Origin of the sequence: Paracidovorax citrulli (genome assembly GCF_900100305.1) — a bacterium.
GTDB lineage: Bacteria > Pseudomonadota > Gammaproteobacteria > Burkholderiales > Burkholderiaceae_C > Paracidovorax > Paracidovorax citrulli.
Genome location: NZ_FNEY01000007.1, coordinates 1 through 115,343 on the forward strand (window position 1 = coordinate 1; position 115,343 = coordinate 115,343).

Below are 115,343 nucleotides of genomic sequence, written 5' to 3' on the forward strand. Positions count from 1 at the left end.
GTTGTCCCTGGCGCCCTTGCGCCACGCGGATGATCGAGCGCAGGTCCGACACCATCGCCTCGAAGCAGCCCGCTTCCAGCCAGCGTCGGGTTTGCTGGTAGACCGCCTCCCAAGGAGGTAGATCGTTGGGCAGCATCCGCCAAGGCGCGCCTGCGCGCACCAGCCAGCGCAGGGCGTTGAAGACTTCGCGCAGATCGTGCTCGCGCTGGGGCGCGCGCTGGTCCATCAGGCTCAAGTAGGGCGCAGCGAAGCTCCATTCTTCATCGCTGACATCCGTCGGGTAGGGCTTGCGGGGCATCCGCAGACTCTACCTTTGACTTCCACTCCGAGGAGCAAAGTTCATAACACGCTCTAGGCTCCGAACCCAGGGTCTTTGAGAACTGAACACATGATGGCTATGTCACCTTCCGAGAATCCCAGGCGGGCAGACTCCTCGTCGAGCGGCTTTCTGCAGTCATCAAGCCTCATCCGCTGCGCAGAAAAGGGAGGCAAAGGCCAGACCGGACGAAGCTCCGTCTCGCTTGCGAGAAAGCTCTGGCCAGTCTTTGCCACTGTGAGCATTGCCGGCAAGGTCATGGCCCACGCGGCCAGCAACCCGGCCACCATGAGTCCTATTGCCACGGCGCCCACTGCCTGCCCTATCCAAATTGGCGGAAGCCACCGGTCCTTGATACGGCGCTCCTGCGGGTCGAAGTAGGAGCCGCAGAGGCGCAACACCCCCAGATCCACACTCCTTACCCGACACCATTCCATGAGTGTGCGTGCCTCGGCAAGCGTCGCCACCTGGACACCGGCGAAGACATGGAAAGCGGCCAGATTGTTCTGTTCATCCACATATTGACGAATGCCAGGATCCGATATCTCGTCCTTGCCATGCACCAGCAGCCAGATACGGCGACGGAGCATGTGCCAGGACTCCGTACGCAAGATCACCCAGAAAAACACTCCCCCAAGCCCCAGGGCGATGCCGAGGGGTACCAGTGTGGCGATGTCCGAAATCTTGATCGCAGCAATGCCGTCCATGCGAGCACTTTCGTCTTAACTGGTTTGCCAGCAGTGCCGGAACTGAACCTCTGAGTGATGACCGTACCGATGCCTGCACCACATCAAGCCGCCACCCCCACCCCATCCAGCCGCTGCGCGAACGCCCCCTCCCCGCTCGCGGTGATCACCAGCCGGTGCGTGGCGCGCGTCGCCGCCACGTAGAACAGCCGGGCCTCCTCCCGCTCGTCCTCGCCGTCGGATGGCATGTGCCCCGCGCCCACCAGCGCCACCACCGGGAACTCCAGGCCCTTGCTGGCGTGCATGGTCATCACCTTCACGGTGTCGTCCGCCGGGTGGAAGCTGCCCGTGCCCTTGCGCACCTGGTGCGGCAGGCCCTTGTGGCGCAGCGCGGTGGCGCACTCCTCCATCTGCGCGTAGTGGCGGCACAGCACCGCCATGTCGCCCCAGGCATGGCCTTCCTGGTGGGCCGCGGCCAGGCGGTCGGCCACCTGGGCGGCCTCGGCGCGGAACGAGGGCAGGCGCACGACCACCGGCGCCTCGCCGTCGCGGCCGCAGCTCACGGGCTGCAGCAGGGGCACGCCGTCCTCGCCGCTGTCTTCGGGCGCGAGCAGGTCGGCCGCGATCAGGTGGGCGGTCTGCAGGATCTGGCGCGTGTTGCGGTAGTTGATCTTCAGGATGGACGTGCGGCCCTGGGCCTGGATGCCCACGCTGCGGAAGCTGAACTGCTTCTGCCGTGCACGGGCGTAGATGCTCTGCGCGTCGTCGTAGAGCAGCAGCAGGTTGTTGGTGGCCGGGTCCACCATCCGGGAGACGAGCCGGAGCCATTCCGGCTCGAAATCGTGCCCTTCGTCGATCAGCACGGCGGCGTACTGCCCGCTGGGGATGCGGCCCATATCCACGCCGCGCACCACGCGGTCCACCATGTCCGCGAAGAAGGCCTCGCGCGGCAGCGACGGCGCCGGCAGGCCCTGGCCGAAGGCCACGAGCTGCGCCCGCGCCCATTTGTGGAAATGCAGGCAGTGCACCTGCTCGCCCAGCCCCTTGGCCTCCATGGCGCTGGCCAGTTTCACGGCCAGCGGTTCGTTGTAGCAGAGCACCAGCACCGGCTTGGCACCGTCGGGCAACGCGCCGTGCAGCTTCGCGAGGTGCTCGGCGCGGTAGCCCAGGATCATGGTCTTGCCCGAGCCCGCCACGCCATGGATCACGCGGTGGCCTTCGCCCAGCGAGCGCGCCAGTTGCTCCTGCTGCAGGTCCATCACGCGCAGCAGGTCCGGCACCTCGTCCACCCCGCCGTACTGCGCGAACAGCCGGCCCTGCACGGGCACGCGCACTTCGGGGAACATGTGCCAGCGCACGCGATCGATCTGCGGCAGCGACATCGCCGCGCCGAAGGCATGGGGGAACATGCGCCAGAGCCTCTCCTGGAATGCCTCGGGCTCCACGTCCTCCAGCATTTCGTCCTGGCAGACCACGTAGTCCGGTGCGATCGCCTCTGCCAACCCCGCCGCCTCGAATTGCCGGCGCGTGATGCGCGTGAACACCACGCCGTGGCCCCACGGGAAGGCCAGCTTGCCCTGGTGCGGCCCCGAAGGCTGCACCAGCTGCGGATCGCGCTCCAGCGCCCGCACCACCTCGAGCGCGCAATGGCGGGCCTGCTCCAGCGGGTTCTTCACGATCTTCGGAACGCCGCCGTCCGGGGCGATCTCCCAGTACTGCCGCGTGGCCTTGCGCACCGTCTCCAGGTGCCAGTCCTTGGTCTCCAGGATCAGCACCCCGCGCCGCGGATGCATGACCACGAAGTCCGGGTAGGTCTGCTTCGGCCCCACCGGCACGTCGTACCAGACGGAGTAATCGCCGTCGAGCTTGCGCTCCAGCCGCTGGGCCAGCCGCCGCTCGCCCGCGGTCATGCGGGACGTGCAACTGCCGATGGCGGGAATGAGAGTCGCCACGGAGCCTCCTTCTCTCTGCTGGCTTGTATCTATTTGAAATTTTATGCGATAAACAATTTCTTTCTGCCTGATGGAAAGCACAGTGCCGGCGGTTATTCGCCGGCGTATTCGAGCTCGAACAGCGGGACTTCCAGCGAGCGCCGCAGCCACAGCCCCCCGCCCACGGCCCGGAAATGGCGCGACAGCCCACGCCGGTAGGCCTCGGCGCGGTGGCGAAACAGCGCGGGGTCCGTCAGGTCTTCGTCGATGATGTCCTGCTCGTAGTCCTCGCGCGTCACCGCCTCGAGGTAGAGCGCTCCCCGGCACAGGCGCGCGAGGTTGTCGAGCGCGGCCTTCAGGTCCGGCGGGCTCAGGTAGGGCAGCACGCCTTGGCAGACCACGAGGTCGGACGGCTCGCTCGCGGCATAGTCCACCACCGACCCCTGCTGCCACCCGTAGCGCTCGCACAGGTAGGCGCTGAACTCCACCCCCTGGTAGCGCGCGTCGGGAAAATGGCGCGCCACGATGTCCTTCCACAGCCCGATGCCGCAGCCCACGTCCAGCACGCGCTCCACGGGCACCCGCAGGTACTTGAGGTAGCTGCACACGAACTGGCCCAGGCGCTCCATGTGCTGCGGGTCCACCACGCTGGTCTTCTTGTCGAAATAGAAGCGCTGGTAGTAGGCCTCATCGAACAGGGTGGCGCTGGCGGATTTCAAAGGCAGGTCCTTGCTGGGCTGGGTAAAAAATGGGAAAGATTCGGCGGCAGGGAGTATCCCGCATCGCTCCCGGAGCCTGGCACCCCGGTGACGGCCGCACCCCATGGGCCGCCGCACAATGCCGGCATGAGCGCCCTTCCGCCCGCCCTGCCCGCCGCCATGCCGGAGCCGACCGCGCACGATGCCTGGGTGGACTCGGCCCGCGGCCGGCTGTTCGCCCGCCGCTGGCAGCCTGCGCCGCGCGATGCAAGCCCCGCCACAGTGCCGGCTCCCGTGATCCTCTTCCATGACTCGCTGGGCTGCGTGGCGCTGTGGCGCGACTTTCCCGCGGCGCTGTGCCGGGCCACCGGCCGCGACGTGATCGCCTACGACCGGCCGGGCTTCGGCCGCGCCGATCCCTGCACGGGCGCGCTACCGACGGATTTCATCGCGGCCGAGGCACGCACCAGCCTGCCCGCGCTGCGTTCGGAATTCGGCATCGGCCGCTACGTGGCGCTCGGCCACAGCGTGGGAGGGGCCATGGCCGCCCATTGCGCGGCGGACGGCAGCGGCACGGGCGATTGCATCGCCCTCGTCACCGTGGCCGCGCAGGCCTGCGTGGAAGAACGCACGCTGGCGGGCATCCGCGAGGCACGCGACCAGTTCCAGCGCAGCCCCGAGGCGCTGCAGCGGCTCGCCCGCCACCACGATGGCGACGAGGGCAAGGCGCGGTGGGTGCTGAATGCCTGGGTGGATACCTGGCTGCACCCCGGTTTTGCCGGCTGGTCGCAGGCCGATGTGCTGGCGCGCGTGGCTTGCCCCGTGCTCGCCCTGCATGGCGACCGGGACGAATACGGATCCCTCGAGCAGCCCGCGCGCATCGCCCGCTGGGCCGCCGGGCCCGCGCGCGTCGAGATCCTGCCCGGCGCGGCGCATGTGCCGCACCGCGAGCGGCCCCATGAGCTCGCGGAGCGCGTCGCGCGCTTCCTCGCGGACCTGCCGTGATCAGGCCTTGGGCGGCCGGTACATCGCGCAGAGCTTGTTGCCGTCCGGATCGCGCAGATAGGCCAGGTACAGCGGGCCCGCGGGGCCTTCGCGGTAGCCCGGCGGGTCTTCGCAGGTCGTGCCGCCGTTCGCCAAGCCGGCCGCATGGAAGGCATCGGCCTGCTCCGGCGACTGCATCGCGAACCCGATGGTGCTGCCATTGCCGTGCGTGGCGGGCTCGCCGTTGATCGGCAGCGTGATGCCGAACATCCCCCCGGGGCTGCGGTAGAAATAGCGGCTCTTGTTGGCGATGCCGGGCGGCACGCCGATGGTGCCGAGCAGGGCGTCGTAGAAGCGCTTGGATTTCTCGAGGTCGGTGACGCCGACGATGACGTGGCTGAACATGCGATGTGTCTCCTGTGATGGCCTTGCCGGCCAGGCCAGGCCAGGCCGCTGGCCGGGCTGCCGGCCAGGACACGGATCGTAGCGGCCGCCATCGCGGCCGGGCGTCGCGCATGCGCGCGCAGGCCGCGCCTGTCCTAGTACCGGCCCTTGACGAACAGCACCGACTCGGACTTGCGCTGCTTCGGCCGCACCACCACCGTGCCCGCCAGCTTGTCGTGCCAGCCCTGCTTGCGCCGGTCGAACGCCACCCACACGAAGCCCAGGCACAGCGGGATCGCCGACACGAAATACGCCAGGTAGCGCCCCACCGACTGCCCCGGCGTCATGGGCCGGCCGGTCTCCGCATCCACCACGCGGGCACCGATGTTCATCTTGCCGGGCGTGGCCTGCCGCCAGAACCAGAACAGCAGCACCACCACCGCAGGCAGCACCCAGGAAATCAGGAAATCCGCCGGCCCCGCGACCAGCCGCTCCGTCTGCTTGAAATAGTCCCAGCCATAGACGGCCGCCAGCAGCGGCACGGTGACGATCAGCAGCAGCACCGTGTCGAGCAGCGTCGCGCCCAGGCGGGCCCAGAAGCCGACGTATTCGAGGTCGGAGGCATCGATGCGGTCGTCCGGGGGAGCACTCGCGGGGAGGGTCATGGCATCGCTCGCTGGATGGCTGGATGGGGCCCACGGTCGGGCCGGGGTCGGTGCCGGATTCTCGCCCAGGATCCTGGAGCGATAGCGGACAGCGCTTCGCCAATGCAGCGTCCGGTTCGCGTGGTTGCGGGGCCGTGTCGGGGCGTATTCACCGCAGATTCTGCGGTGAATAAACCAGCTAATCGCCGCATGCAGGCGTCCCCGCCGTGTCAGGGCACGGATCTGGCCGCGCTGGGGATGCGCCCATGGACGCCCGGCAAGCGCTGGTGTTGAACCATGTACTGGATGGGTTGGATGGTCGGCAAACAACTTGGCAAATAATTCTGCAATTGATCAAAAAAATATTTGATTTCAATTAGTTAGATGCAATTGAATCTTGGCAAAATCGCCTGATGTACACCGACGTCCACCAGTTCGAGCCCTTGCTGCCAGCCGACGCCCGGATGGAGCCTCTTCTGGCCAAGGCGCATGACCTGTCCCGGCTGGCCACCACCCTGGCCGGCACGCGGGTGCCGCCGGAGTTGCGCAGCCTGCTGCGCAGCATGAATTCGTACTACACCAACCGCATCGAGGGGCAGCACACGCGACCGCACGAAATCGAGCAAGCCCTGCGGCAAGACTTCTCCCAAGATGCAGCGCTGGCCGCCAGGCAGCGCCTGGCCATCGCGCACATCGAGGCCGAACAAGTGCTGGAGCAGCGCCATACCGGGCCTGAAGGCGCTGGAAAGCTGTACGCGCCGGGGGCGGTGCAGGACATCCACCATGTTTTGTTTTCCCGCTTGCCCGCCGCCGATCTGTTCACATCCGAGCAGGAGCCCATCGTTCCGGGTGCGCTGCGCGAGCGCGACGTGCGCGTGGGCCAGCATGTGGCCCCCGCCCATGCCACCGTGCCGTTGTTTCTGCAGCGCTGGGCTGCGTTCTATGGCGGCGTGCGCCGGGGCGAGGCGGCCTTGGTGGCCCTGGCCTGCGCGCACCAGCGGCTGGGCTGGGTGCATCCCTTCGTGGATGGCAATGGCCGCGTCATGCGGCTGCACACCCACACCTGGCTCACGGCACAAGGCTACACAGGCGGGCTGTGGTCGCCCCTCCGCGGCTTTGCACGCAGCACAGAGCGCTATTACGCGCTGCTGGCCGACGCCGACAGCCTGCGCCGTGGCGACCTGGACGGACGCGGCAACCTGAGCGAACAGGCCCTGATCGCGTGGGTCCACTACGTGCTGGACACCTGCCTGGACCAGGTCCGCTTCATGGCAGGTCTGCTGGACTTCGAAGCCATCAAGAACCGAATCGAAGCCTGCCTGGCCTACGAAGCCACCGTGCTCAAACAAGGCGTCCGCCAAGAGGCCCTGCGCGGCCTGCACTACCTGTTCCTGAGCGGCGAAGAAATGCCGCGTGGCGAATTCAAAGCCATGCTCGGGATGAGCGACCGGAGTGCCACCGATGCGCTGGGTGCGCTGGTCAAACGCGGGCTGCTCAAGTCCGACTCGCCACAGGGCAAGGTGCGGTTTGGCCTGCCGCAGCACGCGCTGCGCTTCATGTTTCCGCAGTTGTGGCCCGAGGCGGAGGCGGATTCGGCGAATGTTTGAGGGGGCTCCTCAAGTTGGTGTCTCGCAGCTGCCTCGCTGCCAGGGGCTGTGCGGATCGCAGAAGTACACCCGCACGCCCGTGGCCTGGGCGAGTTCACGATGGCCGGCCATTTCCTTGCCCTGGTCGTAGGTGAGCGTCTGGCGCAGGGGCCGGGCACCCGGTTGAGCTTGGCCGTGCTGGGGCGACCAGCGCCAGAGCAGGAGATCGCAGACGGTGCGCCAGAGTCGGCTGTGCGGATGCAGCTTGGGTGCAGGGCGCGCTGCGTCGCGGCGGGCCTGGCAGGCAGTCTGGGCGGCCGCGAGGCATATCCAACGCCAGGGGTGCTGTCGCGCACCAGCTCACGGCATACGGTGCTGGGCTGCGCTCGAGCAGTCGGGCAATGGACCGCCCGCTCCATCCTTGCTGGACCAACGAGGCCAGCGTGAGGTGTTCTACGGACTGCAGATGCGTGTATCGCGAAGTCATCTGGGCAAGTTACCTGAGGTTCAGGTATTGCACTTCAGTTTTTAGACCGCCAAGCTTTATTCAGATCAAGCCGAGGATATATTTGTCCGCGGTGATTTTTGTTTCAGCGATTTTACGATCAATGGTGCCCAACGTCCTTTTTGCAGTAACAACAGCGACCTTTAGCTCTTGAAGAGCTTTTTTATAACTCCTCGAGCGCGCTGTAAAGATGTTCCTTTTAACCATTTTCTCCTCTTTAAGCAGCTCGTAAAATCTCCCATCAGTAGCGTTGGCGCCAACAATTTTGTCCACTACACGAAGAAATTCAGGATTGAACGTGCCCCCTCGGTAAAAATACACCGTGTCGCCTGCAACTTGTATCGTTCTATATATCTCATTCATAAGATCCAGAACCCGCTTATTACTGGAATCATCACCACTCCCCACCAACTCAATAAAATCCTCTATTATTGGTTTTTTGTAGAATCGCAAATAGTTATCAGCATCTATTTTCTTAAGAAAATCCAACTCGACTTTCCACTCGCAATTGGCCCGTCGCCACAATCCCTCATATATACTTTTTGAGATTTCTTCATTTTTTTGCCTTGCTATATACGATGCAGCAAAAAACTCCTGTATGCTTTTATGAATATAAGTGGTATGAAGGCCATCCGGCATCATTAGACAAACACCCTCAACTATATCTGTCTTAAACCCCTCAGCTGTAATTTCTTTTCTTGTTACTTTTGCGGCATTTGTACAGCATTTGTCAAAATCATTATCTGTAAGAGCCACTCCCATTGGTTTTGACAGAAAAGAAAAACACTCGAAAAAATACTGTAGTTCACTATTACTAAGCTGTGTTGCGCGCTCACGTTTGAACAATTCTTTATCAAGATCATGACGCGAAACAAGCACATGAAACAGTGAATTATAAAACTCTTGCAGCCCATCTGGGATAACGGCCGATCCTCCGAAAGAGTAGTTCAGTAGAGTCAGCATTAAAGGCGTATTAAGAATACCCTTGACGTCTGCTGTACTAGCATCTATTGCCTTCAAAAGAAAGGAAAGATGCTCGCCCTCTCTGCCCATTTTTCTCAAAAAATCAGGTATTTCTTCTTTTTGAATGTTTGCGATATAAAAGGGTGTCAGGGTACTGTTTTTCTGAATCAAATGCGATAAAGAACCTGGTCGAGATGAGAATACAAATCGAGTCTCCTTACACCCCCCATTAGCGCATCGCATTCATTTTTTATCTTAAGTATATTAATTCGCTTTATTTCATCTATGCCATCTAAAAATAGGGTAAATTTCCCAGTTTTAAGAATTTCTTGCACTTGATTTTCTTTAACATTTAAAAGCCCCATGCTCCTAAAAGCATTGACAAGCAATCCATTTAGACCTTCTTCCGCAGAAACATACCTAAGCTCAAGAAATAGAGGGATCTTTCCAGAAGTGGATAGCTCATTAACAGCCAGATGCCGCATGAACATAGACTTCCCCTGCCCAACAGTTCCCAAAATAATTATATTTTGGGCTGCCTCGATATCCAACAGGCTGTCAACCCTCATTGAGCGACTGGATGGATTGAATTTAATTTTACAAGGATGATAAAAACTTCTTAAGCTCACCCGTTCACTTCTAAATATCGGCTTAACATGCTCAATCGAAAATATTTTAGAAGCAATATTTTCAGATATTTTTTGCAGATCCGCTTTTGAACTTTTGCCTATGATGTTTTTAATAGCAGAAAAATTGTTAATCAACCCTTCTATTAAAGGGCTTATAATTGCCGCCGCGATCTGTGGGTCCACTCTTTATCTCCAAGCAATCAAATTATTGAAACCATCATGTTTGCAACGCAAATCAAATGGTGCGCATTCATATATTCCAGAATTTTTTAGCATAGACTGCTACAATTGCCACCTTTGTCCACTGAAAACATTACTCCTACGCTTTATAATCACCAGCATGCGGCGCAGCAAACTCTTGCCTACAGAAATTGCCGCATTTCCCTCCAAATTCCTTATGGTTTGGCATAGTACGGCCATGTCGTGCTATGCGGAGAATCAGGCGTATTAGTGCATCAGCAATCCGCCCGCCTTCGCAGCTTGAGCCCGTCGACAAGCGCTCGCGGGTGGCTCTAAGAGCGGCTGACACGACCCTTCTGGCGTCGTTGCCGCATCTTGTCGTACTACTCGTACTGCCTGCGATACGGCGCTAGCCAGAACCGCTTCGCTGGGTCGTGTTAGCCGCTCAAGGACAGTGTCTAGGCACAAGTGCTCTAGGGTGAACGCGCGCTTGTGGGTGGTGCAGCAAGGCGAAGCCGAGCCGTGCATCCCCCAGCCGGGCAAATATTCGTCCTCGAGTTTCTGTTCCAGCCGCTCGGCCAGTCTTCGCTCTTCGGCAGTCGTACGTGCAGCGCATGTACCCAAGACCGGGATCCATGTAGCCATGCCCCTCCGCTCCCATAGTTGTTTCATTCCGAAACACCTTATAGGGGCCGATGCTTATTCGTTCCTGACGAAAACCCGAGGTGGATGCTGATAGGGTTGCGCACGTGTCGCAACGCAACCGTATGGCTTAACTACCGGGGAAATTCACGGTAGCGGGCCGGCAGAACTAGCCAGAGCCCGCGACCGACTCAGCGCGAGGACCGCACAGCCCCCACGCCCGTATCGATGGTGCCGAACACCGTGACGCCACTCTCGCCCGACTGGGCGCCGGTGCCCGTGGCCGGGTCATTGGCCGGCCGGGAGGGCACCGTATCGCAGCCTGCCAGGGCCGCCGATGCCGCCAGCAGGACGGCTACCGCCCAGGCGCGCGTGGGGGCGGAGACGTGGCGGGGGGTTGCGGTATCGCGCGGGGTCATTCGCTGTCTCCTTGCAGGTGCTTGCCCAGGATTCCCGCCAGCTCGAACATGCCGGCCGATTCCTTGCCGAACACCTCGCGCAGCTTGGCGTCGGCCTTGATGGTGCGCTTGTCCTTGGGGTCCTGCAGATTGTGGGCCTTGATGTATTCCCACATCTTCTTCACTGCTTCGGGCCGGCCGATCGGCTCCGGGCCGATCACCGCGGCCAGGGCGGCGCTCGGCGGCTTGCCGGCCGCGGTCTTGCGCGGGGCCTTGGCGGCGGCGGTGGACTTCTTCGCGGCGGCCTTGGCGGCGGGCTTGGCGGCCTTCTTGGCCGCGGCCGCGGTGCCCGCCTTCGCCGCACCGGCTGCCGCGCCGGCCTTGCCGGCGAACTTGCGCGGCGGGAACTTGCTCTCGCGCGGCTCGAACTCGAAGTTCACCTTGCCGGCCTCCTTGTCCCACGCCAGGAAGGCCTTGAAGTTGCGGCGCGTGCGCATGCTCACGAACTTGTCGAGCAGGTCGGTCTTGCCGGTGGCGAGCAGCTTGGCCATCTGCTCGCGCTCCACGTGCTGCTGCAGGATGACCTTGCCGCTCTTGAAGGTGCAGCTGGGCGTGGGCTGGGCGGCGGTGGGCACGGCCTTGCTGCACACGTAGTTGCTGCCGTGCTCGTGCACGGGCGCGCCGCAGATGGGGCACGGGCCCAGCGGTTCGCCGGTGAACTCGACCAGCTCGCCCGATGCCTCGCCCGCGCGGTCGTCGCCGAAGTCGAATTCCAGCTTGAAGTTGCCGGCCTCCTCGTCGCGCACGATGGCGACCTCGGCCGTGAACGGCCAGCCGGCCTTGGAGCGGAAGCCCTCCAGCGGGCCGATGCGGCGATCGCGCAGCAGGGCCTCGGCCTCGGCGGGTTCGAAGGTGCGGCCCGCGGGCGACTTGGTGAACGAGAAGCCGCAGCCGTCGCCGCGCCCGTCGGCGCCCGTGCAGGCGTAGCGCCGGTAGTTCTCCTTGACCACGCCGCCGCAGTTGGGGCACGGGGTGGAGAGCGTGGCGTAGTTGCCGGGAATGGTGTCGCGGTCGTATTCCTTGGCCTTCTTCACCATGCGCTCGGTCATGGCGGCGATCTGCTGCATGAAGGCCTCGCGGCTGAGCTGGCCCTTCTCCATCTGGGCGAGCTTGTATTCCCATTCGCCGGTGAGTTCGGCGCGCGAGAGCTCTTCCACGCCCAGGCCGCGCAGCAGCGTCATGAGCTGGAAGGCCTTGGTCGTCGGGATGAGCTCGCGGCCCTCGCGCAGCATGTACTTTTCGGTGAGCAGGCCTTCGATGATGGCCGCGCGCGTGGCCGGGGTGCCCAGGCCTTTTTCCTGCATGGCCGAGCGCAGTTCCTCGTCTTCCACCTGCTTGCCGGCGCTTTCCATGGCGCCCAGCAGCGTGGCTTCGGAGTAGCGGGCCGGCGGCTTGGTCTTCAGGGCCTTGGCCTCGGCGTATTCGGTGTGCGTCATCTCGCCGGGCTTCACGGGCACCAGCGGCTGGCCCTTGTCGCCGGCCTTGCCGTCCTCGACCTCGTTGGCCGCTTCCTTGCCGTAGATGGCCAGCCAGCCGGGCTTGACCAGCACCTTGCCTTCGGTCTTGAAGGAATGGCCCACCACCTGGCTGATGCGGGTGGTGACCAGGTATTCGGCGCTCGGGAAGAACACGGCCATGAAGCGGCGCACCACCAGGTCGTAGAGCTTCTGCTCGGCTTCGGAGAGGCCGCTGGGCGCCTGCGTGGTCGGGATGATGGCGAAGTGATCGCTGACCTTGGCGTTGTCGAAGATGCGCTTGCTCGGCCGCACGTAGTTCTCGTCGAGCGCCTGCCGGGCATAGGGCGCCAGGTGGCGCATGCCGCTGGTGGCGAGCATACCGAAGGTGTCCTTCGCCACGGGCAGGTAGTCTTCCGGCAGGGCGCGGGAATCGGTACGCGGGTAGGTCAGGGCCTTGTGGCGCTCGTACAGGCTCTGCGCCAGCGCCAGCGTGGTCTTGGCCGAGAAGCCGAACTTGCCATTGGCCTCGCGCTGCAGGCTGGTCAGGTCGAACAGCAGGGGCGAGGCCTGGGTGGTGGGCTTGCTCTCTTCGGTGACGGTGGCGGCCTTGCCGCGCACGGCGTCGGCGATCTCGCGGGCGCGCTCGAAGCTCCAGACGCGGTCGGCCCGGGCCTCGGGGTCGTCGGCGACCTTCTTCCACTGCGGGTCGAACCACTTGCCGAGGTATTCGCCGGCCTCGGCATGGAAGCCGGCATGGATTTCCCAGTAGTCGCGGCTGACGAACTGGCGGATCTTTTCCTCGCGCTCGACGACGAGCGAGAGCGTGGGGGTCTGCACGCGGCCCACGGTGGTGAGGAAGAAGCCGCCGTCGCGCGAGTTGAAGGCCGTCATCGCGCGCGTGCCGTTGATGCCCACGAGCCAGTCGGCCTCGGAGCGGCTGCGCGCGGCGCTGGCCAGGCCCTGCATCTGCTGGTCGGAGCGCAGGTTGCCGAAGCCGTCGCGGATGGCCTGCGGGGTCATGGACTGCAGCCAGAGGCGCCGCACGGGCTTGTTCAGGCCGCCCTTGGCGCCGCCGGCGTACTGCTCGATGAGGCGGAAGATCAGTTCGCCCTCGCGCCCCGCGTCGCAGGCGTTGACGAGTTCGGTCACGTCCTTGCGGCGGGCGAGCTTGACCACCGCGTTGAGGCGGCTCTTGGTCTTGTCCACCGGCTTCAGGTCGAAGTACGGCGGGATCACCGGCAGGTGGGCGAAGCTCCACTTGCCGCGCTTGACGTCGAATTCCTCGGGCGCCTGGATCTCGACCAGGTGGCCCACCGCGCTCGTGACGACGTAGCGGTCGTTCTCGAAATGGTCCTCGTGCTTGTCGAACTTGCCGGCCACGGGGGTGAGCGCGCGCACGATGTCCTGCGCCACCGACGGTTTTTCTGCGATTACCAGGGTCTTGGTCATTTTCTGTGGGGTCGGCCCCGGAGGGCGCTTCTACAATTCCGGTCTCTCGCGCGTACACGCGCATGCACACGCGCGCCTGCGCATGTGTGCCTATTCAAACTAACAGAGTTTCGCCATGCCCCGAACCGCCACGCCCGCCGCCGACCCTTCCGCCGCCAGGGGCGGCCGCCGCATCCAGGTGCGGCGCTCGGGCGTGCACGGCAAGGGCGTGTTCGCGGTGCAGGATATCGCCGAAGGCGAAGTGCTGATCGAATACACGGGCGAAATCATCAGCTGGCAGGAAGCCCAGGACCGCCACCCGCACGATCCGCTGCAGCCGAACCATACCTTTTATTTCCACGTGGATGAAGACCGCGTCATCGATGCCAACCATGGCGGGAATGCATCGCGCTGGATCAACCACAGCTGCGCGCCCAACTGCTACGCCGACGAACGCGACGGCCGCATCTTCATCACCGCGCTGCGCAACATCCATGCGGGCGAGGAACTCAACTACGACTACGGCCTGATCATCGACGAGCGCTACACCCCCAGGCTCAAGGCCGAGTACCCCTGCTTTTGCGGCAGCGCCAACTGCCGCGGCACGCTGCTGGCGCCCAAGCGCGGCTGGGCGCCGCCGGGGCCCACCGCGCCGCCGCCCAAGGCCGGCCGCAAGGGCGCGCGCCGATGACCGGCACGGCGCAGCCGCTGCGCTGGCCCGCCGAGGCGGTGTGGGAGGCCGTGGCCCCGCTGCTGCCGGGCTTCACCGTCGAAGTGCTGCCGAGCATAGACTCCACCAACACCGAACTCATGCGGCGCGCGCGCGCGGGCCGCTGCGAGCCCACGCTGCTCGTGGCCGAGGTGCAGACCGCCGGGCGCGGGCGCCTGGGCCGCGCGTGGCAGAACGCCGCGGGCGACTCGCTCATGTTCTCGCTGGGCCTGCCGCTGGCGCCCGCGGACTGGTCCGGGCTGTCGCTGGCCGTGGGGGTCTCCGTCGCGGAAAGCCTGCAGCCGGTGCCGCGTGCCGGCCAGCCCCGCCTGGGCCTGAAATGGCCCAACGACCTCTGGCTGGACGACGGCCGCAAGCTGGGAGGCATCCTGGTGGAAACCGCCAGCCTCGTGGGCGCTGCCGGCGCCTGGAGCGGCGGGCATCCGGACCGTACGGCGCGCTACGTGGTGGCCGGGGTGGGCATCAACGTGCGGCCTCCGCCGGCCGAGGGCCTGTCCACGCCGCCCGGCAGTCTGCAGGAGATCGATACCCGGCTCGACGCCCCCGCGGCACTGCTGCGCACCGTGCCGCCGCTGGTCGCGATGCTGCAGTCGTTCGAAGCCCACGGCTTCGCGCCGGTGCAGCCGCGCTTCCTGCAGCGCGACGTGCTGCGCGACCGCGAAGTAGTCCTGAGCGACGGCGGCGCCGGCACCGCGCAGGGCGTGGCCCCGGACGGAGCGCTGCTGGTGCGCACGCCCCAGGGCCTGCAGGCCGTGACCAGCGCCGAGATCAGCGTGCGGCCGGCCGGGCAGGCGCTGCCGCGGAACTGAAGGAGCCTTCCACCATGCTGCGCGCCGCCGTCCTCGTTCTGCTGCTGGCCAATGCCGGCTATTACGCCTGGGCACAAGGCCTGCTGCGCGACTGGGGCATCGCGCCGGCCGAACAGTCCGAGCCCCAGCGCCTGGAGCAGCAGATCCATCCCGAGAACCTGCGCATCGGCCGGCCGGTGTCCGGAGATGCGGCATCGGCCCCCGCGTCCCCGCCACCCGCGGCGCCCTCCTCCGCAGCCACCCCGGCCAGCGAGGCATCCAATCCCGCCCCTGCCTCCGCGGGCCCGGCGCAGGCCGCGGCGGCCGACAGCACGGCCTGCCTGCAGGCCGGCCCGTTCGACGCGCGCCAGTCCGAGGCACTGCGCACGGCCGCCGCCGCCCTGCCCCCGAATAGCTGGAGCCTGGAGCCTGTGTCGGTCGCGAGCCGTTGGATGGTGTACATGGGGCGCTTCGCCGACGAAGACGCGCTGGAGAAGAAGCGCGCCGAACTGCGTGCGCGCAAGGTGGCCTACGACCGGCCGGGCCCTGCCCTGGAGCCGGGCCTGTCCCTGGGTCGCTTCTCGACCGAAGAAGCCGCCGAGCGGGCGCTGGCGGCGCTGGGCACGCAGGGCGTGCGCACGGCCCGGGTGGTGCAGGAGCGCTCGGACGCCACCGGCCATGTGCTGCGGCTGCCGGCGGCCACGCCCGCCCTGCGTGCCCAGGCCGAAACGCAGCTGCGCACGGCCCTCGCGGGCCGGCCGCTGCGCAACTGCGGCTAGTCTGCGGCAGCCCGGCCCGGGGCTCGCGGGGCTTCCCATTGCGCGAGGCCTTCGGCCACCTGGTGGGCCAGTTCCCGTACGCCGTCCGGCGACGTATCGTCCGAGAACATCATGGCATCGCACAGTTCGTCATCCCCCTCGGGCAGCCGCATGGGCGGCAGCCCCTGCCGCAGCAGCGCCCAATCCATCGCCAGCAAAGCGGCTGGCGCATTGCCGGCGGGCAGGGGGCGCAAGCTGACAAAGGCCCGGTAGAGCATCACGGCGCACTCGACGGCCGCGACGGGATCGTCCTGGGAAAGCCGGCGCTCCAGCCGCGCGGCGATTTCCTCCATCTGGCCCCGCAACGACTGCACGGGGGGATAGCTGCGGAACGCCGCCACGGCGGGCTCGGCCCGCTGAATTTCCCCACGGCCCAGCGGAAAACTGCTGCCGCGGTGGGCCAGCGCGGCCCCGTCGCCGGCAGGCACGCGCTGGAACTCGTGCGCGCGCAGGCCGGGCCCCGTCGATGGGCGGCCATTGGCGATCCAGCCCAGTTCGAGCAACGCATCCGTGCTGAAAGGACGCCCCGCCCCCACCCAGGCATCGACCAGGCGCGCGGCATCCTTCCATGATTGCGCCGTGGCCGTGCCGTCTCCCCGCTCCTGCAGGAACAACGCGAGCCGCGGCCCATCGTCAAAAGCCGCGCCGAAGCCACCATGCATGGCGCTGGCGCAGGATGCCGCCGCACCCAGGCGCTCCGACAGCGCGTCGCGCTCGGCCCGGGTCCACGCGGGCGCGCGCAACAGCTGGGCCGTGAACCCGGCAGGCGTGCCCTGCAGCTTCACCTGGCAGGCAGCCGCCTCGGCGCTGATGGGCACGGCGTGCAGCCGCGGATTGTGGGACAGGTCCAGCAGTTCCAGCGCCGGCAGCGCGGCCACGGCCGCCGGCAGCGTGGAAAAGCGGCAGTGGGACAGCCGCAACTCCCTCAGCCGGACGGCCTGTTCGATCTCCTGCGGCAGTTCGCACAGATCGAAATTCGCGGACAGATCCAGCGTTTCCAGATGGGGCAACGCGAACAGCGCAGCAGGAACTTCGGTGACGAAGCTGTTGCGGGCGGAGATGGAGCGCAGGCCGGTGCATTGCGCCAGCGCCTCGGGCAGGCGGTAGAACCCGGTATTGTCGGAAAGATCGATCGTTTCCAGATGGGCCAGCCGCCCCAGCCCGGGGGGCAGTTCCGACAGCGCAAGACCACTGAGGTCCAGCGCGGTGGAGCGCTCCGCATGGGCCCGCAGTATGCGTGCCGCCGCTTCTTCCCGCTGCTCGATGAAGCTTCCCTGGAGGTTCTGCCGGCCGGATTTCCGTGAAAGGCTGCCGGCCATGCGCGACCAGAATCCGCCCCGGGGAGCCCGATGGGGGTCCGCGGCACACCATTCACGCATGGCCCGGCTCCACTCGGCCTGCCCGGCGTTCGGTGGACCCGCCCGCCGGCCCGTGCGCACGGTGTCCGCGCGCTCGCGCGCCGGTCCCGTACGCCGGGACACCAACCCCGCCGGCCATCCAGCGCTCCGCGCCCTCGGCGCATCGGGTTCGCTGCGCGGGCGCGATCCATCCGCCCGCGACGGCCCGAAAGGATAGAAGCGCATGCGCTGCGGTTCGGAGGCGGTCGTGATGCGGGAAGGACTCATGGACGTTGGCATCGGGAGTGGAAAAACGGAGTGCGCGAGACGGCCGCCGGCACGCAGGCGCCGCGTGCGCTATTCATCTGCGGCACTTGCAAGGTCGTGCTGCACCAGCCGCGCCATGAGCGCGTCCATGTGCCGGACGGTTTCCTGCAGCAGCTCTGCCGCCGCGTCCGCTGCCGCGATGCCCGAAAACCGGAACAGGACCGCCGTGGTCAGGGCCGGGTCGTCGGGCAGCAGGACCGGCGGCAGGCCCTGCTGCTGCAGGGCCCAGTCCATGGCCGCCAGGGCAGTGGGCTCGTTGCCCTTGTGCAGCGGGCGGAGGACGACCAGGACGCGGTAGAGCAGCAGGGCGCGCTCCATGGCGGACAGCGGGTCGAGCACGGCATCGGGAGCATCGCCCGCCGACAGCCAGGACTCGACCGCCGCCAGCAGCGGCGGCAGCGCGACAGGAGACGGACGGCCCGCACCGGCAGCCGTGCCGGCGCCCTGCGGGCCGGACAGATCGTCTGCGTATTCCTGCGTGCGCAGCAGGCCCGTGCCGGACGGCCGGAAGTTGATGCGCCAACCCAGCTCCATCATCCGTGCGGTCGTCAGCGGTTCCCCGTTGTCCAGCCACTCCGCGATGGCCTGGTGCGCGTCCTCGCAGGCTTCCTGCGTGCCCATGCCGTCGGTGCGCACCGCGAGCGACAGCCGGGCGCGCAGCAGGCCGACCTGTTCCGCGATCCGGGGCTCCGCCCGCATCCGGGCCTGCAGCAGGGGCCACGCGCGGGCGATGGTGTCCATATGCTCCGCGAGCGTGCCGCGCTGGCGCGGCGTCAGCGGCAGCGGCCGCAGCAGGCCGGCGATGCCCTCCAGGGGCGTTCCTTCGAGCCGCAGGCGCGCGTCGTCCAGGCGCCATCCGGCGGGCAGCGAGCGCAGTTCCGCGTTGTCCGAAAGGTCCAGCGTTTCCAGCCGTGGCAGCGAGAAAATCTGCGGCGGCACCTCGGTGATGCCGCAGTGGCGCGCATCGATCGCACGCAGTCCGCGGCAGCGGGCGAGCCGCTCGGGCAGCGCTCCCAGCGCCGGATTCCACGAGATATCCAGCCGCTCCAGGGCTTGCAGGGATTCGAGGCCGGGTGGCAGGTCGGTCAGCCCCAGGCCGTGCAGGTCCAGCGCGGGAGCGCCCTCTGCATGGGCGAGCAGCAGGCGGCCCACGGCGATTTCGCGCAATTCCAGGCCGCCCTGTGTGGCACCGAACGCAGCGTCTCCACGCTCCAGGATACGGTCCGCGGCCGCGGCGAACTCCCGGCAACGGCCGGCGAACGCCTCGGCCCGCTCATCGCGGACGGCGCCCCTGTTGCGCCGCGCCGAAAAAATCCCCCGCAACCCCTCGGAGGCGCCTGCCTGACACGGCGGCTGCCGGGCCGCGTCGGCCTCGCACCAGGCCTGCAGCGCCTCGTACCACGCGTGCAGCAGGGGCGTGCCGGAGGCGGCGCCGGCCTGCCGTGGCGCAGCCGCCGCCCCCCCGCGTTCCGGGGGCATGAAGGACAGGACGGAGGCGCCGAAAGGCGCCGTGAGCAGGGGCGAAGTCATGGCAGCGGGCGGTGAAGGACAAGGAAAGCGGCTCGCCTCCAATCTAGGGCGCGCTTGCCTCTCCTGCCCTGCCCCGCACGACGCGGCGTCGCGAAATGCGAACCGCCCGCACGGCCTGCTGCGATGCGCAGCGCCGCGTCAGCCGCCCATGGAGCGCCGCGGATCGAGCGTCAGCAACCACTCCACGAGCGCGCGCAGGTCGGCCTGCAGGCGCGCGAAGCCCTCCGGCTGCAGTTCCAGCGTGTGCTCGTCCATGTAGAGGCGGCGGTTGATCTCCACCTGGATGCTGTGCCGGTCGCGCGCGGGGTCTCCGTAGCGGCGCACGATCTCGACGCCCTTGTAGGGATGGTTGTAGTCCACCCCGTAGCCGCGCTCGCGCAGAAAGGCGCAGAGCGCCTGCGACAGCGCCGGGTCCGCGGTGGTGCCGTCGCGGTCGCCGATGACGAAGTCGGCATGCACGAGGCCGGGGTGGAGCGTGGCGTGGCTGGCCGCGACGGAGGGCATCGAATGGCAGTTCAGGTGCAGGCTGCAGCCGTGCCGCGCATGCGCGGCCTCGATGGCCTGCTGCACCGCGGCATGGTAGGGCTGCCAGCAGCGCTCGATGCGCGCGCGCCCTTCGGCCACGGAGAGGAGCCGGTCGTAGATGGGCAGGCCCTCGTCGGTGCATTTCCAGATGAGGCCCTTGCCGAGCCGGACCTTCTGCAGCACCACCGGGTCGGCGGTGACGGGGCCGGGCCATTCGCCGTCGAAGAGCGTGGTGTCGATCTCCGTGGTGTCGCGGTTGGCATCGAGGTAGATCCGCGGGAAATGCGCCTCCACCCACGCGACGCCGAGGGCGGGCGCGAAGGCGTAGAGCTTTTCCACATGGGTGTCCTCCGCGCGCCGCAGCACGTCCTGGGCCAGCGCGGCGCGGAAGTCGTCCGGGTAATCCGTGCCGCTGTGCGGCGAATCGAGAACCAGGGGCGTGCTGCCCGGCACCACCGATACGGCGGCGGCCACGGGGCTCAGCGGCTGCGGGGCGGGCATCGGCGGGCTCCGTTCATCGGTCAGTCGAGCTGGATCTGGGCATAGACAGCGATTTTCCGCATCCTGGCGATCTCCTGCCCGATCTGCCGGGAAAACTCCGCGGGCGCGGTGGGCGTCGGATAGAGGCCCTGGCCGGCGAGCCGGTCGCGCACCGCCGGCTCCTGCAGGGCGGTGCCCACGGCCTGCTGCACGCGCAGCACCGCCGCCGGCGGCGTGGCCGCCGGGGCCACCAGGCCGAACCACGAAGGCTCGTTGGCCTGCGGATGGCCCAGTTCGCCGTAGGTGGGCACCTCGGGCAGAACGTCCGCGAGGCGCTGCGGCCAGGAAACGGCGAGCGCCCGCAGCCGGCCGCTCTTCACGTAGGGCAGCGCGGAGGCGACCTGGTCGAAATACACGGGCACCTGTCCGGCCAGCACGTCGTTCACCGCCGGACCGGCACCGCGGTAGGGAATGTGCACCATGGAGGTGCCGGTGCTGATCTTGAACAGCTCGCCCCACATGTGGCCGATGGTGCCGTTGCCCGGCGATGCATAGGACACCTGGCCGGGCCGCGCCTTGAGGTAGGCCACGAACTCGCCGAAGCTGCGCACCGGCATTTCCCGGGGATTGACCACGAGAACGCCCGGAGCCTTCACGATCTCGGTGACCCCGGCGAAATCGCGCACCGGATCGTAGGGCAGCCGCGAGAACACCGCGGGATTCACGCCATGCGTGGACACGGTCGCCACGCCGAACGTCAGCCCGTCGCCCGCGGAGCGCGCCACTTCGGCCATGCCGATGGAGCCGCCCGCGCCGGCGCGGTTGTCGATCACCACCGGTTGGCCCAGCAGGCGCTGCAGCGGCTCCTGCAGCACGCGGCCCGCGATGTCCGTCGCGCCGCCGGGGGGAAAGGGCACGACGATGCGCAGCGGCTTGCCCTCCTGTGCCCGTGCCGAATTGCCGATGAAGGGTGAGGCGGCCAGGGCCGCGAGCCAGAAACGACGCTGCATGGTTTCCCTTTGAGGTTATCGATGAGATTACTGGAATAAATGCATGAATGACGCAAAGGGCATGCCGGTTAGCATTCCGATTCGGCATACCCTCATCGCTGTTCGTCCCCGGAACCGTCCCCCATGCCCCTGCGCCGGCTCAATCCCCCGCTGCACCTGCTGCGAACGCTCTGCACCGTGGTCCGCTGCGGCAATGCATCGGCGGCGGCGGAATCGCTGGACCTCACCCAGAGCGCCGTGAGCAAGCAGATCCAGGAGCTCGAGCGCTGGGTGGGCGTGCCGCTGTTCGAGCGCAGCCGCCAGCGCCTGGTGCTCACTCCCGCGGGCGAGCGCTACGAATTGACGGTACGGGCCCTGCTGGCACGCCTGGAAGCCGCCACGCTCGAACTCGTGGCCAGCGGGTACGACGGCGGCGCGCTGCATATCGCCGCGCTGCCCACCTTCTGCGCGCAGTGGCTGGTGCCCCGTCTGCCGGATTTCCGGCGGCGGCATCCGCGCATCACGGTGCACCTGGCGGAGCCGGCCGTCCATGGTCCGCCGGAGCCGGGAACGGACTGCGCCATCCTGTTCGGCGACGGGCACTGGCCCGGCATGCATGCCCACTACATCGCCGGCAACGACATGGCCCTGATCGCGCCGCCCGGCGCAGGCGGCGCGGAGCCCCCCTCGCCGGTGCTGCGCAGCCCCGCCGATGCCGCAGGGCATACGCTGTTGCGGCACGGGTCCGCGCCCGACATCTGGGAACGCTGGAGCGAGCGCCACGGCGTGCCCGGGCTGAACTGCTTCGATGGTCCGGTGCTCGATCTGTTCGAGAGCATCGTCCGGGGCGTCGCCATGGGCCTGGGCCTCGGGCTGGTGCCCCGCTGCCTCGTGCGCGACGAGATCGCGGCCGGCATCGTCTCGGAACCACTGCCGGCGGCCGGCTTCAACAGCCGGCTGGGCTACTGGCTCTGCCATCCGGGCGGGCGCACGCGGTCGCCTGCGCTGGGCCATTTCCGCGACTGGCTGCTGCAGCAGGCCGAGCCCCCCGCCGGTCCCGCGGCCTGAACGCCCCCTCCCCGGTGGCGGCGCAGAAAGGCGGCTGAACCGCCGTTTCAACCATCTTCTGCCCGAAGCCGTGCGCTTTCGCACAGACGCGAACGTCTCCAGGCGCAGGCCTGCCCCCATGGCCCAAAGCGAAACCATCTGTTTTCCCACGCCGCGGCACGCGGTGGAGCACAGGGCGGTCGGACACAGACCTACACGAATCCGTGCGTTTTCGCACAAGCAGAAGCCGGCTGGGGGCGCAAACTTCCCTCCATGCAGAACGCAATCCGGCGCGCTGCACATTGTTCCCCCCTTGTCGAAGAAAGGACTCATCGCCATGAATCGCAAGCATCTCATCGCCATCGCCACCATCGCCTTCGCAGGCGCCACCGCAGCCACCGCGGCCCCCGTGTCTCAGGAAGAGTGGGCCGGCCCGGCACCCGTGGCGTCGCAATACAGCCAGCAGCCGCTGTCCCGTGCCGAAGTGATCGCCGATGCCAACCTGTGGCGCCGCGCCGGCCTGGACAAGTTCCAGATGGGTGAACGCTCCCTTGCCAGCGATCCCGTCTATCAGGAACGCTTCGCCGAATACCAGCGCCTGCGCAGCGGCCCCGAGTACGTCGCCGAAGTCCGCCGCCAGGGCGGCGACGTGAGCGCCGTGGCCAGCATGTACGAGCAGGGCACCGTGCCGATGACGAACTGATGCCCGTGGGCATCTCCGCAGGTTCCGCACGGAATCCGCACGGCGACGAGGCCCGCCCGGGATTTCCGGCGGGCCTCGTCGCTTGGTAGAGATGGCAATGGGTTGCCCCGGCCTGGCGGCTCATCCGGCAGCAGGGTCTTCCCGGGCGATAAAACGCACCGAAAAGCACGCGCCCGGCGGATTCATCCCGGGATGCGCATCCTCCAGCCGGACCTGCGCGCCATGCTGGCGCGCGATTTCCAGCACGATGGGCAGGCCCAGGCCCGAACCGTCGGCATCGGTGCCCAACGCCCGGTAGAACGGGCGGAACACCAGTTCTCGCTCCGCATCCGGCACGCCGGGGCCGGAATCCTCCACCTGCAGCAGCACGATGCGTCCGAACGGGTCGGCCAGCACGCGCGCGGTCACCATTCCGGGCCGCTCGCTGCTGGACGGCGTGTAGTTGATCGCGTTGTCCAGCAGATTGCGCGCCAGTTCCTTGAGCAGGGTCGGGTTGCCGTCCACCCACACGCCAGGGTCCGCTGGCTGGGCACCTTCGTAGCCGAGATCGATGGACTTCTCCAGCGCCCGGGGCACGCAGTCGCGCACGGCCTCGCGCACCAGGCGCGCGAGATCCACCGGCTGCCGCGCCAGCACGGCGCCGCCCGCTTCCGCGCGCGCGAGCGCCAGCAACTGGTTGACCGTGTGGGTCGCGCGCACGCTGGCGCGGCCGATCTGCTGCAGCGAGCGCTTGAGGTCTTCCGTGCTGGTTCCTTCGCGCTGCGCGAGATCGGCCTGCATGCGCAAGCCCGCCAGCGGGGTCTTGAGCTGGTGGGCCGCGTCCGCCAGGAACCGCTTCTGCGTGGCCAGCGAATCCTGCAGCCGCCGCAGCAGATCGTTCACCGAATCCACGAGCGGCGCCACTTCGAGCGGCACCGCCCGGTGGTCCAGCGGGGAGAGGTCGTCCGGATCGCGTGCGCGGATGCGCTCTTCCAGCCGGTGCAGCGGCTGGATGCCGCGTGCCAGCGCGAGCCAGACCAGCAACACGGCGAGCGGCAGGATCACGAACTGCGGCAGCATCACGCCCTTGATGATCTCGGTGGCGAGCACGCTGCGCTTTTCCCGTGTTTCCGCCACCTGCACCAGCGCGGCGGGAGTCCCCTGCACCGGCAGCCGCACCCAGATGGCCGCCACGCGGATTTCGATGCCGCGCAACTCCGCGTCGCGCAGCCGCACCTGGCCGGACAGCGGGCGATCGTCGTCGGGCGGCGGCGGCCGGGGCAGGTCGCGCTCGCCGGACAGGAACTCCCCCCGGGGGCCCAGGACCTGGTAATAAACGATGTCGGATTCGTCCGCGCGCAGGATCTCGCCGGCGGGTTGCGGCAGGTTGAACTGCGCGCGGCCGTCCTGCACCGTGACGAGTTGCGCGAGCGCGTGGGCGTTGTACTCCAGCGCCCGGTCGAAGGGCTTGTTCGCCAGCCCTTGGGCGACGAGCCAGGTCAGCGCCAGGCTCACCGGCCACAGCAGCAGCAGCGGCGTGAGCATCCAGTCGAGGATCTCCCCGAAAAGCGACCGCTGTTCGCGCTGGAAGATCTTCAAGGCACGGCACCCGCGGCAGGAGGAGGCCGCACTAGGGCCTGTGAACGCTATGCAAGGGGATCGCGTTGCTTCGCGAAGGGGCTGGGTGCGAGGCGCCTGGGCGTAGCAAGGCCGGGGCCTTGCAAGCACGGGCAACGCTGCAAGCGGCCCCTTCGCGAAGCAACCCGAAGGGAAGCCCGTCACAGCCCGCCCCCCGGCGTTGCGCTCCTTGTACGTGTGGACACACGCACGGCGTCGCGCGCCTTGATGGGCGGGCTGTGATGAGCTTCGCGACCCCTTGCATAGCGTTCACAGGCCCTAAGCGGCGACCTTCTCCAGGCAGTAGCCCAGCCCCCGCACCGTGGCGATGCGGATCGGACCACGCTCGATCTTCTTGCGCAGGCGATGGATGTACACCTCGATGGCGTTGTTGCTCACCTCCTCGCCCCATTCGCAGAGCCGCTCCACCAGTTGCTCCTTGCTCACCAGCCGTCCCGCGCGCTGCAGCAGCACTTCCAGCAGGCCCAGCTCGCGGGCGGACAGCTCCACCAGCTTGCCGTCGATGGTGGCCATGCGTCCGGCCTGGTCATAGACGAGCGGGCCGTGCCGGATGGTGCTGCTGGTGGCGCCCATGCCGCGGCGCGTGAGGGCGCGCACGCGCGCCTCCAGTTCCTGCAGCGAGAAAGGCTTGGCCATGTAGTCGTCGGCGCCGTAATCCAGGCCCTTCACGCGCTCGTCCACGCTGTCGGCCGCCGTGAGGATCAGCACCGGCAGCGCCGAGCCGCGGCCGCGCAGCCGCTTGAGCACGTCCAGCCCATGCATGCGTGGCAGGCCGAGATCGAGGATCAGCAGGTCGAATTCCTGCGTCGTCGCGAGCACGGTGTCGGCATCGCTGCCGCTCGCCACGTGGTCCACCGCGGCCCCGGACCCTCGCAGCGTGCGCAGCAGCCCATCCGCCAGAACCTGATCGTCTTCGGCAATGAGGATGCGCATGGGGCCTGTCTCCGGTGTTCCTGGGAATGCTCCGCAGGCGGTGTGGCCGGCCCCGGGCGTTCCGTCGATTCTAGGGACATCGGCCGGTGCGCGGCACGGAGGCGGATCACGCCTCCACGCCATCGCCTCCCGCATACGCCTCCAGGCCCAGCCGCACGACAGCGGCCACGGCATCGCCCACCTCCGCGCCGAATTCCGCCTCGGCCTGCGCGACCGCGCCGCGGAAGGCCTGGAGCCAGGCCAGGCCCGTGGCGGTGAAGCGCACCCGGCGCGCCCGCGCGTCGCGCGGGTCGGGCTCCCGCATCACCAGCCCCCAGGCTTCGCACTGGTCCACCAGCGCGGCCATCGACTGCTTGGCCATGCCGGCGCGTGCCGCCAGGTCGGTGAGCCGGTCACCCTGCAGCGACAGGTGGCGCGTGATGTGGATATGGGCCGCGCTGACTTGGTCGCGGGCGGCCAGGTGGGAGAGCGCCAGGGGGACCTGCACGTCGTGCGCCATCAGCTCGAGCACGCGCGCGTCGAAGCGGCGCATGGCGTGGCCGAGCAGGCGGCCCAGGTGGGTGAGGCGCCATGCGTCGTCCCGGGTGGCCAGCGTGGCCGAAGGTGGCTGCGGAAACGGGGAAAAAGCCATGCGGCAATTGTCAGGCAAACTGACTAAAAAGTGCATTGTTTGGAAAGTATCCCGCCCCTACACTACTGGTCAAGCATCCAGCCTGTGATTGAAGACAGCCACCCGGTGGCATCGCACTCGCCGGCCTTCCTTTCCACGTTTTCCTTTTTCAGGAGCACTCCATGGACGCACCCGTCAAGAACAACGCCGCCAACAGCGAAAAGGCCAAGGCCCTGCAGGCGGCACTCGCCCAGATCGAAAAGCAGTTCGGCAAGGGCACCATCATGCGCCTGGGCGAAGGCGAAGCCATCGAAGATATCCAGGTCGTCTCCACCGGCTCGCTGGGCCTGGACGTCGCCCTGGGCGTGGGCGGCCTGCCCCGCGGCCGCGTGATCGAGATCTACGGCCCCGAATCCTCCGGCAAGACCACGCTCACGCTGCAGGTCATCGCCGAGATGCAGAAGCAGAACGGCACCTGCGCCTTCGTCGATGCCGAGCACGCGCTCGACATCCAGTACGCCCAGAAGCTCGGCGTGCACGTGCCCGACCTGCTCATCAGCCAGCCCGACACCGGCGAGCAGGCCCTGGAAATCGTGGACAGCCTCGTGCGCTCCGGCGCCGTGGACCTGATCGTGGTGGACTCGGTCGCAGCACTGACCCCGAAGGCGGAAATCGAAGGCGAGATGGGCGATGCGCTGCCCGGCCTGCAGGCCCGCCTGATGAGCCAGGCGCTGCGCAAGCTCACCGCCACGATCAAGAAGACGAACTGCATGGTCATCTTCATCAACCAGATCCGCATGAAGATCGGCGTGATGTTCGGCAGCCCCGAGACCACCACGGGCGGCAACGCGCTGAAGTTCTACGCCTCCGTGCGCCTGGACATCCGCCGCACTGGCACCATCAAGAAGGGCGACGAGGCCATCGGCAACGAGACCAAGGTGAAGGTGGTGAAGAACAAGGTGAGCCCGCCCTTCAAGACGGCCGAGTTCGACATCCTCTTCGGCGAAGGCATCAGCCGCGAGGGCGAGATCATCGACATGGGCGTGAATGCCCGCATCATCGAGAAGAGCGGCGCCTGGTACGCCTACAACGGCGAGAAGATCGGCCAGGGCCGCGACAACGCACGCGAGTTCCTGCGCGAGAACGCCGACCTCGCCCGCGAGATCGAGAACAAGGTGCGCGACGGCCTGGGCGTCTCGCAACTGCCGCCCGTGGCAGCCGGCGCTGCTGCTGCCGACGAGGCCTGACCCACAGGGCATCCGAAGCGCCGGCCTGCCGTTTTTCGCGGCGGGCCGGCGCGGCTGCGACTCCCATGGGTCTTTCTTCCCCCCTCTCCCTCAAGGGCCGCGCGCTGCGCCTGCTGGCGCAGCGCGAGCACTCGCGCTCCGAACTGGAAGCCAAGCTCGCGCGGCACGTCCAGGAAGGCGACGACCTGCACGCGGTGCTCGACGAACTCCAGGCCAAGGATTTCATCAACGCCGGCCGCGTGGCCGAATCCGTGGTGCACCGCCGCGCGGCGCGGCTGGGCACGCAGCGCGTGGTGCAGGAACTGCGCGCCAAGGGGCTGGACGATGCGCTGGTGCGCGAGACGGCCGAGCGCCTGCGCGGCAGCGAGGCGGCGCGCGCCCTCGCCGTCTGGCGCCAGCGCTTCGGCACGCCCCCGGAAACGCCCCGGGAGCGGGCACGCCAGATGCGCTTCCTCGCGGCACGCGGCTTTCCGGGCGACGTGGTGCGGCGCGTGGTCGGCGGCCGCATGGAGGCCGAAGACGACCTGCCGGAATGAAGAAGCCACCATGGCGCCCGCCCGGTCGCCGGTAGCAGGTAAAAAAAAGGGCGCTACCCCAGCAGCCGCTCCGGGTTCGCGTCGATCTTGGCGAGCGCATCGCGCGTCGCGCGCATCGTGAGGGCCTCCTCTTCCTGGGGCACCAGCAGGCCCGCCTGCAGGTAGGCAGCCATCCGCCGCAGCTGCAGCAGGTAGCTGCTGCCGTCCGGTGCCGCGAAAAGATGCAGCTGCCGGCGCTCGCTGTGCCATGCGTACTGCACCTGCGCCGAGGCCCCGTTGTGGTCCAGCGTGAACCACGCCCCCAGCTGCAGTTCGCGCGCCCAGGCCACCATGGCTTCGTCCACGGGCGTGCCATTGTCCGCCGCGACATGGATGGACGAGGCATCGATGCCCAGCATCATTTCCAGGTAGTCGGCATCGAGCGGCATGTCGCCCAGCGTGGCGTCGCTCATGTAGTCCTCGAGGTGGTCCAGGCGCCGGGCCATCGCGTCGATGTGCGCCTGCGGGATGGAAGCCGTCTTGGAGAGGAAGGCGTCGGCGAGCGTGTCGGTGAGGATCTTGATGTGCACGTCCTGCGGCGCGCCGGTCACGCCCAGCAGCTCCAGGCCCTGCCGCAGCCGCTGCAGCAGGCCCGGCAGGCTCTGGATGACCTTGGCACGCTCCGCCCGCTGGGGCTTGGCGCTGGCGGCCCACACGAGGTCGGTGGCCGCCCGCTTGAACGCGGCCGTGTCCGCATGCTGCGCGCCGCTGCGCACGGCCGACAGCGCCAGCACTTCGGCCCAGGTCTTGAACAGGAAACTGCGGATCTCGTCGCGCACCGGCATGTCCTTGAGCAGGTTGCGCAGCTCGATGGTGTACTGGATCGCCATCGTCTCCTTCTGCTCCACCTGCTGCGCCACGCTCACGATGCGCGAGGTGGCCTGGGGTGCCGTGAGGTACCGGGAAATGAAGGCCTCGAACTCCGCGAGTACCAGCTGGAACACCCGCTGTCCGGTTTCCGGATACTGCTCGATCACCTGCACCACGCGCCGGATCTCGGCCTCCAGGGCGCTGCCCTGGATTGCCGCGGTGTCGAAGCCCAGGACCACGCCGCCCATGCGGTCGATGAGCTGGCGGGCGGGGTGCGCCATGTCGCTGAAGAACTCGGGCTCGGACAGGGCCACCCGCAGCACGGGAACCTGCAGGCGCGCGAACCACACGCGCACCGCGGGCGGGATGCGGTCTTCGCTCAGGATGCTCTGGAACATCAGCGCCACCACCTCGATGATGGCCTTCTCGCCCGGCGTTTCCGCCTTGGCCTTGAGCTCCGCCGTGCGCTCGCGCGCAGCGCCGGCCACCTGCACCACCGCGGCGGGGCTGTGGTAGTCCAGCACCAGGGTGGCGATCTCGCTGCGATAGAAGCTGTCGGCCATCAGCCGCTGCTCGGCCAGGGCCTGCTGCAGCGCAGCCGTGGCCGGTGCCGCCGGAGCGGCGACATCCCCCGCGGCCCCCCCCATGCGTCCGGCACCGGAGGGGCTGAACGCCGCGATGGCCGGCTGCACGAGGATCCGGTGCAACTGGCCCATCACCCCCTGCGCGCGCTGCCGGGCCCGCACCAGGGGCGAGCCGTACGCGGCCGCCTGCGTGCCGGCGAAACCCGAGGCCCCGCCCTGCAGGGCGCCCATGGGCCTGGAGGGCGCGCGCAACCCGACACCGGTGGGATCCGCAGCAGCTTGCTGCACGCCCATTCCCGCTCCCATGACGGAGACTGGCGCGAGACCGCCCTGCACCGTCGCCCCCCCGGTACGCCGCACGCGCGAACGCAGGTCGTCGTCCGGGCGCACGCCCTGCTCCTCGAAGAAGCGGACCAGCGCCTCGTATTGCGCGAGCACCATCGCACCCAGGGTGCGCTGCAGCGGCTCGAGCAGGGCCTGCAGGTCCGTGCGCAGCAGGCCGCAGGCCACCCAGGGGGCCACGAGTTGCAGGGCCAGGACTTCGGGGCGCAGGAGGTCCCGTTCGCCGGGCTCCTCGCCTTCGAGATGCTGCAGATGCCTGCGCACCGCGTCGAAGGCGGGGCCGGCCTGCTCCGCCACGGACAGGCCGATGCGGGACGCGAGGATCTTGTTTTCCACCACGTCGTCGCTCACCAGTTCGAGGCCCGCGAGCGAAAAGTCCCCCGACAGCGCGGCGCTGCGCGTGCTGGGAAGCGTGGCGACCGCATCGCGCAACGCTCGCGCCGCGCCGGCGATCCATGCGCCATGGAACTGCTGGTAGCGCACCCACAGGTCGCGGCGCTCCTGCATGACCCGCTGGGTTGCCGTCAGGCCCATGAGATGGGTGGTGAACTCCTGAAGCTCCGCGTCCAGGGCGGGAAGCTCCGCGCTCAACCCCTCGATGAAACGCTGGCGCCCCAGGCGGGCCAGGCGCCTCGCATTCGACGGGAAGGTGGACGAAGTCTCCATACGCCGCGGATTATGAGCGCGTCACAGGCCTGCCCGCATGCGGGAATCCGCAGAGATCCGGTGGACGATCCACTCCGCGGAATCTCATCGGCGCAAATGCTGGACAGTCCGCTCCCGGCAGCCCGCCGGGGCCCGGAATGCGGCGCCTGCGCTCAGACCGTCGCTCCGGCGTTGGGGTCGTTGGGATCGCCTTCCTTGCGGGTCGGTGTCTTCACCAGGTCTTCGCGCTTGATGCCCAGCCACATGGCGATGGCGGCGGCGACGAACACGGAGGAATAGATGCCGAAAAGGATGCCGATGGTCAGCGCGAGCGCGAAGTAGTGCAGGCTCGGGCCGCCGAAGAAGAACATCGACAGCACCATCGCCTCGGTGGAGGCGTGGGTGATGATCGTGCGGCTCATCGTGCTCGTGATGGCGTGGTCGATGACCTCGTGCGTGGTCATCTTGCGGTATTTGCGGAAGGCTTCGCGGATCCGGTCGAAGATCACCACGGATTCGTTCACCGAGTAGCCCAGCACCGCGAGCACGCCGGCCAGCACGGCCAACGAGAATTCCCACTGGAAGAAGGCGAAGAAGCCCAGGATGATGACCACGTCGTGCAGGTTGGCGATGATGGCCGCGACGCCGAACTTCCACTCGAAGCGGAATGCGAGGTACACCACGATCCCCACGACCACCATGGCCAGCGCCATGAGGCCGCCGTGCACCAGCTCCTCGCCCACCTGCGGGCCGACGAACTCGGTGCGGCGCAGCGTGACGTCCGGATCCTGCGCCTTGAGGGCGCCCATCACCTGCTCGCTCTGCTGCGCCGAGGTCGCGCCCTTCTGCACGGGCAGGCGGATCATCACGTCGCGCGAGGTGCCGAAGTTCTGCACGATCACGTCGGAATATCCCAGGCTCGAGACGGCCTCGCGCACCTTGCCGGTGTCGGCCGCCTGCGTGTAGGCCACTTCCATCACGGTGCCGCCCGTGAACTCCACCGACAGGTGCAGCCCGCGCGTGACCAGGAAGAAGACGGCCAGCGCGAAGGTGATGAAGGAGATCGCGTTGAAGACCAACGCGTGCTTCATGAAAGGGATGTCTTTTTTGATGCGGAAGAATTCCATGTCGAGTCTTCCTTCGGGTCAGTTCGTCTTGGCCGGAGCGGAGGGCACCTGCGGAGTGCCGGGGCCGGGCTTCCACACCTGGCCGATGGACACGCTCTTGAGCTTCTTCTTGCGGCCATACCAGAGGTTCACCAGGCCGCGCGAGAAGAACACGGCCGAGAACATGCTGGTCAGGATGCCCAGGCAGTGCACCACGGCGAAGCCGCGCACGGGACCCGATCCGAAGGCCAGCAGCGCGAGGCCGGCGATGAGCGTGGTCACGTTCGAGTCGAGGATGGTCGCCCAGGCGCGTTCGTAGCCCGCATGGATGGCCGCCTGCGGCGCGACGCCCGCGCGCAGTTCCTCGCGGATGCGCTCGTTGATCAGCACGTTCGAATCGATGGCGACGCCCAGCGCGAGCGCCATGGCGGCGATGCCGGGCAGCGTGAGCGTGGCCTGCAGCATGGACAGCACGGCGATCAGCATGAGCACGTTCACCGACAGGGCGATGGTGGAGAACACGCCGAAGAGCGCGTAGTACACGCACATGAACACGGCGATGGCCACCATGCCCCAGACCACGCTGTGGATGCCGCGGCTGATGTTGTCGGCGCCCAGGCTGGGGCCGATGGTGAATTCCTCGATGATCTCCATGGGCGCGGCCAGCGAGCCGGCGCGCAGCAGCAGCGAGGTGTCGTTGGCCTCGGCCGTGGTCATGCGGCCGGAGATCTGCACGCGGCCGCCGCCGATCTCGGAGCGGATCACCGGGGCCGTCACGACCTCGCCCTTGCCCTTCTCGAAGAGCACGATGGCCATGCGCTTGCCGATGTTCTCGCGCGTGATGTCCTTGAAGATGCGCGCGCCCTTGGCGTCGAGCGTCAGGTTGACGGTCGGCTCCTGGGTCTGGCCGTCGAAGCCGGGCTGCGCGTCCGTCAGGTTCTCGCCCGTCAGGATGACCTGCTTCTTGACGATGATGAACTGGCCGTTGCGGTCGGGGTAGCGCTCGCTGCCGAACGGCACCGGGCCCGAGCCCCGCTCGGCGCCCCGCGCCTCCGTGCTCTCGTCCACCATGCGCACCTCGAGCGTGGCGGTGCGGCCCAGGATGTCCTTGGCCTTGGCCGTGTCCTGCACGCCGGGCAACTGCACGACGATGCGGTCCGTGCCCTGCTGCTGGATCACCGGCTCGGCCACGCCGAGTTCGTTGATCCGGTTGTGCAGCGTGGTGATGTTCTGCTTCAGCGCCTGGTCCTGCACCTTGCGCAGGGCTTCGGGCTTGATGGTCGCGCGCACGATCACGCCGTCGCCGCCCGGGCTGGAGGTGGCCACGAGGTCGGGGAACTGGTCGGAGATGAGATTGCGCGTGGCCGTGGCGGCCGCCTCGTCGCGCAGGCGCACCTCGATGGTCTGGCCGTCGCGGCTGATGCCGCCGTGGCGGATGTTGCGGTCGCGCATGAAGGTGCGCAGGTCGCCCGCGAAGGACTCGGCCTTCTTCGTGAGCGCCGCCTGCATGTCCACCTGCAGCATGAAGTGCACGCCGCCGCGCAGGTCCAGGCCCAGATAGACGGGTTGCGCATGCAGCGCCGTGAGCCAGGCGGGCGAGCGCGAGACGAGGTTCAGCGCGACGATGTACTGCGGATCGGCCGCGTCGGGCACCAGGGCCTTCTGGATCACGTCCTTGGCCTTGAGCTGCGTGTCGGGCGTGTCGAAGCGGGCGCGCACCGAATTGCCGTCCAAGCTCACCACGTCGGGTGTGATGCCCGCACCCTGCAGCGCCTCTTCGACGCGCCGCTGCAGCGAGGCATCGACCTTGACCGACGCCTTGGCCGAAGAGACCTGCACCGCGGGCGCCTCGCCGAACACATTGGGCAGGGAATAGAGGATCCCCACGAGCAGCACGATCACGAGGATCGCGTACTTCCAGACCGGATAACGATTCATGATCGCGCTCTTATCTCAGTTAACCACGGCGTGCCGCACCACCGGCGGCGCCTGAAATTGGCGCGGCGCAGGCCAGCAGACGCCGCGCAGGGGCCGCCCCGCCGCGCTGGCGTCGTCCTCCTTCCCGCGCGCAGCGCGAGAAGGGGGAAGCGGCGCAGCCGCCCAGGGGGTTGCCCCTCACTTCACCGTGCCCTTGGGCAGGACCTGCGCCACGGCACTGCGCTGGATCTGCACTTCCACGCCCGAGGCGATCTCGATGTGCAGGAAGCCTTCGGACAGGCGCGTGACCTTGCCCAGGATGCCGCCGGCCGTCGCCACCTCGTCGCCCTTGGCGATCGCGTCGATCATGGCGCGGTGCTCCTTCTGACGCTTCATCTGGGGCCGGATCATGATGAAGTACAGCACCACGAACATCAGCACCAGCGGCAGCATGCTCGTGAGCGAGGACATCATGCCGCCGGCAGGCGCGGCGGCCGGGGCGGTCTGGGCGAAAGCGGAAGAAATAAACACGGCTACAGGCTCCGTTGAAAAGATGGTCGTCCGGCCGGGTCGCCGGGCCGATCGTGCATGCAGCGGCGCATGGACGCCTGCCGCAGGGCAACAGGCGATTGTATGCGGCGCATTTCAGCGGCATGGTGGCATAACCCGTGGGCGGTTGGGTTATGCATGGACTGGGCCGTATCCAGGGCCGCAGGGACTCGGCGGCCAGGGATGCGCAGGAGCCGGACTCAGGCGCTCTGCCGCAGCGCCACTTCCACCGGACCGCCGCGCCACCGGGCCATGAGAGCGGCCCACTGCTTGCGGGCCGTTTCCAGGTGCCGCTCCTTCACGTGGCCGTAGCCGCGGATCTGCTCGGGAATGCGCGCGATCTCCACGGCCAGCGGCAGGTTTTCCGCCGTGAGCCCGGCCAGCAGCTCTTCGATGCAGGCGCGGTATTCCTGGATCAGCGCGCGCTCGGTGCGGCGCTCCTCGGTGCGGCCGAAGGGGTCGAGCGCCGTGCCGCGCAGGCCCTTCATCTTCGCCAGCACACCGAACGCCTTGTGCATCCACGGGCCGTAGGCCTTCTTGACCAGCTCGCCGCGCTCGTTCTTCTTCGCCGTGAGCGGCGGCGCGAGGTGGTGCACCACGCGGTAGTCGCCCTCGAACATGCCGGCGATCTTCCCGGCGAAGGCGCTGTCGGTGTGCAGGCGGGCCACCTCGTACTCGTCCTTGTAGGCCATGAGCTTGAAGAGGTAGCGCGCCACGGCCTCGGTGAGGCGGGTGGTGGATCCGAAGCGCGCCTCGGCGTCCTGCACTTTCTGCACGAAGGCCCGGTAGGTGGCCGCGTAGGCCGCGTTCTGGTAGCCCGTGAGGAATTCCTCGCGGCGCGCGATGATCTCCGCGAGCGCGGGCTTCTTCGCGAAATGGATGACCTGCGCCGTCTGGAACAGCGCGCGCACGGCGGCCAGGTCGCAGGCACAGCGGCGGCCCCATTCGAAGGCGGCCTTGTTGTTCTCGACCTGCACGCCGTTGAGCTCCATGGCGCGCATCAGCGCGGCGTGCGAAAGCGGCACGCGGCCCTTCTGCCAGGCATAGCCGAGCATGAGAGGGTTGGTGTAGATGCTGTCGCCCAGCAGTTGCACGGCCACTTCTTCGGCATCGAAACTGCCCAGCAGCTCCTCGCCCACGGCCGAGGCGATGGCCGTGTCGCAGTGCTGGCCGGGGAACTGCCAGTCGGGGTTGTTCACGAACGATGCGGTGGGCGAGCCGTGGTTGTTCAGCGCCACGAAGGTGCGGCCCGGCTGCATCGCCGCCATGGTGGTCTTGAGCGAGGCGACGATGGAGTCGCAGCCGATGATGAGGTCGGCCTTGGCGGTGTCCACTTTGGTGGTGTAGATGGCATCGGGCCGGTTCGCGATCTGCACGTGGCTCCAGGTGGCTCCGCCCTTCTGCGCGAGGCCGGCCGCATCCTGCGTGACCACGCCCTTGCCTTCCAGGTGCGCGGCCATGCCCAGCAGCGAGCCGATGGTGATCACGCCCGTGCCGCCCACGCCGGCCACCACGATGCCCCAGGCGGACTCGGCCACCGGCAGCGCCGGCTCGGGAATGGGCGGCAGCGCCGACAGGTCGCCCTTCTTTTCCTTCTTCGGCTTCCTGAGCTTGCCGCCCTCGACGGTCACGAAGCTCGGGCAGAAGCCCTTCAGGCAGGAGTAGTCCTTGTTGCAGGTGCTCTGGTTGATGCGGCGCTTGCGGCCGAACTCGGTTTCCAGCGGCTCGACCGAGAGGCAGTTGGACTGCACGGAGCAATCCCCGCAGCCCTCGCAGACCAGCTCGTTGATGACCACGGTCTTGTCGGGCGTGGCGAGCGTGCCGCGCTTCCTGCGGCGGCGCTTCTCGGTGGCGCAGGTCTGGTCGTAGATGATGGCCGTGCAGCCCGGGATTTCGCGGAACTCGCGCTGGATGCGGTCCAGCTCGTCACGGTGGTACACGGCCACGCCCTCGGCGAGGGGCACGCCGTCATACTTGGCGGGCTCGTCCGTCACGATGACCAGCCTGGCCACGCCCTCGGCCTTCAGGCTGTTCATGATCTGCAGCACCGAGTGGCCCTCGGGCCGCTCGCCCACCTGCTGGCCGCCGGTCATGGCCACGGCGTCGTTGTAGAGCACCTTGTAGGTGATGTTGGTGCCGGCGGCGATGCTCTGCCGGATCGCGAGCAGGCCGCTGTGGAAATACGTGCCATCGCCCAGGTTCGCGAAGACGTGCCTGTCCAGCGAGAAAGGCTGCTGCCCCACCCAGGTCACGCCCTCGCCGCCCATCTGCGTGAAGGTGGAGGTGTTGCGGCCCGGCATCCAGTTGACCATGTAGTGGCAGCCGATGCCGGCCACGGCGCGCGAGCCCTCGGGCACGCGGGTGCTGGTGTTGTGCGGGCAGCCGCTGCAGAACCACGGCGTGCGGTCGCCCGTGTCGGCCGTGGTCTCGGCGAGCGAGCGCTCGCGCGCGTCGATCACCGTGAGGCGCGCGTCCATGCGCGCCACCACGTCCTCGGGCACGCCGAGCTTCTTCAGCCGCCTGGCGATGGCGCGCGCGATGATGGCGGGCGTCAGGTCGGCCTTCGGCCGCAGCAGCCAGTTCTGGCTCGGGTTGGCCATGCTCCACTCGCCGCCGGAGTTGTCCCCCTCCACCTCGTCGAACTTGCCCAGCACATTGGGGCGCACGTCGGCGCGCCAGTTGTAGAGCTCTTCCTTGAGCTGGTATTCGATGACCTGGCGCTTCTCCTCGACCACCAGGATCTCCTGCAGGCCCTGCGCGAAATTGCGCGTGATGGTGGCCTCCAGCGGCCAGACCACGTTGACCTTGTGCACGCGGATGCCCAGCTGCCGGCACGTGCCGTCATCCAGGCCGAGGTCGATCAGGGCCTGGCGGGTGTCGTTGTAGGCCTTGCCGCTGGCGATGATGCCGAACCGGTCCTGCGGCCCTTCGATGACGTTGTAGTTGAGCTGGTTGGCGCGGATGTACGCCAGGGCCGCGTACCACTTGTAGTCCATGAGGCGCGCCTCCTGCTCCAGCGGCGCATCGGGCCAGCGGATGTGCAGGCCGCCGGGCGGCATCGCGAAATCCTCGGGCAGCACGATGTTCACGCGGTCCGGATCGACCGAGATGCTGCTGGACGACTCGACCACTTCCTGGATGGTTTTCATGCCCGACCACACGCCCGAGAAGCGGCTCATGGCGAAGGCATGCAGGCCCATGTCCAGGATCTCCTGCACGCTGCTGGGGAAGAACACCGGCAGCCCGCAGGCCTTGAAGATGTGGTCGCTCTGGTGCGGCGCGGTGCTGCTCTTGCTGATGTGGTCGTCTCCCGCGATCGCGATCACGCCGCCGTGCTTCGCCGTGCCGGCCATGTTGGCGTGCTTGAACACGTCGGAGCAGCGGTCCACGCCCGGGCCCTTGCCGTACCAGATGCCGAAGACGCCGTCGAACTTCTTCTTGTCGGGATACAGGTCCAGCTGCTGCGTGCCCCAGACGGCCGTGGCGCCCAGCTCCTCGTTCACGCCGGGCTGGAAGACGATGTGGTTCTGCGCCAGGTGCTTCCGGGCCGCCCAGAGCGCCTGGTCGTAGCCACCCAGGGGGGAACCCCGGTACCCGCTGATGAAGCCGGCGGTATTGAGCCCGGCCATGGCATCGCGCTGGCGCTGCAGCATGGGCAGGCGCACCAGGGCCTGGACGCCGCTCATGAAGGCCCGGCCCTCCGGCAGGGTGTATTTGTCATCTAGGGACACGGTTTCCAGGGCGCGGCGGATGTGCTCGGGCAGCGGGGCGTTCATGAATGTCTCTCCATCATCGTCGGGGGTGCCGCGGCCTCGTGGGCGCGGGCAGGGCGGCGCGCCCGGCGGGGCGGGCTTTGCATGCCAGTGTAGGCACGACCGAAGGATATGTCCTTTCGTTTTCATGCCGTGTTTACCCTCGTTTCAGAAAGATCCTTTCTGAAAACAATAAAGGAATGGAAGAACTCGACAAATTCGACATCGCCATCCTCGCGGAACTGCAGGCCGATGCACGGCTGACGAACGCCGAGCTGGCGCAGCGCGTGGGCCTCTCCGCCGCCCCGTGCTGGCGGCGCGTGCGGGCCCTGGAAGAGGCGGGCTTCATCAAGGGCTACCACGCGGAGATCGATCGCCACCGGATCGGCCTGGGCGTGCTGGCCTTCGTGCGGCTGGATGCCGACCGCAGCACCGGCGGCCTCACGCGCGAGATGGAAGAGGCCATCGCCAAGATCCCGGAAGTGGTCGCCTGCCACTACATCAGCGGCACCGGGACGTTCGAGTTGCAGGTGGTGGCGCGCGACCTGGAGAGCTTTTCGCAATTTGCGCGCGGCGTGCTGCTGAACCTGCCCAACGTGAAGGACATGCACACGAGCTTTTCGCTGGGGGAGGTGAAGGCGGGAGGGGCGCTGCCGCTGGCGCATTTGCAGCGATGACGATGAATTCGAGTAACTGCCTCAAGGCTATGCACCCTTTCTGGAAAGTCATCTGGACAGCAGGCAGTGTGGCCTGCGTGACCGCCATCGCTACCGGCCACGCTGCCGCAGCACAAAACCTCGGAACGTCCCTTTGCCGATCGGAAGAAGTGCCCGTTTTCGCATGCTCCATCAAGCACCATCGGGCAGTTGCCGTTTGTTCCTCCCACCAGCCTGACGGCCCGCAGGGCTATTTGCAATACCGCTTCGGCAAGCCCGGGAACGTGGAAACCAACGTTCCCGAAAAGGTGGACAGCGGCGACTGGCGTAAGCAATTCAGGGCCAAGCGGCTTTGGTACTCGGCAGGCGGAGGCAACTACCTGCGCGCCGATCGCGGGCCCTATGCCTATGTGGTCTTCAGTGCCTTCGGCCGCTGGGGCGAAAAGGACGGAGTGATGGTCTGGAAGAATGGCGCCATGGTGGCGCACCATGCATGCGTGGGGCCGGCGCTGTCGAAGCTGGGCCCGGATCTGCAATCCCGGCTGGGAATCGGAGAAGACCCTGAGGAACTCGTATTGCCGTGACGGGCTTGCGGCCGCAGTGATGCCAAGTCAGCCGGAGGTGACAGACGGCTCTTCTTCCTTTCGCCGCATCCGAGCCTGCGCATGCGCTGGAACCAAGGCAGAAAGAGCGCGTTGCCCATGGCGCATCAGCGCGCGCTCCCGCAGAATCGGAGGGACATGCCGCCCCAGCCACCCCACGACAGTTCCCCCTCCACATCTTTGCCCCCCGGCCGCCTGATCGAAGATCCGGCCGCCACGCCTGCCGCGCAGTCGGCTGCGGCCGCCGAGGCCGCAGCGGCCGCGCAGCTCGGCCAGGACGCCGCACGGCGTGCCGAGCTCTCTCCCCTGGCCCCGCTCGGGGTACCGGTGTTCCGCATGCTGTGGCTCACCTGGCTCGCGGCGAATACCTGCATGTGGATGAACGACGTCGCGGCCGCGTGGCTGATGACGACGCTCACCACCTCGCCCGTGCTGGTGGCGCTGGTGCAGACGGCCTCGACGCTGCCGGTGTTCCTGCTGGGGCTGCCCAGTGGCGCGCTGGCGGACATCCTGGACCGACGGCGGTATTTCATCGCCACGCAGTTCTGGGTGGCCGCGGTGGCGATGGTGCTGTGCCTGGCGATCCTCGCGGGCGGAATGACGGCGCCGCTGCTGCTGGGCCTGACCTTCGCCAACGGCATCGGCCTGGCGATGCGGTGGCCGGTGTTCGCGGCCATCGTGCCGGAACTGGTCAGCCGCGCGCAGCTGCCCGCGGCACTCGCGCTCAACGGCGTGGCCATGAATGCCTCGCGCATCGTCGGCCCGCTGCTGGCCGGCGCGATCATCGCGAGCGCGGGCAGTGCCTGGGTGTTCGTGCTCAATGCGGTGCTGTCGGTGATCGCAGGCTTCACGATCATGCGCTGGAAGCGCACGCACGTGCCCAATCCGCTGGGCCGCGAGCGGCTCGGCAGCGCGATGCGCGTGGGCGTGCAGTTCGTGCGCGAATCGCCGCGCATGCGCGCCGTGCTCTGGCGCATCTCGATCTTCTTCCTGCACGCCACCGCCCTGCTCGCGCTGCTGCCGCTGGTGGCGCGCGACCTGGAGGGCGGCGGCGCGGGCACCTTCACGCTGCTGCTGGCATCGATGGGGGCGGGCGCCATCGCGGCGGCGATGTTCCTGCCGCGGCTGCGCCAGGCCATGCCGCGCGACACGCTGGTGGGCCGCGGGGCGCTGCTGCAGGCGCTCGCCACCTCGGTGGTCGCGATCGCGCCGAACGTCTATGTGGCCGTGCCGGCGATGGTGGTGGGCGGCATGGCCTGGATCACCACCGCGAATTCGTTGAGCGTGTCGGCGCAGCTGGCGCTGCCGAATTGGGTGCGCGCCCGCGGCATGTCGATCTACCAGATGGCGATCATGGGCGCCACGGCGGCCGGCGCGGCCTTCTGGGGGCAGGTGGCGTCGGTGACCAGCGTGCACGTGAGCCTGGCGCTCGCCGCGCTCACCGGCACCGCGGCCATGGCCCTGGTGCAGCGCACCGTGGCGGATCGCTCGATGGAGGAGGATCTCAGCCCTTCACGGGCCTTCAAGGTGCCGACCGCCCCGACGACGCCCGAGCAAGGGCACGTGGTGGTGACCATCGAATACGTGATCGACCCGGCCCGGGCCGCGGAATTCCGCGCGACGATGCGGGAGAGCCGCCGCAGCCGCCTGCGCCAGGGCGCGCTCGACTGGCAGTTGCAGCACGACATCGCCGACCCGAGCCGCTACGTGGAGCGCATCGTGGACGAGTCCTGGACGGAACACCTGCGGCGCTTCGATCGCGTCACCGCCTCGGATGTGGCGCTGCGCGACCGCAAGCTGGCATTCCACGTGGCCGATGCGCCTCCGGTGGTGACGCGCTACCTGGTCGAGCTGGAGCGCTGAGACTCGCCGCCCCAAGTCCCGCAAGGCGCGTCGCGGGGAAATCGAGCCCGGGTTCGTGCCTTTCCGAACTCTTTCGCACCGCAGGTAGGCACATTGGCCAACCGCACTATCTTGCGCCTCGATCATTGAATTTCGCCGCACGGCGGATGATTTTCGCGGAAAACAGTGACATGAAAAAATTGAGCGGCTTTCTACACCTGAGCCGGACCCGGCGCACGAGCGCCAACGAAGAAGCCACCTCCAGCGGCTCGCGCCAAAATGCGACGTCCAGCGCAAGTCCATCGCATGCCCTGGCAGGAGCCAGCCCGCGGCACCGGAGTGCCGATGTCGGCGTTCGTCCCCGGACCAGCGCTTTGCCTGCGCACCCGCCCTCGCCGTCGCACCCCTCCATGCTCGGCATGATGCGGGGATGGGTAGCGGGAGGATCGTCCAGCAAAACCCCGGATCCCGGGGCATGGCTCGAAGGCAACGTCCCTTACGCAAAAGCCGCCAGGGTAAGCCTGTTCGAAAATGCAGTCACCTTGCCCCGGTCGCCGGATATCGCCCTGCCAGTGCAACAGGGAGCGCACCCGTTCCGCATGCATGGCGTAACGGACACATCCGGGAGGAATACGGTCCTGGCCCCGGCCCAGGAGTTGATTCCCGGGCTCCTGCGGCCTGACCAGTTCATCGACCTGTCGTCGCGCCACCTGGATCGGATCAACGCGCTCGCCACCACGCATCCCAGCATCAAGACGCAAATGCCGGACACCAAACCGCACTTGCGGGTGATCACCCCCACGGTCGCCGCCCATCTGGCAGCGGCACGCGAGGCCATCGACCTGGTCAAGGCACTTCTTCCCTACGGGGCAGGCAACCAGGTCAAGGACATTGCCGCAACCGGAGGTGAAAGCGTGCTTCGCTCCTCCCTCTCATATGCGCTGGCGGGAAGCCCACAGGCGCGGGCCTTTGCCGCGATCCAGTCACAAGGTGGTTATTGCGATGCGCAGGCCGCCCTGACGTACCAATTGCTCTCGCAGAATCCTGCGCTCAGGGACTGCAGGATCGATATGGCGGACGGGAAAGACCACGTGTTCGTGGTGATCCGGGGACAGAAGCCGGCACACGACATCGTGGTGGATCCATGGGCACCCTTTGCCTCACCCACGCTGGTCCAGGATGCACTCCCCATGCATCGGACGGTGCTGCGCGCAGGACAGCTCCAGCACACCAAAACTGCCGGCACCATTCTGCCGCCCCTGGACATCGGGGAGGCGTTGAGGCGGCAGAATATCCAAAGGAACCAGTATTCGTCCATAAAAGAGCGGTTCCGTGCTGAAAAAAACCGAGACGCCGACAGCGCCATCACGAGTAATCTGAAATATACGGGGGACCAATGGGATGCCCCCTTCAGCGGCAATCCCAATGTCCGCTATGACGTGCGTGACGACTCCGGTCGCCGGTTGATCGACGGCCCGCTCAGGTTCGACATGCAGCGGACAGCACTCTCGACCGGCCCCTATCAGCCATCGGGTGCATGACGCCCGCCGAAGCAGGCGCACGCGCGCGATGCCCCGACTCGCTCAGCGCCCTGCAGGCCGCAGGCCGAACCAGCCCCCTTCGGCATCGAACAGCACGTCGTACTGCTGCAGCAGGTTCATGCCGGTGTTCACGAAGGCGGGGCGCCCGAACGGCGCAGGAGCGCCCCGGGCCACGGTGCTGCCGGCCGCGCAGGCCGAGCTGGCAGAGCCGGACGGCGGCCGGTTGACGAGCACGGCGCGGGGCGCGCCGGCCCCGCCCGCATTGAACGCATACCGGGCTACTGGCGCCTGCGCATCCGGGAACAGCACCTGCACCGGCGTGCCCTCCTTCAGGCCGTTGCTGACGTGGCCCGGGCGGCTGGGGTTGGGGATCTGCTGCGTCGGCAGCGACGCGGGGTCGGCCACCGTGAGGTACATCTGCGCGATGCCGGTGTCCACGAGCACCGATCCTGCCTCGGGCGCCCGGCCGGCCACGGACACGGCCATGGGCGCCTGCTGCCAGTCGCGCGGATCGCTGGATGCCGGCTGTCCGTTGGCCAGCAGGCTGCCCGGCTGCAGCCTGGTGGCCCCGAAGCCCGCGGCGTTGGCCGGCGTGAGCCCGGCGTGCACGCCGGATTTCGTCACGATGTAGCCGGCATGCACTTCGCCTTCGCGCACGGGCCGGCCGTCGATGGCGACGAGGTTGAGCAGCGGATTCTTGTCCGGCGTGCCCTGCGGCTGGCCGTCGTGCTCGCGCCCGAACCCCACGCCCATGTACACGATCCCCTTGGGGCGGAGCGTGGTCTTCGTGGGCTGCTCGCAGACCGGCTGGTTGGCTTTCTCGTCCCAGCAGGGGCAGATCATTTCCTTCTGGACCGCCAGGACGGGCACGCGCGCCACGACCTCCCCCTCCGCGGCGCGGAACACGAGGTCGCGCACGACCCATCGCCCCACCCACAGCCGCTTGCTGCTCGACAGGAATTCCCAGCCCGCGGGGCCCGCTTCATCGTCGGAATAGCCGGGAAGATCGGCCGCGGAGATCACCACCCCGGTGGAGCCCGTGTCCATCGTGACGGCGAAGCTCCGGGCAGCGGGTCGGGGAGTGCCGGGCGGGGTGTGCACTTCGAACTGCAGTTTCGGCGGCCGGGACGCTTCGCCCAGGGGGGCGGCGAAGGGGATGAAACGCCCGGTTGTGTCCGGCCGGAGCTCAGGCCCCGTGGCGACTGCGGCGCTGGACGGGTCCTGGGCCCAGGCTGCGCTGCAGGCGAGCAGCGCGGCCATGTGGAGGATCGCTGTGCGGATCGGTGTCATCGGTTCTCCTTCCCTGTTAGTTGTGGAAGGGGCAGACTACACGATATGCATGGACGGATGAGGCAACGGAACCTGCGGCTGTCCATGCTGCACTTACTCAGGAAGCCTTCCGATGGAACGCAAATACGCCAGCATCGCGCTGGCGGATGGCCTCCACCATTTGCGGATATACCTCGGCATACAGCGCAGCCCCCCGGTCTCCGAAACGATCTTGCGCGTCCGATGCGAACAGTACCCGCCGAGAATCAACGCACAAATTCCGGGCAGCGCACGCATTGACCAGATAATCATCCCCCGGGCCATCGCAACCCGGCACGGCCCCGCAGGTAGCCGCCACCCAGGCAATGGCCAGCACACGTTGATCGGCCGCATCGGCGTAGGTTTTTCCAGAAAACACGACCGGGGCACCATCGGGGGCATGGAAGAGCGATCCGGCCAAGTTTTCCATCAGCAGCGGATCGCCGGTGCGGAGAACCCGCTCCAGCACAGGCATGCGCGCCTGTGGATCGCTTGAAACGCTCGCCCACTCGTTGCCCAGGCGCCGATATGTGTCATTGGCGATCCTCGGATCCCGGGTCAGGGCCAACATGGCATCACCCGACAGTTCCTGGTGGATGAATGACGCACAACGCTCCTCGCGCAGGATCTTGGCTTTCTGTTGCTCTGCAGATTGAGGGATCCAGTTGGTCGGAGCAGGCTCGTCCCGCACGGATGCGCACCGCAAAAGAATTGTTAGCGCATACAAGCCATTTCCATCCCTAGGGCTGCCGACCATTTGATGGAATAGAACCCTGTAGTCCCTTGCCTGCCGCAACAGAATCGTCCATCCTGCCTGCCGCTTCTCCCCCGTCTCTGTCGCGGACCCTCCTGGGCTCGGTGCTGTGTGAGCAGGAGCCTGCACCCTGGTTTCCGGAACAGGCGCCACGACGATGGTTTGCGCCGTCTTTGTTTCCGATACTCCACCTCTGCTCTTGAAGGCCAGGTGGACGATAAGCACGACCACCAGCACGGCAGCGAACAGCATTCCCAATGCCTTGTAGCTTCTCAACCGCATACGGAGTGACTTTGTACCGCCCCTGCCTGGCCTGCATCCTTGCCCGGCTTCAACGTACCAGGCATGGGATGTCCTGGCGTGACTGCCGAGAATGTAGGATTCAGGACAGCCCACTGCTCCTCATATCCGTCAGCATAGATCACCAAGAAAAAACCAAGTTATGGTCTCGGCCAAAGCGCCCACAGCCGCAGCCCCTGCTTGAGCCGCCCCGCCAGGTCGCCCGCCTCCTGCCCCCAGCCGGCAAAATAGTCGGCCCGCACGGCACCCAGGATGGCCGAACCGGTGTCCTGCGCCAGCACCAGGCGCTGCAGCTGCGCGGTGGGGCCGGCAGAGGCCAGCCAGACGGGGGTGCCGTAGGGAATGCTCTGCCGGTCCACGGCGATGGATCGGCCCGGGGTGAGCGGCACGCCCTGCGCACCACGGGGGCCGAAGGCGGCGTCCAGCGGCGGCAGCGGCTCCTCGCGGAAGAACACGTAGCGCGGATTGGCCCAGAGCATCTCCGGCACGCGCTGCGGGTTCTGCAGCGTCCATGCGCGGATGCCGGGCCAGGTCGCGTCGCGCACCAGTCCCTGGTCGAGCAGCCAGCGGCCCACGCTCTGGTAGGGCTGGTCGTTGGTGCCCGCGAAGGCCACGCGCACGAGGCGCACGGAGCCGTCGGGCTCCTGGATGCGCAGCCGGCCCGAGCCCTGGATGTGCACCACCAGCGCCTCGACCGGGTCGCGCACCCAGGCGATGGCACGGCCCGCCAGGGCGGCCTGGGCCTCGGGCAGGGTGTCGATCTGCTGGCGCGTGTACCAGGGCTTGCGCTGGCCGTAACCCGCCGGCAGGCCGTACAGCGGCACGGTGAACCCGTTGCCCGGCGTGCGGCTGGCGTCGAGGTAGGGCTCGTAATAGCTGGTGAGCATGCCGTCCGGATTGCCGTCCAGCGATTCGATGCGGTAGGGTTGCAGGCGCGACACCATCCATTCGCGCTGTTCCTCCGGCGTGGCGATGGAGAGGCGGCGGATCTCCGGGCACAGCGGCGCGAAGGCCGGCAGCGGGCGCTCGCAGCTGCGCAGCCAGGCGTTCCAGGCCTCGTAGAGCGCGTCGGTGGAGAACCCGGGCAACTCGGACCAGTGCACCGGAATCCAGCGGCTCTTGGGCTGCGCCATCGGAGGGGGCAGCGGGCCGCCCGGCTCCGGCGGTAGCAGTACGCCAGGACCCGGAGGCAGGGTGATGAGGGGGCCGGAAGGCGTGGTGGCCGGCGGCAGAACGGGCGGCGGCGTGGAGCAGGCAGCCAGCGTTCCTACAATCAGCGCCGTTGTCACCAGGCGCAGGAGACGGAGATTCATGGGGCTGATTTTGCTTGAAGCATTGCTGGCGCTGGTCGTGCTCGTCGCCATCGTGTGGTGGACGATGTTCGCCGGCCGGCGAAAGGGCGAACTGCCCCCGCCCGACAGCCAGCCGCCGGAGGATGGCAAGTAGGACGGGACCTGCATGGGCTGGCGGCCTTCGCCGGGTCACGGATGGGTTCGGGGACGCGAAGAATTCCCCCAGGCGCCAGCCAGGCCGTGCAAGGCCGGCCAGGGCGTCCCACCGCACGACAACAGGAGAGAACTTCCATGCGTACTTCCCGCACACTCATCGCCGCCACCGCCGCCGTACTGCTCGCCAGTGGCTGCGCCAACATGACCGATACCCAGCGCCGCACCGCCACCGGCGCGGGCGTGGGCGCCGCCGGCGGTGCCGTCCTGGGAGCCGTGACGGGCGGCAATGCCGGCACCGGCGCGCTGATCGGCGCCGGGGTGGGTGCCCTGGGTACCTACATCTGGTCCCAGCACATGGAGCGCCAGAAGCAGGAAATGCAGCAGGTGACGCAGGGCACCGGCGTGGTGGTCACCCAGACGCAGGACAACCAGCTCAAGCTCGATATTCCCAGCGACATCTCGTTCGCGACCAATCGCTCAGACATCCAGCCCAACTTCGCCCCGGTGCTGGACCGGTTCGCCGAAGGGCTGCGCAACAATCCCAATGCCGAGGTGCGCATCGTCGGCTACACCGATTCCACCGGCAACGATGCGATCAACAACCCGCTGTCGCTCGACCGGGCCACCAGCACGCGCAACTATCTCACAGCCCGCGGCGTGAACGGAGCGCGCGTCCAGGTGGAAGGCCGGGGCGCACGCGAGCCCGTGGCCACCAACGATACGGCAGAAGGCCGCGCGCGGAACCGCCGCGTGGAGATCTACGTGGACGAGCGCCCGCGCCAGGGCTGACAACCTTGCCTGCCGCTCGGTCAGCCGGCCGAGCGCAGCAGGTTGGCCAGCTCCACGGCCGATTTGACCTGCATCTTGTCGAAAACACGTGCGCGGTGGACTTCCACCGTGCGCACGCTGATGTCCAGCTGATCGGCGATCAGCTTGTTGGGCAGGCCCTCCACCACCAGGCGCATCACGTCGCTCTCGCGCTCCGTGAGCTCGGCCATCCGGTGGCGCAGGTCGTTGCGCTGGTGCGCCTCTTCCAGGTGCCGCGCGGATTGCGCGAGGGCCTGCTCGATGCGGTCCACCAGCAGGTTGTCGGAAAAAGGCTTTTCGCAGAAATCGAAGGCGCCGCGCTTCACCGTGGCCACCGCCGTGGGCACGTCGGCATGGCCGGTGAGGAAGATCACCGGCATGGCGCCGATCAGCCCGCGCTCGGCCAGCCGGTCGAACAGCGCCAGTCCGCTCATGCCGGGCATGCGCACGTCCAGCAGCAGGCAGCACGGCTGGCGCAGCAGGGGCCTGTCACCCAGTATGGCCTCGAAGGCCTCCGCGCTGTCGAACGATTCGCTGGGCACGCGGCGCGATCGCAGCAGCCATGCGAGCGCTTCGCGCACGCCGGCGTCGTCGTCCACGATGTACACGGTGGCGTTGGAGACGGGTTCCATCAGGCGTTTCGGGGTTCGGTGTCGGATTCGGCACCCGCCGCAGCGCAGGCCGGCAGGGTGAAAGTGAATACCGTACCACGCGGCGCGTGCGGCGCGTGGCCCAGGAAGCCGCCGTGCTGCTCGACCACTGTGCGGCACAGGCTCAGCCCGAGGCCCATGCCTTCCGCGCGGGTGGTGAAGAACGGCGTGAACAGCTTGGCGCCCACGTCGTCCGGAATGCCGGGGCCGGCATCGATCACCTGGAACTCCAGCCATGCGTTCTGCGCGTTGGAAGCCGCGCGCCGCACCCTCAGCTCCAGCAGGCGGTGCGGCGTGCCCGGCTCGTCCATGGCCTGCATGGAGTTGCGCGCGAGATTGAGCAGCACCTGCTCGACCATGGTGCGGTCGCAGAGCACGCGGGGCAGTTGCGGCTCCACGCTGATGCGGATCTGCACGCGCAGCTTGTGCGCCTGCAGGCGGATCAGCGGCAGCACGGCATCCAGCAGGTCTTCCGCGGCGACGGGCTCGCGCGTCTGGTCGCGGCGGCGCACGAAGTCATGCACGCTCTTGATCACGCGTCCGGCACGCTCGGCCTGCTGCGCGATGCGCTGCAGGCCCACCCGCACGTCCGGCAGGAACGACGCCGGACCGTGGCCAGCCGGCGCGGCTTCCGCCGATTCCAGCAGGTTGATCGACCCGGAGGCGTAGCTGGCGATGGCCGCGAGCGGCTGGTTCAGCTCATGGCTCAGCAGCGATGCCATCTCGCCCACGGTGGCCAGCCGCGCGGTGGCCTGCAGGCGCTCCTGGGAGGCCCGCGAGAGTTCTTCGATGCGGCGCTGCTCGCTCACGTCCAGGAAGGCGCTCATCCAGCCCGTGTGCAGGCCCTGCGCATTGATCAGCGGCGCCTCGAAGATCAGCACCGGAAAGCGCGTGCCGTCCTTGCGCATGAACGTGGACTCATAGCCTTCGCGCGGCGGTGGGAGCTGTCCCGAGAGGCGGACGCGCTGCCGCCGCAGGTATTCGTCGGCGAACTCCGGCGGCCAGTAGGGCAGCCGGTCGGCCTGGCCCAGCAGTTCCTGCGCGGAGAATCCCACCATTTCGCAGAAGGCGGGGTTCACGTAGGTGATACGTCCTTCCAGGTCGCGGGCGCGCAGTCCGGTGACCAGCGAATCCTCCATGGCCTTGCGGAAGGCGAGCGCATCGCCCAGGTCGCGCTCGGCACGCAGGCGCCGGCGGTTGTCGCGCACCAGCACCACGAGCACGGTGACCAGCGCGATGGACATGGCCGTGACCACCGCCGTGAGCACGTTGGGGAACACGCTGGGCGCGCTGTGCCAGCTGTCCATGCGCAGCACGAGGGCCGTGCCGGGCAGGTCGAAAAGCTGCTGCGTGCTGAACAGGCGCGTGCCCCGCCGGTTGGCCCCCACCATGGCGAGCCGCGTGCCGTCGGCCTCGGTGAACGATACCTCCTGGCCGCGCTTGAGACCCGGCACCACCATTTCCACCAGCACGTTCTGCAGCGAGTACGTGGCAACGAGATAACCGGTATTGACCCCCTCGTGCGTCAGCGGGATGCACAGCTCCATCATCTCGGCGCCCCGCCCCTCGCCCAGGGGCTGGTAGTAGCTGCCTGAATACGAAGGTCCGCCCACGCGCCGCGCATTGCCGCAGGCCAGGGCGGTGTTGGAGTGCGTGCCGCTGCGGGTTTCCGCATCCCACTGCACGGGCCGGTAAGGTGTCTCGGCATGCGCGCGCACGCGCAGCGCGGCATCCCGCCATTCCACGCGCACCAGTTCGCGGCGGCCGCCCAGGAGCTGGGCGGCGCGCGTCTCCCAGCTGGCGATGTCGGGGTCGCCCGCCTGCAGCGCCTGGAGGTTCTGCAGGTTGTGGGTGAAACCCGTGCGGATGTCGGCCACGGCATCGGCGGCATCGCGGTCGAGGCGGTTCTGCACTTCGGAGGCCTCGTAGCGCCCCGCCAGCCACACCTGCGTGACCAGCATGCCGGCCACGAGCAGCACGAGCGCGGTCCAGAGCGACCAGCGCCGCCAGGCGATGTGCCAGCGCCGCCAGGGCCAGCGAGCCAGCCGGCCGGCCGGCGACGCAGAGGCGCCCGTGCCGGCGGCAGACGGTGGAGCAGCGTTCACGGCGGGCTCACAGGACCCGATGGTCCAGTGCAGGCAGTTGGGCTCGCACCTGCCGCAGGCGGCTTTCGTCGAGCGGAGCGGCCACCACGGCGGGCCCCTCGGCCTGCTGCGCCAGCACCTGCCCCCACGGATCCACCACCATGCTGTGGCCCCAGGTGCGGCGGCCGTTCTCGTGCGTGCCTCCCTGCGCCGGCGCGACCACGTAGGCGAGGTTCTCCACCGCGCGGGCGCGCAGCAGCACTTCCCAGTGGGCCTGGCCCGTGGTGTGGGTGAAGGCGCTGGGCACCAGCAGCACGTCCGCGCCGGCACGGGCATGGGCGCGGTAGAGCTCGGGAAAGCGCAGGTCGTAGCACACCGACAGGCCCACGCGCCACGTGGAGCCGTCACGGGCCGCCATGGTGAAGCGCGCGGGGGTGCCGCCGGCCTCGATGACGGCGGCCTCGTCGAAGCGCTCGCGGCCGTTGTCGAAGCGGAACAGGTGGATCTTGTCGTAACGCGCCACGCACTCGCCCGCGGGCGAGAACACGAGGGTGGTGTTGCGCACGTGCTGCTCGCTGCCGCAGCGCAGGGGCAGCGTGCCGCCGACGATCCACAGCCCCAGCTCCCTCGCCGCCTGCGCGAGGAAATCCTGGATCGCCCCTTCGCCGAAGGTCTCGCGCAATGCCAGCTTGTCGGTGTCGCGCGCGCCCATGGCGCAGAAGTATTCGGGCAGGGCCGCCAGCTCGACGCCCCGGGCAGCGGCATCCTCCAGCAGGCGGCGGGCCTGCCGGAGGTTGTCCTGGACCTGCAGGCCGGAAACCATCTGCAGTGCGGCGGCGTTCATCATGGCTCTTTCTCCTCTGTGCCCGGGGATGCGGGCGCCTTGCGCGGGGAAACGGCGGAGGCCGGCGCGGAGGCCGGCGCCGACGCCGGGGCGGAGGCCGGCGCCGGGGCGGCAGCCTCTTCCGGGGATGCGGCATCCCGCGCAGCGGCGGCGGGCGGTTCCGCCCCCGCGCGGCGCCGCGGCACGCGCACGATGCGCGGGTCGGTCCAGGTGCCGTCGATGCGGAACTCCTGCGTCGCCGCCTGGATGAGCGGCCCCCGCAGGAACACCTGGGCCAGGAAGCTCCCGAGCCCCACCACGGGGTTGATGGCCGTCGCCACGAGCGACGCCGTCATGGCGTTGATCTCGGGCACCACCACGACATGGAGGTTCTGGGTTTCATGGTCCAGGTCGGCGCTGCCCTCCATGAGCACCGCGGCGTTCACGCCCTTCATCTGCAGGTTGTTGGTGATGGCCACGCCCTGCTCGATGCGCACGTCGCCCCGTACGAAATCGAACGCGAAGCCTTCGCTGAACACGTCGCGGAAGTCGAGCGTCAGGCGCCGGGGCAGCGACTGCAGGCTCAGCACCCCCAGCAGCTTGGCCAGGCCGGGGTCGGCCTTGAGGAACTGGCCCGATTCCACATTCACGTTGATCTGTCCGGCCATGGAGCGGTAATCGGGATTGAGGGGCGCCCCCATCCAGGCGACCTGCCCCTCCATCCGCCCCTTGCCGCGTCGCAACACGCCCTCCATGCCGAAGCGGGCCAGCAACTGGCCGGAGTCGCGGATGTCGAGCCGGAAATCCATGGAAGTGCGGCGCCGTGGGGCCGTGGCCCCGCCGCCCAGCAGCACCCAGTTGCCGCTGGAGGTGAAGGTGGCCTCCGGCACCGTGAGGTTGAGCTTGGACAGGCGCCACTCCCGCGGAGCCCCAGCGCCGCCGCGGTTCTGCGCCTCCACCTCGATGCGCCCGAGCTTCCGGCCACGCAGCTCGAAATCCTGCACGATGATGTCCAGCGCGGGCATCGTGGTGCTTTCGGGGCGGCTGTCCAGCAGAGACTCCTCGACCTGCTGGGCATCGCCCTGGGGCACGGAGAGCCGGGACAGGCGGGCGAACACGCGGCCGCCGGACTCGTCGCCCTCGCCGTCCGGGCGGTATTCCACGTAGCCGCTGAGTTCCCGGGCATCCAGGTTGGCCCGCCAGGTGGCGCCCTCGCGGGAACCGCCTGCGACGACGTCATGCAGCGTGCGCCCCTGCAGGACCAGGGTCCTGGCGCGCGCGGCCAGCACGGTGGGCAGGAATTCCTGGGCACCGCCCCCGGGCATGCGCGCGCTGCCCCCCCCGGCGGCACCCGCGGCGGCGGACGCGCGGACCACCGGCGCGGAGGCCGGTGCCGGCGCCGGCGCCGGGACGGCCGCCTGCCGGCCCAGCACATCCTGCCAGGCGTCCAGGTCCAGGTGGTCGGTATGCACGTTCGCCGACACTCCCTGTTCCGGCATGACGGCGGCCTCGCCCGGCGCGAGGCCGATGCCGATGGCGCCGCGCAGGACGCGGGGCACCGGCCCGGAATGGTCCAGCACGTAGCTCGCGGAACCGATGCCGCCGATGTCCACCGTCATCTGCTCGCGGACCGGAGGCTCGGCGCCGGCTTCCGCGGGCACGGCCGACTCCCGGGCGAGCTGCGACTCGTAACGCACCGGGCGGACCGCATCGGCGGCCTTGCCCAGGGGTGCGGGCAGGTCCAGGGCCATGCCCTGCAGATTGGTCGTCACCAGCACCTCGGGCAGGCCGCGGCGCACGCCCAGGGTCAGCGCGTATGCGGTGCTGCCCGTGGCATGGCGGGCCAGCTCGGGCAGCCCGGGCCACTGCACCGCCTCGCGCAGGCCTTCGGCCGTGGCCACGCCCTGCCCCCGCACCTGCACCGAGGACTCCAGCGCATTCGCCCCGGATGCCGCGGGCCGCATGCCACCTTCGAGCCTCAGGTCGCCGCCCAGCGCCCTTCCCTGCACGTTCGCCAGGGTGAAACCGGTGTCGCTGAACTGCACCGCGCCCCGCGTGCGGGTGATGACGGGTACATCCGGGGTGATGCGCACATCGTTGCCCGCGAACGCCAGGCTGCCCTGCACCTTCGACTGGTCGATATGGCTGATCGGCAGGCTCAGGGACAACTGCAGGCCGGCGTTTCCGGTGCCTGTGGCCTGGTCCAGGGCATGCGAGGTGAGGCGCGAGAGCGGTGACGCCGCCATGAAGGCCAGCATGTCGGCCAGGGGCCCCTGCGCCTGGGCCTGCACGCCCACCACGCTGTGGGAGAGATCGGGAATGCGCGCCTCCACCCGGTCCACGCGCAACCGCGGCGTCCCCGCGAAGCTGCCTGTCGCCCCGCGCACCGCCATGCTGGAGCGGTCGAACACCAGTTCGCCTGTCAGCTGCGTGAGCGCCGGCCAGACCGGATCACCCGCATGCTGCAGGCCCGGCGGCACATACGCATAGGTCACGTCCCGCAACTTGGCGGCGATGTGGAACTCGCCCTGGCCGGGATGGTTGAACGGGATGTCGTGCAGATCGCCCTTGACGCGGAACTGCACGCTGGACGCCGTGCCGGCCGTCACCGCATCGCGCACGTAGTGCCGGGTTTCGGCGGGAATGGTCAGCGGCAGGTACCGGTGCACGCGCGTGCCGTCGGCGCGGCGCAACTCGCCGCTCAGGTCCAGCATGCCCGGGAAGCGCGAGCGGCTGGAGGACCGGTTCGGATCGCCGGTGGTCCAGGCCACGCGGGCTTCGCCCTGGGCATCGGTGTTCGAGAACTGCAGGTCCGGCACCTGCAGCGCGATGCGTTCGCCCTCCACCTGCCAGCGCACGCTGGCGGACAGCCGCGCCACGGGCACCACGGGCTCCTCGAAGACTTCCGGCAGCACCAGGGCCCCGTCCTCGATCACGACGGACGCCTTGCCGCCCGCCTGGGTGAGCTCGAAATCCACCGCGGCGCCCCGCACGCCCGGCATGCCGGAGGTCTTCACCGCCGCGCCGTCGGCCAGAGCCAGGCCCGCGACCCGGCCCCGGGCCTGGTACTGCCGGGGGGCATCCAGGGGACCGCGCCAGCTCGCCTGGATTTCCTCCACGACGCCCCGCGGACCGAACCGGTCGAGCGCCCCGTGCAGCGCGCCGCCCAGTGGCAGGCGGCTGGCGATCTGGGCCAGTGCCGCCAGGTCGAGCCGGTCGGCGCGCAGTTCGCCCTGCTCGCGCTCGGGCGCGCGGGGGTCCCTGCCGGCCTGCCGGACGGACACGTTTCCTCCAGGCCAGCGCAGGCCGTCGCGGGTCAGGAACTGCAGGCCCTCGGTGGACGCCTCGAAGCCACCTTCCAGCCAGCGACCGCCCACGCGCCCTGCGACCGAAGCCAGCGCGAGGGGCTCCAGACCCTTTCCCAGCGTGGCCTCCACGTCGGCCAGCGCCACGTCCGCAGTGCCGCCCGCCACCTCGCCGCGCCGCACGTCCAGCCAGGCGCGCAGGGCGCCCCGGCCCCGCGCCACGTCGATACCCTCGATGTCCACATGCTGGCGCAGGCGGGAGACGTCCACCCGTCCGAACTGCGCGAACAGCAGACCGCTCCATTGCCTCCAGGCGCCGCCATGGGTGGTGAGCAGCGGCTGCCGGAAGCGGCCCATCAGCGTGAACCGGTCGCCCCAGGACGCAGGCGGCGTGGCGTCCAGGCGCATGGCATGCCGCCAGCCCCGGTTGCGCAGCACGATGTCCACATCGGACAGCTCCAGCGGAGGCGCTCCGCGCATCGCGTCCGTCCAGCGCACCGTGCCGCCGCGCAGCGCCACCTCGCCCTGCGAGAACACCCAGTCGGCGGCCGCGCCGTCGTCGCCGGAGCCCGCCCCGCCATGCAACCGGATGCCGCCCACCACCAGCTGGCCGTCGGCTTCGCGGCGCACATCCAGTTCGGGCCGCTCGATGTACAGCTGTTCGAACCCCAGGCGCAGCGCAGATCGCGGCGAGAGCGCCGCCACCACCCGCGGCAGGCGCAGGGCTTCGCGGCCCTGCGGGTCGAGCAGGGCCACGTCGGTCAGCTCCACGGCCGGAACCAGGCCCTCGGAGCGCGCCGACAGCGCCCCGATGCGCACGGGTACCCCCAAGGCTTTCGTGGCCTGGGCTTCCAGCGCGGGGCGCCACTCCCCGATTCGCGGCACAATCCAGCCGTGGAGCACCCCCCAGGCCACGGCGACCAGCAGCCAGAAGGCGATCAGCAGTCCCAGTGACCACCGCGCAAGGCCCGCCATGCATCGGAGCAGGCGGGAGGGGTGCGGTGTCGTCTCAATCATGGTGGGCTTGGATGTGGCAGGAATTATGACCCGCGCCCGCTGTGCGGGTTCAGCCCCAAAGGGTGTCGGTATGTACAGTTTCAGTGCCTCTTCCTTGCCATATGTCCACGCCGTTCGCTGAACCCGGCGTCGCCTCCGCGGAGCATGCCGCCGGGGCCGCCCATTCCCGATTCCACCAGCGGCTGCAGCGCCGCTATGCCGGCGAAACCGCGCTGCTGCCGCCGGGCGCGCCCACCCGCCAGACCATGGCCGGGGCCCTGCAGGCCCTGCGCGCGCGCGGGCACGACACGGGCGCCGCCCTGCGCGTGCTGCGGCAGCTGGTCATGGAACGGCTGATCCGGCTGGACTGCGAGGAAGGCGCGCCACTGTCCGACATCACCCGGGCCACGACCGAACTCGCGGAACTCGCGCTGGACGAAGCCCTGCGCCAGGCCCGTCAGGACCTCGATGCCCGCCATGGCCCGCCGCAGGGCCCGGACGGCGGCCCGGTGGCGCTCTGGATCGTCGGCATGGGCAAGCTGGGCGCGCGCGAACTGAACGTGTCCAGCGACATCGACGTGATCTACGTCTATGAGCACGAAGGCGAGACCGCCGGGGTGGACGGCGGCCGCGGCCGCATCTCCCACCAGGAATACTTCGGGCGGGCCGTGAAGGCCATCCACGCCCTGGTGGGAGAGACCACCGAGCACGGCTTCGTCTTCCGCATGGACCTGGCCCTGCGCCCCAACGGCAACTCGGGCCCGCCCGCCGTCTCGCTCGCCGCCCTGGAGGAATACCTGCAGGTGCAGGGCCGCGAATGGGAGCGCTTCGCCTGGCTCAAGAGCCGCATCGTCGCGCCACGCGACGGCCTGGGCCATCCGGCCGTGCAGGGGCTGCGCGCGGTGGTGCTGCCTTTCGTCTTCCGCCGCTACCTCGACTACAGCGTGTTCGATTCGCTGCGCTCGCTGCACCGGCAGATCCGCGACCATGCCGCGAAGCGCAGCGCGGGCCATCCCGAGCGGGCCAACGACGTCAAGCTCTCGCGCGGGGGCATCCGCGAGATCGAATTCACAGTGCAGCTGCTGCAGGTGGTGCGCGGCGGGCAGTTCCCGGAGTTGCGCTGCCGCCCCACGCTGGAAGCCCTGCAGCGCCTCGCGCGCGCCGGCCTCATGCCCCAGGAGACGGCCGATGCGCTGGCCGAGGCCTATACCTTCCTGCGCCGCGTGGAGCACCGCATCCAGTACCTGGACGACCAGCAGACCCACGTGCTGCCCACGCGCGACGACGACCTCGCCTGGATCGCCAGCACGCTGGGGCTCGGCTGCTGCGCTTTCCTGCGCCAGCTCGACGCGCACCGCGAACTGGTGGCGCAGGAGTTCGACACGCTGCTGGGCGGCCCCGGCAAGCGCCAGTGCAGCGCAGGCGGCTGCGGCGGGCCACGCGCGCAATCGGCACCGGTGCCCGAGTTCGACACGCTGCTGGAGCAACTGCCCCCGAAGGTGCGCGAACGCGTGGCCGAATGGCGCGACCATCCGCGCGTGGCCGCGCTGCGCGACGAAGCCCGCGCACGGCTGCTGCGGCTGGTGCAGCGCACGGCGCGCTGGCTGGCCGAAGGCCGGGTGAACGAAGACGCCGCGGTGCGGCTCGTGGCCTGGCTGGAGCCGCTGCTGCGCCGCGAGAGCTATCTCGCGCTGCTGCTGGAACGCCCGTCGGTGCACGAGCACCTGATGCACCTCCTGGGTGCCGCCCAGTGGCCGGCCCGCTACATGCTGCAGCACCCCGGCGTGATCGACGAACTGGCCGGGGACGCGCTGCTGTCCGAGCGCTTCGTCCCGGCGGATTTCGAGCACGAAATGGAGCTGCGCATCGGATCGCTGCGCTCCACCGGCGAGGACGACGACGAGGCATTGCTCAATCTGCTGCGCCGCGCCCAGCATGCGGAGACCTTCCGCACCCTCGCGCGCGACGTGGAGCGGCGCATCACCGTCGAACAGGTGGCCGACGACCTGTCGGCCCTGGCCGACTGCGTGCTGCGCGTGACCGCCGCCTGGTGCTGGGACCGGCTGCGCAACCGGCACCGCGACGTGCCGCAGTTCGGCATCATCGGCTACGGCAAGCTCGGCGGCAAGGAACTGGGCTACGGCAGCGACCTGGACATCGTCTTCGTGTTCGACGACGACGACGACCGCGCGCCCGAGATCTATGCCGCCTTCGCGCGCAAGCTCATCAACTGGCTCACGGTGAAGACCGGCGAAGGCGACCTCTACGAGATCGACACCGCCCTGCGGCCCAACGGCAGCTCGGGCCTGCTGGTCACCAGCTTCGAGGCGTATGCCAACTACCAGCAGCGCCGCGGCAGCAACACCGCCTGGACCTGGGAACACCAGGCCATGACGCGCGCACGCTTCGTGCTCGGCAGCGATGCGCTGCGCGACCGCTTCGACGCCGTGCGCACGGCCGTCATCACGGCCCCGCGCGATGCCGCCGGCCTGCACGCGGAGATCGTCGCCATGCGCGAGCGCGTGCGCGAGGCACACCCGGTGCCCACGGGACAGTTCGACGTGAAGCACAGCGTGGGCGGCATGGTGGATGCGGAATTCGCCGTGCAGTACCTCGTGCTGGCGCATGCGGGCGAGCACCCGGGCCTGTGCGACAACGTCGGCAACATCGCCCTGCTGCAGCGCGCGGAAGCCGCCGGCCTGCTGCCGGCCGGCGTCGGTGCCGCCGCGGCCTCGGCCTACCGGACGCTGCGCCAGGTGCAGCACCGCGCGCGGCTCAACGAAGAGCCCACGCGCGTGGCACCCTCGTCGCTCCATACCGAACGCGAGGCGGTGATGGCGCTGTGGCGCGCGGTTTTCGGCGGCACGGCGGCATCGTGATGCCCTGCGGCGGCGAAAGGCCGTCGCCATTCCCGCTGCTTTTCGCATCCTTCCTCAGGCAAAGCAGGGGGCTTCCCTTATCCCAGCCATAAATGTTGGGACATTGATGCTCGACAGTTTTTTGTCAACGATACCTACAAGCGACAGAAAATTACAACATTGCGCCGATAACCGCAGGAGACGCGGACTCATACCTGCGAAGAGCCTCTGAAGGGGCCACAGCAAAGAGGGAGGGCCATCGCGCCTGACACGGTCATCCGACGCCTGGGGGGTGCATCCCCTGGCGCGTCGTGCGCGGCTGTACCAACGGACCACCATCGCGGGCCCATGCCCGCGGCGGTCTGCCGGTCCGTCTCCCATTCCATCGTTGTCAACGAGCCGAACGGAGCAACCATGCGCGCCAGCCATTTCCCCGTCCAGACCCTTCCATTGACCGCGGCCCAGATGGGCATGTGGTTCGGTACACGCTTCGCGTCGCCCGAGGCCAACTTCAATCTCGCGGAGGCCATCGAGATCTACGGGAGCTTCGAGCCCCGGTTGCTGCTGCAGGCCTTGCGCACCCTGTGCGCAGAAGCCGATTCCATCCGCCTGCGTGTCGCGGACACGCCCCAGGGCCCGCGGCAGTGGCTCGAAGCAGAGTTCTCGGGCAGCATCTCGATGCTCGATTTCAGCGGCGACGGCGATCCCCGGGCCTCGGCCGAGCAATGGATGGCCGACGAATCCTCCCGCCGCATGGACGTCGAGCGGGAGCCCATGTGGTCCAGCGCGGTGCTCCGCATCGCTCCGGACCACCACATCTGGTATCAGCGCGGACACCACTACGCCTTCGACGGCTTCGCCGCCGTCGTTCTCGCGCGCCGGGCGGCAGACCTGTACACGGCGCTGGTGAACGGCACGGCTGCGCCCGCGGATTCGGAACTGAAACCGCTGTCCGTCCTGATCGAGGAGGACCAGGCCTATCGCGACTCCGCGCGTGCCCTGAAAGACCGCGAATACTGGATGGAGCGGATGCGTGACCGCCCCGAGCCGCTGACCCTCGCCGAACGGCGCAGCAACAACATCGGCGGACTGCTGCGGCACACGGCACACTGGCCGGCGGCGCGCGTCGCCGCGCTGCGCGATACGGCCGCACTGCACGGCGGCACGCTGCCGCAGATCCTGATCGCGGCGACGGCCACCTATCTGTACCGGATGACAGGGGTTTCCGACCTGGTGATCGGCGTTCCCGTGACGGCGCGCTACAACGACCGCATGCGGCGCGTACCGGGCATGGTCGCCAACGCGGTGCCCCTGCGCCTGTCCATGCGGCCCGAAATGCCCTTCACGGCCCTGCTGCGCGAGGTCAGCCAGCAGATGCGCAAGATCCTGCGCCACCAGGCCTACCGTTACGAGCGGCTGCGCACCGATCTGGAACTGCAGGCGAAGGACCACGAACTCTTCACCACCGTGGTCAACGTGGAGCCTTTCGACTACGCACTGCGCTTCGGCGACTGTCACACCGAGATCCGCAATCTCACCAACGGCTCCCTCCGCGACCTCGGCATCTTCATGTATGAACGCGGTAACGGCCAGGACCTGCGGATCGATTTCGACGCCCATGCCGATCTCTACACCGCGCCCGAACTGGCGGCGCACCAGGCCCGGCTGCTCGGCGTGCTCGACGCCCTGGCGGATCGTCCCGCGCAGGCCATCGGCTGCGTGGAGGTCATCTCCGCAGATGAACGCGAGGCCTTCCTGTCCAGATGCAGCGGCACGGTCCGCGCGGAGCCCGCGGCCCACCTCGCCGAATTGCTGGATGCCGGCCTGTCGCGCGATCCCGGCGCGGTCGCGCTGCGCTTCGAAGGCCGCTCCATGACCCGGGGCGAACTCGACCGCAAGGCCCTGGATTGGGCCCACCGCCTGGCGGCCATGGGCGCAGGCCCGGAACGCATCGTCGCGCTGGCGATCCCACGGTCGCTGGAGCTGGTGGCGGCCCTCGTCGCGGTCCTGAGAAGCGGGGCGGCGTACCTGCCGATCGACCCGGACTTTCCCGCCGACCGGCTCGCCTTCATGCTGGACGACGCGCAGCCCGTGTGCCTCATGACCACGGAGGAACTCTCCGGGCGCTTCGATGGCGGCATTGCGCGCTTCATCGTCGATGCCGCGGAGCCGCAGGCCGGCATCCAGCCGCCAGCGCCTGCCGGCGCCCTGGCGTCCGCGACCCTGCACCCATCGCACCCGGCCTATGTCATCTACACGTCGGGATCCACGGGCAGGCCCAAGGGCGTCGTGGTGCCCCACTCCGCCATCGTCAACCGGCTGCGCTGGATGCAGGCGGAGTACGGGCTGGAATCCAGCGACCGCGTGCTGCAGAAGACACCTTCGAGCTTCGACGTCTCGGTATGGGAGTTCTTCTGGCCGCTGCTCGCGGGCGCAACGCTCGTGATCGCCCGGCCCGGCGGGCACCGCGATCCACCGTACCTGGCGGACCTCATCGCGCGGGAAGCAGTCACCACCGTCCACTTCGTGCCCTCGATGCTCGAGTTGTTCCTGCAGGAGCCTGCAGCGGCCGCGTGCCATACGCTGCGCCGGGTGGTCTGCAGCGGCGAGGCACTGTCTGCGCCCCTGGCTGCGCGGTTCCACGGCATGCTGGGGTGGTGCGCACTGCACAACCTCTACGGCCCCACCGAGGCGGCGGTGGACGTCACCGCATGGGCCTGCACGCACGAGGCATGTGCCGGCCTGGCGCGCATCCCGATCGGACGCCCCATCTGGAACACCCGGATGTACGTGCTGGACCCGGGCCTGCAACCCTTGCCGGTGGGCGCCACCGGCGAGCTGTATATCGCGGGCGACGGCCTGGCGCTGGGCTACCTGAACCGTCCCGCGCTCACCGCGGAGCGCTTCATCGCGGATCCATACGGGCCGGCGGGCAGCCGCATGTACCGCACCGGAGACCTCGCGCGGTGGTGCGACGACGGCACGCTCGAATTCCTCGGGCGCTCCGACCACCAGGTGAAGATACGGGGCCTGCGCATCGAGCCGGGCGAAATCGAATCGGCGCTGATGCGCCATCCCGGCGTGCAACAGGCGGCGGTGGTGGTCCGGGAGGACGCCGGCGGAAGCAAGGTGCTGGTGGCGTACTGCGTGCCCGTTGCCGGCGACCGGCTGGACGACTTCTCCCTGAGGGCCCATGTGGCGCAACGCGTGCCCGAGTACATGGTGCCTTCCGCCTTCGTCGTCCTGGCGGAACTGCCGCTGGGGCCGAGCGGCAAGCTCGATCGCAGGGCGCTTCCCGCTCCCGACACCTGCGTTCCAGGCCTGGACTACGCCGCTCCGCGCACGGCCGCCGAGAAGACCCTGGCAGAGTTGTGGGCCAGCGCACTCCATGTGGAGAAGGTCGGAATCCACGACAACTTCTTCGACCTTGGCGGGCATTCGCTCATGGCCATCCAGCTCGGCATGAAGATCCGCGAGTACATGCACCCGGATTTCCCGCCGGCCGAACTCTACAGCCGGCACACCATCGCGGAGCTCGCGCTCTGGTTCGACAGCAACGGCGGCATGCGTCCCGCCACCGACCTGAGGGCCCAGATCGCGCTGCCCGAGCACATCCGCAAGCCGGACCTGCCCGCGCCACCCGCCCGCCCCCAGCGGGTCTTCCTGACTGGCGCGAGCGGCTTCGTCGGCAGTTACCTGCTCGCCACGCTGTTGCGTGAAACGTCCGCCACCATCATCTGCCATGTGCGCGCACCCGACGAGCGCGCGGGCCTGCAACGCCTGCAGCAGGTGCTGGCGGAGCGCCGCCTCGGCAGGGCGTGGGATGCCTCGCGCGTCGAAATCGCCACCGGCGATCTCGCAGCGGAGCGGCTCGGCATGACCGACGACGCCATCCGGCGCGTGGCCGAATGCGACGCCATCTACCACTGCGCCGCACAGGTGGACTACCTTCATCCCTACGAGACCCTCAAGCCGTCCAACGTGGACAGCGTCGTCACGCTGCTGGAATGGACGGCCCAGGGCCGGCCGAAGGCGCTGCACTACGTCTCCACGCTGGCCGTGATCGGCATGAACCCCGAAACACCCGTGGTGACCGAGCGCTCCGCCCTGTCCACACCCGACGGACTGGGAAGCGGCTACGCGAAGAGCAAGTGGGTGGCCGACCACCTGGCACGGGCCGCCCAGGCGCGGGGCCTGCCGGTGGCGATCTACCGCCTGGGCGCCGTCACGGGAGACAAGGCGCAGGCCGCCTGCAACGACACCGACATGTTCTGGCGCGTGGCCCGGCTGTATGCGGAACTGGGGATGTCGCCCCAGCTGGACCTTCCCATCAACCTGACGCCCGTGGACGAGGTGGCGCGGGCCATCGTGCGGCTCTCGCTCCGGCAGGACTCGTGGGGCGAAGTCTTCCACCTGCTCGGTTCCGATCCCATGCATGTCAACGACATGGGCGACGTGTTCCAGCAGATCGGCAGGCCGCTGCAACCCACGGATCTCGGCAACTGGCTGCACCATGCGCAACAGCGTCTCGCGATCACCCAGGACCTGGACCTGGCGGCGCTCCTGACGATCCTGGACGGCTACGACCTGCACAACGCGGTGCCAGCGATCGTCTGCGCCGCGGCCACCCAGGAACGGCTGGAAGCCGCCGGGGCGCCGATCCGCTCGGCGGACCGTGATCTGCTGCGGCGCTACTTCGAGAACCTCGGCATCGGCGACGCGGCCGGAGCCCCCGGTGCGCAACCCGCCGTGGCCCTGGGCTGACACATCGCAGGAGACACCCAGCCATGGCACGCTACCTGCTCGCCGCCACCGCCCTGCCCGGACACGTCATGCCGGTCCTGGCCGTGGCACGGCATCTCGTCCAGCTCGGCCACGAGGTGCGGATCCACACCGGCGGCATCTTCCGCACCCAGGCCGAAAATACAGGCGCCAGCTTCATCCCGCTGCTGCCCGGCATCAACCACGACTACCGCGAGCTTGGCCAGCGGCACCCGCAACTGCAGCGGCTGTCGCCCGGTCCGCCCCGGCTCGCCTATGGCCTCAAGCACTTCTTCGCCGACGCCATCGCGCTGCAGTACGAAGGCCTGCGCAGCATCCTGGACGGAGGCTTCGACGCCGACGCCATCGTCACGGACACCATGTTCTGCGGCACCATGCCGCTGCTGCTGGGGCCGCGCAGCGACAGGCCGCCCGTGGTCGCGCTGGGCATCAGCGCGCTGGCGCTCTCCAGCGCCGACACGGCCATGTTCGGCTCGGCGCTGCCGCCGCCCGCCAACGCCCAGCAGCGACAGCAATACCAGTCGCTCCAGGCCATGGTCCGGCGAACCACGTTCGACGACGTGCAGCGCCACTTCGACGGCGTGCTCGCGCAACTGGGGCGTCCGCCGCTTCCAGGGTTCTTCGCCGATGCCATGTTCACCCTGCCGGACCTCTACCTGCAGCTCACGGCCGAGGCGTTCGAGTACCCGCGCAGCGACCTGCCCGAAACGGTCCGCTTCGTGGGACCGCTGCTCGCGCCGCCCTCGCAGGGTTTCGAGCCGCCGCCGTGGTGGCACACGCTGGACGATGGCCGCAACGTGGTGCTGGTCACGCAGGGCACGCTGGCCAACGAAGACCCGAACCACCTGATCGTCCCCACGCTCCAGGCGCTGGCCGGCATGCCGCACCTGCACGTGATCGCCACCACGGGCGGGCCCGTGCCGGCAGCGGTCGCGGCAGCGGCTCCCGCGAATGCACGCGTCCTCGACTTCGTGCCGTACGACCGCCTCCTGCCCAAGGTGCATGCGATGGTGACCAATGGCGGCTACGGTTCGGTCAACCATGCCCTCAGCCTCGGCATTCCCCTGGTGGTGGCCGGAACCACGGAAGAGAAGCCCGAAATCGCGGCCCGCGTCGCCTGGACGGGAGCAGGCATCAACCTGAAGACGGGGCAACCCGGCAGCCGCGCGATCGCGGATGCCATCCACCAGCTGCTCGGCAATCCCTCCTACCGGCAGCGCGCCCAGGCGTTGCGGGATGCCTTTGCGGGATACGACGCGCTGGCAAGCATCGCCCAGGCCCTGGAGAACCTGCCCGGGCCGGCGGAACGCAGCCGGCTGCAGCCGGCCCTTGCGTAGCCATGAAAAAAACTGCAACGGAGCTTTCCCATGACCCATCCCCTTGACGACAGCAACGGCCTCTTCCTCGTGCTGCACAACGCCGCAGGCCAGGCGTCCCTGTGGCCGCACTTCCTGGTGGTTCCGGCAGGCTGGACGGCAGTCTTCGGCCCGGAAAGCGCCGAACGCTGCCGCGGCTTCATCGAGGCCCGAGCTCCCGCCTGAACGGCACCCACGGTCCAGCCGATACGGCGGGACGCCGGTCGGAGCACCCAATCAATTCAAACAAACGTTTGATTGAATGTGGTGTAATCCGCGGCCATGCCCGCACGACGCCCACGTTCCGCCGAGGCCCCCCCTCCGGCATCGTCTCCAGCCCCGACGGGAGAGGAGCAGGCATCCCCGCGGGCGCGCCTGCTGTCCGCCGCCCTGCGTCTGTTTTCCGAGCAGGGCTACACCAAGACTTCGGTCCGGGCCATTGCCGCGGCGGCGCAGGCCAACGTGGCGGCCGTGAGCTACTACTTCGGCGACAAGGCATCGCTCTACAGTGCCGTCTTCACCGAGCCCACGTGGGACCACGCATCGCTGCGCTGCGCCTTCGCCCAGCCCGGCATCACGATGGAAGAGGCGCTGCGGCGCTACTTCCACGCGGCGCTCGCCCCCCTTGCCCATGGCGAACTGGCCCGCCAGAGCGTGCGGCTGCACATCCGCGAAATGCTCGAACCGACGGGGCAGTGGGAACGCGCGCTCGACCAGGACGTGCGCCAGCCCCATGACGCGCTCGTGCGGCTGCTGTGCCGCCACATGGGGGTCGCCACCGCCGACCTCGCCGTCCACCGGCTGGCGCTGACCCTCTCCAGCATGGCGTTCCAGCTCTGGGGCCATCGCGACGACATCGAGGCCCTCAAGCCCGAACTGCTGGCCACGGCCGAGGCCGTGGAACTCTGGGCCGACCGCATGGTGGACTATGCGCTGGCCATGATCGCGGCCGAAAAAGCCTGGCGGCAAGCCACTGCGGCCCCTGCGGCCCGGGCCCCTGCCGCTTCCCGTTCACCGGCCCGCCGGAAGACGCCGAAACCATGATGCAGACCCTCTCCCACGGGCCCCGCCGCCTTCTCGGCGCGGCCGTCCTGTTCGCCCTGGCCGGCTGCGCGGCCACCGCGCCGCCGCCGCGCGTCGATGCCCCTGCGCCCGCCGGCTGGCAGGCCCCGCTGCCGCACCAGGGCCGCGTGGAAGACATCGCGCGCTGGTGGGAGCGCCTGGGCGATCCACTGCTCACCGACCTGATCGCCGCCGCGCAGGACGTGTCTCCGGACGTCGCCCAGGCCCGCTCGCGCGTGGAACAGGCCCGGGCCACGCAGGTGGCCGCACGCTCGGCGCTGCTGCCGGGCGTGGATGCCCAGGGCAACGCGAGCCGGGGCACCAGCCAGCAGGCTGCGGGGCTGGCGACGACCGTGCAGGGCGTCGTGCAGGCCAGCTGGGAGGTGGACGTCTTCGGCGGCAACGCCGCTGCCGCCGAGGCCGCGCGGCAGCGCCTGGCCGGCGCGCAGGCCCGGTGGCACGAGGCCCGCGTGTCGGTGGCCGCGGAAGTCGCCACGCAGTACGACGCATGGCGGCAGTGCCTGCGGCTGGCGGACGTGGCGCAATCCGATGCCCGCTCGCGCTCCGAGAGCGCGCGCCTCACGGAAGCCAGCGAACGCGCGGGCTTCACCGCGCCGGCCACGCTGGCGCTCGCCCAGGCCAGCGGGGCCGAGGGCCGGGTGCGCGCCGAGCAGCAGCGCATGGCCTGCGACATCGATCTGAAGGGCCTGGTGGCGCTCACGGGCCTGCCGGAGCCGGAACTCCGCGCCCGCGCGGCGGCGGCACCGGCGCCGCAGGCCCTGCCGGATTCGCTGTTCGCCATCGATACGCTGCCGGCCCGCGTGCTGGCCCAGCGGCCCGACGTGTATGCCGCCGAGCGCGAGGTGGCCGCGGCCAGTGCCGACGTGGGCAACGCGCGCGCCCAGCGCTTTCCGCGCCTGACGCTCGCCGGTTCCGTCGGCCGCGCCTGGGGCAGCACGGGCGGCACGAGCGTGGCGACGAACACCTGGTCGATCGGGCCCGTCGGGGTGAGCCTGCCGATCTTCGACGCGGGTCGCCGTGCCGCCCAGGTGGATGCGGCAGAAGCCCGCTACCAGGAGGCCGCGCAGCTCTACCGCGCGAACGTGCGCCGTGCGGTGAGCGAGGTCGAGCAGGCCCTGGTGCGGCTCGCGAGCACGGCCGCGCGCAGTGCCGATGCCGAACGCGCCGCCGCGGGCTACCGCGCCTCCTTCGTCGCGACCGAAGCGCGCTGGCGCGGCGGCCTCGCGAGCCTGCTGGAGCTGGAGGATACGCGCCGCACCGCCCTCAATTCCGAGACCGCGCTCATCTCGCTGCGCCAGGAGCGCATGGCGGCATGGATCGGCCTCTACCGCGCCGCGGGCGGCGGATGGGAAGGACCCGCGCAGGCATCCACACCCGTACCCGCCTCCGCCGCGCCCTGACGGCCCGCCCCCGCATCCCCGACACACCGACCGCAACTTCCGGACCCTTTTCCATGCTGCGACTGCGTTCACGCCCCTCCCTGCTGGCCCTGTCGGCCGCCTGCCTCGCCGCTGCCGCCGGCGGCGCCCTCGTGCTGGCCACACCCGGCGCCTCCCATGCCGAAGCCGCCAGGGACAAGGACGCCGCGGCGACCGCGCCCCGGCCGGCGCTCACCGTGACCACCACCACGCCCCGGCGCGAATCGCTCGCCGCGCGGCTTCCTGCCAACGGCAACGTCGCCGCGTGGCAGGAAGCGAGCATCGGCACCGAGAGCAACGGTTTGCGGCTGACCGAGGTACGGGTGAACGTGGGCGACACCGTGCGCGCGGGCCAGGTGCTCGCAGTCTTCTCCGCCGACTCGGTGCAGGCCGAGCTGGCCCAGAGCCGCGCCAGCCTGCTGGAAGCGCGCGCGAGCGCCGCCGAGGCCGCGGCCAACGCCGAGCGCGCCCGCACGCTGCAGGCCTCGGGCGCCCTGAGCCAGCAGCAGATCCAGCAATACACCACCGCCAGCGAAACCGCCGCCGCGCGCGTGGAGGCCGCGCAGGCCGCGCTCTCCGCGCAGCAACTGCGCCTGAAGCACACCCAGGTGCTCGCACCCGATAGCGGCGTCATTTCCGCGCGCACGGCCACGGTGGGCTCGGTGGTGGGCGCCGGTACCGAACTGTTCCGGATGGTGCGCAAGGGCCGCCTGGAGTGGCGCGCCGAAGTCACCTCCAGCGAACTGCCGCGCGTGCGGCCCGGCATCCGCGCCCGCGTCACCGCGGCGAGCGGCGCCGAAGTGGAAGGCACCGTGCGCGTGGTGGCACCCACGGTGGACCCGCAGTCGCGCAACGCCCTCGTCTATGTCGATCTGCCCGCCCATCCCGACATCCGGGCCGGCATGTTCGCGCGCGGCGATTTCCTGCTCGCGCAGCGCGACACCCTCACCGTCCCGCAGTCGGCCGTGGTGGTGCGCGACGGCTTCACGGCCGTGTTCGAGGTCGGCGAGGGCGGCCGCGTGGCGATGCGCCAGGTGAAGACCGGCCAGCGCACGGGCGACCGGGTGGAGATCCTCTCGGGACTGCAGGAGCGCGCCACCCTCGTGGAACGCGGCGGCGCGTTCCTCAACGACGGCGACACCGTGCGCGTCGAGGCATCCGGGGCGGCCGCGCCCGCCGCCGCCGCATCGACCGCGAAGAGCGCCGGCGCCGCGCGATAGAGAAGAAGCTGTCCCACCGCCCATGCCGCATCCGCATTCCCGCCAGAGCCCCGAGAGCCCGCTGCCATGAACCTTTCCGCCTGGTCCATCCGCAACCCCATCCCGGCCGCGATGCTGTTCGTGCTGCTCACCTTCGCGGGCCTGCTGTCGTTCCGCGCGATGAAGGTGCAGAACTTCCCCGACATGGACCTGCCGGTCGTGATGGTCACCGCCGCCCTGCCCGGCGCGGCGCCCGGCCAGCTCGAGACCGACGTGGCGCGCAAGATCGAGAACGCCATCGCCACCACGCAGGGCCTCAAGCACATCACGACCACCATCGTGGACGGCACGGCCACCATCGCGGCCGAGTACCGCCTGGAAAAGCCCGTGCAGGAGGCCGTGGACGACGTGCGCTCGGCCGTCTCCCGCGTGCGCGCCGACATGCCGGCCGACCTGCGCGATCCCATCGTCACCAAGCTCGAACTCTCCTCGCAGCCCATCCTCGCCTTCGCCATCGCGTCCGACCGCATGGACGACCAGGCGCTGTCCTGGTTCGTGGACGACACCCTCACCCGCCGCCTCCTGGCCGTGCCCGGCGTGGGCGCCGTCGGCCGCGTGGGCGGCGTGCAGCGCGAGGTGCGCGTGGCCATCGACCCGCTGCGCCTGCAGGCCCTGGGCGCGACGGCGGCCGACGTCTCGCGCCAGCTGCGCCTGGTGCAGACCGAAAGCGCGGGCGGCCGCACCGACCTGGGTGGCGCCGAGCAGCCCGTGCGCACCATCGCCACGGTGCGCACCGCGCAGGAAATCGCCGCGCTGGACATACCGCTGTCGGGCGGCGGCCACGTGCGCCTGGACCGGATCGCCACCGTCACCGACACGGTGGCCGAGCCGCGCACCGGCGCCCTGCTCGATGGCAAGCCGGTGATCGGCTTCGAGGTCTCGCGCAGCCGCGGCGCCAGCGAGGTCGAGGTGGGCGCGGGCGTACAGCGCGCGCTCGACCAGCTGGTGGCCGAGCACCCCGACCTGCACCTCACCCGCACGGTGGATTTCGTGGAGATCGCGAGCGACGAGTACGACAGCTCCATGCACCTGCTGTACGAAGGCGCCATCCTCGCGGTCGTCGTGGTGTGGCTGTTCCTGCGCAACTGGCGCGCCACCATCGTCTCGGCGGTGGCGCTGCCGCTGTCCGTGCTGCCGGCATTCATCGGCATGTACATGCTCGGCTTCTCGATCAACATCATCACGCTGCTGGCGCTCTCGCTCGTCGTCGGCATCCTGGTGGACGACGCCATCGTCGAGGTCGAGAACATCGTTCGCCACCTGCGCATGGGCAAGACGCCCTACCAGGCGGCGATGGAGGCGGCCGACGAGATCGGCCTGGCGGTGATCGCCACCACCTTCACCCTGATCGCCGTGTTCCTGCCCACGGCCTTCATGAGCGGCATCCCCGGGCGCTTCTTCAAGCAGTTCGGCTGGACGGCCGCGCTCGCCGTGTTCGCCTCGCTCGTGGTGGCGCGGCTGCTCACGCCGATGATGGCCGCCTACATCCTCAAGCCCCTCTCCGGCGAGGAGAAGGAGCCGCGCTGGCTCTCCGGCTACATGCGCGCCTCGGCCTGGGCGTTGCGCCACCGCGTGCTCACAGTGATCGGCGCGCTGCTGTTCTTCGTGGCCTCGATCGCGCTCATCCCGCTGCTGCCCTCGGGCTTCATCCCGCCGGACGACAACGCCCAGACCCAGGTCAACCTGGAGCTGCCGCCCGGCACCCGCCTCGCCGAGACCCGCGCCGCCGTGACCCAGGCCACGGAGCGCGTGCAGAAGGTGGGCCACGTGCGCAGCATCTACACCGCCATCGGCGGCGGATCGGCGGGTGCCGACCCGATGGCCGGCGGATCGAGCGTCGGCGACCCGCGCAAGGCCACCCTCACGCTGCGCTTCGTGGCGCGCGGCGAACGCCCGCGCAAGCAGGAGATCGAGCAGCAGCTCCGCCTGGCGATGGAAGACCTGCCCGGCGTGCGCGTGAAGATCGGCCTGGGCGGCTCCAACGACAAGTACGTGCTGGCCCTGGCGAGCGAAGATCCGCAGGCCCTGGCCGACACGGCGCGCGCCGTGGAGCGCGACCTGCGCACCATTCCCGGCGTCGGCAACATCGGTTCCAGCGCCAGCCTCGTGCGCCCCGAAATCGTGGTGCGCCCCGACTTCGCGCGCGCCGCCGACCTGGGCGTGACCAGCAGCGCCATCGCCGAGACCCTGCGCGTGGCCACCGTGGGCGACTACGACCAGAACCTGCCCAAGCTCAACCTGCCGCAGCGCCAGGTGCCGATCGTCGTGCGGCTGGACGACGCCGCCCGCGAAGACCTCTCGGTGCTGGAACGCCTCGCGGTACCCGGCGCGCGCGGCCCCGTGCGGCTGGGCGAGGTCGCGCGCCTGGAAGTCGGCAGCGGCCCCGCCGTCATCAACCGCTACGACCGCGCGCGCAACGTCAACTTCGAGGTCGAGTTGGGCACGCGCGGCCTGGGCGAGGTCACCGAGGCCGTGCGGCAACTGCCCTCGGTGCGGCAGATGCCGGCCAGCGTGCGCCTGATCGACGTGGGCGACGCCGAGATGATGGGCGAACTGTTCGCCAGCTTCGGCCTCGCCATGCTCACGGGCGTGGTCTGCATCTACCTCGTGCTGGTGCTGCTGTTCAAGGACTTCCTGCAGCCGGTCACCATCCTCATGGCGCTGCCGCTGTCGCTCGGCGGCGCCTTCGTGGGACTGCTGATCGCAGGCAAGAGCTTTTCCATGCCCTCGCTCATCGGGCTCATCATGCTCATGGGTATCGCCACGAAGAACTCCATCCTGCTGGTGGAGTACGCCATCGTCGCGCGGCGCGACCAGGGCATGAGCCGCTGGGACGCCCTGCTGGACGCCTGCCACAAGCGGGCCCGGCCCATCATCATGACCACGCTCGCCATGGGCGCGGGCATGCTGCCCATCGCCATGGCCTGGGGCGGCGCGGACATGAGCTTCCGCTCGCCCATGGCCGTGGCCGTGATCGGCGGCCTGCTCACCTCCACCGTGCTCAGCCTGCTGGTGGTGCCGGCCGTGTTCACCTACGTGGACGACTTCGCGCAGTGGTTCCAGCGGCGCGTGCTGGGCCGCCCGGGCCCCCAGCAGCGTACATAACCAGGGCAGGGCCAGTTATCCCAGCCGGCCCCGAAACCCCGCGAGGCTGGGAACCACCATATTCGCAAACACGCCACTCTTTTCAGATGCCGGCGTGGTCCCGCATGCAACCTTACTAATCATGACAATTATTTACACTTAGAGAGGCCCCCCATGACCGCCATCGGCGCTGCTGAAAACAGACTATCTGCCCCCGCATCCCGGGAACCGGCCACACCGGCCACGGAATGCGCCCCCAGCGTCGAAAGGCAAGGTGCGAAACTGCAAAGGCACGCAGGCCTGACGCCCCACGGCGCGACCGGGGCCGCGGCGATCTACACCACCGCCAACATGGCTCCGCGGTCGGCAAAAGGGGTGTTCGCCAGGTTGCAGAACCAGTGGAAGGCTGGCGAAACCGCAGTCCATTCCAGCCTGGGGCCGATCGCCCGGGATTCGCAGTCCCAGCACCCGGTCAATCGGCTGAACCAGATCAGTGCCCCGCGATTCGACGGCGGCGCCTCGGTGCCCCTGCCCCATGCCACCAGCGCAGGGCTGACGGAAGCCGTGCAGCAGGCGATCGGGGAACTGCAGGCGGCGGCGGGCCAGCCCGCCGGGAGCGGAAATCCGTTCGAGACCACCGATATGGCGGGAAAGGCAGCAAACTGGGCTCGGCATGCATTGTTCACACTGGCGATGGGCAAGGGCCCGGCGAACGTACCGGCAGAGGCGCTCGCAATGCTCTACCGGCATCAGGGTTTCCAGACGCGTGGCGAGCCCGGCGAAGGCAAGCCCCCTGTCGTCCTGGACCACCTCAGAAACGTCGCCAATGCGGAAAAAGCCGGTGCCGTCATCCACATTGCTCGCCAGGCGAAGCTTGCCGACGGAGAGATCGTGGACTTGCAAGGACCCCTGCAGCAATTGGCCACTGCGAAGGAGGCTGCCGGCAAGCAGGCGATGGACAGCGCGAATGCAGCGAATGCGGAGACGGTCAAGCGGCTGCTCGACAGCGTGGCGCCCGCCCTGCGCCCCCGACTGCAGGCTGCATGCGACATCCTGATCGCGGAGCTGAACCATGGCCACGCAGTGCCCGACACGCTCGCCGTAGAGCTGTTGGCCGATACCGCGCGCCTCACCTTTGCGCAGGACCCGGAGGGTTTGGTGGCAGCCATGGAAGGCCTGTCCAGCAGCCACCCGGCCAGGCTGATCGGCATGGTGGGCGAGGCCTTCCAGCCATCGGCGCTGAAACGCCACGCTCCGCCCGCGACGCCTGCGCTGCAGCTTGCCTGCGCGGTGGCCAGGGCGCCGGGAGGCCATCGCATGCTGGCCAGGATGACATGCCCTCCGGCCTCGGCAGCACAGCAGACGGCGTTGCAGGTCGCCATGGAGGCCATGGTGGAATTGCAGGCCAGCCGGAGCAGGCCCGCCGGTACCACGATGTCCGGGATCGAGTGGCTGCGGGCTGCTGTCTCGCACGCGGAACGCGCAGTCGATCCGGAAGGCAGCCCTGCTGTTCCGGACAGCCAGGCACGACAACAACTCGTGGCGTTCCGCGGAGTACAGAACGGCTTCCTGACCAACGAGCCGGGCTCAAGCTACGACCGGGTACGCCAGCGCCTGCAGAAATTCGGCGACGGCGCGCTGGACCAGACCTCCCGGCGCAACGCGCGCGCAGCCTCCGGACCCTCCGGGCGCTTCCAGAACTGGATGTCCGGCGGCCTTCCCAAGGCCATGGCCCGCAGCTCCTCCGGCATGGAAGGGCTCCTGCCCTCGGCACTGCCCGCCCTCTCGTCGTGGCTGCCCGGCACCCGGCCCACGATGTGGCGCAAATCAGTGATGCGCAATATGACCACGGCCGCCAGCAGTAACGGCATGCTGCCCAGCCGTGGCGAGGCGGTCGAGGCGCTGCACCGCTCGGCTGCCGATATTCGCGCCCACCTGCAGGCCCGTGCAGACGCCCACCTGTCTGCGCCCGAGAAGCTGATGCTCGCGCTCCTGGAGCAACTGGGATTGGGCTCGGGACCGGATGCGCCGCCACCTCCGCAGCGCACGCTCAAGCATCTGGACAAGGAATTCTTCCAGCAAGTGGAGGCCCGCCTGGACAAGGAAGGGCTGGCCGGACTTCCCGCCGGCCTCCACACGGACTGGCTCGCGCTGCGGGACACCCATCCCAACGCAGGGCACCTGCTGCGCCTGCTGTGCGAGCACGTCGATTTGCGGAGTCTGGCGAGCGGTACCGCACCTTCCCCGATGGCTTCCACCCAGACCGCGCGCGGACTGCGCACGGACACCATCGCCCACGCAGCCATCGCATCCTTCGCCGACATCGCCGCGTCGGCACGGTCGGCCGCTGGCGAGGGATCCACCGAGGCCGAAGCGCTGTCGCGCCTCATGCAGGCCACGGCATCGGCCCTGGCGGCAGTGACGCCGCCGGCCGCCTTGCGGGCGCTGCGCATCGAAACATTCGAGGCCGTGGAGCGCCAGGTCACCCTCGACTGGCTGGCCGTCCTGCCCGAAGGAAAGCGGCCGTCCTGGGAGGAGGCTCGCGAGCAGGTCATGGATGCCTGGCCCGACGCGGTACAGGTTGCCTGGGCCGCGATGAAGAATTCGGGGGTCGACGCGGGCCGGCTGATGCGGACCCTCGCTGATGCTGCAGTCTCCGCGGCGTGGCCCCTGCCGCGCACCGAAGCCGGCCCCGGTCCTGGCTCCGGCACCGCGCCAGCCCGGGCGGTGGCCGATGCAGTGGCCCGGGCAGCGCCCGCACTGCAGTTGCTGCAGGACGATGTGCATGTGAACCGCTTCGAAATGGCCGTGTCCGATATGGTGACACTGTTCAATGATCTGCGCGGCCCTGCCGATGCGGCCGAGGTCATGAAATCCCTGGCGCAGCGCATCAGCCTCGGCGAACAGATCAAAAGTGGCGATGCCCGGACGGCACGGCTGGACCTGGGCAAGGCCGTTTCCTTATCCACGAACGCGCCGGAACTGCTCGCCCCGATGCTGGGCCTGGGGCTGGGCCGCGAGCACGCCATGGACCTGAGCATGGTGGGAGCTGCGATACAGGTCCAGATCAGCACGGCGGATTCCAAGAGCGCCGACATCGGGCTCAAGGTGGGCTTGCGGGGTGGCCTCGGGCACGCGGACCACGAATTCAACGTTGGCAATGGCTCGGCGGGCATCGCGCTGCGGTTCGATTTGCGACTGGCAGCAGGCGGCAGCACCTCCACGACCCAGGGCGTGAGCCTGCGCATGCAGCGAACGGCCGCCCACGAAGACACCCTGCGGCGCCATTTCGCGGATGTGCTCGTTGACCTCGCGCGGGCTGGCAACGCGCCCCCGGACAATGGCGCCGAGACGGATGTGCTGGCGTCCCTGCTGGAACACCATCCCGCCCTGGTCGTGACCGAGGTGACCAGCACCAGACACAGCCGCACATCCTCGGTGGGCGCAGGCGCCAGCGCCACGGCACGCTTCCGCGGAGGCGAGGAACAATCGGCCGACGTACGCAAGGCGACCCGGCGCGCCGTCGGGGCGGGAATACACGCGGGCATCGGAGCCAGCGGCCAGCGCTCGCGCTCCGTCCGGACTGAAAGCCGCTCGGGGCTCAATGTGGAGGAATATCAGCTATACGCACAGCACCGCGTCAATGCGCAGGCGGGCGCGGGCGCCTCCATGGGGCTCGTGCCTGCCTCCCTGCACGACCCGCGGAAAGCCGCACAGGTCCGCGGGATCGCCGTGGGTGTCCAAAAACAACTCGCCTACAGTGGGGTCGGAACCACCTTGCGCATGACGACGCGCAACGGCGAAACCTGGGCCGACCAGACCCAGATGATCCGGCAGTTTGAAAGCCTGGACGACTTCCTCGCGGAACTCGAGCCACGGCAGCACGAGTTCGTGGCGGCGATGGCAGCCCGCGACAGCCGGCCCGGCGCGGAAGACGCCGAAAAGACCGGCCGCGCCTGGCTGCGATTGCAGGACACCCTGGAGCAGGCAGCAGCAGCCAGGGCACCGGGCATGACATTCTCGGTCGTGTGCAAGCTGCGCCCCGAAGCCGCCGAAGCCTATGACAAGCTGCAGGGCCTGATCCAGAACGCCGTCGAGGCGAACGACGAGGACAGGGCGGACAGCTACCGCGGCAAGATGCAGATGCTGCTGGACAGCCAGGATGCCTGGGTCGCCAACAATCTGCAATTCAAGTCGAAAGCCAAGGAAGAAACATCGCAGAGCGCCATGCTCGGCGTGCTGCAAACCAAGGCATCCGGCCAGACCACCCGGCTGCACGAATTCCTGCCGGCGGGCGCTCAGCAGGTGGGCCGCACACCGCAACAGCACGCCGCGGTTCCCCGCGACCACTCGGGGCGGTGGACACCCCGGCTTTCGCCAGACGACCTCGCGTTCACGCCGGACACGACGCGGTAGCCGGTCCATGAACCCGGGGCCGGCACGGCGGGCCCTGCCCGGTACAGCGTCTCCTGCCGCGGACCCCTGCCGAAAAGCCCGCCGTGAATGGCCCGGGGCACCTCCCGCGCCGCCTCGCGCAGGAGGCGCGGCAAGCGGAAGGGAAAAAGAAGCGAACAGCCGCGGATTCCCCCCGTTTCACCGGTATTCAGCCAACCCCATGCGCCGATAATGGGCGATCCGCCATGAACCTCGTCGCGCTGAACATCGACACGATCCCTCTCGGGCACCCGCTGCCCTTCGTGCTCCGGGGCGCCAGCGGGGTGCTGCTCGCGCAGCGGGGCTACGTCATCCGCAACCGCGAAGAGCTGGACCTGATGGTGGCACGCGGCCTGAATCTGTGCGTGGACACCGACGAGTCGGGCGAAAGCCACCGCGCCTACCTCGCCCAGTTGCAGAAAATGCTGCTCACGGATACGTCGCTGGGCCAGATCGCGGCGATGAAGATCTCCGCGGGCGCGTCGGCCTCGCGGGAGAAGGCGAACGCAGGCAATGGGCCGCCGGACTGGCCCGAACTGCAGTTGCGCGCCACCCAGCTGCTGCGCTCGCCCCCGCCGGCGGCGGAATTCGGCGAACGCTTCGATGCGCTGCACGGCGAACTCGCCCGCCACTGCGCGGCCACGCCGGACGCGACCCTGCTCGCGCTCATCTACCTGTCGGGCCAGGAAATGCAGCAATACAGCGGCACCCATGCCATGCTGGTGGCCTGCGTGTGCATGATCGCGGCCGCGGAGCACCTGCGCTGGCCGGAGCCCAAGGTCCTGCAACTGGGCCGCGCGGCGCTGTCGATGAACATCGCCATGACCACGCTGCAGGACCAGCTCGCCGTCCAGACCCAGCCGCTGACCGCCGCGCAGCTCGCCGACATCGAAAACCATGCCGCGCGCTCCGAGGCCCTGCTGCGGCAACTCGGCGTGGGCGATCCGGTCTGGCTGGAGGCGGTGCGTACCCACCACCATCGCGCTCCCGGTCCGCTGTCGGCCAAGAGCGAGGCCCAGCAGATGGCCCGCCTGATCCAGCGGGCCGACGTCTTCGGCGCGCGCCTGGCGCCGCGTGCCTCGCGGGCGCCCATGCCCGTCACGGCCGCCATGCAGGCCACCTACTACGACGAGGCCCACCAGGTCGATGAAGCGGGCTCGGCCCTCGTGAAAGCCCTGGGCGTCTATCCGCCCGGCGCCTTCGTGCGCCTGGCCAGCCAGGAAGTCGCCGTCGTGCTGCGCCGCGGCGCCAGCGCCACCACGCCGCGCGTGGCCGTCGTGCTCAACCGCAGCGGCATGCCGACGGGCGAGCCGATTCCGCGGGACACGGCCCAGCCGGCCTGGAAGATCACGGGCGCCGTGGCACTGCGCGACGTGCGGGTACAGCTGCCGCTCGCGCGCCTTCTCGCGCTCGTTTGAGCAAAGCCCCGCTTGCCCCGCGGGCGGCTCTGGACTACCGTCGCGGTCGGCCACGCCCGGCCACCAGGACGTTGAACTCGGGAGAACCACCATGCCCCGCCTGACCGCCCCGCTGATCCTCGCACTCGCGGCATCCTCCGCAGTGCTGCCCGCAGCCTCGCAATCCACGCCCGCCGCCCCGGCAGATCCCGCGAAACCGGCCCCGGCATGCCCCGCCACACTGCGCCACACCATGCCCCGCCTGCAGGACGAAGCACCCCAGGATCTGTGCCAATACAGGGGCCAGGTGCTGCTGGTAGTCAACACCGCCAGTTACTGCGGATTCACCGGGCAATACGAGGGACTGGAGGCGCTGCACGCCCGTTACAAGACGCAAGGTTTCGCAGTGCTGGGCTTTCCGTCGAACGATTTCGCCCAGGAAACCGGCAGCAATGCGCAAATCGCTGACTTCTGCAGCAACACTTTCGGCGTGCGCTTTCCCATGTTCGCCAAGAGCAGCGTCAAGGGCGGCGGCGCCTCGCCGTTCTATCGCGAACTCGCTGCACAAGCGGGAGAGGCGCCGCGCTGGAACTTCCACAAGTACCTGCTCGACAGGAAAGGCAGGGTGGTGGCGAGCTTCGGCAGTTCCGTCGCCCCGGACGACCCAAAAATCGTCCGCGCGGTCGAGCAGCAGCTGAAGCTTTTTCGCTAAATTGCAACGTTTTTCGGTGTCATATTCCGAACAACGGAAAGCTTACATTTTTTGATGTTTTTGGAGCCTCGAACGCTGGAACTTTGCCGGATTGGCACTAATCTATCGCCCGTGGACAAGTTAACTACGCTTGTCCTCCATGTTGAGTTTTCCAGTTTCTCGTTGCGAAGCCTTTCGGACCTGTCCGACTGAAATCCTGAAGCGCTTCTCCTCCCTCCCTCTCTAATTCGTTTCGGGACGCTTCGCAACTTTTTTTATTCCGGCCACAAAAAAGCGCGCATCCGCAAGGTGCGCGCTTTTGGCTTTTGGGGGCAGCATGCCGGCTGTGCTGCACGCCTCCCCAGGTGCTGGCGGTCCCGGGTTTCAGCGGGGCCGGGTCTCCGCGAAGCTGGGCCGCTGCATGAGCTTGTCGAGCAGGCGCGCCAGGTTCGGATGCTCGGTGCGCCATGCGATTTCCGGAAACCGGAACTCCAGCCAGCCCAGGGCGCAACCCACCGCCACGTCGGACAGGCTCAGGTGGATGCCGCTGCAATAGGGCTTCTCTCCTAGTCCCTGGGACATCGCCTTGAGTCCGGCATGCACCTTGCCGAGCTGGCGGTCGATCCAGGCCTGGCTGCGCTCCCCGTCGCGGCGGTCCTTCCACGTGGCCTCCAGCCGGGCCAGCACGCCGGCATCCATCACGCCGTCGGCCAATGCCTCCCAGGTCTTGACCTCCGCGCGCTCGCGGCCCTGGGTGGGGATGAGCCTGCCCACGGGCGACAGCGTGTCCAGGTATTCGACGATGACACGCGAGTCGAACACCGCCTCGCCCCCCTCCATGACGAGGCAGGGCACCTTGCCGAGCGGGTTGGACGTGGCGATCGTGGTGTCGTCGGCCCAGACGTTTTCCTCGATGAAGCGGTAGTCCAGCTTCTTCTCGGCCATCACGATGCGCACCTTGCGCACATAGGGACTGGCGGAGGATCCGATGAGTTTCATGGTGTGGTTCCGGGCGCGGGCAGGACAGAAGAGAACGAACGGGCGGCCGCCGATTCTAGGGGGCCGGGCGCACTCGCGCTGCATCCGGCGGGACCCGGGTGCGGCGCCCGCGCCACGGTCGGCACCTACAATCCCGGCCCATGAGCCTGTCCACCATCAACGCCCTCTCTCCGCTCGACGGCCGCTACGCCGCCAAACTGTCCGCCCTGCGCCCCATCATGAGCGAGCACGGCTACATGCACCGCCGCGTGCAGGTGGAGGTGGCGTGGTTCATCGCGCTGTCGGACGCAGGCTTCGAGCAGTTCAAGCCCCTGACCACCGGCGCGCGCGCCTACCTGCTGAGCCTGGTGAAGAATTTCTCCGAGGCCGACTCGCAGGCCATCAAGGACATCGAGAAGACCACCAACCACGACGTGAAGGCGGTCGAATACTGGATCAAGTCCAAGTTCGAGGCCCGCCCGGAGCTCGAGCGCGCCGCCGAGTTCGTGCATTTCGCCTGCACCAGCGAAGACATCAACAACACCAGCCACGCGCTGCAGCTGCGCTCCGGACGCGACCAGGTCATCCTGCCCGGCCTGGACCGCATCGTCCTGAAACTGCGCGAAATGGCGCACGCCTACGCCGAAGTCCCCATGCTGAGCCGCACCCACGGCCAGACCGCCAGCCCCACCACCGTGGGCAAGGAACTGGCCAACGTCGTCGTGCGCCTGCAGGCCGCGTGCGACCGCATCGCCGGCGTGAAGATGCTGGGCAAGATGAACGGCGCCGTGGGCAACTACAACGCCCACCTCTCGGCCTGGCCCGACTTCGACTGGGAGGCCTTCAGCAAGAAGGTCGTCGAAACCCCCGAGCCGCTGGGCCTGGGCCTCACCTTCCAGCCCTATTCCATCCAGATCGAGCCGCACGACTACATGGCCGAGCTGTTCGACGCCATCGCCCGCGCCAACACCATCCTGGTCGATCTGTCGCGCGACATCTGGGGCTACGTCAGCCTGGGCTACTTCAAGCAGCGCCTGAAGGCCGGCGAGATCGGCTCCAGCACCATGCCGCACAAGGTCAACCCCATCGACTTCGAGAACGCCGAAGGCAACCTGGGCCTGGCCAACGCACTGCTGCGCCACCTGTCCGAGAAGCTGCCCGTCAGCCGCTGGCAGCGCGACCTCACCGACAGCACCGTGCTGCGCAACATCGGCGTGGCCATGGGCTATGCCGCACTCGCCTACACCTCGCTCATGACCGGCCTGAACAAGCTGGAGCTGAACGAGGAAGCCCTGGCCGCCGACCTGGACGCCAGCTGGGAAGTCCTGGCCGAGCCCATCCAGACCGTCATGCGCCGCTACGGCGTGCAGGGCGCCTACGAGAAGCTCAAGGAAGTCACGCGCGGCAAGACCGTGACGGCCGAGGCGCTGCACGCGCTGATCGCCGGCCTGGAAATCCCCCAGGCCGACAAGGACCGCCTGCTGGCCATGACGCCGGGCAGCTACGTCGGCAAGGCCGCCGAACTCGCCCGCCGCGTCTGAGCATGGCCATCAAGTCCACCATCTTCAAGGCGAACCTCGCGATCGCCGACATCGACCACGGCTACTACGCCGACCACGCCCTGACCCTGGCGCGCCACCCCAGCGAGACCGACGAGCGCATGATGGTCCGGCTGGCGGCGCTGGCGCTCAACGCCTGGCAACTGCAGGCCATGTGCCAGGGCGACGGCACGCTGGCCTTCGGCGCCGGCCTCTCGGACCCGGACGACCCGGACGTGTCCATCACCGACTTCACGGGCCGCAAGCGCCTGTGGATCGAAGTCGGCCAGCCCGAGGACAAGCCGCTGGCCAAGGCCTCCTCCAAGGCCGATGCGGTACTGGTCTATTGCTTTCACCACGCGGCCGAGGTCTGGTGGAAGGGCATCGAAGGCAAGCTCACGCGCCAGGACAAGCTGCAGGTCTGGCGCCTGCCCACCGAGGCGTCGCAACAATTGGCGTCCCTGGCCGAGCGCAGCATGCAGCTGCAGGCCACGGTGCAGGAAGGCGGCCTCACGCTGAGCAGCGGCCTGGGCAGCGTGCACCTGGAGCCCATCCGCTGGAAGTGAGCACGGGCTCCGCGTCCCCTCGTGGCCCCCGCGGCGTTCAGCCCCCTCGGCCGCGGGCATGAACGCCCCGCAGCTCCAGCACTGCTCGAAACCGCCTTCGACCCATTCGCCGCATCCGGGGCAATGCCAGCGCCGCTGCGGCAGGTCCGCCAGGGCCTGCAGCAGGCGCCGGGCCTGCGGTGCATGCTCCTCGTGCTCCAGCCAGATTTCCGGCAGGCACTGGTCCGGCGGCAACTGCCCCGCCGTCGCCAGAAGATGCTGGCGCTGCACCGTGGCGGGCATGCCGCCCTCGCTCAGCAGGTCGGCCCAGAGCGTGGCGATGGCGATGTTCGGGGCCTGGGTCAAGCGCAGCATGCAGCCATGCTTAGGGGGTTCCATGGCGCCTGTCACGCGCCACCGCCACGGGCTCCGGCCCCGGACGCGCGGCCTGCGGTGCCGGCGGCCCCTCTGCCGCCCGCTCCGCATAGCGGTTGAACCGCCAGGCCGTGTTCTCGATGGTGATGCGCCGCCACACGGCGCGCTTTTCGGCCGGCCCCATCGCCAGCCAGTGCTGCACCTCGGCGAAGCTGCGGCCGCATCCCTTGCAATGGTCGTCGCCCTGGCTGGTCGAGCAGATGGCGATGCAGGGCGTGTCGGGCGTGGTTTCGTACCACGCCAGCCACGCCGCCATGGCGTCGGCGGGCACCGAGGACTCCTCCACCTCGTCCACCCGCGCATAGACCATGCGGGCATACACCTCCGCGAGCGCCTGGAGCTCGGGCGCCAGCGCCAGTCCCGCGCCCGCCGGCGCACGGGCGCGCCAGTGGTTGATCGCGGATTCGATATCGGTGATGTGCAGGGCGGCCATGGACACGCGGGAAAAAAGGCGGCCGATCTTACCTGCGCCGCCACTGGGCCGCGCCGGCACAGCACCATGGACCCGCAGGCTCTCCGGGTTAGCCCCAGCGCTCATGAAAACATAGCAATCCGATGAATGCGGGCGGCCATGTCCGGCGCATTTCTCTCGAATCGCGCAGGCGCCGGAACGCACTTCCGCCTTGCCGCGCCGCGCAGGGCTGTGTTCCAATGCGGGCTTCGAGGGGGAGTAGCTCCCGGTCCCGGCGCGAAGGCATGTCCCGAGCCGCCGGCACTGTCGGTCATGTCGTCAGTACGAAGCCGCGAGGCTTCCGGCATTTCCGGGTTCTGGCGCAGCCGCACGGCCCGCCGGCCGAGCAAGACCTTTGAAAGGCCCGCCCGTGGGCCGTTCAAGGCCATGCCCTCCCCGCATGGGCGCCCGTTCCGCGGCGCGCATGCCTCCAGCTTCCTTGACGGTCCCCGGGCGGGCCTGAACGTCTGTGGATCGCCGGTCCCGCCCCGTGCGGCCGCGCGGCCAATCGCCAAATGACAACGAGGAATCTATGGAATTTTTGACATCGCCCGAGTTCTGGGTCGCGCTGGGGCAGATCATCATCATCGACATCCTGCTGGGTGGCGACAACGCAGTGGTGATCGCCCTGGCCTGCCGCAAGCTGCCGCCCGCGCAGCGCACCAAGGGCATCATCTGGGGCACCGCCGGCGCCATCATCCTGCGCGTCATCCTGATCGCCTTCGCGATGACGCTGCTGAACCTGCCGTTCCTCAAGTTCGTCGGCGCCATCCTGCTGGTCTGGATCGGCATCAAGCTGCTGGCCCCCGACGAGGAAGGCCACGGCGACGTGGCCGGCAGCGACAAGCTGTTCGCCGCCATCAAGACCATCATCGTCGCCGACCTGGTGATGAGCGTGGACAACGTGATCGCCATCGCCGGCGCCGCCCAGAACGCGGGCGACCACTCGCTGCTGCTCGTGGTGCTCGGCCTGCTGATCTCGATCCCGATCATCGTCTGGGGCAGCCAGCTGGTCATCAAGCTCATGGAGCGCTTCCCGTTCATCATCGTGGCCGGCGGCATGCTGCTCGGCTGGATCGCCGGTGGCATGCTGGTCACCGACCCGGCCTTCGTCAACCCCGACCGCTGGACATGGGTGCCCAAGCTGGGTACCGTCGATGAGAAGGGCATGGCCGTGATCTCCGACAGCCTGTACTGGGCGGCGCACGTTGTCGGCGCGCTGCTCGTGTTGATCGTGGGCAAGGCCATCGCCTCGCGCCGCACGGCGGCCGTCCCGCACGGCTGATGCCCGGGCCCGGTGAACTCCGGGCCCGCCAGCGACTCGACCCTTCATCGACCAACCCGACAGGAGAGCCTTCATGGACAAAGTCATCGTGTACGTGGACGATGCAGCCTACGCGCAGCAGATCCTCGCCCCCCTGGCCGCCCGCGCCCATGCGCCCGGCACCCACTGGGTGGTCGTGGCCTGCGCTCCGCGCATGACCCACCGCATCAGCAAGTGGGTCAGCCACAGCGCCCGCGAGAACTGGCGCGCCAAGTGGGCCGACAAGCTGTTCGCCCAGGTCCTGCCCTGGCTGCAGGCCGGCGGCTCCACCATCACCACGGTGCTGGCCAAGGGCCCGCTGCCGGACCTGGCGGCCGAACTGCAGGCGGAGCACGGCAACGCGCAGATCGTCGATGCGCGCCGCCCCAAGCAGGACGCCCAAGCGCCGCAACCCGCCGCCGCGCCGGCCGCCCAGCCCCTGGTGGTGCGCAAGCCCCTGCCCCAGCGCTGGTCCCTTCCGGGCACGCTGGCCAGCCTGGGAGCGCTGTTCCTGCTGTTCGCCGAGCAGCCCTGAGCCCCGGCGGGCGCCGGGGGCGCCCTGCCTGCCTGCATGCATGCGCAACGTGAGGAAAGCACCCCGGGTGCTATCCTCCTGCGCCATGAAACTCCTCCTGAAATGGCTGCTTAGCGCCGCCGCGCTGCTGTGCGTGACCTACCTCTACGGCGGCGTCGAGGTGCGCAGCTTCGGCTCCGCCATGGTCGCGGCCTTCGTCATCGGGTTGTTCAACGTGGTGCTGCGGCCCGTGCTCGTGGTGCTCACCCTGCCGGTGACCATCGTGACGCTGGGCCTCTTCCTGTTCGTCATCAACGCGCTGATGTTCTGGGCGGCGGCGTCCGTGCTGGGCGACAGCTTCCAGGTGCACGGTTTCGGCGCGGCGCTCATCGGCTCGCTCATCTACACCGTGCTGGGCATGCTCATCGAATCAGCGCTCGGCGGCCTGTTCCTTAAGAAGTGATTCGGTCGCGCGCAGGCGCGTCTCGATGATCGAGGCCTCGATGTACTCCGCGGCATCCCCGCCGCGGCTCCCCGTCTTGCGCGCCATGTCCTGGCCGGCCTTGAAGCGGTCCACCGCCGCCGCATAGTCGTACCGCGCCACATGCGCCTCCGCCTCCGCGCGGACGGCCCGCAGCGGCTGGCCCTGCTGCTGCCACACCGCGGCGAGCAGATACCACACCGACGCATCGCGCGGATGGTTCGTCACCCAGGTCTGCAGGGTGCCAGCCATGGGCGCCGCCCGGGTCTGCCGCAGCAGTGCCTGGGTGCGCAGGATCATCTCCGGCCGCCCCGCCCCGCCGGACGCCGACGCGGCTGCCCCCCGGCCCGGGCTGGTCACGGATTCCAGCGTCAGCGCCGTGCCCGTCGAGGCCGGTGGCGCCGCTTCCCTGGCGCCTTCCGCGGGAATGAGCGCCAGTTGCTCCAGCGCCGCGTCCGCCTGCCCTCCGGCCAGTTCGATTTCCGCGCCCAGCAGATGGGCCTGGCGCATGCCAGCGGCATCGCCCCGCGCGGCCTCCAGCAGCGACCGCTGCGCGGCCCGCGCCGCCGCCATGTCCTGCAGCTGCAGCGCACTCAGCGAGGCCGCATACCAGGCACCCACCCGCCGCGGCAGCGGCTGCGCGCCGAACCCGCCCGCCTGCGGCTCGTTCACCCACTGCCGCCAGACATCGATACCGGGCCGGGACAGCACCCGCGCCCGGGCGGCCATCATGGCGTGCTCCAGCGTCGGGCCGGGCGCGGGCGACTGGGCCACGGCCGGGGGGATGCGCGCATGCAGGTCCGCGATCCGCTGCGTGGTGAGCGGATGGCTGCGCAGATAGGGCCAGCTGCCGTTGTCGTTGATGCGGTTGGCCTGCTGCAGCTTGTCGAACATCGACACGAAACCCTGCGGCGCGAAGCCCGCCGGGGCCATCAGTCCATAGCCGACGCGATCGGCCTCCCGCTCCATGTCGCGCGAGAAATTGAGCTGGTTCTGCGCGGCCAGTGCCTGCCCGCCCACCAGCATGGCCTGCCCCGCGCTCGGGTTCTTCGTGGCAGCCAGCATGCCCAGCACCATCGCCCCCAGCATGAGCGGCCCCTGCCGGTTCTGCTGCGTGATCAGCCGGGAAATGTGCCGCTGCGTGACGTGGCTCAACTCGTGCGCCATCACCGATGCCAGCTCGTCGCGCGTGGACACCACGCCGATCAGGCCCAGGTGCATCCCGAAATACCCCCCCGGCAGGGCGAAGGCGTTCACCGTCCGGTCCCGCCCCAGCAGGATCTCCCAGGCGAAACGCTCGTCCAGCTCGGGCGGCAGTTCGCCCCGCTCCCGCGCCGCCGTCACCAGCGGCAGGAAGATGCCCAGCACGTACTCGTTGAGCACCGCATCGTCGATGTAATCCGGATCGCGGTAGAGCTCGCGGATGATCCGGTCGCCCAGGCGCCGCTCCTGGCTGGTCGTCATGTCGGAGCCGTCGCCGAGGGTGGGCAGGGCGCCCTGGGCGCGGGCGGGCAGGGGCAGGACGCACTGCGATACGGCGATGGCCCAGGCCACCGCCGAGCGGCGCAGGACAGCAGCCGCCGGAAAACCTTGCGATGCGGGTGTAGAACCCATGGGAGCAACCCTCCTCGTGACAACCCCCTGGCGGGGCCTTTTGGATGCGCGCATGGACCGTATGATGCCCCGGCGCGCCGAAGGTGCCACCCTGTTACCTATTCCCGCAAGGGCCTCTTCCGATGACCAACCGTTCGCCCCACCTCACACATTTCGACGCTGGCGGCCAGGCCCACATGGTGGATGTGGGCGACAAGCCCAATACCCGGCGCATTGCCGTCGCAGGCGGGCACATCGCCATGCAACCGGCCACCCTGGCGCTCGTCGCCTCGGGCACGGCCGGCAAGGGTGACGTACTGGGCATTGCCCGCATCGCCGGCATTCAGGCCGCGAAGAAGACCAGCGACCTGATTCCGCTGTGCCACCCCCTCGCGCTCACGCGGGTGGCGGTGGATTTTCAGCTCGATGCCGATGCCTCATGCGTGCGCTGCACCGCGACCGTGGAAACCGTCGGGCCTACCGGGGTGGAAATGGAAGCACTGACGGCGGTGCAGGTGGCGTTGCTCACCATCTACGACATGTGCAAGGCTGTGGATCGGGGGATGGTGATGGAGGAGGTGCGGGTTGTGGAGAAGCACGGGGGGAAAAGTGGCAGTTTTTTATCAAATCAACGGTGATATTATTGAGGCCTTTTGATAATTTTCGGCGCGCCTATTTTTCAAAATTCACCCGAGGCCGCATATCTTTGCAGGCTTTTATTAGACACTCAAATCACCTATATGCATTTAAATTGCTTTAATAGGTAAATTAAAAATTCACGTAAAAAACTCATCACTACGACACGCTCGCTAAAAAATCAAAATGGATCCAAATCCAAATAACCTAAAGGCTGACCTGTTTGTGCATTTAAAAATACTGTCCACGTAAGATTTTTTCTTCCCTGGATAGGCAAATATTTGATTTCTTCAACATCCATCTCATCTCGCACTGCGGCATCAAACATCTCCTCCCTTCTATCCGGAAATCGATTGAGAAGCTGTTTCATTGATTTTGCTTCTTTCAAAATCTGCGGCAGCCCTTGCGCGTAGGAAATCCATAGTTGTGTCTGAGCTGAAACGGCAACTCCATCCAGTGCCTGCATGGTGAAGTTAAAACGTTCGAGGCTACTCAATGGGCGCAATGCAAGCCACGTGATTCCCACCTTCGGTATCGCAACTATATCCTTGGGGGCTAGCGAAATTAATTCCTCAGGAATATCATTAGCGTGTATTACCCTGAAACGATCGTATTCAAAGACCACATGTATGGGGCGCGCTTCGTATGCAGAGAACATTCCATATGCAAGTGCGCAAACCTGAAGGCATGCAACGACAGAAAAATCCAATAATTTTTCTTTTCTACTTTTCTTAGGGTTGAAGAAAACGAAAGTAAGCAATGGCCCCGATACTACATCCACAGCGACCAGCAACAAAAATAATCCAGCCCCTCCGGAAATAAAAACATAAGGAAAAGGATAGAAAAATATAACCGTGACAGCAGATATTAAACCCCCTATCACGATCGAAATCATCAAGTGAACAAAAAAAGCTCGGATTTTTGAAATATATAACCTCATAAATCAATTTTCACCATTTTGAAAACATATTTTTTCTACATTCAATCCCGCGGAAATTTGGACTGATATGGCAAGTTTCTCGTAGCTACCTATATCATAAAAAGATTGAAAAGCAGCCAATGCACGACAAGCAGATTTTTGTTGTCCGGATTTAAAAAGGCTCAACACTCGTCGTCTGTGTGTAGCTCTGCTGGGATAACGCCAAGAAGTATAGATAGCCTCTTTGACGCTCGCATCTGTTTCCGGTCCTGTGTGTGTAAGGGCATTGAATAACGCATATACATCTTGGCCAAATCCGAATATTTCTTGCGGTGGATTAATTATTTCTTCTTTTCGAAATTTGTGCTCATCAGCCAACGCCATGCGCATCGGCTCTTCGTATGACAATTGAATTTTTATCAAAGCAAAACCAGATGCAGCAAGCAGCATCAATAGAGCCAGCAATGCACCACGAGGAAATTCCAAACTTCTGGATCCCAATGCGCTGGAAATAAATCCAATCAATATTCCTAAAGGAATCAAAAAATAGGCATATTCATATGGGAACTCCAGCATTGAATGCAAAACCAATGGGGCCAGCACAGCCAGCGGATAAAGCACATCTGGTCGAAAGCCTTTTTTTAAGCTCCAAAACCACTTAACGCTCATCGCCAGCAAAAGTATGGCCGATGGAATTCCAAACCATAAAGCCACATCAAAGAAAATATTATGTGCAGATGCAGTCGCAGTTGCCCCAAAAAAGGGGGCAATAGTGTCTTGTGCGCGCCCAACTTGGAGCCATCCATATCCGCTCCAAGGCTGCTGCAACAAAGCCTCACCAAGTTGACGCCATAATATAAGTCTCGAGGAACTATTGAAATCGGCAGCATCCCTGCTTGCTGCGACACCCATAAATATTGCGAAGCTAGGCCAGAGGAAACGGGCACAGAACCACAGCCCGACTATCAACGCAAAATAGAGCCACGGAGTTCTATTTTTATTGGAATATGCTAGCTCAGCAGTCCAGATAGCAAAAACCAAAATGACTGCAAGGAATCCAGTTCGAGATTCAGAACCGAGCACCCCAAAGCAAAGGAACAGGGTGCCACATATAAAGGTGCACTTTTTAAGCTTTCCGGCAAAAAGCAAATAACCAAGCGATGCAATACCCATTACCAACAAAGTGGCGTAATGATTCGGTTGCGCAAAATTCGCGTAGGCCCGACCATCAGACTCAACCATCCAGATCAGCAATGGTAAGCGCAACCATTGAAACGTTCCGATAATTCCGCTAACAATGGCTCCTGCAGTCACTGCCCATAGGAATGCTGTCAATTTTATATTCGATATTTCTTCAGAATGATCGCGATATTCAGAAAGACTTTTTTTCGCAGCATCGCTTCCTACGACTCCAGAAAAAATCCATATCCCAACATACAACAAACCGTAATCAAAATCCGAATTGAAAAGTAAAACTCCATTTAATCTTTGAAATACCAACACAGCCGTTATCAAAATGGCAGGGGCTAAAATTGCATAGGGGAGAGAAATTTTTCTTTTTTTTATCAAAACATCAAGAGCTAAAAAAAAAGCCCCAACTGCCGAAATGATCTCGCCATGAAATGAAAGCCACGGCTCATAGTGATTAGGGGCTAACCATCCATTAATCAAAAGAAAGAAGCCGGCAAGTGATACTATGGACATGGCAATAAAAAAAACCTCCCCAAGGGGAGGTTTTCTATGGTTAACAATCTGACTTAAATCACGACTTGCAGGAGCCAGGAAGGAATTTGTTGATACTAGAGGAAGCCTGTTGGGTGCCTGCAGCATCTCCGCCGCCACAGGTCCATTCAGAAATTTGCTTGCCTTGATCTTTACTAGCGGCATTGACCACGATAGCAGTGCCGGAGATTTTAGGGATCATCACAACATATTTACCATCGATATTAGCATCGTTGAAGTTACGAGCCTTTGCAGAAATCACGCCGTTGTCAGTAGTTTCGATAGAGGCAACATACTTGGTAGGGCCGGATGCAACATTTCCACCAACGTTGGCTTCACAGCCCCAACCATTGGCCGCACCGACCTTGTCGGATGCCATGCTTTGAACCTGCTCGGTAATAGTGGTACGACACTGCGACGCAGCCAAGACCACTTCCGACATCTTCGCCTTTTTCGTGTAATCCTGATAAGCCGGCAGTGCCACGGCAGCCAAAATACCAATGATCGCCACGACGATCATCAGTTCGATCAAGGTGAAACCTTGCTGAACAGTACGCTTCATAAATCTCTCCCGGAGGAACAGTTGGAATGTCAACCTGCGGAAGGATTTCGCAGGCTGTCTCCTTCAAAGCAGGTTGCATGCCAACAAGGCCTGGTCCTTCGCCCCTTCGGCAATGCCTTCGCGTGAGGTCCGGGTGACAATTTCGTCACCCATCTCTGTCAGCAACCGTTGCAGGCACTACGAAACGTACCTGCCCATCCATCACCGCTGCCGGAACTCCATCTCCGTCCCCGCCAGGCCCAGGCGGTCGCCGTCCTTGAGCAGCACCGGCTCGGCAGTCAGCGGCTGGCCGTTGAGGCGCGGAGGCTCGGCGCCTTCCACATGGGCCAGGACGAAGCCGTGGTGGCGCTTGGTGATGGAAGCGACGGCCACGCCGGGCTTGCCGATGGTGGTGACGACCTTGACCAGGTCCACCTCGCGGCCGGCCGCCGCGCCGGACATGACGCGGATGGCGGCGTTCAGCGGCACGCTGGGCGGGGCCGGGGACGGCAGCGGGGCGGGGCGCGATGCGGGCGCGCGCGGGGGCAGCATGCCGGGGGTGAAGACCATGGTCTTCTCGTAGTTCTCGCCCGCGCCGTCGCCCAGGAAGCGGATCTTGTACTTGCCCACCTCGACCAGGTCGCCGTTGCGCAGCGGCTGGCGCTTGACGGGCTGGCCGTTCACATAGGTGCCGTTGGTGCTGCCGATGTCTTCGATCTCCACCGCGTCGCCGGCCATGTGGAGCACGGCATGCTCGCCGCTGACGGCCAGGTTGTCGATGACGATGTCGTTGTAGGGGCGGCGCCCCAGCGTCGTACGCTCCTTGGTGAGCGCCACTTCCTTGATGACCACTCCGTCGATCGACACGATCATTTTGGGCATGAACCGTTCCTCGTCTGTCTGTCTGTCTGGGCTAGCTGGTGGGTGACTGCGCTGGTGTCCGGTCCACGCCGCACGGGTGGCGGCGAACCGGGTTATCCATCGGTACGTAGCAACAATCGTGACACCAGGCCGCGCTTCTTCTCGCCGGCTCCGGCCCGCACCAGCAGGACGCTGATATTGTCGCGTCCGCCGCGCTCGTTGGCGGCTTCGATCATGCGCGCGGCCCGCTCGGCCAGCGGTTCGGAGGAGGCGGCCAGGGCCCGCAGTTCCTCGTCGTCGAGCATGTCCGTGAGCCCGTCGGAGCACAGGATGAAGAGGTCGTCGGGCTGCACCTGGAATTCATTGACTTCCAGTGCCGCCGTGGATTCGACGCCCATCGCCCGGGTCACGAGGTTGCGGAACCCCGACAGCGCGGCCTCCTCGGGCGTCAGCAGCCCGGCGTCGATCTGCTCCTGCAGCCAGGAATGGTCCCGGGTGATCTGCTGCAGGTCGCCGTCGCGCAGGCGGTAGCAGCGCGAGTCGCCGATGTGCCCGAGCACGAGCCGGTCGTCCCGGAAGGCGGCCACCACGACGGTGGTGCCCATGCCGGCGTATTGCGCATTGGAATGCGATGCGTCGTAGATGGCACGGTTGGCGGAATCCACGCAGGTTTCCATGGCCTGCCGCAGGTCCGCAAGGGAGGCATCGCACCCGGCGCCGGCCAGCCATTCGGCCAGGCCCTGGCGGATCAGTTCGGTGGCCATGCGGCTGGCGACCTCGCCCGCGTTGTAGCCGCCCATGCCGTCGGCCAGCACGGCCACCTGGCCGGCCACATCGACCGTCACGGCGTCTTCGTTGTTGGAGCGGACGCGCCCCTGGTCGGTGAGGGCGCAGAACTCGTACGCCAGCGGGGACGATGCACTCATGCCCGGACCGCCTCCGGGACGGGCAGCAGAGCGCGCGCACGCCCCTGGCGACTGGAGCGCAGCGGCGCCGGCGTCATCCCTTGCGTTGCGGACATATGCATTTCCCCATATCTTTTCCCTATGTACTCCGTGCCGCATCATAGACGAGGCACCGGGGCCGGGAGCGGGCCGGGTCACCCGCCGCGGGCCGGGGTCAGGCGGTGGCGCCGCGCTGGGAACGCAGTTGCATGAACTTGCCCACGCCGACCACGAAGGCCGCGCCCAGGGCGGCGGCGACGTAATGGAGCGACGGGTGCGCTTCGGCGAAGTCGTGCAGCGAAGCGTCGCTGGCGATGGTTTCGCCGCCCACCCAGCCGATCAGGCCCGCGCCCAGCAGCACGATGACGGGGAAGCGCTCCATCAGCTTGATCATGAGGGTGCTGCCGAAGATCACGAGCGGGATGCTGATGGCCAGGCCCAGGATGAGCAGGACCATGTTGCCATGGGCCGCTGCCGCCACGGCGATGACGTTGTCCAGGCTCATCACCAGGTCGGCGATGAGGATGGTGCGCACGGCCGCCATGAGGCCCGCGTTGGCGCCGCTGGATTCCTCCTCGTCGTCGCCGTCGGTCATGAGCTGCAGGCCGATCCACAGCAGCAGGCAGCCACCGATGATCTGCAGGAAGGACAGCTCGAGCAGCTTGGCGGCCACCACGGTGAGCGCGATCCGCAGCACCACGGCGGCGCCGGAACCCCAGAAAATGGCCTGCTTCTGCTGGTGGGGAGGCAGCGAGCGGGCTGCCAGGGCGATGACGACGGCGTTGTCGCCCGAGAGGATGATGTTGATCCAGACGATCTTCACCAGGCCGATCCAGAAATCGGCGGAATGCAGGAATTCCATTGCGTGTGCTCCACTGTTATGAATGCAAGAAGCGCCCGGGACATGCGTTCCGGGCGCTTCTTTTTTTTGGAGCTTTCAGTGTAACGGGGAAGCCCCGCACCGGCGTGCGTAGTTTTGCTTAACTCCCGCCCGGTCCGCGGCCCTTCCGGGCAGCGGAACCGAGGCCGTCACTTCAGCTGGGCCTTGAGCAGCTTGCCCAGTTCGGACGGGTTGCGCGTCACGACGAAACCGCACTCTTCCATGATGGCGAGCTTGGCATCGGCCGTGTCGGCGCCGCCGGAGATCAGCGCGCCGGCGTGGCCCATGCGCTTGCCGGGAGGGGCGGTGACGCCGGCGATGAAGCCGACGATCGGCTTCTTCATGTTGGCCTTGCACCACTGGGCGGCTTCGGCTTCGTCCGGGCCGCCGATTTCGCCGATCATGATGACGGCGTCGGTGTCGGGATCGTCGTTGAAGGCCTTCATCACGTCGATGTGCTTGAGGCCGTTGATCGGGTCGCCGCCGATGCCCACGGCGCTCGACTGGCCCAGGCCGACTTCGGTCAGCATGGCCACGGCTTCATAGGTCAGCGTGCCGGAGCGCGAGACCACGCCGATGCGGCCCTTGCGGTGGATGTGGCCGGGCATGATGCCGATCTTGATCTCGTCGGGCGTGATCAGGCCGGGGCAGTTGGGGCCCAGCAGCAGGGTCTTCTTGCCGCCGGCGGCTTCCTTGGCCTTCATCTTGTTGCGCACTTCGAGCATGTCGCGCACGGGGATGCCCTCGGTGATGCAGATGGCCATGTCCAGGTCGGCCTCGACGGCTTCCCAGATGGCGGCCGCCGCGCCTGCGGGCGGCACGTAGATCACCGACACGGTGGCGCCGGTCTGCTGCGCGGCTTCCTTGACGCTGCCGTAGATCGGGATGTTGAAGATCGACTCACCGGCCTTCTTCGGGTTCACGCCGGCCACGAAGCAGTTCTTGCCGTTCGCGTATTCCTGGCACTTCTCGGTGTGGAACTGGCCCGTCTTGCCCGTGATGCCTTGGGTGATGACCTTGGTGTCTTTGTTGATGTAGATCGACATGAGTGTTCTCCGGGCTTACTTGACGGCGGCAACGATCTTCGTCGCGGCTTCGGCCATGGTGTCTGCGGCGATGATGGGCAGGCCGGACTCGGCCAGCATCTTCTTGCCCAGCTCTTCGTTGGTGCCCTTCATGCGCACGACCAGCGGCACGTTCAGGTTCACGGCCTTGCAGGCGGTGATGACGCCGGTGGCGATGGTGTCGCACTTCATGATGCCGCCGAAGATGTTGACCAGGATGCCTTCGACCTTGGGGTTCTTCAGCATGATCTTGAAGGCTTCGGTGACCTTCTCGGGGGTGGCGCCGCCGCCCACGTCCAGGAAGTTGGCCGGCTCGCCGCCGAACAGCTTGATGGTGTCCATGGTGGCCATGGCCAGGCCCGCGCCGTTCACGAGGCAGCCGATGTTGCCGTCCAGGCTGATGTAGGCGAGGTCGAACTTGGAGGCTTCCACTTCGGCCGGATCTTCTTCGTCCAGGTCGCGCAGGGCCACGATCTCGGGGTGGCGGAACAGGGCGTTGGCGTCGAAGTTGAACTTGGCGTCCAGGGCCATCAGGTCGCCCTTGGAGTCGCAGTTCAGGGGGTTGATCTCCACCAGGGACGCGTCGGTGTCCATGTAGCACTTGTAGAGCTTGGCGAAGATGTCCAGCGCCTGGTCCACGGACTTGCCGGACAGGCCGATGGCTTCGGCGACCTTGCGGCCCTGCTCGGGCGTGATGCCGGTCAGCGGATCGATCATCTCGGTGACGATCTTGTCGGGCGTGGAGTGGGCCACTTCCTCGATGTCCATGCCGCCTTCGCTGGAGGCGATCAGGGCGACCTTCTGCGTGGCGCGGTCGGTGACCAGCGAGACGTAGAGTTCGTTCTTGATGTCGGCGCCGTCTTCGATGTAGAGGCGGCGGACCTTCTGGCCCTCGGGGCCGGTCTGGTGGGTCTTGAGCTGCATGCCCAGGATGTCGCCGGCGAGCTTCTTCACGTCGTCGATGCTCTTGGCGACCTTCACGCCACCGCCCTTGCCACGGCCACCGGCGTGGATCTGGGCCTTGACCACCCACACGGGGCCGCCGAGCTTCTGGGCGGCTTCCACGGCTTCCTGCACCGTGAACGCGGGAATGCCGCGGGGAACGGGCACACCGAAACTGCGCAAGATTTCCTTGCCTTGGTATTCGTGAATCTTCATGAGGTCTCTCTCAGGGGAAGGATGGTGGTAACCCGTCTGCCATGACCGGATGTCTGGCCGCGGGCGGGTGACATGGCAGCCGGCGACTGTATCATGCTGCGACGCACCATCCCCCTGCGGCAGTCACGTACCCTGCTGGCTTTCCGCGCCTTCCCTTTCCAGGAGACCTCCATGGCCAAGATCTTCATCGACGGCGAAGCCGGCACCACGGGACTGCAGATCCGCGAGCGCCTGCAGGACATGCCGCAGGTGGAGCTGGTGAGCATCGCGCCGGAACTGCGCAAGGACCCCGCGGCCAAGCGCGACCTGATCGCCGGGGTGGACCTCGTCGTGCTGTGCCTGCACGACGATGCGGCGCGCGAGACGGTGGCGCTGGTGGATTCCATCGAGGCCGCCACGGGCCGCACGATCAGGGTGATCGACGCCAGCACGGCCCACCGCACGGCGCCGGGCTGGGTGTTCGGTTTTCCCGAACTGGCGCAGGGACAGCGCGACGCCGTGGCGGGCGCCACGCGCGTGGCCAATCCCGGCTGCTACGCGACCGGCGCCATCGCGCTGCTGCGCCCCCTGGTGGATGCCGGCCTGGTGCCGGCGGACTTTCCCGTGGCGCTGCCGTCGGTCAGCGGCTACACCGGCGGCGGCCGCACCATGATCGAGGCCTACGAGAAGGGCGACGCCGCGCCGTTCGAGCTCTACGCGCTGGGCCTGTCGCACAAGCACCTGCCCGAGATCATGAAGTACACCGGCCTCACGCGCCGGCCGATCTTCGTGCCGTCGGTGGGCAATTTCGCGCAGGGCATGCTGGTGCAATTGCCGCTGCACCTGGACCTGCTGCCGGGCGCGCCCAAGGGCGCCGACCTGCACGAGGCGCTGGCCGCGCACTACGCCCGCAGCAATACGCCGGAACAGTGGGTGCGGGTGCTGCCGCCCTCCGAGGACGGCAAGCTCGAACCGCTGGCGCTCAACGGCACCAATGCGCTGGAGATCCGCGTCTTCGCGAACGAAACGCACCGCCATGCCGTGCTCGTGGCCCGGCTGGACAACCTCGGCAAGGGTGCCAGCGGCGCCGCGGTGCAGAATCTGCGGCTGATGCTGGATCTGTAAGGCCCGCCCGCGCGCCCCGGAGCGATCCGGGGGCGGCCCTCAGGCCAGGGCCATGCGCTGGAACAGCCCGCCCGGCAGCCGGGCGACCTGTCCTTCCAGCTCCAGCTCGAGCAGGGCCACCTGCAGCCGGGATGCGTCGAGGCCCGTGCGCGCCACCAGGGCATCCAGCCCCATGGGGTCGAATCCCAGCGACTCCAGCACGTCGGCATGCGGGCCTGAAGCGGCACGGTCCGGCGGCTCGCTCCCGTCCGCCCCTTCAGGGCGGGCTGACGGGGAAGCCGTGGATGGCGCGGCGGGCAGGCGCAGCTCCTCCAGCACATCCTGGGCGGATTCCACCAGCTTCGCGCCCTGGCGGATGAGCGCATGGCAGCCGCGCGACTGCGGCGCATGGATGGAGCCGGGGATGGCGAACACTTCGCGCCCCTGCTCCGACGCCAGCCGCGCCGTGACGAGCGAGCCGGAAGCCAGCGCGGCCTCCACCACCAGCGTGCCTTGCGAAAGCCCGGCGATGATGCGGTTGCGCCGGGGGAAGTTGGCGGCCAGGGGCGGCGTGCCGAGCGGATATTCGCTGACCACCACGCCCTGGCGGGCGATGCGGTGCGCCAGGTCGCGGTGGCGGGCCGGATAGACACGGTCCAGCCCCGTGCCGACCACGGCGATGGTGCAGGGGCCGGAAGCGCCACCGTCCGCCAGGACCGGGCCGGCCTCCAGGGCCCCTTCGTGCGCAGCGGCATCGATGCCGAGCGCCAGCCCCGAGACGATGCACAGGCCCGCGCTGCGCAGCGCCCGCCCGAATTGCCGGGCGTTCTCCGCGCCCTGCGCGGTCGGGTTGCGGCTGCCGACGATGGCCAGGCAGCGCTCCAGCGGCCAGCGCGATGGGCCCGCCCCGTCCAGCCAGCGCGGGGCGCCGAGCAGGTGCAGCAGCAGCGGGGGATCTTCGGTGGCGAGCAGGGCCGCGGGATAGGCCGCGTCGCCCAGCGACACGATGCGCCGCGCGGGCGCATCGCCATCGCCTGCGGGCTCCGCCGTGTTGAGCCATTGCCAGGTGGCGTCCTCCAGCGCGGCGAGGCCCGGCGGGACGGTGCACAGCGCTTTCGCCTGCGCAGAAGTGGCGAGCGCCGCCAGGTCGCCCTCCGGCTGCTGGAAGATCTGCTGCGGCAGGCCGAAGGCAGCCAGCAGCCGCCGCGCCGTGCCCGCGCCCACGCCGGGAGTGAGCATGAGGCGCAGCCATGCGGAGAGTTCGTCGCGTTGCATGCAGGGGAGCATAGCGGCGCGACGCCACTGCCGCGTTACTGCGTGGTACGGCCAGGTGCGACCGATGCCGGAAGCGTCGTGCGGGCCGCTCCTACTGCGGATTCACGAGACGGTCGCCCACGCGCACGCCCTGGCGCATCTGCAGCAGGAGCGCATAGGAGACGCGGTCGAAGGTGCGGAAGACCATGGCCGTGCCATTGGCCTCGCTGGGCAGCTTGATGGTGCCGCGGTCCGGATCGGTCTTGTCCAGGATGCGCTCGCCCTTGGTGAGCACGGTCAGCACGAGGCCCGGCTGCATGCCGTCACGGGTGCCGCGGTTGATCGCGACCACCTGGTTCTGCGCCGCGTAGGCGACGGCGGCGCTGCCGTAGATGGACACCACGCGCGCATCCACCGGGAACTGGGGCGCCTGCGGCGTGTAGCTCGTGTAGCCGCGCTCCGGGGCGGGCAGCAGGCGGTCGCCGAAACGGATCTCTTCCTTCGCGCCAGAGAGGTCGATGGTGGCGGGCACGGGATCGGTCCGGGCACCGCCGTCGGGCGTGCGGGTCTCTTCCGTGGCTTCGCCGCGCACCAGGTCCGCCCGGGCGACGTACTGGGCCTCGTAGCCCAGGATTTCGCCGGTTTCGGGGTCCTTCATCGGGACGGCGTTGCGGAACACGCGGTAGTGGCGCGGCACGCCCGGGTCGAGGCGCAGGGGCCGCCCGGCCGGGCCGCGCGCATAGGCGCGGTCGCCGTTGGCCATGAGCACGCGCTCGTCCACCGTGGCCACGATGCGCGGGGTCTGGGACAGGGTCAGCTCGTCCACGACCAGCGGTTCGACCAGGAAGGGCTCGATGAGGTGCGGGGGCAGCGTGGGCAGCGCCGTGCCGGCGAGGCTGTCCGTGCGGGTGCGGGGGGAGATGCGGACGGTTTCCGGGTCGCCGTCCGTGCCGCCGCGGGCGGTGCGCAGGCGCGCATAGCCGTCCACCTTCTCGAGGTAGAGGGTCTGGCCCGGGAAGATCAGGTGCGGATTGGGGATGGACTGCAGGTTCATGCCCCAGAGTTCGGGCCAGCGCCAGGGGCGCAGCAGGTACATGCCCGAGATGCCCCAGAGCGTGTCGCCGCGCTTGACGACGTAGGTGTCGGGCGCGTTGGGCGCCAGCTCGGCGAGCGGCACTCCGCGAGAGGCCACCTGCTGGGCCGTGGCGCGCTGCCCGGCCGTGACGGGATAGTTCTGCGCATGCCCGGCCAGCGGGACCGCGATGGCCGCGGCGGCAAGCGTGAGCGCGCCCAGGGCCGGTGCCCGCAGGCGGGTGGATGCATTCATGTTCTGGATCCCGTTGCTCTTGCTCTTGTCAGCACACATCGCTAAAACGCCCCTCGCTGGCAGCGGGCCGTCTTGCTGGTGACAAAACTTGCCGGCCGATACGTTACAAATCAACAAGGATTCTGGCCCCAAGCCCCGGATCGGGCAATGATTATTGCCCTCGCCGCCAGCGGCGCGGCGTGAAAGTGGCGAAAATAGCGACATCTTCGTCCGTTGTCCCATGGCCCTCCTTCCCATCCTCTGCTATCCCGATCCCCGCCTGCACAAGGTGGCCCAGCCCGTCCAGGTGGTGGACGACCGCGTGCGCGCGCTGCTGGACGACATGCTCGAGACCATGTACGACGCGCAGGGCATCGGGCTGGCGGCCACGCAGGTGGACGTCCACGAGCGGATCATCACCATCGACGTGTCCGAGGACCGCGACACGCCCCTGGTGCTGATCAACCCGGAGATCCTCTGGGCCAGCGAGGACAAGCAGGTCGGCGAGGAAGGCTGCCTGTCCGTGCCCGGCATCTACGACGGGGTGGAGCGCTCCACCGCCGTGCGCGTGCAGGCCCTCGACGCGCAGGGGCAGTCCCGCGTCATCGAGGCCGAGGGACTGCTGGCCATCTGCATCCAGCACGAGATGGACCACCTGCTGGGCAAGGTGTTCGTCGAGTACCTCTCCCCCCTCAAGCGCACGCGCATCAAGACCAAGATGCTCAAGCAGCAGCGGGGTGCCCGGGCATGATCGACCGCACGGCCACGTTCTGGCGCCGCGCCGCGGCGGCCTGCCTGGCCGTGCTGCTGGCCGCCTGCGCATCGCCCGACTTCCTGCGCCCGGGCGCGCAGCGTGGCGAGGTGCTGCGCGAACTGGGCCAGCCCTACTTTTCCTCGACGCTGCCCGGCGGCGGCGAGCGCATGGTCTATACCACCCAGCCCATGGGGCGGCAGGTCTACCATCTCGATTTCGACGCGCAGGGCCGCCTCGTGCACCGCGATCAGGTCCTCACCTTCCAGAACCTCGCCGGAATTCCCGCCGGCACGCCGGCCGAGGAGGTGCGCCGCTTCTTCGGCCCGCCGATGCGGGTGGAGCAGGTCGCCCGCTTCGATGGCGACATCTGGACCTACCGTTTTCTCGACGACATCAATACGCGCCGCTTCGCGCACGTGCACATCGACCGCCGGGGCGCGGTACGCAAGGTGATGTTCACCGACGAGCCCGATCCGCGCGAGTGGCGCCATTTCTGACCGACCGGCGCCCCCGCGGGGAGCGCTTTTTTCCGCTGCCATGAAGATCATTTTCGCGGGCACGCCCGAGTTCGCCCGGGTGGCCCTGGAGCGCCTGCTCGCCGCAGGCGCCGAAGTCCCCCTCGTGCTCACCCAGCCCGACCGGCCCGCCGGCCGGGGCATGAAGCTGCAGGCGTCCCCCGTCAAGCAGTGCGCCCTCGCCCACGGCATCGCCGTGGCGCAGCCGCGCGGGCTGCGGCTGGACGGCAGATATGCCGAGGACGCCGCCGCCGCGCGCGCCGCGCTGGAGGCGGCCGGGGCCGACGCCATGGTGGTCGCGGCCTACGGCCTGATCCTGCCGCAGTGGGTGCTGGACCTGCCCCGGCTGGGCTGCCTGAACATCCATGCGAGCCTGCTGCCGCGCTGGCGCGGGGCGGCGCCCATCCACCGCGCCATCGAGGCGGGCGACGCCGAGACGGGCGTGACCATCATGCAGATGGATGCCGGCCTGGACACGGGGGCCATGCTGCTCATCGAAAAAACCGCCATCGCGCCGCGCGAGACCACGGCCACGCTGCACGACCGGCTGGCCGACCTGGGCGGCCGGCTGATCGTGGAGGCCATGGAGCTGGCCGCCTGCGGCGGGCTGGCGGCGACGCCCCAGCCGGCCGAAGGCGTGACCTACGCGCACAAGATCGAGAAGGCCGAGAGCGCGATCGACTGGAAGCTGCCCGCCGCGGCCATCGACCGGCGCGTGCGCGCTTTCGATCCGTTCCCGGGCGCCTCGACGCAATGCGGCGCCGAAACCATCAAGGTCTGGGGGTGCGAGCCGCTTCAGGTGCCCCCGCCGGAGGGCGCGCAGCCCGGAGAGATCCTGCAGGTCGATGATGCCGGCGTGGACGTGGCCTGCGGAGGCCCGGACGGAGCGGCCGGCGTGCTGCGCCTCACGGTGCTGCAGCGCGCGGGCGGCAAGCGCCTGCCGGTGGGCGACTTCCTGCGAGGCCATCCGCTGGCGCCGGGCATGGTGCTCGGCGGCGGGGCCGGTGCATGAGCATGGCGGAGGACGCATCCGCTGGCGAACCGGCCGGCACCGTGCCGCGTTCGGCGGGGGAGATGGTGCGGCATCCGTTTTTCCGCACCGGCATGACGGACATGATCGGCACCAGCGTGGGCATCGGCGCCTGGGGACTGGTGACCGGGGTGGCGATGGTCAAGAGCGGCATGCCCGTGGGGCTGGCGATCTTCATGTCGCTCACCGTCTATGCGGGCAGCGCCCAGCTCACCGTGCTGCCGTTGCTCGCCGCGGGGGCGCCGCTGTGGGTGATGTGGCTCGCGGCCTGCTGCGTGAACCTGCGCTTCGTCATCTTCAGCAGCATGTGGCGCAGCTATTTCGCCTGGCTGCCACGCCGCCGGCGGCTGGCGGTGGGGTATTTCAGCGGCGACGTGATCTTCGTCGCCTTCATGAAGCGCTTTCCGCGGCCCGCGCCGCAGGCCGAGCAGGTGCCCTACTTCTGGGGCGCGGCAGTGCTGAACTGGCTGTCGTGGCAGGTGCCGTCCATCGCCGGGATCCTGCTGGCGAACGTGGTGCCGCTGTCCTGGGGACTGGGCTTCGCGGGCGTGCTGGCGCTGCTGGGCGTGCTGCTGTCCATGCTCTTCGACCGCGCCACCTGGATCGCCACGGGCGTGGCGATGACGGCGGCGATCGCCGCGTTCTCGCTGCCGCTCAAGCTCAACATCCTGGTCGCGATCGCGGCCGCCGTGGCCGCCGGGCTGCTGATCGAGGCGGCGGACCGCCACCTGCGGCGCAGGCCCGAGGTGCGGCTCGTGCCTGCGCACGGCACGCTGCGGCCCGACGAGAAAAAGCACGTGCAGGACGGGGACGTGGTGCCGCTGCGCGAGGAGGACCACCCATGAACGGCGGCAGGCGGCGCGCGGGGGAGGCGGCATGGAAGCGTCGGTGACGGAGATCGTGGTGGCGACCGTGGGGCTGGCGCTGATCACGCTGGTCACGCGCGCCTTCTTCATGATTCCGGAGAAGGAAGTCCCGATGCCCGACTGGCTCAAGCGCGGGCTCAAGTACGCCCCGCTCGCGGCCCTGGCAGCCGTGCTCGCGCCGGAGCTCTTCATGGCGCGCGGGGAATTCATCGGCACCCTGCAGGACGCGCGGCTGCCGGCCATGGCCTGCGCCACGGCCTATTATTTCTGGCGCCGGGGCATCCTGGGCACCATCTGCGTGGGCATGGCGGTCTATCTGCCGCTGCACATCGGCCTGGGCTGGTAGCCCGCGCGGGCCGCCCGCCTGTGGGCAGCCGCCTACGGAGCGCCCGCGACGGCGGCGCCTACAATCCCCCGCAGTTTTTCCCGCCACAGCCCGACCGCGCGCCACGGCAGATGGCCGGCCGGGCTTTTCCATACCTATCGAGCCCATGCAAATCCTTCGCTTTTCCGACCTCTGCGCCCAGGGCCAGGCCCGTGGCCAGCGCGTGTTCATCCGTGCCGATCTGAACGTGCCCCAGGACGACGACGGCCGCATCACCGAAGACACGCGCATTCGCGCATCCGTGCCGTGCATCCGGATGGCGCTGGACGCGGGCGCCGCGGTGATGGTGACGAGCCACCTGGGCCGCCCCACGGAAGGCACGCTCACGCCCGCGGACTCGCTCGCGCCCGTGGCGGCACGCCTGTCGGAACTGCTCGGCTGCGACGTGCCCCTGGTGGCCGACTGGGTGGACGGCGTGCAGGTGCAGCCCGGCCAGGTCGTGCTGCTGGAGAACTGCCGCGTGAACGTGGGCGAGAAGAAGAACACGCCCGAGCTGGCACAGAAGATGGCGAAGCTCTGCGACATCTACGTGAACGACGCCTTCGGCACCGCGCACCGCGCCGAGGGCACGACCTACGGCATCGCCGAATACGCGAAGGTGGCCTGCGCCGGCCCGCTGCTGTCGGCCGAGATCGATGCCATCGGCAAGGCGCTGGCCCAGCCCGCGCGGCCGCTGGCCGCCATCGTGGCCGGCAGCAAGGTCTCCACCAAGCTGACCATCCTCAAGAGCCTGTCCGACAAGGTGGACCAGCTCATCGTGGGCGGCGGCATCGCCAATACCTTCATGCTGGCCGCGGGCCTTTCGATCGGCAAGAGCCTGGCCGAACCCGACCTCGTGAGCGAAGCCAAGGCCGTGATCGAGGCCATGAAGGCGCGCGGCGCCGAGGTGCCGATTCCCACCGACGTGGTGGTCGCCAAGACCTTCTCGGCCGACGCGCCCGCCACCGTCAAGGCCGCCACCGACGTGGCCGATGACGACCTGATCCTGGACATCGGCCCGCAGACGGCCGCGAAGCTGGCCGCCCAGCTCAAGGCCGCCGGCACCATCGTCTGGAACGGCCCGGTGGGCGTGTTCGAGTTCCCCGCCTTCGAGAACGGCACCAAGGCCATCGCCCAGGCGATCGCCGAGTCGCCGGCCTTCAGCATCGCCGGCGGCGGCGATACGCTGGCCGCGATCGCGAAATACGGCATCGAGAAGGACGTGGGCTACATCTCCACGGGCGGTGGCGCCTTCCTGGAAGTGCTGGAAGGCAAGACGCTGCCGGCCTTCGAGATCCTGCACAAGCGCGCCAACGGCTGATAGCGGTCTGCGATCGGGTCGCCCTTCAGGGCAACCGAGACAAGAGCCTGCCGGCATCCAGCCTGCGGGCTCTCGTGCCGTCCGGGGCAGGCGCCGTCACGGCAGGGCGACGGCCGGGTTGAGCGTGTACAGGCCGGTCAGGCGGGCCTCGGCCAGCACGGGTGCCCTGGCCAGCGCGGCGCGCACGTTGGCGCCGGTCAGCGGGCCCTCGACCTGCAGCGTGGGGGTGCCGAGCGCGTACACCGTGAAGACGTAGTGGTGCACGATGGCGTCGTTCCAGGGCGGGCAGGGACCGTCATAGCCGTAGTAGTCGCCCCGCATGTCCTGGTCGCCCGCGAACCAGCCGGTGTAGTCGTTGATGCCGTGGCGCAGGCCTTCGGGCGCGGCGGGGCCGGGCTTGCCGCGCGGCGTGACGGCGCTGGAATGGGAGCCGGCGGCGATCTCGGTGCGGTCTGCGGGAATGTCGAGCAGCAGCCAGTGGAAGAAATCCACGCGGGGCAGGCTGGCGGGCACGGTGCGGCCCTCCTGGTTCACGTCGTCGCCCTGGCTGGGCACGTCCGGGTCATGGCAGACGATGGCGAACGACTGCGTGCCGGCCGGTGCGCCGCTCCAGGCCAGGTGCGGATTGCGGTTGGCGGACAGCGCGACGTGCGCCGCCGCATCGGGCACGGCGAACGCGAATTCGCCGGGAATGGCCTGCCCGTCCTGGAAGCTGTGGCTGGTGAGTTGCATGCGTGAAGGCTCCTGTGCGGTGAAGGGACCAGGAAAGAGGGAGAAAGATGTGCACGCCCCCGGCGGGCCGGAGGCATGGCTGCATTCTAGAAACCAGTCGCGGCAGCGAACGCACCGCATCCGATCCCATCGGGCCCCGATCCCGCCCATCTGGCGGGAACTGCGGCTTCACGCTCTCCGATCCGGCCACAGCACCGAGGCGATGGCGGCCACCATCAGCGCCACGGCCGCCCAATCCTGCCAGTGCAGGCGTTCGCCCAGCCACAGCGCGCCGCCGAACACGCCGAGCACGGGGATGAACATCACGGACAGCGTGGAGGCCACGGGCGGCAGCGTGCGTGCCAGGTAGAACCAGGCCGGCTGCGCGAAGCCGAAGGCCAGCACGGCGTTGTAGAGCACGGCGCCCCATACGACCGGCGTGGGCATCGCCCAGCGGTCACGCTCGAACACCACCGACAGCACGACCAGCACCGCCAGCGTCTGCACCGTCATCCAGAACGACAGCGTGAGCGTGGGCAGGGGGATGGTGCTGCGCCGCAGCAGCTGCGTGCCCAGCCCCCAGGCGGCCGCGGCCGAAAGCATCAGCAGCACGCCATACGGACGGCCGCCGAGGGCGCTCAGTTCGTGCCACAGCAGCAGGAACACGCCACCGGCCGCCGCAGCGACGCCGCACCACGCCCGGGGCGCCAGGCGTTCGCCGAAGCAGGCGGCGCCCAGCACCGCCGAGAAGATCGGCATGGTGTAGCCCAGGATGGCCGCCCGTCCGCTCGAGAGCTCGGGGATGGCCAGGATGGCCAGCACGTACCACACCACCATGTTCGCGAGACCCAGGCCCGCGAGGGGCCACCAGTAGGCGCGCGGCACGGCGAAGGGCAGGCGCAGGGCCGCCAGCACCGCGCCGAGCAGCGGCAGCCCCAGGCCGAGCACCAGCACGCGGAAGGTCAGCGGCGGAAAGCCCGTCACGCCCAGTTTCATCACCGGCCAGTTCAGTCCCCACACCAGGGTCAGGACAACGAGCACGGCGAGCTGGCGGCAAGTGAGTACGGGCATGGATGCGGATCGTATCGGGGAGGCGCAACCCGCGCAGTCGTGCGCGGCACCCGGCCCGGGGGCGCAGGGGGCGCCTTCTACAATCCCGGCCATGACCTTCATCGACATGCTGCGCGGCGCCACCGCGCGCAACGACTCCCTGCTCTGCGTGGGCCTGGACCCCGAGCCATCGCGCTTTCCCGCCGGCCTGCGCGGCGATGCCGGCCGCATCTACGACTTCTGTGCGGCGATCGTCGATGCCACGGCCGACCTGGCCTGCGCATTCAAGCCGCAGATCGCGTATTTCGCCGCCCACCGCGCGGAAGAGCAGCTCGAGCGCCTCATGCGGCACATGCGCGCCACCGCTCCGCACGTGCCCGTGATCCTGGACGCCAAGCGCGGCGACATCGGCTCCACGGCCCAGCAGTACGCGATCGAGGCCTTCGAGCGCTACGGCGCCGACGCGGTGACGCTCTCGCCCTTCATGGGCTTCGACTCGATCGAGCCTTACCTGGCCTACCACGGCAAGGGCGCCTTCCTGCTGTGCCGCACGTCCAACCCGGGCGGCGACGACCTGCAGAGCCAGCGCCTGGCGAGCGTGGACGGCCAGCCGCTGCTGTTCGAACACATCGCGCGGCAGGCCCAGGGGCCCTGGAACCGCAACGGCCAGCTGGGCCTCGTGGTGGGCGCCACCTACCCGGCCGAGATCGAGCGCGTGCGCGCCCTCGCCCCGACGCTGCCGCTGCTCATCCCGGGCGTGGGCGCCCAGGGCGGCGATGCGGCCGCCACGGTGCGCGCCGGGCTGCGGCCGGACGGCCCGATCGTCGTGAACTCCTCGCGCGCCATCCTGTATGCGAGCGCGGACGAAGGCTTCGCCGCTGCGGCACGGCAGGCGGCGCAGGCCACGCGCGATGCGTTGAACGCAGCACGGGGCTGAACGCAGCCGGGTGACGGCTGGCGCTGCCGGCATGCCCGCCCCGGAGCGCCTCGGGCGACTCCGCGGCGGCCGGACGCGGCACCCGCAGCGCTGGAGAACTCCAACATCTTTTCAACATGGCAACTGCACGCGAGGGAATGAGGAACATCAAGTCCCTGCAGATACTCAGGGCCCTCGCGGCGACAAGCGTTGTGTACTTCCACATCAAGGCCGAGCCGGTTTTCGGTTCCTTTGGTGTGGATATCTTCTTCGTCCTCAGCGGCTTTCTGATGGCGATGATCATGGCGACCGGGGAACCCGCCACGAGGTTCGCGGTCAGCAGGGTATCGAGAATCGTCCCGCTCTATTGGATATTGACGACAAGCGTTCTGCTGCTTGCCGCCCTGAAACCGGAATTGCTCAATTCCACCACGGCGAACCTCGGAAACTACGCCAGGTCACTGCTGTTCATCCCCTATTTCAAGGAAAACGGCGCCCTGCATCCCATGCTGGCCGTCGGCTGGACGCTCAATTACGAGATGTTCTTCTACCTCTGCGCATGGCTGGTGCTTTTGGCCAGGGCCAAGGCCCGGCACGTCCAGATGATTTCGGTAGCTTTTCTCATAACGGCCGCCTATTTGGCGGGCAAATACGCTTCGGGGACGGTGGCCGCAGAGTTTTTCGGGACCTCGTTGGTTTTTGAATTCATCCTTGGAATGCTCGCCCATGCGGCATACAGGAAAAACATACTGGCAAGGTTCAGAAAATCCCATCTGTTTCTGGCGGCTGCAGCCTCATACATGGCGATGGCGTGTCTCGAAATCCGGGAAGTGGACGTCCCGCGGGTTCTCCTGTTTGGGGTGCCATCGACCCTCCTCGTGATGTGCTTCATCGGCTGCGAGGAAACCCGCTTCGTGCAGGAGAGCAAACTGTCGGGAGTCCTCGTCTCGATCGGCGACGCCAGCTACGCGACTTACCTGAGCCACTACTATGTCGTGGAGGGGGTGAGGAAAATTGCCCATCAGAAAATGGACCTCATCGATCCCTACACGCCTTTCGGCATAGCGGTCATCCTGGGACTGGCGCTGGGTTGCGGCAGCATGATGTATGTCTTCGTGGACAGGCCATTGAGCAGGTATTTCAAGCGCAAGCTGCTTCACGCCGGTACGGCGGTGCAGCCGCATTGAGCTGCCCGTGCCGGCCATCCAGGGCCGCGGGGCCAGAAGGCCCCAGGCCGACACACTCAACAGCGGTAGCACCTGTCATGCAGCTCAAATGGATGGAAGACTTCATCGCGCTGGCCCAGGAACGCAGTTTCACCCGCGCAGCCGAACTGCGGCACGTCACGCATCCCGCATTCGGGCGGCGCATCCGGGCACTGGAGGCCTGGGCCGGCACGGCCCTGGTGGAGCGCGGCGGTGCGCAGGAGCAGGACGCCGGCCATCCCCGTGGCCGCGGCGGTGCGGGCGGCCCGGTGCGGCTGACGGCGGCGGGAACGGCCTTTCTCGCGACGGCGGAGCAGCTCGCGCGCGAGCTCTCCCAATCGCAGGGGGAGCTGCGCGCCATCGCCGGCCGGCAGGCGCGCTCGGTCACCATCGCCACGGGCCGCACGCTGGCGCGCACGGCGCTGGCGGACGCCCTCCCGCGGCTGCGGGCGGTCCTGCAGTCCGCAGAGCTGCGGGTAGTGACCAACGGGCTGGCGCAGACGGTGGAGATGCTGGAGCGCGGCGAGGCGGACTTCTGGCTGGGCTACCACCATGCCGCGCTCGAAGTGCGGCTGGACGGGCGCTCCTACGCCCACGCCACGCTCGCGTCCGACCGGCTCGTGCCCGTGTCGCGCGCGGATTCCCAGGGCCTGCCGCGGCATGCACTGGCTTCGTCCGGCTCCGCGGTGCCTTACCTCGCCTACGCCGACACGCTGGCGCTCGGCCGGCTGGTGGAAGACCTGCTGGCGCGGCACCCGCTGGCGCCCCGGCTGCGCCGCATCATCGAATGCGACTCGGCCGACGCGCAATACGAGTACGTGCACCGCGGACTGGGCGTTGCCTGGCTGCCCTGGTCCATGGTGCGGGCCGACTGCCAGGCCGGACGGCTGGCTGCGGCCGGTGAACGCCGCCTGGAACTGCGTTTCGACGTTCGGCTGGTCCGGCCCAAGCGCCGGCTCACCGATGCCGCCGAGGCGGCATGGCAGGCTTTCGTGCGCGCCTGACTGCCGGGCTGCACCCGCCGGTGGTGCCGGATCGGCACGGCTTCGTGCCCATTTGGCACCGTCTGCCTGCACGCGGGTCCGACAATCGTGCCCACCCCCTGCGTCCACTCCCCCACGGAGACCGTCCCATGTCCTCTTTTCGCACTTTCCGGGCCAGTGGCTCCGGCCGCGGCAGGCCCCACGCGGCCCGCCGCGCCCTGGCCCTGATCGCTCCACTGGCACTGGCCTGCGCCATGGCCGGACCCCAGTCCGCCCTTGCGCAGGACGCCTGGCCCGCGCGGCCGATCACCCTGGTCGTGGGCTACCCGCCCGGCGGCAGCACCGACCTGACGGCCCGCACCCTGGGGCCGGAACTCTCCGCGCGCCTGGGCGTGCCGGTCGTGATCGAGAACCTCGGCGGGGCCGGGGGCGCGATCGGCGCGCAGAAAGTGGCCAGCAGTGCGCCCGACGGCTACACGTTGCTGCTGGGCGCGAGCAACGAGATCGCCATCAACCGGCTCGTCACGAAGAAGGTCAAGTACGACGTCAAGGATTTCACCGCGCTGGCGCTGGTGGCCTCGCAGCCCCTGGTGCTGGTGGCGTCCGCCGGCTCGGGCGTGAAGAACGCCGCCGATTTCGTGCAGCGCGTGCGCTCGCAGCCGGGCAGGACAAGCTACGGCAGTTCGGGCGTGGGCACCTCGCTGCACCTGGCCGGCGAGATGGTCAAGGAGCAGGGCCAGCTCTTCATGACGCACATTCCTTACCGCGGCGTGGCGCCGCTCACCAGCGACCTGCTGGGCAACAACATCGAGTTCGGCGTCTTCGTGCTCTCCAGCGCCCTGCCCCAGATCCGCAGCGGCAAGATGGTGGCGCTGGGCACGACGGAAGCGCGCCGCTCGGCCATCACGCCCGACATTCCTGCGCTCTCCGAGGTGCCGCAGTTCAAGAACGTGGACATCAACGTGTGGTTCGCGCTCATGGGCCCGGCCCACCTGCCGCGCCCGGTGGCCGACAAGCTGCGCAAGGCCACCCTGGAGGCGCTGCAATCGGCGGATTTCCGCAAGAAGATGGAAGCCAGCGGATCGGTCGTGGCTTCCCCGTCGGTCGATCCCGACGCGTTCGTCGCGGCCGAAGTGGCCAAGTACCGCAAGATTGTCCAATTCGCGAAGATCGAGGAATGATGCAGCACGCCACCGACACCACCGCCGCGCCGCTGCGCTTCGATCTCCCCAGGCCCGACCTCGGGGCCTGGCGGGCCGGCAACACCGGCACCGAAGGCGTCTGGCGCTTCGATTCCGGCCGGCCCGGACCGGACGTGCTGATCACCGCGCTCGTGCACGGCAACGAGCTGTGCGGCGCCTGGGCGCTGTGCGACCTGCTGGAGGCCGGCATCCGCCCCGAAGCAGGCCGGCTCACCCTGGCCTTCTGCAACCTGGCGGCTTTCGACCGCTTCGATCCGCAGGACCACGACGCATCGCGCTTCGTGGAAGAGGACATGAACCGCCAGTGGAGCGACGACCGCCTGGATGCCGCGGACACGCGGGAGCGCCGCCGCGCCGCTGCGCTGCGCCCGTTCGTGCGCGAGGCCGGCTGGCTGCTCGACCTGCACTCCATGCACGAGCCCGGCGCACCGCTGCTGCTGACCGGCCCGCATGCGCGCAACCAGGCGCTGGCGCGGCGCATGGGCGCGCCAGAGTACGTGGTGGCCGATGCCGGCCACCAGGACGGTGTGCGCATGCGCGACTACGGCCGCTTCGGCCGGCCGGATGCCGATGAGGCGGGCCCCGACGGCACGCGCTCGCTGCTCGTCGAATGCGGCTTCCACGGCGACCCGGCGAGCCGCGCCGTGGCACGCGACCAGTGCGTGCGGTTCCTGGAGACGGCGGGCTCGCTGGACGCGGCCACGCTGGCGCGGGCCCTGCCCGGCTGGCGTCAACCCGATGCACCGCGACAGTGGGCGCTGGAAGTGACCGGCCCGGTCGTGGCGCGCAGCAGCGGCTTTCGCTTCACGCGGCCCGTGGCGGCCCTGGACGTCATTCCCCGGGCCGGCACGGTGATCGGCGACAACGACGGCGAGCTCGTCGCCACGCCCTACGACGATTGCGTGCTGGTGATGCCCTCCACGCGCCAGGCCCGCGCGGGCGTGACCGTCGTGCGCTTCGCGCGGCGGAGGCCGCTGTAGTCCCGCCGCCGTCCCTCAGTGGCCGGCCGTGCTGGAGAACAGGTTGATCACCAGCACGCCCGCCAGGATCAATCCCATGCCGGCCAGCGCGGGGCCGTCCAGCCGCTGGCCATAGACCAGCCAGCCGACGGTCGAGACGAGCACGATGCCCACGCCGGACCAGATGGCATAGGCGATGCCCGTGGGAATCGCCTGCAGGGTGAGCGACAGGAAATAGAACGACACGCCGTAGCCGGCCACGGTGACCAGGCTCGGCACGGGCCGGGAGAAGCCGTCGGACGCCTTGAGGAACGAAGTCGCCAGGACCTCGGCGCCGATCGCTATCGCGAGGTAGAGGTGGTGGATGCCCATGGCACCGATTGGACCACCGACTCGCGAAGGTGGCATGCATGGGCTTGTGCCTATCGCCGCCGTGCGGCGGCCCAGCGCGGCCCCAGCACCACGCAGGCCAGCGCGGCCACCACCGCCGCGATGCCGGCCCACTGCCACGGCGAGACGGTTTCACCCAGCACCAGCATGCCGGCGGACAGGCCCACGACCGGCACGGCGAGGCTGAACGGGGCCACGCGGTTGGCGGGGTAGCGCGTCAGCAGCCCGGTCCAGAGGCCGTAGCCCAGGATGGTGGCGGCCCAGCCGAGGTAGGCGACCGAGCCCCAGGCCAGCAAGGGCAGCGCGGCCCACGCATCGGCCTGCATCCAGCGCGGCGCGTCGGCATCGAAGGCGGCGGACAGCGCCATGAAAGGCAGGATGGGCACGAGGCTGCTCCAGGCCACGAAGGCCAGGGGCCGGTAGCCCGGCGATTCCTGCTGCGCCCTGCGCGCCACGATGTTCGATGCGGCCCAGGAGGCGGCGCCGCAGAGCGCGAGCCCCACGCCTGCCAGGGTCACGTCGTCCGAGACCGCGCCGGGCGTGACGAAATGCATGCCGAAACAGACCAGGCCCAGCGCGGCCAGGGCCAGCCCGACGAGCAGCGGCCGGCCCGGCCGCTCGTGCAGCAGCAGGAAGGCCCAGAACGCGGTGAAGAAGACCTGGGTCTGCAGCAGCACGCTCGCCAGCGCCGCGGTGAGTCCCACGCGCAAGGCCAGGAACACCATGCCGAACTGCCCCACGCCCTGGAAGAGCCCGTAGAGCACCACCCAGCGCCAGCGCACGGCGGGCGGGCGCAGGAAGAACACCAGCGGCAGGGCCGCGAAGACGTATCGCATGGCACCCAGCTGGAACGGGGAGAAGGAGCGCAGCCCCCACTTCATGGCGACGAAGTTGACGCCCCAGAGGACGACGACCGCGAGCGCTGCCAGCAGATCCCGCGGCGCCAGGGGCGCTGCCTGCGGTCCGGCGCTCAACGACAGCTCCCGGCACCCCGGGCGGCCCGGCGCCCCTGGGGCATGGCACGGGAGCGCGCCGGATGCGGCGGGACGGGAGAAGGCGATGGCAGGAAAAAGAGCATGGCAGGAGGGGAAGAACGGGACGGAGGGGGCGCACGGCCCCGCGCTGGGCACGGGCATCGTGGAAGGTGCGCGGCTGTCGCGCCGCAGGCCATCGACGCAGGGATTATGAAGACGCGGCGAACTTGATGCCCGTCAATTTTTCCGCTTGTCGGCACACCATTTACACGAGGAGTGTCTGACAATTGCTTACGCACGGTGGCGAAATGCCGGCAACCGCGCTGAGGGAGGCCGCCGCGCAAGCCCTTTCATCAACAGACCGCCAAAACCATGTCCCTGCTGCATCGACTGAGCCTGCTTCACAAGTTCCTCATCCTCGGGGTCATCGCGTTGCTCATGGGCGCGCTACCCACGGTGCTGTATGTGCATGGCGCGTTGCAGCAGATCGGGGCCGCGCGCTACGAAAGCCAGGGCGCGCCGGCCCTGATCGCGGTCAACCGGGCGGTTCAGCGGCTGCAGGTCCACCGCGGGCTGTCGGCGGCCATGCTCGGCGGCGACGAGGCACTGGCAGCGCGCCGGCCCGCCGCGCGCGACGCGCTCAACCAGGCCTTCGCGGATGCCGAGAAGGCGTTCACCCAGGCCCGTGTGCCGCAGGCCCAGATGCAGGCGTGGAACGCCGCCGCACAGACGTGGCAGAGCCTGGAACAGGCCGTCACCGCACGCTCGCTGCAGCCGCCGCAGAGCCTCGCCCAACACACGCAGCTCGTGGCGACGCTGATGCAGATCGGGGAAGAACTGCTGCACCACTACGGTTTCCAGACCGATCCGGACATGGCCACGCAGGACCTGATCCAGGCCGCCGTGGTGAACGCACCCATGCTCGGGGAAAAACTCGGCCTGCTGCGCGGGCAGGGCTCCGGCTACCTGGCGCGCCAGGCCCTGCCGCCGGAGGGCAGGGGCGCGCTGCAGGCGCTGCAGCAGCGCGTGGGCGAGCTGGAGGCGGATACCTTCCGCAATTTCGAGCGCGCGCTGGCGGACGAAGACCTGCGCAAGGCGCTGGCCGGCCCGGTGCAGGACGTGCGCACCCGCGTGACGGCATCGCGCCAGCTGGTGGACCGCAGCCTGCTGTCGGCCAGCGAACTCACCATGCCCGCCAAGGACTACTTCGACCAGCTCACCGGCACGCTGGAAGCGCTGAACCAGCTCAACACCACCGCGATGGCCAGCCTGGACGCGGCGCTGTTGCGGCGCGTGTCCGCCGACCAGCGGAAGCTGGGCGCCGCCTCGGCCATGCTGCTGCTCGCGCTGGCGCTGGGCCTGGGCCTGGGCGTGGTGTTCATGCGCTCGATCACCCAGCCCCTCGCGCAGGCGGTGCGGCTGGCCAGCGCGGTGGCCGACGGCGACCTGAGCGGCGACGACGTGCCGCACGGCACCAACGAGGTCGGCCGGCTCATCGCGACGCAGCAGCAGATGCGCGCGCGCCTCAAGCCCATGGTGGCCCAGGTGCGCGGCGGTGCCGAGGGCGTGGCCACGGCCAGCGCAGAGATCGCCCAGGGCAACATGGATCTCTCGGCCCGCACGGAAAGCCAGGCCAGCGCCCTGGAGGAAACCGCCGCCTCGATGGAGCAGATGACGGCCACCGTGCGGCAGAACGCGGACAACGCGCGCCAGGCCAACCAGCTCGCCATGAATGCCAGCCTGGTCGCCGCCCAGGGCGGGGAGGTGGTGACGCAGGTGGTGCAGACCATGCAGGGCATCCGCACCGCGTCCGGAAAGATCGCCGACATCATCGGGGTGATCGATTCCATTGCGTTCCAGACCAACATCCTGGCGCTGAACGCGGCCGTGGAAGCCGCCCGCGCCGGCGAGCAGGGCCGGGGCTTCGCCGTGGTGGCGAGCGAGGTGCGTGCCCTGGCGGGGCGCAGCGCCGAGGCCGCCAAGGAAATCAAGGTGCTCATCGGCGACAGCGTGCAGCGCGTGCAGCAGGGCGGCGAACTCGCCGACCAGGCGGGCGCGACCATGGCCGAGGTGGTGCAGGCCATCCAGCGCGTGACGGGCATCATGGGGGAGATCAGCGAAGCCAGCCAGGAGCAGAGCCAGGGCGTCGCGCAGGTGGGCGAGGCCGTCACGCAGATGGACCAGGCCACCCAGCAGAACGCGGCGCTGGTCGAGGAAATGGCCGCGGCGGCCAATGGCCTGCGCACGCAGGCCGACGAGCTGGTGCGCGCCGCAGCCGTGTTCCGGCTCGCCGCGGGCGACGAGCCGGGCGCGGGGGGCACGCTCCGCATTCGCCAAGGCGAAGCTGGCTGACGGCCACCTGACCAGCCTCCCGCCCTCCCTGCGCTGGTGGGCGTTTTGACTCGGCCGTACAACGGCCGGCCGCAGGATGACATTTCGTCACCATTTCCCTGCAATTCAGGATGCATGCTGACAACCGGGAACCCTCCGTTGCCGTTAGGCACCGGTTCCCGCACCGGCGGTCCACGCCGTCTCCGCCCCCACGGAAGCTCACCCATGCACTCCAATCCCACGGCCCCCGCCGGGCTGCCGCCCGCCGACCCGACGCAGCCTCGCTCCCCCACCGGACCGGCGGCCCCGGCCTCGCCCGCCATGGCCGCCTTCGCCGCCGCCGGCCTGCTGGCCGCATGCGGCGGGGGCAGCGGGGGCGAGCCGGCGTCCCCCGCCGGTGCCAGCGGCACCGCTGCAGGCACGGGGGGCGGAACGGCGGCCACGGCGCCCGCCACGGAAACGGATGCCGTGCGCTTCCTGCTCCAGGCCCAGTTCTCCGCCACCGACGAGGACATCGCCGCCGTGCGCGCCAAAGGCTACGCCGCCTGGCTGGCCGAACAGTTCGCGCAGCCCATCGGCACGACGGGCACCGACTGGCTGGCGCAGCGCGGCTATGGCGTGGCGAACGCGGACACGCGCTACCACAACACGTCCTACCCCGCCGATTACATGCTGTGGAGCCAGCTCTTCACCGAGCGCGATGCCGTGCGCAAGCGCGTGGCGCTGGCGCTCTCGGAGATCATGGTCGTCTCCACCAATGGACTGAACCAGCCGTGGCCCGCGTTCCTCGCCGCCGGCTACTGGGACGTGCTCAACCAGCATGCGCTCGGCAATTTCCGCGCGCTGCTGGAGGCCGTGACGCTCAACCCCGCCATGGGCGTGTACCTCAACGCCCTGGGCAGCCAGAAGGAGGATGCGCGCACCGGCCGCCAGCCCGACGAGAACTATGCCCGCGAGGTGATGCAGCTCTTCACACTGGGCCTGTACCGGCTGAACGCCGACGGCACCGAGCAGCGCGACGCGAGCGGCAACCGCATCGAGACCTACGGCCCCTCCGACGTGAGCAACCTCGCGCGGGTGTTCACCGGCTACGACTACGACCGCAGCCAGAACCAGTCGTTCACCGTGGGCACCAGCACCGTGCCGGGGCCCCAGCAGGCGGGGCGGCCGATGGTGCTGGTCGCCAGCCGGCACTCGGCGCTGGCCGCGACGTTCCTGGGTACGACCATCGGAGCGGGCACCCCGGGCGATGCGGCCCTGAAGACCGCGCTGGATACGCTTTTCAACCACCCCAACGTCGCCCCGTTCATCGGCCGGCAGCTCATCCAGCGGCTGGTGACGAGCAACCCCAGCCCCGCCTACGTGGCGCGGGTGGCGGCCGCCTTCTCGGACAACGGCAGCGGGGTGCGCGGCGACCTGCGCGCCGTGGTGGCAGCGATCCTGCTCGACAGCGAGGCCCGGGATGCCGCAGGCCTGTCCAGCCCCTCCTTCGGCCGACTGCGCGAGCCCATGGTGCGCTTCGTCCAGTGGGGCCGCACCTTCGGCCTGCGGTCGGCCCGCGGCAGCTGGAAGCTCGGCGACCTGAGCGACCCGGCCTCCCGGCTGGGGCAGAGCCCGCTGCGCTCGCCTTCGGTGTTCAATTTCTTCCGCCCCGGCTACGTGCCGCCCTCCACGGCCATCGCGTCCGCCGGGCAGGTGGCGCCGGAGTTCCAGATCGTCACCGAGTCCAGCGTGGGCGGCTACCTGAACTTCATGCAGAACGCGATCCGCAACGGCCTGTTCGTGAACGCTCCCGACCTGCCGCAGAACAACGCGAGCAACGGCAACAACGGCTTCGACATCACCTGCGACTATGCCGCCCTGCTCCCGCTGGTGACCGATCCGGCCGCACTGGTGCGCAAGGCGGCGCTGCTGCTGTCGGGGGGCCAGATCTCCGATGCCACGCAGGCGCGCATCGCCAATGCGCTGGCAGCCACGCCGGTCACGGCCTCGAGCAGCGCGGCGGCCAAGCTCAACCGCGTGGCCGCAGCCGTCTTCCTGGTCATGGCCTGCCCGGCCTATCTCGTGCAGAAGTGAACGGCCCGCGCCGTCCCCCCACCGGAGCCCATTCCATGCCGTTCATCGATCCCGCACGACACACGCGCCGCGCCTTCCTGCGCCGCTCGGCCCAGCTCGCCGCCACCGGCGCCGCGCTGCCCATGGCGCTCAACCTCGCCGCGATGGGCGAGGCCGCCGCCTTCGACGCGCAGGACTACAAGGCGCTGGTCTGCGTCTTCCTGTCCGGTGGCTGCGACTACGCCAACACCGTCGTGCCGTACGACGGCACCCGCTACGCGCAGTACGCCGCCATCCGCGGCGGCGGCTCCGACGGCACGGCCGGCGGCATCGCGCTCGGGCGCGCGGCGCTGGGCGCCACGCTGCTGCAGCCGGCCACGCCGCTGGCAGGAGGCCTGCAGTACGCACTGCATCCGGCCATGACCGGCATGGCGGGCCTTTTCAACGCCGGCCACGCGGCCGTGCAGCTCAACGTAGGCCCGCTGCTGGTGCCGCTCACGCGCGCGCAGTACGCGAGCGGCGACCGGCGCAACTATCCGCTGCCGCCCAAGCTCTTCTCGCACAACGACCAGCAATCGGTAT

93 protein-coding genes and 2 pseudogenes (1 of these 95 running past the window's edge) are annotated in these 115,343 nt (G+C 68.3%); 47 read left to right on the forward strand and 48 right to left on the reverse strand.

The features are described from left to right. From BLR99_RS06565 to BLR99_RS06580, 4 genes are all read right to left on the reverse strand, one after another. On the reverse strand, positions 1 to 298 hold a 298-nt coding region (locus BLR99_RS06565), incomplete at its 3' end, for a transposase (protein ID WP_139160139.1). A 53-nt stretch (positions 299 to 351) separates the two neighbouring features. After that, the gene (locus BLR99_RS06570) at positions 352 to 1,023 is read right to left on the reverse strand and encodes a DUF6216 family protein (RefSeq protein ID WP_011797621.1); all 672 of its coding nucleotides are present in this window, start codon (positions 1,021 to 1,023) and stop codon (positions 352 to 354) included. Positions 1,024 to 1,106: 83 nt separating this feature from the next. Continuing rightward, a complete protein-coding gene (locus tag BLR99_RS06575) occupies positions 1,107 to 2,954 on the reverse strand; it encodes a DEAD/DEAH box helicase (RefSeq protein WP_011797622.1) in 1,848 nt (615 codons plus the stop codon). A gap of 92 nt (positions 2,955 to 3,046) precedes the next feature. Continuing rightward, positions 3,047 to 3,652, reverse strand: a complete 606-nt coding sequence (locus tag BLR99_RS06580; protein WP_011797623.1) for a class I SAM-dependent methyltransferase — start codon at positions 3,650 to 3,652, stop codon at positions 3,047 to 3,049. Positions 3,653 to 3,778: 126 nt separating this feature from the next. Between BLR99_RS06580 and BLR99_RS06585 the strand changes: the two genes are divergently transcribed. After that, the gene (locus BLR99_RS06585) at positions 3,779 to 4,636 is read left to right on the forward strand and encodes an alpha/beta fold hydrolase (RefSeq protein WP_011797624.1); all 858 of its coding nucleotides are present in this window, start codon (positions 3,779 to 3,781) and stop codon (positions 4,634 to 4,636) included. Here the strand turns inward: BLR99_RS06585 and BLR99_RS06590 are convergent, their stop codons facing one another. Further along, complete coding sequence (locus BLR99_RS06590; protein ID WP_011797625.1) at positions 4,637 to 5,020, reverse strand: VOC family protein; 384 nt, start codon at positions 5,018 to 5,020, stop codon at positions 4,637 to 4,639. 134 nt (positions 5,021 to 5,154) lie between these two features. After that, entirely contained in the window at positions 5,155 to 5,664 is a 510-nt protein-coding gene (locus BLR99_RS06595) for an RDD family protein (protein WP_011797626.1), read from the reverse strand. A 392-nt stretch (positions 5,665 to 6,056) separates the two neighbouring features. On the opposite strand from BLR99_RS06595, the gene BLR99_RS06600 reads away from it, so the two are divergent. Further along, positions 6,057 to 7,250, forward strand: coding sequence for a Fic family protein (locus BLR99_RS06600; protein WP_011797627.1), 1,194 nt, complete (start codon positions 6,057 to 6,059; stop codon positions 7,248 to 7,250). 21 nt (positions 7,251 to 7,271) lie between these two features. Here the strand turns inward: BLR99_RS06600 and BLR99_RS22455 are convergent. The 5 genes and pseudogenes from BLR99_RS22455 to BLR99_RS06620 all read right to left on the reverse strand — a co-directional run. After that, a pseudogene (locus BLR99_RS22455) lies at positions 7,272 to 7,397 on the reverse strand (IS30 family transposase); the annotation flags it as partial. Between the two features lie 379 nt (positions 7,398 to 7,776). Then, a complete protein-coding gene (locus BLR99_RS22460; RefSeq protein ID WP_139160140.1) occupies positions 7,777 to 8,868 on the reverse strand; it encodes an NACHT domain-containing protein in 1,092 nt (363 codons plus the stop codon). Continuing rightward, positions 8,865 to 9,509 carry an NACHT domain-containing protein gene (locus tag BLR99_RS22465; protein ID WP_139160141.1) on the reverse strand — a complete coding sequence of 215 codons (645 nt, stop codon included), beginning with the start codon at positions 9,507 to 9,509 and terminating at the stop codon, positions 8,865 to 8,867. The genes BLR99_RS22460 and BLR99_RS22465 overlap by 4 nt, the downstream gene beginning before the upstream one ends. Positions 9,510 to 10,339: 830 nt before the next feature. Next, complete coding sequence (locus BLR99_RS06615; RefSeq protein ID WP_017438616.1) at positions 10,340 to 10,567, reverse strand: hypothetical protein; 228 nt, start codon at positions 10,565 to 10,567, stop codon at positions 10,340 to 10,342. Next, positions 10,564 to 13,512 carry a DNA topoisomerase III gene (locus BLR99_RS06620; RefSeq protein ID WP_011797628.1) on the reverse strand — a complete coding sequence of 983 codons (2,949 nt, stop codon included), beginning with the start codon at positions 13,510 to 13,512 and terminating at the stop codon, positions 10,564 to 10,566. Before BLR99_RS06620 ends, BLR99_RS06615 begins: the two co-directional genes overlap by 4 nt. Positions 13,513 to 13,627: 115 nt before the next feature. Between BLR99_RS06620 and BLR99_RS06625 the strand changes: the two genes are divergently transcribed. The 3 genes from BLR99_RS06625 to BLR99_RS06635 are packed head-to-tail and all read left to right on the forward strand — an operon-like array spanning position 13,628 to position 15,788. Beyond that, positions 13,628 to 14,182, forward strand: coding sequence for an SET domain-containing protein (locus BLR99_RS06625; protein ID WP_011797629.1), 555 nt, complete (start codon positions 13,628 to 13,630; stop codon positions 14,180 to 14,182). Further along, a complete protein-coding gene (locus BLR99_RS06630) occupies positions 14,179 to 15,030 on the forward strand; it encodes a biotin--[acetyl-CoA-carboxylase] ligase (RefSeq protein WP_011797630.1) in 852 nt (283 codons plus the stop codon). The genes BLR99_RS06625 and BLR99_RS06630 overlap by 4 nt, the downstream gene beginning before the upstream one ends. Positions 15,031 to 15,044: 14 nt before the next feature. Further along, positions 15,045 to 15,788 (forward strand): hypothetical protein, encoded by a 744-nt coding sequence (locus BLR99_RS06635; protein ID WP_011797631.1) that lies wholly within the window; start codon positions 15,045 to 15,047, stop codon positions 15,786 to 15,788. Here the strand turns inward: BLR99_RS06635 and xopAC are convergent. From xopAC to BLR99_RS06655, 4 genes are all read right to left on the reverse strand, one after another. Next, complete coding sequence (gene xopAC / locus BLR99_RS06640) at positions 15,785 to 17,206, reverse strand: XopAC/AvrAC family type III secretion system effector (RefSeq protein WP_011797632.1); 1,422 nt, start codon at positions 17,204 to 17,206, stop codon at positions 15,785 to 15,787. The genes BLR99_RS06635 and xopAC overlap by 4 nt on opposite strands. 315 nt (positions 17,207 to 17,521) lie before the next feature. After that, entirely contained in the window at positions 17,522 to 19,021 is a 1,500-nt protein-coding gene (locus BLR99_RS06645) for a leucine-rich repeat domain-containing protein (protein WP_011797633.1), read from the reverse strand. 138 nt (positions 19,022 to 19,159) lie between these two features. Next, positions 19,160 to 20,047 (reverse strand): N-formylglutamate amidohydrolase, encoded by an 888-nt coding sequence (locus BLR99_RS06650; protein WP_011797634.1) that lies wholly within the window; start codon positions 20,045 to 20,047, stop codon positions 19,160 to 19,162. 20 nt (positions 20,048 to 20,067) lie between these two features. Continuing rightward, positions 20,068 to 21,036, reverse strand: coding sequence for a tripartite tricarboxylate transporter substrate-binding protein (locus BLR99_RS06655; protein WP_011797635.1), 969 nt, complete (start codon positions 21,034 to 21,036; stop codon positions 20,068 to 20,070). Between the two features lie 123 nt (positions 21,037 to 21,159). Here BLR99_RS06655 and BLR99_RS06660 point away from each other — a divergent pair, with 123 nt between their 5' ends. Next, positions 21,160 to 22,083, forward strand: coding sequence for a LysR substrate-binding domain-containing protein (locus tag BLR99_RS06660; RefSeq protein WP_011797636.1), 924 nt, complete (start codon positions 21,160 to 21,162; stop codon positions 22,081 to 22,083). A 316-nt stretch (positions 22,084 to 22,399) separates the two neighbouring features. Next, positions 22,400 to 22,765: a DUF4148 domain-containing protein gene (locus BLR99_RS06665; RefSeq protein ID WP_017439808.1), complete on the forward strand. Its 366-nt coding sequence runs from the start codon at positions 22,400 to 22,402 to the stop codon at positions 22,763 to 22,765. Positions 22,766 to 22,885: 120 nt separating this feature from the next. Here the strand turns inward: BLR99_RS06665 and BLR99_RS06670 are convergent, their stop codons facing one another. The 3 genes from BLR99_RS06670 to BLR99_RS06680 form a co-directional block, all read right to left on the reverse strand. Continuing rightward, positions 22,886 to 24,343: a sensor histidine kinase gene (locus BLR99_RS06670; RefSeq protein ID WP_011797638.1), complete on the reverse strand. Its 1,458-nt coding sequence runs from the start codon at positions 24,341 to 24,343 to the stop codon at positions 22,886 to 22,888. A 297-nt stretch (positions 24,344 to 24,640) separates the two neighbouring features. After that, positions 24,641 to 25,315 (reverse strand): response regulator, encoded by a 675-nt coding sequence (locus tag BLR99_RS06675; protein ID WP_011797639.1) that lies wholly within the window; start codon positions 25,313 to 25,315, stop codon positions 24,641 to 24,643. A 106-nt stretch (positions 25,316 to 25,421) separates the two neighbouring features. Continuing rightward, entirely contained in the window at positions 25,422 to 25,946 is a 525-nt protein-coding gene (locus tag BLR99_RS06680) for a MarR family winged helix-turn-helix transcriptional regulator (RefSeq protein WP_048857600.1), read from the reverse strand. 161 nt (positions 25,947 to 26,107) lie between these two features. Between BLR99_RS06680 and recA the strand changes: the two genes are divergently transcribed. Together recA and recX are read left to right on the forward strand one after the other, a co-directional pair. Next, positions 26,108 to 27,172, forward strand: coding sequence for a recombinase RecA (recA, locus tag BLR99_RS06685; protein ID WP_011797641.1), 1,065 nt, complete (start codon positions 26,108 to 26,110; stop codon positions 27,170 to 27,172). A gap of 65 nt (positions 27,173 to 27,237) precedes the next feature. Continuing rightward, positions 27,238 to 27,708, forward strand: a complete 471-nt coding sequence (recX, locus tag BLR99_RS06690) for a recombination regulator RecX (RefSeq protein ID WP_011797642.1) — start codon at positions 27,238 to 27,240, stop codon at positions 27,706 to 27,708. A gap of 53 nt (positions 27,709 to 27,761) precedes the next feature. On the opposite strand, the gene BLR99_RS06695 is transcribed toward recX, so the two are convergent. The 5 genes from BLR99_RS06695 to BLR99_RS06715 form a co-directional block, all read right to left on the reverse strand. Next, positions 27,762 to 30,149: a DUF1631 family protein gene (locus tag BLR99_RS06695; RefSeq protein ID WP_011797643.1), complete on the reverse strand. Its 2,388-nt coding sequence runs from the start codon at positions 30,147 to 30,149 to the stop codon at positions 27,762 to 27,764. 152 nt (positions 30,150 to 30,301) lie between these two features. Continuing rightward, on the reverse strand, positions 30,302 to 31,255 hold the full coding sequence (secF, locus tag BLR99_RS06700; RefSeq protein ID WP_011797644.1) for a protein translocase subunit SecF: 954 nt from the start codon (positions 31,253 to 31,255) through the stop codon (positions 30,302 to 30,304). Between the two features lie 18 nt (positions 31,256 to 31,273). After that, positions 31,274 to 33,172: a protein translocase subunit SecD gene (secD, locus tag BLR99_RS06705; protein ID WP_011797645.1), complete on the reverse strand. Its 1,899-nt coding sequence runs from the start codon at positions 33,170 to 33,172 to the stop codon at positions 31,274 to 31,276. A 177-nt stretch (positions 33,173 to 33,349) separates the two neighbouring features. Then, on the reverse strand, positions 33,350 to 33,682 hold the full coding sequence (gene yajC / locus BLR99_RS06710; protein WP_017439266.1) for a preprotein translocase subunit YajC: 333 nt from the start codon (positions 33,680 to 33,682) through the stop codon (positions 33,350 to 33,352). A gap of 218 nt (positions 33,683 to 33,900) precedes the next feature. Beyond that, entirely contained in the window at positions 33,901 to 37,476 is a 3,576-nt protein-coding gene (locus BLR99_RS06715) for an indolepyruvate ferredoxin oxidoreductase family protein (protein WP_046060622.1), read from the reverse strand. Between the two features lie 176 nt (positions 37,477 to 37,652). Here BLR99_RS06715 and BLR99_RS06720 point away from each other — a divergent pair, with 176 nt between their 5' ends. From BLR99_RS06720 to BLR99_RS06735, 4 genes are all read left to right on the forward strand, one after another. Continuing rightward, on the forward strand, positions 37,653 to 38,129 hold the full coding sequence (locus BLR99_RS06720) for an Lrp/AsnC family transcriptional regulator (RefSeq protein ID WP_011797648.1): 477 nt from the start codon (positions 37,653 to 37,655) through the stop codon (positions 38,127 to 38,129). A 2-nt stretch (positions 38,130 to 38,131) separates the two neighbouring features. After that, the gene (locus tag BLR99_RS06725; protein ID WP_228195456.1) at positions 38,132 to 38,692 is read left to right on the forward strand and encodes a hypothetical protein; all 561 of its coding nucleotides are present in this window, start codon (positions 38,132 to 38,134) and stop codon (positions 38,690 to 38,692) included. 156 nt (positions 38,693 to 38,848) lie between these two features. Continuing rightward, positions 38,849 to 40,573 (forward strand): MFS transporter, encoded by a 1,725-nt coding sequence (locus BLR99_RS06730; RefSeq protein ID WP_046060728.1) that lies wholly within the window; start codon positions 38,849 to 38,851, stop codon positions 40,571 to 40,573. A 389-nt stretch (positions 40,574 to 40,962) separates the two neighbouring features. Then, positions 40,963 to 42,093 (forward strand): hypothetical protein, encoded by a 1,131-nt coding sequence (locus tag BLR99_RS06735; protein WP_199240271.1) that lies wholly within the window; start codon positions 40,963 to 40,965, stop codon positions 42,091 to 42,093. A gap of 42 nt (positions 42,094 to 42,135) precedes the next feature. Here BLR99_RS06735 and BLR99_RS06740 read toward each other — a convergent pair whose 3' ends face one another. From BLR99_RS06740 to mltA, 3 genes are all read right to left on the reverse strand, one after another. Continuing rightward, on the reverse strand, positions 42,136 to 43,383 hold the full coding sequence (locus BLR99_RS06740) for a hypothetical protein (RefSeq protein ID WP_046060621.1): 1,248 nt from the start codon (positions 43,381 to 43,383) through the stop codon (positions 42,136 to 42,138). A 97-nt stretch (positions 43,384 to 43,480) separates the two neighbouring features. After that, entirely contained in the window at positions 43,481 to 44,407 is a 927-nt protein-coding gene (locus BLR99_RS22475) for a hypothetical protein (protein ID WP_138919922.1), read from the reverse strand. A 188-nt stretch (positions 44,408 to 44,595) separates the two neighbouring features. After that, positions 44,596 to 45,768: a murein transglycosylase A gene (mltA, locus tag BLR99_RS06750; RefSeq protein WP_228193935.1), complete on the reverse strand. Its 1,173-nt coding sequence runs from the start codon at positions 45,766 to 45,768 to the stop codon at positions 44,596 to 44,598. Between mltA and BLR99_RS23650 the strand changes: the two genes are divergently transcribed. Both BLR99_RS23650 and BLR99_RS06755 read left to right on the forward strand, forming a co-directional pair. Next, positions 45,767 to 45,901: a hypothetical protein gene (locus tag BLR99_RS23650; RefSeq protein WP_258868848.1), complete on the forward strand. Its 135-nt coding sequence runs from the start codon at positions 45,767 to 45,769 to the stop codon at positions 45,899 to 45,901. The genes mltA and BLR99_RS23650 overlap by 2 nt on opposite strands. 137 nt (positions 45,902 to 46,038) lie before the next feature. Beyond that, a complete protein-coding gene (locus BLR99_RS06755) occupies positions 46,039 to 46,692 on the forward strand; it encodes a YiaD family glycine zipper/OmpA-like lipoprotein (protein WP_074686938.1) in 654 nt (217 codons plus the stop codon). Positions 46,693 to 46,712: 20 nt separating this feature from the next. On the opposite strand, the gene BLR99_RS06760 is transcribed toward BLR99_RS06755, so the two are convergent. From BLR99_RS06760 to BLR99_RS06775, 4 genes are all read right to left on the reverse strand, one after another. Continuing rightward, a complete protein-coding gene (locus BLR99_RS06760; protein ID WP_011797654.1) occupies positions 46,713 to 47,342 on the reverse strand; it encodes a response regulator transcription factor in 630 nt (209 codons plus the stop codon). Then, on the reverse strand, positions 47,342 to 49,405 hold the full coding sequence (locus BLR99_RS06765) for a two-component system sensor histidine kinase NtrB (RefSeq protein ID WP_170838030.1): 2,064 nt from the start codon (positions 49,403 to 49,405) through the stop codon (positions 47,342 to 47,344). The genes BLR99_RS06760 and BLR99_RS06765 overlap by 1 nt, the downstream gene beginning before the upstream one ends. Before the next feature lie 67 nt (positions 49,406 to 49,472). After that, a complete protein-coding gene (locus BLR99_RS06770) occupies positions 49,473 to 50,288 on the reverse strand; it encodes a carbon-nitrogen hydrolase family protein (protein ID WP_046060619.1) in 816 nt (271 codons plus the stop codon). After that, a complete protein-coding gene (locus tag BLR99_RS06775) occupies positions 50,288 to 54,589 on the reverse strand; it encodes a YhdP family protein (protein ID WP_046060618.1) in 4,302 nt (1,433 codons plus the stop codon). Before BLR99_RS06775 ends, BLR99_RS06770 begins: the two co-directional genes overlap by 1 nt. Positions 54,590 to 54,690: 101 nt before the next feature. Here BLR99_RS06775 and glnE point away from each other — a divergent pair, with 101 nt between their 5' ends. The 11 genes from glnE to BLR99_RS06830 all read left to right on the forward strand — a co-directional run bounded on the left by glnE (position 54,691) and on the right by BLR99_RS06830 (position 76,950). Further along, entirely contained in the window at positions 54,691 to 57,447 is a 2,757-nt protein-coding gene (gene glnE / locus BLR99_RS06780) for a bifunctional [glutamate--ammonia ligase]-adenylyl-L-tyrosine phosphorylase/[glutamate--ammonia-ligase] adenylyltransferase (RefSeq protein WP_011797658.1), read from the forward strand. A 393-nt stretch (positions 57,448 to 57,840) separates the two neighbouring features. After that, positions 57,841 to 62,190, forward strand: coding sequence for a non-ribosomal peptide synthetase (locus BLR99_RS06785; RefSeq protein ID WP_074686940.1), 4,350 nt, complete (start codon positions 57,841 to 57,843; stop codon positions 62,188 to 62,190). Positions 62,191 to 62,213: 23 nt separating this feature from the next. After that, positions 62,214 to 63,545, forward strand: a complete 1,332-nt coding sequence (locus BLR99_RS06790) for a glycosyltransferase (protein WP_017438470.1) — start codon at positions 62,214 to 62,216, stop codon at positions 63,543 to 63,545. A 30-nt stretch (positions 63,546 to 63,575) separates the two neighbouring features. After that, positions 63,576 to 63,749, forward strand: a complete 174-nt coding sequence (locus BLR99_RS06795; RefSeq protein WP_011797661.1) for an MbtH family protein — start codon at positions 63,576 to 63,578, stop codon at positions 63,747 to 63,749. 96 nt (positions 63,750 to 63,845) lie between these two features. Beyond that, a complete protein-coding gene (locus tag BLR99_RS06800; RefSeq protein WP_011797662.1) occupies positions 63,846 to 64,607 on the forward strand; it encodes a CerR family C-terminal domain-containing protein in 762 nt (253 codons plus the stop codon). After that, a complete protein-coding gene (locus tag BLR99_RS06805) occupies positions 64,604 to 66,046 on the forward strand; it encodes an efflux transporter outer membrane subunit (RefSeq protein WP_046060615.1) in 1,443 nt (480 codons plus the stop codon). Before BLR99_RS06800 ends, BLR99_RS06805 begins: the two co-directional genes overlap by 4 nt. A gap of 53 nt (positions 66,047 to 66,099) precedes the next feature. Continuing rightward, entirely contained in the window at positions 66,100 to 67,284 is a 1,185-nt protein-coding gene (locus tag BLR99_RS06810) for an efflux RND transporter periplasmic adaptor subunit (RefSeq protein ID WP_046060614.1), read from the forward strand. Between the two features lie 66 nt (positions 67,285 to 67,350). Next, positions 67,351 to 70,428, forward strand: coding sequence for an efflux RND transporter permease subunit (locus BLR99_RS06815; RefSeq protein ID WP_046060613.1), 3,078 nt, complete (start codon positions 67,351 to 67,353; stop codon positions 70,426 to 70,428). Between the two features lie 153 nt (positions 70,429 to 70,581). After that, complete coding sequence (locus BLR99_RS06820; protein ID WP_048857454.1) at positions 70,582 to 74,823, forward strand: hypothetical protein; 4,242 nt, start codon at positions 70,582 to 70,584, stop codon at positions 74,821 to 74,823. A 224-nt stretch (positions 74,824 to 75,047) separates the two neighbouring features. After that, positions 75,048 to 76,259 carry an HD-GYP domain-containing protein gene (locus BLR99_RS06825; RefSeq protein WP_048857453.1) on the forward strand — a complete coding sequence of 404 codons (1,212 nt, stop codon included), beginning with the start codon at positions 75,048 to 75,050 and terminating at the stop codon, positions 76,257 to 76,259. Between the two features lie 91 nt (positions 76,260 to 76,350). After that, entirely contained in the window at positions 76,351 to 76,950 is a 600-nt protein-coding gene (locus tag BLR99_RS06830) for a glutathione peroxidase (RefSeq protein ID WP_017438867.1), read from the forward strand. A 363-nt stretch (positions 76,951 to 77,313) separates the two neighbouring features. On the opposite strand, the gene BLR99_RS06835 is transcribed toward BLR99_RS06830, so the two are convergent. Beyond that, positions 77,314 to 77,928, reverse strand: coding sequence for a glutathione S-transferase family protein (locus tag BLR99_RS06835; protein ID WP_017438868.1), 615 nt, complete (start codon positions 77,926 to 77,928; stop codon positions 77,314 to 77,316). Between the two features lie 140 nt (positions 77,929 to 78,068). Between BLR99_RS06835 and purB the strand changes: the two genes are divergently transcribed. Continuing rightward, the gene (gene purB / locus BLR99_RS06840) at positions 78,069 to 79,448 is read left to right on the forward strand and encodes an adenylosuccinate lyase (protein ID WP_017438869.1); all 1,380 of its coding nucleotides are present in this window, start codon (positions 78,069 to 78,071) and stop codon (positions 79,446 to 79,448) included. 2 nt (positions 79,449 to 79,450) lie between these two features. Beyond that, positions 79,451 to 80,011 carry a YaeQ family protein gene (locus BLR99_RS06845; RefSeq protein ID WP_013596949.1) on the forward strand — a complete coding sequence of 187 codons (561 nt, stop codon included), beginning with the start codon at positions 79,451 to 79,453 and terminating at the stop codon, positions 80,009 to 80,011. 54 nt (positions 80,012 to 80,065) lie between these two features. Here BLR99_RS06845 and BLR99_RS23400 read toward each other — a convergent pair. Then, positions 80,066 to 80,365 (reverse strand): annotated as a pseudogene (locus BLR99_RS23400) (DUF2007 domain-containing protein); the annotation flags it as partial. Positions 80,366 to 80,375: 10 nt separating this feature from the next. Continuing rightward, positions 80,376 to 80,858 carry a DUF3717 domain-containing protein gene (locus tag BLR99_RS06855; protein WP_048857452.1) on the reverse strand — a complete coding sequence of 161 codons (483 nt, stop codon included), beginning with the start codon at positions 80,856 to 80,858 and terminating at the stop codon, positions 80,376 to 80,378. A 550-nt stretch (positions 80,859 to 81,408) separates the two neighbouring features. Here BLR99_RS06855 and BLR99_RS06860 point away from each other — a divergent pair. From BLR99_RS06860 to BLR99_RS06870, 3 genes are all read left to right on the forward strand, one after another. After that, a complete protein-coding gene (locus BLR99_RS06860) occupies positions 81,409 to 82,161 on the forward strand; it encodes a TerC family protein (RefSeq protein ID WP_011797674.1) in 753 nt (250 codons plus the stop codon). A gap of 73 nt (positions 82,162 to 82,234) precedes the next feature. Continuing rightward, the gene (locus BLR99_RS06865) at positions 82,235 to 82,714 is read left to right on the forward strand and encodes a hypothetical protein (protein ID WP_048857451.1); all 480 of its coding nucleotides are present in this window, start codon (positions 82,235 to 82,237) and stop codon (positions 82,712 to 82,714) included. A gap of 85 nt (positions 82,715 to 82,799) precedes the next feature. Then, entirely contained in the window at positions 82,800 to 83,156 is a 357-nt protein-coding gene (locus BLR99_RS06870) for a phage holin family protein (protein WP_013596954.1), read from the forward strand. Here BLR99_RS06870 and BLR99_RS06875 read toward each other — a convergent pair. Next, on the reverse strand, positions 83,124 to 84,788 hold the full coding sequence (locus BLR99_RS06875) for a M48 family metalloprotease (protein WP_074686942.1): 1,665 nt from the start codon (positions 84,786 to 84,788) through the stop codon (positions 83,124 to 83,126). The two genes, BLR99_RS06870 and BLR99_RS06875, sit on opposite strands and share 33 nt — an antisense overlap. Before the next feature lie 122 nt (positions 84,789 to 84,910). On the opposite strand from BLR99_RS06875, the gene moaC reads away from it, so the two are divergent. After that, positions 84,911 to 85,405 carry a cyclic pyranopterin monophosphate synthase MoaC gene (moaC, locus tag BLR99_RS06880; protein ID WP_017438736.1) on the forward strand — a complete coding sequence of 165 codons (495 nt, stop codon included), beginning with the start codon at positions 84,911 to 84,913 and terminating at the stop codon, positions 85,403 to 85,405. A gap of 179 nt (positions 85,406 to 85,584) precedes the next feature. On the opposite strand, the gene BLR99_RS22480 is transcribed toward moaC, so the two are convergent. The 8 genes from BLR99_RS22480 to sucC form a co-directional block, all read right to left on the reverse strand. Continuing rightward, the gene (locus BLR99_RS22480; protein ID WP_074686944.1) at positions 85,585 to 86,343 is read right to left on the reverse strand and encodes a hypothetical protein; all 759 of its coding nucleotides are present in this window, start codon (positions 86,341 to 86,343) and stop codon (positions 85,585 to 85,587) included. 3 nt (positions 86,344 to 86,346) lie between these two features. After that, positions 86,347 to 88,152 carry an O-antigen ligase family protein gene (locus BLR99_RS22485; protein ID WP_139160143.1) on the reverse strand — a complete coding sequence of 602 codons (1,806 nt, stop codon included), beginning with the start codon at positions 88,150 to 88,152 and terminating at the stop codon, positions 86,347 to 86,349. Continuing rightward, positions 88,085 to 88,606, reverse strand: coding sequence for a pilin (locus BLR99_RS06895; RefSeq protein WP_074686948.1), 522 nt, complete (start codon positions 88,604 to 88,606; stop codon positions 88,085 to 88,087). The genes BLR99_RS22485 and BLR99_RS06895 overlap by 68 nt, the downstream gene beginning before the upstream one ends. A gap of 201 nt (positions 88,607 to 88,807) precedes the next feature. Next, positions 88,808 to 89,467, reverse strand: coding sequence for an FHA domain-containing protein (locus BLR99_RS06900; protein ID WP_011797681.1), 660 nt, complete (start codon positions 89,465 to 89,467; stop codon positions 88,808 to 88,810). A gap of 92 nt (positions 89,468 to 89,559) precedes the next feature. Then, a complete protein-coding gene (locus tag BLR99_RS06905) occupies positions 89,560 to 90,372 on the reverse strand; it encodes a Stp1/IreP family PP2C-type Ser/Thr phosphatase (RefSeq protein ID WP_061855835.1) in 813 nt (270 codons plus the stop codon). 193 nt (positions 90,373 to 90,565) lie between these two features. Next, positions 90,566 to 91,252, reverse strand: a complete 687-nt coding sequence (locus BLR99_RS06910; RefSeq protein ID WP_017438596.1) for a TerC family protein — start codon at positions 91,250 to 91,252, stop codon at positions 90,566 to 90,568. Between the two features lie 167 nt (positions 91,253 to 91,419). Beyond that, a complete protein-coding gene (gene sucD / locus BLR99_RS06915; RefSeq protein ID WP_011797684.1) occupies positions 91,420 to 92,316 on the reverse strand; it encodes a succinate--CoA ligase subunit alpha in 897 nt (298 codons plus the stop codon). Between the two features lie 15 nt (positions 92,317 to 92,331). Continuing rightward, positions 92,332 to 93,492, reverse strand: coding sequence for an ADP-forming succinate--CoA ligase subunit beta (gene sucC, locus BLR99_RS06920; protein WP_011797685.1), 1,161 nt, complete (start codon positions 93,490 to 93,492; stop codon positions 92,332 to 92,334). A gap of 171 nt (positions 93,493 to 93,663) precedes the next feature. Between sucC and argC the strand changes: the two genes are divergently transcribed. Next, positions 93,664 to 94,596 (forward strand): N-acetyl-gamma-glutamyl-phosphate reductase, encoded by a 933-nt coding sequence (gene argC / locus BLR99_RS06925; RefSeq protein ID WP_011797686.1) that lies wholly within the window; start codon positions 93,664 to 93,666, stop codon positions 94,594 to 94,596. 39 nt (positions 94,597 to 94,635) lie between these two features. On the opposite strand, the gene dprA is transcribed toward argC, so the two are convergent. Then, on the reverse strand, positions 94,636 to 95,850 hold the full coding sequence (gene dprA / locus BLR99_RS06930) for a DNA-processing protein DprA (protein WP_041827648.1): 1,215 nt from the start codon (positions 95,848 to 95,850) through the stop codon (positions 94,636 to 94,638). Between the two features lie 91 nt (positions 95,851 to 95,941). Beyond that, on the reverse strand, positions 95,942 to 97,156 hold the full coding sequence (locus tag BLR99_RS06935; protein WP_416406459.1) for a LysM peptidoglycan-binding domain-containing protein: 1,215 nt from the start codon (positions 97,154 to 97,156) through the stop codon (positions 95,942 to 95,944). A 220-nt stretch (positions 97,157 to 97,376) separates the two neighbouring features. On the opposite strand from BLR99_RS06935, the gene def reads away from it, so the two are divergent. The 6 genes from def to BLR99_RS06965 all read left to right on the forward strand — a co-directional run bounded on the left by def (position 97,377) and on the right by BLR99_RS06965 (position 101,985). Further along, complete coding sequence (gene def, locus BLR99_RS06940; RefSeq protein WP_011797689.1) at positions 97,377 to 97,886, forward strand: peptide deformylase; 510 nt, start codon at positions 97,377 to 97,379, stop codon at positions 97,884 to 97,886. Beyond that, on the forward strand, positions 97,883 to 98,386 hold the full coding sequence (locus BLR99_RS06945; RefSeq protein ID WP_011797690.1) for a hypothetical protein: 504 nt from the start codon (positions 97,883 to 97,885) through the stop codon (positions 98,384 to 98,386). The genes def and BLR99_RS06945 overlap by 4 nt, the downstream gene beginning before the upstream one ends. A gap of 40 nt (positions 98,387 to 98,426) precedes the next feature. Next, positions 98,427 to 99,416, forward strand: coding sequence for a methionyl-tRNA formyltransferase (gene fmt, locus BLR99_RS06950; protein ID WP_048857449.1), 990 nt, complete (start codon positions 98,427 to 98,429; stop codon positions 99,414 to 99,416). Positions 99,417 to 99,478: 62 nt separating this feature from the next. Continuing rightward, the gene (locus BLR99_RS06955) at positions 99,479 to 100,279 is read left to right on the forward strand and encodes an AzlC family ABC transporter permease (protein ID WP_048857463.1); all 801 of its coding nucleotides are present in this window, start codon (positions 99,479 to 99,481) and stop codon (positions 100,277 to 100,279) included. 31 nt (positions 100,280 to 100,310) lie between these two features. Beyond that, positions 100,311 to 100,646, forward strand: coding sequence for an AzlD domain-containing protein (locus BLR99_RS06960; protein ID WP_011797693.1), 336 nt, complete (start codon positions 100,311 to 100,313; stop codon positions 100,644 to 100,646). A gap of 145 nt (positions 100,647 to 100,791) precedes the next feature. Then, positions 100,792 to 101,985, forward strand: coding sequence for a phosphoglycerate kinase (locus tag BLR99_RS06965; protein ID WP_017438983.1), 1,194 nt, complete (start codon positions 100,792 to 100,794; stop codon positions 101,983 to 101,985). A 96-nt stretch (positions 101,986 to 102,081) separates the two neighbouring features. Here the strand turns inward: BLR99_RS06965 and BLR99_RS06970 are convergent, their stop codons facing one another. Together BLR99_RS06970 and BLR99_RS06975 are read right to left on the reverse strand one after the other, a co-directional pair. Then, positions 102,082 to 102,717 (reverse strand): YbhB/YbcL family Raf kinase inhibitor-like protein, encoded by a 636-nt coding sequence (locus BLR99_RS06970; RefSeq protein WP_017438982.1) that lies wholly within the window; start codon positions 102,715 to 102,717, stop codon positions 102,082 to 102,084. Positions 102,718 to 102,885: 168 nt separating this feature from the next. Then, positions 102,886 to 103,767 (reverse strand): DMT family transporter, encoded by an 882-nt coding sequence (locus BLR99_RS06975; protein WP_046060598.1) that lies wholly within the window; start codon positions 103,765 to 103,767, stop codon positions 102,886 to 102,888. 91 nt (positions 103,768 to 103,858) lie between these two features. Here BLR99_RS06975 and pyrF point away from each other — a divergent pair, with 91 nt between their 5' ends. From pyrF to BLR99_RS07000, 5 genes are all read left to right on the forward strand, one after another. Continuing rightward, entirely contained in the window at positions 103,859 to 104,683 is an 825-nt protein-coding gene (gene pyrF, locus BLR99_RS06980; RefSeq protein WP_046060597.1) for an orotidine-5'-phosphate decarboxylase, read from the forward strand. A gap of 116 nt (positions 104,684 to 104,799) precedes the next feature. Further along, positions 104,800 to 105,849: an acyltransferase family protein gene (locus BLR99_RS06985; protein ID WP_082081956.1), complete on the forward strand. Its 1,050-nt coding sequence runs from the start codon at positions 104,800 to 104,802 to the stop codon at positions 105,847 to 105,849. Between the two features lie 77 nt (positions 105,850 to 105,926). Beyond that, on the forward strand, positions 105,927 to 106,871 hold the full coding sequence (locus BLR99_RS06990) for a LysR family transcriptional regulator (protein ID WP_011797699.1): 945 nt from the start codon (positions 105,927 to 105,929) through the stop codon (positions 106,869 to 106,871). 128 nt (positions 106,872 to 106,999) lie between these two features. Then, entirely contained in the window at positions 107,000 to 108,031 is a 1,032-nt protein-coding gene (locus BLR99_RS06995) for a Bug family tripartite tricarboxylate transporter substrate binding protein (protein ID WP_011797700.1), read from the forward strand. Next, positions 108,028 to 109,032, forward strand: coding sequence for a M14 family metallopeptidase (locus BLR99_RS07000; protein WP_228193932.1), 1,005 nt, complete (start codon positions 108,028 to 108,030; stop codon positions 109,030 to 109,032). The genes BLR99_RS06995 and BLR99_RS07000 overlap by 4 nt, the downstream gene beginning before the upstream one ends. Positions 109,033 to 109,047: 15 nt before the next feature. On the opposite strand, the gene BLR99_RS07005 is transcribed toward BLR99_RS07000, so the two are convergent. Next, positions 109,048 to 109,383: an SMR family transporter gene (locus tag BLR99_RS07005; RefSeq protein WP_011797702.1), complete on the reverse strand. Its 336-nt coding sequence runs from the start codon at positions 109,381 to 109,383 to the stop codon at positions 109,048 to 109,050. A gap of 50 nt (positions 109,384 to 109,433) precedes the next feature. Next, a complete protein-coding gene (locus BLR99_RS07010; protein ID WP_017439463.1) occupies positions 109,434 to 110,375 on the reverse strand; it encodes an EamA family transporter in 942 nt (313 codons plus the stop codon). Between the two features lie 372 nt (positions 110,376 to 110,747). Here BLR99_RS07010 and BLR99_RS07015 point away from each other — a divergent pair, with 372 nt between their 5' ends. The 3 genes from BLR99_RS07015 to BLR99_RS07025 all read left to right on the forward strand — a co-directional run. After that, positions 110,748 to 112,727: a methyl-accepting chemotaxis protein gene (locus tag BLR99_RS07015; protein ID WP_046060596.1), complete on the forward strand. Its 1,980-nt coding sequence runs from the start codon at positions 110,748 to 110,750 to the stop codon at positions 112,725 to 112,727. 204 nt (positions 112,728 to 112,931) lie between these two features. Beyond that, positions 112,932 to 114,782 (forward strand): DUF1800 domain-containing protein, encoded by a 1,851-nt coding sequence (locus BLR99_RS07020; protein WP_046060595.1) that lies wholly within the window; start codon positions 112,932 to 112,934, stop codon positions 114,780 to 114,782. A gap of 35 nt (positions 114,783 to 114,817) precedes the next feature. Further along, positions 114,818 to 115,343, forward strand: the start of a protein-coding gene (locus BLR99_RS07025; protein ID WP_011797706.1) for a DUF1501 domain-containing protein. Its footprint extends 920 nt past the window's final position; the window shows 526 of its 1,446 coding nt (coding positions 1-526); the start codon lies at positions 114,818 to 114,820; the stop codon falls past the right edge of the window.

What these genes read in the sequence shown, in the direction of transcription:
- BLR99_RS06570 (WP_011797621.1), bottom strand. Translation starts at nt 1,023, where the DNA reads ATGGACGGCATTGCTGCGATCAAGATTTCGGACATCGCCACACTGGTA.
- BLR99_RS06585 (WP_011797624.1), top strand. Translation starts at nt 3,779, where the DNA reads ATGAGCGCCCTTCCGCCCGCCCTGCCCGCCGCCATGCCGGAGCCGACC.
- BLR99_RS06590 (WP_011797625.1), bottom strand. Translation starts at nt 5,020, where the DNA reads ATGTTCAGCCACGTCATCGTCGGCGTCACCGACCTCGAGAAATCCAAG.
- BLR99_RS06595 (WP_011797626.1), bottom strand. Translation starts at nt 5,664, where the DNA reads ATGACCCTCCCCGCGAGTGCTCCCCCGGACGACCGCATCGATGCCTCC.
- BLR99_RS06600 (WP_011797627.1), top strand. Translation starts at nt 6,057, where the DNA reads ATGTACACCGACGTCCACCAGTTCGAGCCCTTGCTGCCAGCCGACGCC.
- BLR99_RS06615 (WP_017438616.1), bottom strand. Translation starts at nt 10,567, where the DNA reads ATGACCCCGCGCGATACCGCAACCCCCCGCCACGTCTCCGCCCCCACG.
- BLR99_RS06620 (WP_011797628.1), bottom strand. Translation starts at nt 13,512, where the DNA reads ATGACCAAGACCCTGGTAATCGCAGAAAAACCGTCGGTGGCGCAGGAC.
- BLR99_RS06625 (WP_011797629.1), top strand. Translation starts at nt 13,628, where the DNA reads ATGCCCCGAACCGCCACGCCCGCCGCCGACCCTTCCGCCGCCAGGGGC.
- BLR99_RS06630 (WP_011797630.1), top strand. Translation starts at nt 14,179, where the DNA reads ATGACCGGCACGGCGCAGCCGCTGCGCTGGCCCGCCGAGGCGGTGTGG.
- BLR99_RS06635 (WP_011797631.1), top strand. Translation starts at nt 15,045, where the DNA reads ATGCTGCGCGCCGCCGTCCTCGTTCTGCTGCTGGCCAATGCCGGCTAT.
- xopAC (WP_011797632.1), bottom strand. Translation starts at nt 17,206, where the DNA reads ATGCGTGAATGGTGTGCCGCGGACCCCCATCGGGCTCCCCGGGGCGGA.
- BLR99_RS06645 (WP_011797633.1), bottom strand. Translation starts at nt 19,021, where the DNA reads ATGACTTCGCCCCTGCTCACGGCGCCTTTCGGCGCCTCCGTCCTGTCC.
- BLR99_RS06650 (WP_011797634.1), bottom strand. Translation starts at nt 20,047, where the DNA reads ATGCCCGCCCCGCAGCCGCTGAGCCCCGTGGCCGCCGCCGTATCGGTG.
- BLR99_RS06655 (WP_011797635.1), bottom strand. Translation starts at nt 21,036, where the DNA reads ATGCAGCGTCGTTTCTGGCTCGCGGCCCTGGCCGCCTCACCCTTCATC.
- BLR99_RS06660 (WP_011797636.1), top strand. Translation starts at nt 21,160, where the DNA reads ATGCCCCTGCGCCGGCTCAATCCCCCGCTGCACCTGCTGCGAACGCTC.
- BLR99_RS06665 (WP_017439808.1), top strand. Translation starts at nt 22,400, where the DNA reads ATGAATCGCAAGCATCTCATCGCCATCGCCACCATCGCCTTCGCAGGC.
- BLR99_RS06675 (WP_011797639.1), bottom strand. Translation starts at nt 25,315, where the DNA reads ATGCGCATCCTCATTGCCGAAGACGATCAGGTTCTGGCGGATGGGCTG.
- BLR99_RS06680 (WP_048857600.1), bottom strand. Translation starts at nt 25,946, where the DNA reads ATGGCTTTTTCCCCGTTTCCGCAGCCACCTTCGGCCACGCTGGCCACC.
- recA (WP_011797641.1), top strand. Translation starts at nt 26,108, where the DNA reads ATGGACGCACCCGTCAAGAACAACGCCGCCAACAGCGAAAAGGCCAAG.
- recX (WP_011797642.1), top strand. Translation starts at nt 27,238, where the DNA reads ATGGGTCTTTCTTCCCCCCTCTCCCTCAAGGGCCGCGCGCTGCGCCTG.
- BLR99_RS06695 (WP_011797643.1), bottom strand. Translation starts at nt 30,149, where the DNA reads ATGGAGACTTCGTCCACCTTCCCGTCGAATGCGAGGCGCCTGGCCCGC.
- secF (WP_011797644.1), bottom strand. Translation starts at nt 31,255, where the DNA reads ATGGAATTCTTCCGCATCAAAAAAGACATCCCTTTCATGAAGCACGCG.
- secD (WP_011797645.1), bottom strand. Translation starts at nt 33,172, where the DNA reads ATGAATCGTTATCCGGTCTGGAAGTACGCGATCCTCGTGATCGTGCTG.
- BLR99_RS06715 (WP_046060622.1), bottom strand. Translation starts at nt 37,476, where the DNA reads ATGAACGCCCCGCTGCCCGAGCACATCCGCCGCGCCCTGGAAACCGTG.
- BLR99_RS06720 (WP_011797648.1), top strand. Translation starts at nt 37,653, where the DNA reads ATGGAAGAACTCGACAAATTCGACATCGCCATCCTCGCGGAACTGCAG.
- BLR99_RS06725 (WP_228195456.1), top strand. Translation starts at nt 38,132, where the DNA reads ATGAATTCGAGTAACTGCCTCAAGGCTATGCACCCTTTCTGGAAAGTC.
- BLR99_RS06730 (WP_046060728.1), top strand. Translation starts at nt 38,849, where the DNA reads ATGCCGCCCCAGCCACCCCACGACAGTTCCCCCTCCACATCTTTGCCC.
- BLR99_RS06735 (WP_199240271.1), top strand. Translation starts at nt 40,963, where the DNA reads ATGCTCGGCATGATGCGGGGATGGGTAGCGGGAGGATCGTCCAGCAAA.
- BLR99_RS06740 (WP_046060621.1), bottom strand. Translation starts at nt 43,383, where the DNA reads ATGACACCGATCCGCACAGCGATCCTCCACATGGCCGCGCTGCTCGCC.
- BLR99_RS22475 (WP_138919922.1), bottom strand. Translation starts at nt 44,407, where the DNA reads ATGCTGTTCGCTGCCGTGCTGGTGGTCGTGCTTATCGTCCACCTGGCC.
- BLR99_RS23650 (WP_258868848.1), top strand. Translation starts at nt 45,767, where the DNA reads ATGGGGCTGATTTTGCTTGAAGCATTGCTGGCGCTGGTCGTGCTCGTC.
- mltA (WP_228193935.1), bottom strand. Translation starts at nt 45,768, where the DNA reads ATGAATCTCCGTCTCCTGCGCCTGGTGACAACGGCGCTGATTGTAGGA.
- BLR99_RS06755 (WP_074686938.1), top strand. Translation starts at nt 46,039, where the DNA reads ATGCGTACTTCCCGCACACTCATCGCCGCCACCGCCGCCGTACTGCTC.
- BLR99_RS06760 (WP_011797654.1), bottom strand. Translation starts at nt 47,342, where the DNA reads ATGGAACCCGTCTCCAACGCCACCGTGTACATCGTGGACGACGACGCC.
- BLR99_RS06770 (WP_046060619.1), bottom strand. Translation starts at nt 50,288, where the DNA reads ATGAACGCCGCCGCACTGCAGATGGTTTCCGGCCTGCAGGTCCAGGAC.
- BLR99_RS06775 (WP_046060618.1), bottom strand. Translation starts at nt 54,589, where the DNA reads ATGATTGAGACGACACCGCACCCCTCCCGCCTGCTCCGATGCATGGCG.
- glnE (WP_011797658.1), top strand. Translation starts at nt 54,691, where the DNA reads ATGTCCACGCCGTTCGCTGAACCCGGCGTCGCCTCCGCGGAGCATGCC.
- BLR99_RS06785 (WP_074686940.1), top strand. Translation starts at nt 57,841, where the DNA reads ATGCGCGCCAGCCATTTCCCCGTCCAGACCCTTCCATTGACCGCGGCC.
- BLR99_RS06790 (WP_017438470.1), top strand. Translation starts at nt 62,214, where the DNA reads ATGGCACGCTACCTGCTCGCCGCCACCGCCCTGCCCGGACACGTCATG.
- BLR99_RS06795 (WP_011797661.1), top strand. Translation starts at nt 63,576, where the DNA reads ATGACCCATCCCCTTGACGACAGCAACGGCCTCTTCCTCGTGCTGCAC.
- BLR99_RS06800 (WP_011797662.1), top strand. Translation starts at nt 63,846, where the DNA reads ATGCCCGCACGACGCCCACGTTCCGCCGAGGCCCCCCCTCCGGCATCG.
- BLR99_RS06805 (WP_046060615.1), top strand. Translation starts at nt 64,604, where the DNA reads ATGATGCAGACCCTCTCCCACGGGCCCCGCCGCCTTCTCGGCGCGGCC.
- BLR99_RS06810 (WP_046060614.1), top strand. Translation starts at nt 66,100, where the DNA reads ATGCTGCGACTGCGTTCACGCCCCTCCCTGCTGGCCCTGTCGGCCGCC.
- BLR99_RS06815 (WP_046060613.1), top strand. Translation starts at nt 67,351, where the DNA reads ATGAACCTTTCCGCCTGGTCCATCCGCAACCCCATCCCGGCCGCGATG.
- BLR99_RS06820 (WP_048857454.1), top strand. Translation starts at nt 70,582, where the DNA reads ATGACCGCCATCGGCGCTGCTGAAAACAGACTATCTGCCCCCGCATCC.
- BLR99_RS06825 (WP_048857453.1), top strand. Translation starts at nt 75,048, where the DNA reads ATGAACCTCGTCGCGCTGAACATCGACACGATCCCTCTCGGGCACCCG.
- BLR99_RS06830 (WP_017438867.1), top strand. Translation starts at nt 76,351, where the DNA reads ATGCCCCGCCTGACCGCCCCGCTGATCCTCGCACTCGCGGCATCCTCC.
- BLR99_RS06835 (WP_017438868.1), bottom strand. Translation starts at nt 77,928, where the DNA reads ATGAAACTCATCGGATCCTCCGCCAGTCCCTATGTGCGCAAGGTGCGC.
- purB (WP_017438869.1), top strand. Translation starts at nt 78,069, where the DNA reads ATGAGCCTGTCCACCATCAACGCCCTCTCTCCGCTCGACGGCCGCTAC.
- BLR99_RS06845 (WP_013596949.1), top strand. Translation starts at nt 79,451, where the DNA reads ATGGCCATCAAGTCCACCATCTTCAAGGCGAACCTCGCGATCGCCGAC.
- BLR99_RS06855 (WP_048857452.1), bottom strand. Translation starts at nt 80,858, where the DNA reads ATGGCCGCCCTGCACATCACCGATATCGAATCCGCGATCAACCACTGG.
- BLR99_RS06860 (WP_011797674.1), top strand. Translation starts at nt 81,409, where the DNA reads ATGGAATTTTTGACATCGCCCGAGTTCTGGGTCGCGCTGGGGCAGATC.
- BLR99_RS06865 (WP_048857451.1), top strand. Translation starts at nt 82,235, where the DNA reads ATGGACAAAGTCATCGTGTACGTGGACGATGCAGCCTACGCGCAGCAG.
- BLR99_RS06870 (WP_013596954.1), top strand. Translation starts at nt 82,800, where the DNA reads ATGAAACTCCTCCTGAAATGGCTGCTTAGCGCCGCCGCGCTGCTGTGC.
- BLR99_RS06875 (WP_074686942.1), bottom strand. Translation starts at nt 84,788, where the DNA reads ATGGGTTCTACACCCGCATCGCAAGGTTTTCCGGCGGCTGCTGTCCTG.
- moaC (WP_017438736.1), top strand. Translation starts at nt 84,911, where the DNA reads ATGACCAACCGTTCGCCCCACCTCACACATTTCGACGCTGGCGGCCAG.
- BLR99_RS22480 (WP_074686944.1), bottom strand. Translation starts at nt 86,343, where the DNA reads ATGAGGTTATATATTTCAAAAATCCGAGCTTTTTTTGTTCACTTGATG.
- BLR99_RS22485 (WP_139160143.1), bottom strand. Translation starts at nt 88,152, where the DNA reads ATGCTGCAGGCACCCAACAGGCTTCCTCTAGTATCAACAAATTCCTTC.
- BLR99_RS06895 (WP_074686948.1), bottom strand. Translation starts at nt 88,606, where the DNA reads ATGAAGCGTACTGTTCAGCAAGGTTTCACCTTGATCGAACTGATGATC.
- BLR99_RS06900 (WP_011797681.1), bottom strand. Translation starts at nt 89,467, where the DNA reads ATGCCCAAAATGATCGTGTCGATCGACGGAGTGGTCATCAAGGAAGTG.
- BLR99_RS06905 (WP_061855835.1), bottom strand. Translation starts at nt 90,372, where the DNA reads ATGAGTGCATCGTCCCCGCTGGCGTACGAGTTCTGCGCCCTCACCGAC.
- BLR99_RS06910 (WP_017438596.1), bottom strand. Translation starts at nt 91,252, where the DNA reads ATGGAATTCCTGCATTCCGCCGATTTCTGGATCGGCCTGGTGAAGATC.
- sucD (WP_011797684.1), bottom strand. Translation starts at nt 92,316, where the DNA reads ATGTCGATCTACATCAACAAAGACACCAAGGTCATCACCCAAGGCATC.
- sucC (WP_011797685.1), bottom strand. Translation starts at nt 93,492, where the DNA reads ATGAAGATTCACGAATACCAAGGCAAGGAAATCTTGCGCAGTTTCGGT.
- argC (WP_011797686.1), top strand. Translation starts at nt 93,664, where the DNA reads ATGGCCAAGATCTTCATCGACGGCGAAGCCGGCACCACGGGACTGCAG.
- dprA (WP_041827648.1), bottom strand. Translation starts at nt 95,850, where the DNA reads ATGCAACGCGACGAACTCTCCGCATGGCTGCGCCTCATGCTCACTCCC.
- BLR99_RS06935 (WP_416406459.1), bottom strand. Translation starts at nt 97,156, where the DNA reads ATGAATGCATCCACCCGCCTGCGGGCACCGGCCCTGGGCGCGCTCACG.
- def (WP_011797689.1), top strand. Translation starts at nt 97,377, where the DNA reads ATGGCCCTCCTTCCCATCCTCTGCTATCCCGATCCCCGCCTGCACAAG.
- BLR99_RS06945 (WP_011797690.1), top strand. Translation starts at nt 97,883, where the DNA reads ATGATCGACCGCACGGCCACGTTCTGGCGCCGCGCCGCGGCGGCCTGC.
- fmt (WP_048857449.1), top strand. Translation starts at nt 98,427, where the DNA reads ATGAAGATCATTTTCGCGGGCACGCCCGAGTTCGCCCGGGTGGCCCTG.
- BLR99_RS06955 (WP_048857463.1), top strand. Translation starts at nt 99,479, where the DNA reads ATGGTGCGGCATCCGTTTTTCCGCACCGGCATGACGGACATGATCGGC.
- BLR99_RS06960 (WP_011797693.1), top strand. Translation starts at nt 100,311, where the DNA reads ATGGAAGCGTCGGTGACGGAGATCGTGGTGGCGACCGTGGGGCTGGCG.
- BLR99_RS06965 (WP_017438983.1), top strand. Translation starts at nt 100,792, where the DNA reads ATGCAAATCCTTCGCTTTTCCGACCTCTGCGCCCAGGGCCAGGCCCGT.
- BLR99_RS06970 (WP_017438982.1), bottom strand. Translation starts at nt 102,717, where the DNA reads ATGCAACTCACCAGCCACAGCTTCCAGGACGGGCAGGCCATTCCCGGC.
- BLR99_RS06975 (WP_046060598.1), bottom strand. Translation starts at nt 103,767, where the DNA reads ATGCCCGTACTCACTTGCCGCCAGCTCGCCGTGCTCGTTGTCCTGACC.
- pyrF (WP_046060597.1), top strand. Translation starts at nt 103,859, where the DNA reads ATGACCTTCATCGACATGCTGCGCGGCGCCACCGCGCGCAACGACTCC.
- BLR99_RS06985 (WP_082081956.1), top strand. Translation starts at nt 104,800, where the DNA reads ATGGCAACTGCACGCGAGGGAATGAGGAACATCAAGTCCCTGCAGATA.
- BLR99_RS06990 (WP_011797699.1), top strand. Translation starts at nt 105,927, where the DNA reads ATGCAGCTCAAATGGATGGAAGACTTCATCGCGCTGGCCCAGGAACGC.
- BLR99_RS06995 (WP_011797700.1), top strand. Translation starts at nt 107,000, where the DNA reads ATGTCCTCTTTTCGCACTTTCCGGGCCAGTGGCTCCGGCCGCGGCAGG.
- BLR99_RS07000 (WP_228193932.1), top strand. Translation starts at nt 108,028, where the DNA reads ATGATGCAGCACGCCACCGACACCACCGCCGCGCCGCTGCGCTTCGAT.
- BLR99_RS07005 (WP_011797702.1), bottom strand. Translation starts at nt 109,383, where the DNA reads ATGGGCATCCACCACCTCTACCTCGCGATAGCGATCGGCGCCGAGGTC.
- BLR99_RS07015 (WP_046060596.1), top strand. Translation starts at nt 110,748, where the DNA reads ATGTCCCTGCTGCATCGACTGAGCCTGCTTCACAAGTTCCTCATCCTC.
- BLR99_RS07020 (WP_046060595.1), top strand. Translation starts at nt 112,932, where the DNA reads ATGCACTCCAATCCCACGGCCCCCGCCGGGCTGCCGCCCGCCGACCCG.